Here is a 113,883-nt window from a genome sequence, read left to right on the forward strand (position 1 = left end):
AGATCTTCGGTGGCTGCACCGGCCAGCGTGGTTTTATCGGCCAGCAGCAGCGCTTGACGCTCTTCCACTTCCCACGCTTCTTTCTCTTTGCATGCATCGTGGAAGGCCGCGCAACGGGCATAAAAAAACGGCACTCGAAAGTGCCGTTCTTGTCAGCTAGCAACGCAGATTACGCTTCGTCGCCGTGGTGTTGCTGGGTCTCGATTTTCTAGCAGATCTTCGGTGGCTGCACCGGCCAGCGTGGTTTTATCGGCCAGCAGCAGCGCTTGACGCTCTTCCACTTCCCACGCTTCTTTCTCTTTGCATGCATCGTGGAAGGCCGCGCAACGGGCATAAAAAACGGCACTCGAAAGTGCCGTTCTTGTCAGCTAGCAGCGCAGATTACGCTTCGTCGCCGTGGTGTTGCTGGGTCTCGATGTCCTGCAGCGCTTCGGCAGCTTCGCCAGCCATCGAGGCTTTCTCGGCCAGCAGCAGTGCTTGACGCTCTTCCACTTCCCACGCTTCTTTCTCTTTGCGTGCGCGGTGGAAGGCCAGGCCCGTACCGCCAGGAATCAGACGGCCGACGATGACGTTCTCTTTCAGGCCGCGCAGACCATCGCGCTTGCCCATGATCGCCGCTTCGGTCAGCACGCGGGTGGTTTCCTGGAACGATGCAGCCGAGATGAACGAATCGGTCGACAGCGATGCCTTGGTAATACCCAACAAGACGTTTTCGTAAGTCGCTGGAATCTTGTTCTCAACGGCCATGCGATCGTTCTCGTCCAGCAGTTCCGAACGCTCTACCTGCTCGCCAACGATGTAGTTGGTGTCGCCGGCATTGACGATCTGTACGCGGCGCAGCATCTGACGCACGATCACTTCGATGTGCTTGTCATTGATCTTCACGCCTTGCAGACGGTACACGTCCTGCACTTCGTCAACGATGTAACGTGCCAGCGCTTCGATACCCAGCAGACGCAGGATGTCTTGCGGATCGGCCGGGCCGTCCACGATCATCTCGCCCTTGTTCACGACTTGGCCGTCATGCACCAGCACTTGCTTGTCCTTGGTGATCAAGAACTCATGCTTGTTGCCGTCCATGTCCGTGATTTCCAGACGCTGCTTGCCCTTGGTTTCTTTACCGAACGCAACCGTACCCGTGACTTCCGCCAGCATACCGGCGTCTTTCGGCGAGCGCGCTTCGAACAGTTCCGCAACGCGTGGCAGACCACCGGTAATATCGCGCGTTTTTTGCGATTCGGTAGGAATACGTGCCAGCACTTCACCCACCGATACCTGTTGACCGTCCTTGACCATGATCAGCGCGCCGACCTGGAAGCCGATCGCCACCGAGTGTTCGGTGCCGGCGATCTTGACTTCTTCGTTCGCATCGTTGATCAGCTTGACTTGCGGACGCAGGGTCTTGGTCAGCGAACCGCGGCGTTTCGCATCGATCGCCACCAGGGTGGACAGACCGGTCACTTCGTCGACCTGACGGGCGACGGTGACGCCTTCTTCGACGTTCTCGAAACGCACTTGACCGGCGTATTCGGTAATGATCGGACGGGTCAGCGGATCCCACGTTGCCAGGGCCGTACCGGCCTTGATGACCATGCCGTCCTTGACGATCAGGGTCGCACCGTACGGTACTTTATGACGCTCACGCTCACGGCCGTGGTCGTCGGTAATCAGCACTTCACCGGAACGGGAAATGACGATTTGCGCGCCCTTGCCGTTCGTCACGTAACGCATGGTTGCCGTGAAGCGGATGGTACCGTTCGACTTGGCTTCCACCGACGATGCCACTGCCGCACGCGATGCCGCACCACCAATGTGGAACGTACGCATGGTCAGCTGGGTACCAGGTTCACCAATCGACTGCGCTGCCACCACACCGACGGCTTCGCCGGCGTTGACCAGCATGCCGCGGCCCAGGTCGCGGCCATAGCACTTGGCGCACAGGCCGAAGCGCGTGTCGCAAGTCAGTGGCGTGCGGACCTTGACTTCATCGATGGACAGACGCTCGATCTCTTCGACCATGTCTTCGTCCATCAGGGTGCCGGCTTCGTACAGCGTTTCCTGGGTTTCAGGATTGACGACGTCATGCACCACCACGCGGCCGAGGATACGGTCACGCAACGGTTCGATGACTTCACCACCTTCGACCAGTGCCTTCATGACGGCGCCGTTCATGGTGCCGCAATCGTCCTCGATCACCACCAAGTCTTGCGTCACGTCAACCAGACGACGCGTCAGGTAACCGGAGTTCGCCGTTTTCAGCGCCGTATCGGCCAGACCTTTACGCGCACCGTGGGTCGAAATGAAGTACTGCAAAACGTTCAGACCTTCGCGGAAGTTCGCGGTAATCGGCGTTTCGATAATCGAGCCATCCGGTTTGGCCATCAGACCACGCATACCGGCCAACTGACGAATCTGGGCTGCGGAACCGCGCGCGCCGGAGTCGGCCATCATGTAAATGGCGTTGAACGATTCTTGCGTCGACTTGGTGCCGTCGCGGCGGATCACGTCTTCGACTTTGAGCTGGTCCATCATGGCCTTGCCGACTTCATCCGAGGTTTTGCCCCAGATATCGACGACCTTGTTGTAACGCTCGCCGGCGGTCACGAGACCCGAGGCGTATTGCTGTTCGATCTGCTTGACTTCCGACTCGGCCGTCGCGATCAGGGTAACTTTTTGAGGCGGTACCAGCATGTCGTCGACGCAGATCGAGATACCGGCGCGTGTCGCCAGGCGGAAACCCGATTGCATCAGTTTGTCTGCGAACACCACGGTGGCGCGCAGGCCGCACTTGCGGAACGACGTGTTGATCAGCTTGGAAATTTCTTTCTTTTTCAGCGCGCGGTTCAAGACGGAGAACGGCAGGCCTTTCGGCAGAATTTCCGACAGGATCGCACGGCCGATCGTCGTTTCGTAACGCGTTACCGTTTTCTCGAATTCGCCCGTTTCGGCGTTTTTCGGGTATTCGGTAATACGCACGGTGACGCGGGTCGTCAGTTCGACTTCCTTGTTGTCGTAGGCGCGGATCACTTCCGACACGTCAGGGAACATCATCCCTTCGTTCTTCGCATTGATCGCTTCGCGGGTCGCGTAGTACAGACCCAGCACGATATCCTGGGAAGGAACGATCGATGGTTCGCCGTTCGATGGGAACAGGATGTTGTTCGATGCCAGCATCAAGGTGCGTGCTTCCATCTGCGCTTCGATCGACAGAGGAACGTGGACCGCCATTTGGTCACCGTCAAAGTCGGCGTTGAATGCGGCGCAGACGAGCGGGTGCAGCTGGATGGCCTTGCCTTCAATCAGGACTGGTTCGAAGGCCTGGATACCCAGACGGTGCAAGGTCGGTGCGCGGTTCAACATGATCGGATGTTCCCGGATCACGTCTTCCAAAATGTCCCACACGACCGGTTCCTGGATCTCGACCAGCTTTTTAGCGGCCTTGATCGTGGTCGCCAGACCCATCAGTTCCAGTTTATTGAAAATGAATGGCTTGAACAGTTCCAGTGCCATCAGTTTCGGCAAGCCGCACTGATGCAGTTTCAATTGCGGGCCCACGACGATGACCGAACGACCGGAGTAATCGACGCGTTTGCCCAGCAAGTTTTGACGGAAACGGCCGCCCTTGCCCTTGATCATCTCGGCCAAGGACTTCAGCGGACGCTTGTTGGCGCCGGTCATCGCTTTGCCGCGACGGCCGTTGTCCAGCAGCGAATCGACCGCTTCTTGCAGCATGCGCTTTTCGTTGCGCGTGATGATCTCTGGAGCGCGCAGCTCCATCAGGCGTTTCAGGCGGTTGTTACGGTTGATGACGCGGCGATACAGATCGTTCAGATCCGAAGTCGCGAAACGGCCACCGTCCAGCGGTACCAGCGGACGCAGCTCCGGCGGCAGCACTGGCAGCACTTCCATGATCATCCAGTCAGGCTTGATGCCCGAACGTTGGAACGCTTCCAGCACTTTCAGGCGCTTCGCGTATTTCTTGATCTTGGCTTCGGATTTCGATTCCTTCAGTTCCACGCGCAGGGTTTCGGCATCGCGGTGGATGTCGATCGAGCGCAGCAGTTCACGGATACCTTCGGCGCCCATGAAGGCGGTGAAGTCGTCGCCGTACTCTTCGTACTTGGCGGCGTAGTCGTCTTCCGACATGATCTGGCACTTTTTCAGCGGAGTCATGCCTGGATCGGTCACGACGTATGCTTCAAAGTACAGCACGCGTTCGATGTCCCGCAGGGTCATGTCCAGGACCATGCCCAGACGCGACGGCAGCGACTTCAGGAACCAGATGTGCGCGGTCGGCGAGGCCAGCTCGATGTGGCCCATGCGCTCGCGGCGCACCTTGGCCAAGGTGACTTCGACGCCGCACTTTTCGCAGATCACGCCGCGGTGTTTCAGGCGCTTGTACTTGCCGCACAGGCATTCGTAATCCTTGATCGGGCCAAAGATCTTGGCGCAGAACAGGCCGTCGCGCTCAGGCTTGAAGGTACGGTAGTTGATGGTTTCCGGCTTCTTGACTTCGCCGTAGGACCACGAACGGATTTTCTCAGGCGAAGCGAGACCGATCTTGATTGCATCGAAGGTCTCGTTGGTCTGTACTTGCTTGAATAGATCGAGCAGTGCTTTCATGTATCACTCCAGAGGTGATTAAATTTCTATATTCCTGAGACTACATTGCCCGGCGTGGTTTCCCAGCCGGGCTTTGTGTTTCCCAAACCAAATGACAGGGTGCTGTCGTTTAGTTGCGTTCGAGGTCGATATCGATACCCAGCGAACGGATTTCCTTGACCAGCACGTTAAACGATTCCGGCATGCCGGCGTCGATCACGTGGTCGCCCTTGACGAGGTTCTCGTACACTTTGGTACGGCCATTCACGTCATCGGACTTGACCGTCAACATCTCTTGCAAGACATACGACGCGCCATACGCTTCCAGTGCCCAGACTTCCATCTCACCGAAACGCTGACCACCGAACTGGGCTTTACCGCCCAGTGGCTGTTGCGTCACCAGCGAGTAAGGACCGGTCGAACGCGCATGCATCTTGTCATCGACCAAGTGATGCAGTTTCAGCATGTGCATGACGCCGACAGTGACCTTGCGCTCGAACGCTTCACCGGTGCGACCGTCATACATGGTCACCTGGTTTTTCGAAGCGGTCATGCCCAGGTTCTTGGCGATGTCGTCCGGATACGCCAGGTCCAGCATGCGGCGGATCTCTTCTTCATTGGCGCCGTCGAACACTGGCGTGGCGAATGGAACACCTTTTTTCAGGTTTTCCGCCAGCTTCATGATCTCTTCGTCGTCGAAGTCGTTCAGATCTTCCGCGCGGCCATTGTCGTTGTAGATCGTCGTCAGGTACTTGCGCACTTGCTCGACCTTGGTTTGCGCCTTCAGCATTTCGCCGATGCGGATACCCAGACCCTTGGCAGCCCAGCCCAAGTGAGTCTCGAGGATCTGACCAACGTTCATCCGCGAAGGAACGCCCAGCGGGTTCAGCACAACGTCGGCTGGCGTGCCGTCGGCCATGTATGGCATGTCTTCCACAGGAACAATACGGGAAACCACACCCTTGTTACCGTGGCGACCTGCCATCTTGTCGCCCGACTGCAGGCGGCGTTTCACGGCCAGGTAGACCTTGACCATTTTTTGCACGCCTGGTTGCAGCTCATCGCCTTGCGTCAGTTTCTTGCGCTTCTCTTCGAAGGCCAGATCGAACTGGTGACGCTTCTCGTTGATCGACTCCTTGATCGCTTCCAGCGCTACCGCAGCATCGTCGTCCGCAGGGCGGATATCGAACCAGTGGTATTTGTCCAGATCGGCCAGGTATTCCTTGGTGATCTTGGCGCCTTTGGCCAGCTTTTTCGGGCCGCCGTTGACGACTTTGCCGATCAGCATTTTTTCCAGACGCTGGAAGGCATCGCCTTCCACGATACGCATCTGGTCGTTCAAATCCAGACGGAAGCGTTTCAGTTCGTCATCGATAATTTGCTGGGCACGCTTGTCGCGCACGATGCCTTCACGGGTGAAGACTTGCACGTCGATCACGGTACCGATCATGCCCGAAGGCACGCGCAGCGACGTGTCTTTCACGTCCGAGGCTTTTTCGCCGAAAATCGCGCGCAGCAGCTTCTCTTCCGGGGTCAGCTGGGTTTCGCCTTTCGGCGTCACTTTACCGACCAGGGTGTCGCCCGCTTGGACTTCAGCGCCGATGTAGACGATACCGGACTCATCCAGACGTGCCAGCTGATTTTCAGCCAGGTTCGAGATGTCGCGCGTAATTTCTTCCGCGCCCAGTTTCGTATCACGGGCCACCACCGACAACTCTTCGATGTGAATCGAGGTGTAGCGGTCGTCCTTGACGACGTTTTCCGAGATCAGGATCGAATCTTCGAAGTTCAGACCATTCCATGGCATGAAGGCCACGGTCATGTTCTGGCCCAGCGCCAACTCACCCAGGTCGGTCGATGCGCCGTCGGCGATCACGTCGCGCTTGGCAACACGGTCGCCCACTTGCACGATAGGACGCTGGTTGATGTTGGTGTTCTGGTTCGAACGGGTGTACTTGATCAGGTTGTAGATGTCGACGCCGACTTCACCAGCTTGCGCTTCGTCATCATTGACGCGAATCACGACACGGCCCGCATCGATGTAATCGACGATACCGCCACGCAGCGCTTGCACAGTGGTGCCCGAGTCGACCGCAACGGTGCGTTCGATACCGGTACCGACCAGCGCTTTTTCCGGACGCAAGCAAGGTACAGCCTGGCGTTGCATGTTGGCGCCCATCAATGCACGGTTTGCATCATCGTGTTCGAGGAACGGAATCAGCGAGGCAGCGACGGAAACGATCTGGCCTGGCGCCACGTCCATGTACTGGATGCGCTCCGGGGAGACCAGGATGGTTTCGCCGGCTTCACGGGCCGAGACCAGTTCATCGGACAGCATGCCGGCGTCGTTGATGGTCGCATTCGCCTGAGCGATGATGTAGCGGCCTTCTTCGATGGCGGACAGGTAGTCGATCTGATCGGTAATCTTGGAGCCTTCGACCTTGCGGTACGGGGTTTCCAGGAAGCCGTATTCATTCAGGCGGGCGTACAGAGCCAGCGAGTTGATCAGACCAATGTTCGGACCTTCCGGTGTCTCGATCGGGCAGACGCGGCCGTAGTGGGTCGGATGCACGTCGCGCACTTCAAAGCCGGCGCGTTCGCGTGTCAGACCGCCGGGTCCCAGAGCCGATACGCGGCGCTTGTGGGTAATTTCCGACAGAGGATTGGTTTGGTCCATAAACTGCGACAGCTGGGACGAACCGAAGAACTCGCGAATCGCAGCCGAAATCGGCTTCGAGTTGATCAGGTCGTGCGGCATCAGGTTGTCCGCTTCGGCTTGGCCGAGGCGTTCCTTGACGGCGCGCTCAACACGCACCAGGCCGGCGCGGAATTGATTCTCGGCCAGTTCGCCCACGCAACGTACGCGACGGTTACCCAGGTGATCGATATCGTCGACTTCGCCACGGCCATTGCGCAGTTCCACCAGGATCTTGATCACGGCCAGCACGTCTTCGTTCGACAGCGTCATGGCGCCGGTCAGTTCATCGCGGCCAATGCGGCGGTTGAACTTCATGCGGCCCACGGCCGACAGGTCGTAGCGGTCCGAGTTGTAGAACAGGCCATTGAACAACGCTTCAACGGAATCTTCCGTTGGCGGCTCGCCTGGACGCATCATGCGGTAGATCGCCACTTTCGCAGCCATCTGGTCGGCGGTGTCGTCGATACGCAGGGTTTGCGAGATGTAGGCGCCCTGATCCAGGTCGTTCGTGTACAAGGTCTGGATTTCGGAAATGTTGGCGTCGCGCAGGCGGCCCAACAGATCTTCGGTCAGCTCATCGTTCGCGGAAGCGACGACTTCACCGGTGTCGGCATCGACGATGTTCTTCGCCAATACGCGGCCCAGCAGGTAGTCTTCCGGTACGGAAATGTGCTTGATGCCGGCAGCTTCGATATCACGCACGTGTTTCGCGTTGATACGCTTGTCTTTCAGCACCAGGGTCTTGCCCGACTTGTCGACGATGTCGAAACGCGCCACTTCGCCGCGCAGACGCTCGGAGACGAATTCCATCTCCGCGCCTTCGGAGCGCAGGTTGAAATTGTCGAAGACGAAGAAGTTCGCCAGGATTTGCTCGTGCGACATGCCGATGGCTTTAAGCAGGATCGTTACTGGCATCTTGCGGCGGCGGTCGACGCGGAAGAACAGGATGTCTTTCGGGTCGAACTCGAAGTCCAGCCACGAACCGCGGTAAGGAATGATACGCGCGGAGAACAGCAGTTTACCGGACGAGTGGGTCTTGCCGCGGTCATGCTCGAAGAACACGCCAGGCGAACGGTGCAGCTGGGAAACGATCACCCGCTCCGTGCCGTTGATCACGAACGAACCGGTGGTCGTCATGAGCGGCAATTCGCCCATGTAGACTTCCTGTTCCTTCATCTCTTTGACGACGGGCTTGGTTGGCGATTCCTTGTCCAGGATCACCAGGCGCACTTTCGCGCGCAGCGGCGACGCGAACGTCAGGCCACGTTGTTGACATTCTTTGACGTCAAAGGCAGGATCGCCCAGAACGTACGACAAGAATTCGAGACGCGCAAAACCATTGTGCGACACGATAGGGAAAATCGAGGTGAAAGCCGACTGCAGGCCATCATTCTTGCGGCCGGACGGTGCTATGTCCTCTTGCAAGAAGCTATGATAAGACTCGAGCTGGGTCGCCAGCAGGAACGGAACGTGGTGAACGTTGGCGCGCTTCGCGAATGATTTGCGAATGCGTTTCTTCTCAGTAAATGAGTAGTGCATGGACACTCCGTGAGTGACAGAAAGGATAGAAAATTCAGGTTTTGCAAGTGTTCGTTTGCACCGCTGCGTGTGACACAGACGAAACCTCAAGGCTCTGCTTTCCGGCTTGAATCGAATAAAAACTGCTGCTACAACTACATGACAAATACGATGCAGACGACAAAGGAGCCAAAGTCGGATTTCCCCCCTTGCGAGGGGAAACCTCAGACTTTGACTCGGGCGCTAACTGCCGCCGGTACAGATATTACTTCATCGAAGCGGTTGCGCCGGCTTCAACCAGTTTCTTCACTGCAGCTTCAGCGTCAGCTTTCGACACTGCTTCTTTCACAGTTTTTGGTGCGCCATCGACCAGGTCTTTAGCTTCTTTCAAGCCCAGGCCGGTGATTTCGCGAACTGCTTTAATGACGCCAACTTTGTTTGCGCCGAAGGTGTCCAGCACAACGTTGAACTCGGTTTGCTCTTCAGCAGCTGCTGCTGGGCCTGCTGCAGGACCGGCCGAAGCCATTGCTGCTGCGGACACGCCGAATTTTTCTTCGAATGCTTTAACCAGGTCGTTCAGGTCCATTACGGACATGGCGCTAACTGCTTCCAGGATATCGTCTTTGCTAATTGCCATTTTGAAACTCCTAAATTTATTACGTTAGTTACATCAGATTGGTACTGAGAGAAAAAAGCGCGCGCAATTAAGCGGCTGCTGGGGCTTCTTCTGCTGCTGCTTCTGCAGGAGCTTCGGCGCCTTCGCCTTTTTTCGCTGCCAGGGCAGCCAGACCACGTGCAAAGCCCGAAACCGGAGCCAGCATAACGCCCAACAACTGCGAAATGAGGACTTCACGGCTAGGAATGCTCGCCAACGCGGTGACAGCAGCTGTATCCAGCGGCTTGCCTGCGTAGTTACCTGCTTTGATGACCAGTTTGTCGTTGGTTTTAGCGAAGTCAGCGATGACTTTAGCTGCTGCAACGGCATCGGCCGAGATCGAGTAGATCAACGGGCCGGTCATGGCATCTGCCAGGCTGGCGAATGCGGTACCTTCAACGGAGCGACGAGCCAGAGTGTTTTTCAACACACGCAGGTACACGCCTTGGGCACGCGCTTTAGCACGCAGTTGCGTCAAGTGACCAACCTGGATGCCACGATATTCGGCCACGACGATCGTTTGCGCATTTGCTACTTGTGCGGAAACTTCGGCGACGACGGCCTTTTTGTCATTCAGATTGAGACTCACGGTCAACCTCCTTAAATGATGTTCGGCAATCACAACCGAGTGGTTGAGCGCCTTGCATCGGTTCGAACACGGCGTCCGAAGTCAAGAAGTACTAAACTGAGCGGATGGATTCACGCAGCATGAGGACTACAAAACTTGTTCGGGTACACCATCTGCGTTGGGCACTTGCCGTTACCGGCAAGCCTATTAACCTTCTGCATGTGCAATCGCAGTCGGCCCAACGGTCTTTGATTGTCTGCCTGCCTGATGTGAACACCAGGCAGGCAGCCCAAAGATGCGCCCGCAGCGCCCGAAGGCGCTACAGGACTTGATTCTGTTACTTAAGCTGCCAGGCTAGCCTGGTCAACACGGACGCCAGCGCCCATGGTCGACGACAACGAAACTTTGCGCAGGTACACGCCTTTGCTCGATGCTGGCTTGGCTTTGTTCAGTGCGTCGATCAGTGCGACCAGATTCGACTTCAGATCTGCGTCAGCGAACGATTTACGGCCGATGGTAGCGTGGATGATACCGGATTTGTCGGTACGGTACTGAACTTGACCGGCTTTCGCGTTTTTCACGGCGGTAGCGACGTCAGGAGTAACAGTGCCGACTTTCGGGTTAGGCATCATGCCGCGTGGGCCCAGGATCTGACCCAGGGTACCAACGATACGCATGGTATCTGGCGAAGCGATAACGATGTCGAAAGGCATGTCGCCGGCTTTGATCTGCTCAGCCAGGTCTTCCATACCAACGATGTCGGCGCCAGCTGCTTTGGCAGCTTCCGCTTTTTCGCCCGACGCGAAGACTGCCACGCGTACGGTTTTGCCGGTACCAGCTGGCAGCACGACAGAGCCGCGCACCACTTGGTCGGATTTCTTAGGATCAACACCCAGTTGTACCGATACGTCGATCGATTCATTGAACTTGGCCGTTGCGCACTCTTTGATCAGAGCGACAGCGTTGTCGAAAGCGTACACTTTGGTACGGTCGACTTTGGCTTTCAAAGCCTTGATACGTTTGGATAACTTAGCCATTATACAACACCTTCCACCGTGATACCAATCGAACGAGCGGAACCAGCGATGGTGCGTACAGCAGCATCCATGTCGGCAGCGGTCAGATCAGGGGTTTTCAATTTAGCGATTTCTTCAGCTTGTGCGCGGGTCAGCGTACCGACTTTGTCGGTATGTGGCTTCGGCGAACCTTTGGTGATCGCAGCAGCTTTTTTGATCAGGTAGGTTGCTGGAGGCGTCTTCATCACGAAGGTGAAGGACTTGTCCGCAAACGCGGTGATCACGACTGGGATCGGCATGCCTGGTTCCATACCTTGGGTCTGCGCGTTGAACGCTTTGCAGAATTCCATGATGTTCAGACCGCGTTGACCCAGAGCTGGACCGATTGGTGGGGATGGGTTTGCTTTACCAGCTGGCACTTGCAGCTTGATAAAACCAATGATTTTCTTTGCCATGATGGCTCCTATCTTGGATTGAGTAGTAGCGCCCCGCCGATCCTACCCTGGCGGGGCTCCTCTGACCGGATTTTGCTGTTACTACCGCAACGCTCCTGGTGGCGCTTTCAAACCTACTGCGCGGCGCGATTTGCGGCTTCCGATGCTCACTGTGCATTTGCACAGCTCCGCTTCTCAGCCACAACTCACATCCGCTCGCTACGGCTTTGTGAACCGCCTTAAACTTTTTCGACCTGGCCGAATTCGAGCTCTACCGGGGTAGCGCGGCCGAAGATGGTGACCGAGACGCGCACTTTGGATTTCTCGTAATTGACTTCTTCGACATTGCCGTTGAAATCGGTGAACGGACCATCCTTGATGCGTACCTGCTCGCCCACCTCGTACAAGGTTTTCGGACGGGGCTTTTCTACGCCTTCCTGCATCTGCTTCATGATGCCGTCGATTTCGCGCGCGGAGATCGGCGTCGGCTTGTTCGACTTGCCACCAATGAAGCCGGTAACCTTGCTGGTGTTCTTGACCAAGTGCCAGCTCTCGTCCGTCATTTCCATTTCAACCAGCACATAGCCAGGATAGAAACGACGTTCGGTGACGGACTTCACGCCATTCTTGACTTCGACAACTTCTTCGATCGGCACCAGGATCTGGCCGAACTGGTCTTGCATGCCCGCGCGCTCGATGCGCTCGGTCAGTGCGCGCATGACGCTTTTTTCCATGCCGGAATAAGCATGCACGACATACCAGCGCTTGCTGCTCACTGGCACGCTCAGCGCTGCACCAGTATCCGCTGCCGGAGCGTCGCCCGGAACGGACTCTTCCGCCGCTTCATCATGCACATTTTCGCTCATTATTTTTTCCAACCCAGAATTACGTCATACAACAAAAACTCGAGCAATTTATCCGTGCCCCACAGGAAAATCGCCATGACCAGCACAAAGGCAAACACGATCGCAGTAATCTGCGTGGCTTCTTTGCGGGTAGGCCAAACGACTTTCTTGGTTTCGCGCACAGCTTCTTTGGCGAAATTGAGAAATTCACGGCCGGTCGTCGAGACATACAAGAGCGCAACAGCAATAACCAAACCAGCCACAAGCGCGCTTGCACGCACCAGAGCTGGTTGGCCTGCCAGGTAATAAAACCCGACTACTCCTGCAATCGCAGCTACTATTGCCAGCGCGACTTTTATCTTGTCACTCGACGTGCTAACGGTTTGCACGGATTGATTTGACATTTTTCTACTTTCGGTGCCCTGCACCTTGACGGTGGCAGGGACGGAGGGCATCGAACCCCCAACCTTCGGTTTTGGAGACCGACGCTCTGCCAATTGAGCTACGTCCCTACGTAAAACTTTCGAGGAGTGCTATTCTACCACCCAGGACGCCCCGGGTGGAAGCATAACATTTCCTTATGCGATGATTTTTGCAACCACGCCGGCGCCGACGGTACGGCCGCCTTCACGGATAGCGAAGCGCAGGCCTTCTTCCATCGCGATCGGGTTGATCAGCTTGACGGTGATCGACACGTTATCGCCTGGCATGACCATTTCTTTGTCTGCTGGCAACTCGATCGAACCGGTTACGTCCGTCGTACGGAAGTAGAACTGTGGACGATAGTTGTTGAAGAATGGCGTATGACGGCCGCCTTCGTCTTTCGACAGAACATAGATCTCGCCGGTGAAGTGCGCATGCGGCTTGATCGAGCCTGGCTTGGCCAGAACTTGACCACGTTGCACGTCTTCACGCTTGGTGCCGCGCAGCAGCAGACCAACGTTGTCGCCAGCTTGACCTTGGTCCAGCAGCTTGCGGAACATTTCCACGCCGGTGCAAGTCGTTTTGACGGTATCGGTGATACCGACGATTTCGATCTCTTCGCCGACTTTGACAATGCCGCGCTCGATACGACCGGTCACAACGGTACCGCGACCCGAGATCGAGAACACGTCTTCCACTGGCATCAGGAAAGCACCGTCAACAGCGCGCTCTGGCGTTGGGATGTAAGCATCCAGCGCATCGGCCAGACGCAGCACTGCGTCCACGCCCATTTCGCCTTCTTTGCCTTCCAGCGCCATACGTGCCGAACCTTTGATGATTGGCAGGTCGTCGCCTGGGAATTCGTACTTCGACAACAGCTCGCGCACTTCCATTTCAACCAGCTCCAGCAGCTCTGCGTCGTCGACCAGGTCGCACTTGTTCAGGAACACGATGATGTATGGAACGCCAACTTGGCGGGCCAGCAGGATGTGTTCGCGGGTCTGTGGCATTGGGCCGTCAGCTGCGGAGCACACCAGGATCGCGCCGTCCATCTGGGCTGCACCGGTAATCATGTTTTTGATGTAATCGGCGTGGCCTGGGCAGTCAACGTGCGCGTAGTGACGCGTTTCCGTTTCGTACTCGACGTGGGCGGTGTTAATCGTAATACCGCGCGCTTTTTCTTCTGGTGCTGCATCGATCTGGTCGTATGCTTTAGCTTCGCCGCCGAATTTCTTCGACAGAACCGTTGCGATTGCAGCGGTCAGCGTGGTTTTACCGTGGTCGACGTGGCCGATGGTGCCGACGTTGACGTGCGGCTTGGTCCGTTCGAATTTACCTTTTGCCATTTTGAACTCCTAATGATTTGATTAGATTGCTCAGGCACACGCCCGACGGTCTGGTTTGAATTGCTTCTGTGCTGCCTGCTGCGAATTCTGGTGCCCTTGACGTGGATCGAACACGTGGCCTCTCCCTTACCAAGGGAGTGCTCTACCACTGAGCTACAAGGGCTGTAATTTGTTGCATGCGATGCATCAAGCATCTGAACGGAAACTGGAGCGGGTGAAGGGAATCGAACCCTCGTCGTAAGCTTGGAAGGCTTCTGCTCTACCATTGAGCTACACCCGCGAGGTATCGTTCACTTTATCTTCACTTGCTTTTTGCTACTACCCAGTTTTCCTTGCAAAAACTTGGTGGAGGGGGCTGGATTCGAACCAGCGTACTCATAGAGAACAGATTTACAGTCTGTCGCCTTTAACCACTCGGCCACCCCTCCGCGGGAACCGCAGAGTATGAAGCATCTACTCACAACTGTCAACCTTATTTACTGATGCCTGACTGCTGCATTTGCGTATAAAGAAGAAGTTGGCTGCTTCGGGGCGTGATTATAAGCTCCCGATTTGAGAAAGTGCAAGGATTGGCGCGAAAAAGTCAGCTTTTTTCGTATTTTTTTTATCGCCCCTGCCGGCAAGCCGCATTTTCCCGTCATTTGCCCCGCATTTCCCCGCTTACCTTGCGTCAGGCGGATGCATCCAGGCATTGCCCAAGGGCTTGTATTTACGCAACAACTGCTGATGCAGGCCCGACAGCACGGGCAATTTGGGATTGCGCGGGTCCAGACGGCGCACGCCGGCGATAAAGGTCAGCGCCTGCTACCCCATGCGCTCATCCCAGCCCTCGTGCTCCAGGCATTTCAGCACGGCCACGGCCGCATTGAAGACCACCTGCGGATTGTCGGGCAGGCGCGTGACGGCCTCGCCCATCAGATCGACGGCGCCGCGGAAATCGCCCTCGCCCGCACGGGCTGCCCCGGCCGCCACCATGTCGGCCACTTCCTGGCGGCTTTGCCGCGCCAATGCCTTGGCCAGTTCCTCGCGCCCCGCCTGTTCGAACACGGCCATGGCGCGCGTCATGGCGGCGCTGTCGGGCGCATTGCGCATGACTTCGCGCATCACCTCGGCCGCGCCGTCTTCGCGGCCGTGCGCCAGGCAGTGGCGCGCCAGCTCCGTTTTCAGCGTATTCGAGCTGCCCACGCTGTGCCGGTTGGCAGCCAGGGCCGCATCGAGTGATTGCTGCAGGCGCTCCTCGTTGCCCGTATGCGCATGCAGCATGGCGCTGCACAGGGCGCTGCACAGTTCCGCATTCTTTTGCCCGCCCATCGATTTGTCGAGGTCGCGGATCACGGCGCCCGCCTGCAAGGGATCGCCCTTGCGCACCAGGGTCTGCACCAGGCGCACATGGTCTTCCGGATCGCGGAATTCCGAATATTTGGCCTTGCTGACCACCAGTTTCAGGGATTTTTCCGCCATGTCGATATCGTCGGCCGCCAGGGCCGCCTCGCCCAGGCGGCGCAAGCGGCGCACGGCATGCGGCGACAGGGCCACCGCTTCGCTCAAGGCCGCCTGCGCCAGTTCCGGCTTGCCTTGCGCCATATGCGTGCGCGCCAGCCAGTCATAGGCGTCGAGAAAACGCTTGTTGTTTTCCAGCAGCCCTTCCAGGGTGCCCTGCGCCGCTTCGTACTCGCCCAGCAGGAACTGCGTCTTGGCCTGCCCCAGGCGCGCCCAGCCGATGGACTTGCTTTCGTATAAGGCTGTGTAGATCGGTTCGGCATCGGCCGCCTCGCCCAGCAGCAAATGCAGCTCCGCGTGCAGGCGCAGGAAATCCGTGGCGTAACGGGGGTACAGGCTGGCGCCCTCGGTGCAGGCGGCGATCGCCGCGCGCTCATTGCCCACGTCGATCAGTTCGTACACGGGCACGAAGGCATTGCGCTTGTCGAGCGCGCGGGCTATGCGCTCGAGCATGTTGTCAGCGGTAAATGGCTTGAGGATGTAATCGGTGGGCAACAGCTCGACGGCGCTGACCACCTTGGCGAAGCTGCCTTCGCCCGTGACCATGAAGAACATGGTCGACGCGTGCATCAATTTATGGTGGCGCAAGTCTTCCAGCATCTGCTGGCCATCCTGCCCGCCGCCGAGGTCGTATTCGCACAGGATCAGATCATACGATTTGCTGCCCAGCATGCGGATCGCCTGGCCCGAGCTGGCCGCGTCGTCGATCTTCGCCAGGCCGCACAGGTTGAGCATATTGTGCAGGCTGGCGCGCATGCCCGGATGCGGCTCGATGATCAGTGCGCTAAGGCCCTTGAGTTCTTTCATGTCGTGATGTCCGAAAACTCCGCGGCGCGCCACACCGGTGCGTGGCGCCGGCCAGCATGAGGCTGCCGAGTATATGACGGCGCCGCGCGCAAGGGAATGGGGCCGTGCCGAAAAGCGCCAACGAAGTTGCTGCTCAAGCGGTGGCGCGCTCCGGATGCCACAGTTGCGGCTCGTTGTCGATCAGATCCAGCAGCGCCGCCACCACTTCCGGATCGAACTGGCTGCCGCTGCGCTGTTCGATGTATTCGCGCACCTGCGGATACGGCCACGGCTCCTTGTACGGCCGCTCATGCAGCAAGGCATCGAAGACGTCGACCACGGCAACGATGCGCGCGGCCAAGGGAATGTCGCGTCCCTTCAGGCCGTTCGGATAGCCGGCGCCGTCGAAATGTTCATGGTGGCCGCCGGCGATCTGCGCGCCATACGTGAGGTAGCTGACGCCGTCGACCATGTTGGCGGCCCGCTCGAGGATGGTGCGCCCGACGCTGGCGTGCAGCTGCATCTGCACCCGCTCCTCGTCCGTATGCCGGCCCGGCTTGAGCAGCACGGCGTCCGGCGTGGCCACCTTGCCCACGTCGTGCAGGATGCTGGCCAGGCCGATCATGTCGAGCAGCTGCGGCGTGAGCTCGTCGGCATACACCCCGCGCTGCTGGATGCGCAGGGCGATGGCGTCGGACAGCTGCTGCACGCGCCGCACGTGGCCGCCCGTGTCGCTGTCGCGGAACTCGGCCAGGTCGGCCAGCGCCACAACGGTCGCTTCCTGCGCCTTGCGCAGCTGGCCGAACATGTACAGATTGTCGAAGGCGGCGGCGATGCGCTGGCAAAACACTTCCAGCAAGTCGCGCTGGATCTGCGCCAGCGGCCACGGCGGCGTGACGGAAATGGCCAGCTCGCGGTTGCCTTCCGTGTGGATGAACAGCACATTGGCCGGATGCTCGAACTGGCTGCGTTTTTCCGCGAACGCCTTGTCGATGGTGGGCGTGAGCGCGTGGTCGGCCGGCATGGCTTCCGCCTCGGCCAGCACGGCGTAGGTGCCCGTGGCAGCGACCACCTCGGGCCGCCCGGCGCCGCCCTGCATCAGGCACAGCACGCCGTCGGCACCCACGTCGAGGATGGCGCTGACCTGGTTGAGCACACCGGAAGCGAATTCGCGCAGCGAATGGATCTGGTACAGATTGGTGGCGCCGGCGAGGATCTTGCCCAGGCCGATGCGGCTGCGCTCGAGCATCATCAGGCTCTCGTAGGCACGCAAGGCCGAGATAACGGTGGTAAACAGCTTTTGCGTCGTCAGCTCCGTCTTGGCCTTGTAATCGTTGATGTCGTATTCGATGATGACGCGCTGCTCGGGCGCCTGGCCCGGCTGGCCCGTGCGCAGCACGACGCGCACGATGGAGTTGTTCAGGTCGGCGCGGATGCGCTTGGCGAGGATCAGGCCGGCGTCATCCGTTTCCATCACCACGTCGAGCAGCACCAGCGCGATATCGGGCGTGTCGCGCAGGATCTCGTACCCCTCGCGGCCGCTGTAGGCGGAAAACAGTTCCAGTTCGCGACCCTTGAAGCTGACATTGCGCAGCGCCAGCCGCGTGACCGCATGCACATCGACGTCGTCATCGACGATCAGCACACGCCACAGGCGCTGGTCGGGCGCGGCCAACCCGGCTGGACTGGCCACCGGCTCATCTTCGTCGAGCAGCCAGTTATCATCTGCATCGGCTTTGAGGTCGGTCATGGATACTCCTAAGGGATAAGTTCGATGTGGACGCTGCGTTGACGCATATCAAGCATAATCAGATTAGATGCTGCTTACAACAGGATTCTGCGTACCACCCTCTCCCGCGGCAGGCGCCGGCGCCGGTATCGAGGCGCCGCTGCGCGTAGTGCCGCCGCAATTGTCCTGGCCTGGCCCGACGGCCTGGTAGCGCACTTCATATTTGCCCGCGCTGAGCTGCTCCACGGTCAGCTTGTCATTGGCCAGGATATACAGGTAGCGTACATTCGAGCGCCGCTCCTGGTCATACAGCTTGACGAAGACGGGCGCCGTGTTGCTGCTGTTATCGATGGTCAAACTCAGTTCATCGCCCTTGTTGCCGATCGGGAAGCCATCAACATAGCCGGACCGCGCCGGCCAAGGCTCGCCATTCGGCGCCACCAGCCCCGCCGACTCGGCCTGGCTGGCGCCATCGCAGGCGGGCCGGCTGGCTTTCAGGCTCAGCTGCGCCACGGCCAGCACGCGGATCTCGGGCGCCTTCGCTTGCGCGGGCTCGGCCGCATACGGCTTGCCCACGGCCCAGCTATCGATAGCCACCGCCTCGTTTTTTGCCGGCGGCGTGGCTGCGCTCTCCGCCGTTGCCGTGTCCGGGTGCACCCTGGCGCCATCGCGGGCCAGCCCGCTCCATGCCGACGCCAGCGCGGCAGGCACGGGCGGCGAGGTATCGAGCATCAGCAAGGCGCCCAGCCAGCCCAGCAGCAGGCAGACAAGCAAACTCAGCCACCAGCGCCAGTTGCGCCAGATGGGCAGCGCCCCACTCCGCGGCTTGCCCTTCGGCGGCGGCACATCCTGCGCGCAGGTGTGCTCATGCGATTGGGCATGGCCTTTCGCGCGGCCATCGCGGCTCTTGCCTTCTTCGTGGTGGGTGCTTTCCAGCCATTCGATTTCCCACTCCTCGGCGGCGATCCATTCGTCGTGTTCCTTGCGGCGTTGCGGATCGGACAAGGTGCCATAGGCGCTGTTAAGGATGGCCATGATGCGGGCGGCCTTTTCGTCGCCGGGATTCTTGTCGGGGTGGTATTTCTGGCTGAGGGCTTTATACGCGGCACGTATGACTTCCTGCGGCGCCAGGCGCGCCACTTTCAGGTTGTCATAATGTGTATGTATCTTTCCCATCGTTCTATCTTGAAATCGGTGCGCGGCGACGGGTTCTTGCAGGATGGAACCGTGCTGTGTCGGTCATCATATACGATATGACAAGATAATAACCACCGGCGGACAGGAAATTACAGGGCGGTACGGCCCTGCCTTGATATTGACCGCGCTTACAGACGGTGACTGCGGTCACTGGACAACAGCGCTTCCGGCAACGCCACCTGGTGCCCCACCGCCAGCACCTTGAACAATTCGCCCATCTCGGCCGGCGACACCAGCTTTTGCACGGCGCTGGCCTGCGGCAGGTAGGTCTTGACCTGCTCGGGGTCGGTGCGCAGCAGCAAGTCGCCGATACCGGAGCCCAGCAGGAAGGACGCCTGGTTCATGTATGCGAGCACATCGAGGCCCGCATCCTGCGCCGCCACCGCCATGGCCGTAAAATCCACGTGAGCCGTGATGTCCTGCAAACCGGGCAGATAAAACGGTTCCGCGTGGGCATGGTGGCGGTAATGGCACATCAGGGTGCCCGTGGCGCGCAAGTCCAGGTAATACTCGTGCGCAGGAAAACCGTAATCGAACAGCACGGCCGCGCCGCCCTTGCCATTGGTCAGCATGCGCGCCAGCGAGCGCATGAAGCCGCAGGCCACGCCATGAATTTCTGTGACATAGCCGACCGGCAAGTCATCGGCGTCCGGCACCTGGGCGGCGATCTGCGCGGCCACGTCGGCGCCGGCAGGGCGTTCGACAAACACGAACTGGCCGTCGGCAATGCTGACGTCGAGTTCGCACCAGCCGGCGGGCGTCTTGCTGATCAGGTTGACGGGCATGGCGTCGAGCACTTCATTGCCGAACACGGCGCCTTCGAAACTGTCGGGGAAGCCGTCGAGCCACACCACTTGCGGAAAGGCGGCCAGCGCCAGCTCCTGGCGCGCGCGCAATTCGCCGGACAATTCGACGATCGCATACTGTTCGATAGCGATGCCGGCATTCGCCGCTTCCGTCAGGATATCGAAAGCCAGCTTGCCCGTGCCGGCGCCGAATTCGAGGATGCGCGGGGCCGTTTGCGCCATAATAGCGGCTGCCACATGGGCCAGCGTGGCACCGAACAGGGGCGAAATCTCCGGCGCGGTTGTAAAATCGCCATCTTTGCCCAGCTTGGCGGCGCCGCCGCTGTAATAGCCGAGGTCAGGCGCGTACAGCGCCAGCTCCATGAAGCGGACAAAGGGAATGGCGCCGTCATTGCGCGCGATTTCGGCGGCAATCTGGTGCTGCAAGGCATGGGACGCGGCCAGCGCGTCGCTATCGGGTGCGGGAAGAGACATTCCCGCATTGTAGCGAATCGGCGGCGCATGCCGCCAGTGCGGCGTCCACCGAATATCTCAACCATAGCAAAGACATGACAGAAGCAACGACAACGCCATACGACAGCACTCCCCGCGTCGCCCTCGTCACGGGCGCGGCGCGCCGCATCGGCCGCGCCATCGCGCTGGGCCTGGCGCGCGACGGCTGGGATATCGCCGTCCATTACCGCGACTCGCGCGACGAAGCGCTCAGCCTGGTGGCGGACATCACGGCGCTGGGCCGCCGCGCGCAAGCGTTCCCCTGCGACCTGGCGCAGGAAGACGCCGTGCGCCAGCTGCTGCCGCAGGCACAGGCGGCGCTGGGAACGATAACTTGCGTGGTCAACAACGCATCGTTGTTTGAATACGACAATGCGGGCGATTTTTCCGTCGCCGCGCTGGACGCCCACATGCACGCCAACCTGGCCGCCCCCATCCTGCTGGCGCAAGCGCTGTACCATGCCACCCCGGCCGGCGGGCAAGCCGTGGTCATCAACTTGCTGGACCAAAAACTGTACAATCTCAATCCTGATTTTTTGTCGTACACGCTGTCCAAGGCGGCGCTGCTGTCAGCGACCACCATGCTGGCCCAGGCGCTGGCGCCGAAAGTGCGCGTGGTGGGCATTGCCCCCGGCATCACCATGGTGTCCGGCGAGCAGACGGCAGCGAACTTTGCCAAGGCGCATGAAAACACGCCGCTGGGACGCTCCAGCACGCCCGAAGATGTGGCCGACAGCGTCTGTTACGTGGCCGGCGCGCGCGCGCTGACGGGCACGACCCTGCTGGTCGATGGCGGCCAGCATTTGATCGGTTTGCCGCGCGACGTCATGTTTTTGACCAAATAATCAGCAGCCCTGCCAAACAACCAGCATTCCAGCATTCCCTAAAAGGTAAAACTATGTCGTCCGCCCTGTCCCACCCTCGCCTGCTTGACTGCCGCCGGCTGTTCCTGCGCAATTACGAAGTCCTCATCAACATCGGCGTCTACGACTTCGAAAAAAAGGGCGAGCAGCGCGTCCTCATCAACGTCGACCTGTACATTCCCCTGGCCCTGTCGACGCCCAAGGATGACCAGCTGGAAGAGGTGGTCGATTACGACTTCATGCGCGAAACCATCGCCAGGCGCATGGCGCAAGGCCACGTGCAGCTGCAGGAAAGCCTGGTCGACGACGTGCTCGCCGCCATGCTGGCCCACCCGCGCGTGCGCGCCGCGCGCGTGTCGAGCATGAAACCGGACGTGTATCCCGACTGCGAAGGCGTGGGCGTGGAAGTATTCAAGATCAAGGATGAAGCATGAACAACATGAGCAACACCGCCGTGCTGGAAACGACGACGACGGCCGTGGAATTCCCGGCCAATGTGGAAGCGCAGAAACTGGCGCGCAAGAAGGCGGAAAAGATCGCCCTGGAAAACAACAAGCTGCACAAGCGCCTGTGCCGCCTGGTCGGCCAGGCCATCGGTGACTTCAATATGATCGAAGACGGCGACAAGGTGATGGTATGCCTGTCGGGCGGCAAGGATAGCTATGCGCTGCTCGATATCCTGATGACCTTGCGCGAACGCGCGCCGATCCATTTTGATATCGTCGCCGTCAACCTGGACCAGAAGCAGCCGAACTTCCCGCCGGAAATCCTGCCCGCCTACCTGACGGAACTGGGCGTGGCCTTCCACATCGAAAACCAGGATACCTACAGCATCGTCAAGCGCCTGATCCCGGAAGGCAAGACGACCTGCTCGCTGTGCTCGCGCCTGCGCCGCGGCATCCTGTACCGCGTGGCCGACGAGCTGGGCGCCAACAAGATCGCCCTGGGCCACCACCGCGATGACATCCTGGAAACGTTCTTCCTGAATATGTTCTTCGGCGGCAAACTGAAGGGCATGCCGGCCAAGCTGCAATCGGACGACGGCAAGCACATCGTCATCCGCCCGATGGCGTATGTGAAGGAAGAAGACACGCAGCGCTATGCGGAAGTCAAGGGCTTCCCCATCATTCCATGCGATTTGTGCGGTTCGCAGGAAAACCTGCAGCGCAAGCAGATCAAGGGCTTGATGCGCGACTGGGACAAGAAATTCCCTGGCCGCGTGGAAAGCATCTTCTCGGCCCTGTCGAACGTGGCACCATCGCACCTGATGGATCCGAAACTGTTCGGCTTCAAGGACTTGAAGGCGGACGGCGTGGCCAACCCCATGGGCGACATCGCCTTCGACGAAGAGCCGTGCTCGACGCCGACCACGTTCGGCACGATTTCGCTGCAAGCGCTGTAATCGGCTGTTCTCAGCCCGTGTTGTTTCGCCGCCACCGCCCAGGTGGCGGCGCCCCGCCTCTTTCCCCCTCCCCTCATTTGCTGTACCGTAGGTAACTCTGCCGGTACGCGGTGTGTCACGCGCACGTCCCTGCCCGGCGGTCAGCACGCATTCTTCCGACAACCTCACTGGAATGAACCATGACGCCATCCGCACTCAAGCGCCCCCTGCTGTTCTCCCTGCTTGCCCTCAGCCTCGCCACCGCCTCTGCCGCTCCTGCGCCAGCCCCCGCTCAGACCGACAGGCAGGCCGACCGCTGGGATTTGACGGCGCTGTATCAAAACGACACCGCATTCGACGCCGACGCGAAAAAACTGTCGGCCCAGCTGCAGCAACTGGCCACCTGCAAAGGGCAGCTGAGCGCTTCGCCGGCCCGCCTGAAAAGCTGCCTGGACCTGTACGCCGATGCGCGCAAGCGCGTCAACACGCTGTACACCTATGCGGCGCAGTATTACGACCAGGATACGGGCGACAGCAAGGGCAACCAGTTGAACCAGCGCGCCGCCCTGCTGGGTAACGAGTTCACCCAGGCGGCGACCTTTTTACAGCCGGAAATCCTCGCCCTGGGCAGCAAGCGCATCGATGCCATGCTGGCGAAAGACAAGGGCTTGCAGCTGTACCGCTTTCAATTGAGTAACATGCTGCGCAGCGCGCCGCACACGCTCGACGCGGCCGGCGAACAGCTGGTGGCGCAGTTCGGCCTGGCAACAAGCTCGGCCGCCAGCGTCTACCGCACCCTGGCCAACGCGGAAATCCCGTGGCCGACCGTCACACTGTCGGACGGCAAGCAAGTGCGCCTCGACCAGGCGGCGTACACGAAATACCGGGGCGATGACAACCGCGCCGACCGCAAGCTGGTGTTCGACGCCTTCTTCGGCAAGTGGAAAGAGTACGAACGCACGTTCGGCGAAACCCTGTACGGCCAGCTGAAAACGGATGCCGCGTATGCCAAGGTGCGCCGTTACGCCGATTCGCAAAGCGCCGCGCTCGACGCCGACAACTTGCCGCCGGCCGTCTACCAGACCCTGATCGCGCAAACCAACGCCAACCTGCCCACCCTGCACCGCTACTTCAAGCTGCGCGCGCGCATGCTGGGCATCAAGGACCTGGCGTACTACGACGTGTATGCGCCGCTGCTGAAAAGCGAGCGCACCTTCCCGCTGGCCGAAGGCAAGCAGATGATGCTCGCTTCCGCCGCGCCGCTGGGCCCCGACTACGTCAAGGCGCTCACTGCCGCCGTGGACGCGCGCTGGATGGATGTGTATCCGCGTCCGCGCAAGGTGGCGGGCGCCTACATGAATGGCGACGCGTATGACGTGCATCCGTTCGTGCTGCTCAACTACACGGACAATTACGAAGCCGTCAGTACCCTGACGCACGAATGGGGCCACGCCATGCACTCGGTGCTTGCCAACAAGGCGCAGCCGTCGATCTACGCGCCGTACAGCATCTTTGTCGCGGAAATCGCCTCGACCACGAACGAGGCGCTGCTGCTCGACGCGCGCCTGAAGCAGGCCAAGGATGACGACGAGCGCCTGCTGTACCTGGGCGCGGCGCTGGAAAACCTGCGCGGCACCTTCTTCCGCCAATCCATGTTCGCCGAATTCGAGGCGGCCATCCACGGCAAGGTGGACAAGGGAGCGTCGCTGACGGGCGAAGAAATCACGGCCATCTATGCCGATATCCTCAAGCGCTACCACGGCGAAGTGCAGGGCGTCATGACCATCGACCCCGCCTACGCGCTGGAATGGGCGTATGTGCCGCATTTCTATCACGGTTTCTATGTGTTCCAGTACGCCACCTCGATCGCGGCGGCGCAGGATTTCGCACAGCGCATCCTCGACAAGGAACCGGGCGCGCTGGCCGCCTACCTGAAGATGCTCAGTGCGGGCGGCTCGGCCTACCCCTACGATCTGGTGAAGGCGGCCGGCGTCGACCTGGCCTCGCCGAAACCGTACCAGGCGCTGGCGGCGCGCATGAACGGCATCATGGACCAGATCGAGGCGATTGAGAGCAAACGGGGAAAATAAGCCGCTTGCTAGGAGGCGTAGGTCGGCTTAGCGCAAAGCGCGTAAGCCGACACCGCCAACACTATGTCGGATTACGCGGTTCCCGCTAATCCGACCTACCGTTCTCCGCTTCCGCCGCCGCAAACGCGGCCGCATCGCTCTCGAACATGTCTTCCAGCTCCTCGCGCGCCTGGCGCGTGAGGGACATGACTTTTTGCTGGTCCTGGAAGTGCGGCGCCACTTCCAGCAAAGTCTTGAGGTTATGCCGGCCGAAGATGCCGGCCGCGCGCTGCGCCCGCTCCGCGCTGAAGCCCACCTGCTGCAAGGTTTGCTCGCCCAGCAACAGGGCCGCGGCAAACGTCTCGCGCTCGATCAGGGTCACTCCCCGCTTCATCAATTCATAGTAATGCGTGACGTTGCGCGCGCGCGCCAGGATCGTCAGCTCGGGCAGGCGCAGGCGCACGGCATCGACCAGGGCCAGGCTGTCGTCCACATTGTCGATGGCGATCACCAGCGCCTTGGCCTTCTCGATGCCGGCCGCCACCAGCAGGTCCACGCGCGTGGCGTCGCCATAAAACACCTTGAAGCCGAACTTGCGCAGCAGTTCGATCTGGTCCGGGTCATGATCGAGCACCGTCACGCCGATCTTGTTGGCCGCCAGCAGGCGGCCGATGATCTGGCCGAAGCGGCCGAAGCCGGCGATGACGATGGGGTTGTCCTGCGCCTCGATATGGTCGTCGGGACGGCGCTTCTTCTCGCCCTGCAGGCGCGGCGCGACGAATTTGTCGTGCGCCAGCAGCAGCAAGGGCGTGGCCACCATCGACAGGGTCACCACCACGACCAGCAGCGCGGCCGTCTGCGGCGCAAACACATGCGCGGCCTCGGCGGCGGCAAACACGACGAAAGCGAATTCGCCACCCTGCGACAGCAGCAGCGCAAAAAACAGCTGCTGGCCGCGGGGAATGTCGAAAAACTTCGACAACACATACAGCAAGCCGATCTTGACCACCAGCAGCCCCGCCACCAGGGCCAGGATCAGCAGCGGCTGGGCGCGCAGCACACCGAAATCGACGGACATGCCCACGGCGATGAAGAACAGGCCCAGCAGCAAACCCTTGAACGGTTCCAGGTCGGAAATGAGCTCATGCCGGTATTCGGAATCGGCCAGCAGCACGCCCGCCATGAAGGTGCCCAACGCCATCGACAGGCCCACCGATTCCATCAGCACGCAGATGGCGATCACCAGCAGCAGGGCAAAGGCCGTGAAGATTTCGCGCAAGTCCGTCTTGGCGATGAAGCGCAGGATGGGGTTGACGAGGAAGCGCCCGCCGATCACCAGGGCGGCCAGCACGGCGGCCAGCTTGGCCACGCGCAGCCAGCCCGGTTCGCCGCTATGCGTGACCAGGCCGCCCAAGAGCGGCACCAGCGCGATCATGGGAATGGCGGCGATATCCTGGAACAGCAAGATGGAAAAGCCGGCGGAGCCGGCCGGCGTACTCATCAGTTTACGTTCGCCCAGGGTGGCCAGCACGATGGCCGTCGACGACAGCGACAGCCCCAGCGCACCGACCAGCGCCGTGCGCCAGTCCATGCCGAACGCCATGGCCACGGCGCACAGTCCCGCGCTGACGACGCCCACCTGCGCCCCGCCCCAGCCGAAAATCGGACGGCGCAGCAGCCACAATCGCCTGGGCTCGAGCTCCAGTCCGATCAAAAACAGCAGCAGCACCACGCCGAACTCGGAAAAGCTGAGAATCACCTCGACATTCTTGATCAGGCCCAGGCCCCACGGTCCGATGACGACGCCGGCCACCAGATAACCGAGCACGGCGCCCATGCCCAGGCGCTTGGCCAGCGGCACCATGATGATGGCGGCGACCAGGTAAAACAGTATGTTGATGAGAAAGCTGTGGTGTTCCATGCGGATTCCGGGCGGATGTGTGAATGAAACGACATCATGCCTGAAGTGGCGCGCCCGCGTGAAGTGGCTGCTCCGCCACGCCGGCTATTTGCGCGCGGCCACCCGCGCCCGCAGCGCGTCGAACATTTTCGGGATGCTGTCGCGGCTCATGCTGTCGACGATCCAGCCCAGGCCCATCGGCACGGGGCCCGGATCCGTGTACACCTGGTACCTGACGGCGGCAGCGCCCGCATCGAGCGGATCCGGCGACAGCTGCCAGTAGCCGCTGGTGTCGGCGATGGTGTCCTCCACCTTCAGTCCCTCCATCGGCACCAGCTTCCAAGCCAGGCTGCAGCTGGCGTCGAGCACCTTGGGCGTCATTCTCAGGCGGTATTGCTTGATTTTTCCCATCGGCAGCTTGAGCGTGACGTCGACCAGCGAGGCGCCGCCGCCGGCGGCCGTCACCTTGATCTTGTCCACGTTCGGCATGAACTGCGGATAGCCGGCGAAATCCTGAATGGCCGCGCAGACGGTGGCCACGCTGGCCGGCATGCTGGTCGTGGCGGCAAAGGTCTTGCCGGGCATGCCACCTTTGCTGACATCGCGCACATCGAGCCCAGGCGTGGCCGCCAGGGTGGCCGGCGGATAACAGGCGGAACAGGCAGCCAGTGCGAACAGCAGGGTCTTCATGGTTTTTCCTGTTCGATCTGCGCGCGCAGCGCCGCCACGTCGACGCGCTTGAGGTAGCTTTCGATATTCTTCCACACGGCGTGATAGCCGTAACCGCCGTTCTTCAACTCGTCGATCGCCTTCGCGCGCGGCCAGCCCTGGTACAGCATGCGGTACATGGCGGCCATCAGGCCCGTGCGGTCGGCGCCGTGCAGGCAGTGCAGCAGCACGGGTCCCTGCTGTTCGGCGGCGCGGATGCTGCGCATGGTCTCGATCACATGCTTGTCGCGGATGGCCCAGGTATTGATGGGAATGCGGACGGCGCGGATGCCGCTGCCATCGAGCACCTGCGTGTCCGAATGGAAGGAGCGCAGGCTGATCACCGTCTTCACGCCCAGCGTCTGCAGCTGGGCCACGTCGGCACTGTCGAGCTTTGCGCTGCGGTACAGGACGGGGGTGACCTGGTGCAGGTTCGACACGTGCGGCAGCGGCGTCGCCCACTCGGTATTGCGCTCGGGCGCCACGGGCGCCTGCGCGCCGGCGGAACCGGCCGCCAGGGCCAGGAGTAACAGGAAAAGATGGCGCAAGGGCGATAAGATCATGACTTCCTCTTGTATGAAAACCACAGCAGCGCGCCGGCCAGCAGCAGCGATACCCAGTAATCGGTCGGCGCCCACCACAGCCAGTGCTTGTGCCAGGCGATGTGGGCCGGATTGAAGTGCGCCACGCCATAGGCGGGATTGAGCACGAACCACAGATAATCCTCGATGATCCAGAACAGCATGATGCAGCCGATGGCGCGGCACTCGAGGCGCGGCGACCATTGCGCCAGGAAGAGCATGGGGAAATGGAAGAACAGGGCAATGAAGGGAAAGACCCAGGCATGGTAGCCGGTCATCGGCCGGCCGCCCCAGAAGATATCGAGCAGCCAATGGCTTTCGATGCGCCAGGTGGGCAGGTTCGCGGCCCAGCCGGCCGGCCCCTCAATCTGGATTTCCACCTGCGCAAAAAACAGTCCCAGCAGGGCCACCCAGGCCAGCGTCAGGGCGATCTGCCAGGGTTTTGCCACGGCGCCCGTCACGCCGGCTCCGGCGTCACGCCCGGCGCCAGCACCTGCGCCAGCACGTCGATGGCGGCGCGTGGACGGCCCAGGGCCAGTGCTTTCGCGCGCATCGCTTGCAACTGCTCCGGATGATCGAGCAACAGGCGCACGCGGTATTCGAGGGTGACGGCATCGAATGCCTTCAGGGCCACGCCCTGCTCCAGCAGATAGTCGGCATTGCGCTCTTCCTGCCCGGGAATCGGCGAGTTGACGATCATGGGCAAGCCCAGGGCCAGGCATTCCGAGGTGGTCAGCCCGCCCGGCTTGGTGATCACCAGGTCGGCGCACGCCATCAGGCGCTCGACCTCGCTGGTAAAGCCTTGCGCCAGCAGGCGGCCCGGATAGCGGCCGGCCAGTGCTTGCAGCGCCGCCAGCGCGGCGGCATTTTTCCCCGCCAGCACGATCAGCTGGAAGTCGCCATCCAGCGCCAGCAAGCGCGCGGCGATGGTATCGAGGCTGCCCAGTCCCGCCCCGCCGCCCATCAGCAAAATCGTCGTGCGCCGCGGGTCGAGGCCAAACGCCCGCGCGCAGCGCACGCGGTCGGGCGCCTGCGCGAACGCTGGCATGATGGGGATGCCCGTCACGTGAATGCGCTCGGCGGGGATGCCTTCATGGCGCATGCGGAACGCCACTTCGTCGGTGGCGGCGAAATAGCCCTGCATCTGTTCGTGTACCCACATGCGGTGCAAGTCGAAATCGGTGACCTGTACCCACACCGGGCAGGCCAGTTGCTGCTGGCGCAGCGCGCGCGACAGCAGTTCGGCCGGCAGGAAATGCGTGCAGATGATCGCATCGGGCTGGAAGGCAGCGATCTGCGCCATCAGCGCGCGCGTGTTGAGGCGCTCGACGGCGCGGCGCAATCGCTGCATCGAGCTGTCGCGCGGCGCGTCGTGGGTGGCATGGTACAGATAGCCCCACAGCGCGGGCGCCTTGTTGACCAGCTTGATATAAAAATCCGTGTACAGCTTGCGGAATGTGGGCGTGACGAAATCCATCACGTCGAGATGGCTGGCGACGGTGTGCTGCTCCAGGCCAGCATATGCCTCGATGGCTTGCGCCGCGCGCAGGTGGCCGGCGCCGGCCGAAACGCTCAACAAGAGAATTTTTTTCTGTTTTTTTTCTGTCATGGGGAAACCGGTGAATGGAACAGCTGGCCGCTGGCGCGGAAGATCGAAAGAATAACATTTCCCCAATTGAATCTGATTGATCGTGCGCATCTCGTTACTGCCGTGCGCGCTAGCGTGGGATGGCAAACGGCAAGGCCGACACTTTCCAGCTGCCTTTGAGCTTGCGCTCCATCAAGGCCGGCAAGGCGCTGGCGCCGGGTGCGCCTTTTTCGTGAACGTCACCGGCACCAGCAGATGGATGGTGACCTTGTCGTCGTCGGCAATGTCTTCTTTCTCCGGTTCCGGGTTCCAGCGCTTGTCGATGGCCAGCAGCGCATCAACGCCGTCCGGCCACGCCAGGTCCGCCAGGTCCGGATCGCCGCGCCGCAGCAGGTCGCCCGCCGCCACACTGGCCTGGTCGAGGGTGCGCCGTCCCAGGCGCGCCAGCAGGTCGACGGGAAAGCGCCATGGGCTGCACGCCGTAAAGCCGTTGACGGTCAGCGGCCAGCGCGTCGGCAGGCAGACGGCCAGTTCGGTCATCGGCGATTGCTGGAACAGGCCGGCCGTAAACAGCAGCTTGAATTCGCGCTTGCCATCGATGCAGCTGATCCCCAGCGAAAAGCGCGCGTCGCCGCTGTCCGGGCTGAACACCGCTGGCAATACCCAGCCGGCGGTGGCGAGCATCTGGACGATAGCGGGAAAGCCCCAGCCGGCGGCGATATCGACCGGCGCCTGGTTCCAGCGCGTATGCAGGCGGTTCGGATTGGCGCCCCTCTGCAGCAGCAGGGCAACCACGTCCTGATGGCCGTCCACACAGGCGCTGTCCAGCGGCGACAAGATATTGTCCGGCAAGCCATCGACGGCGGCGCCATGGTCGAGCAGCCAGCGGCAGGTGTCGACGTGGCCATGGCCGGCCGCCTCGCTCAGCGGCGTATGGTTGCGGTAACCGGGCAACGGCAAATCGATGTCCATGCCCAGCGACACGAGCAGGGCGCAGACCTCGCGGCTGCCGCTGGCCGCGGCCAGATGCAGCAACGATTCGCCGTCATCCATGTTGTAGCGGCGCAAGGTCGAGAGCAGCGGCGTGGCCTCGAGCAGGCTGCGCACCTGCTCCACCTGATTCTCGCCCACGGCGTCGCAGACGCGAAAAAACGCTTCCCGGTGCTGGTTGTACAGTGTGCTGTGACCCATTCTTCGTCTCTGCTCGTGGTGGCGACGCCCTCATCGTGCGGATGAATAGCATTTTCTTTCGATTAATCTACGCGATTTGACAACTCCGGTGCGCACTGTGCGGCGACGCGCGTATCGGATGTTACAAATCCATGATACTGACAGGCAGCATATCGATGCGCATGACCGGATACAGGTTCAGCCGCTCATCCCACGAAGCGTGGCGGCGGGCGAAAAACTCCAGACGCGCACGCGGATTTTTGGCAAACTCGGGCTCGTCGGCCAGCTTCTGCCGGAACTGTGCCGCCAGTGCCGGATCGGCCGCCAACTGCGCGCGCGCCACATCCTCGGCCACATAGTCCTCCATGTATTCCTTGCGCTCGAACGCCGTGTTGAAGCTGCCCCAGGCCAGCAGCGAGTCGGGCGCGCGCGGCTCGAGCAGCGCCATCACCAGGCGCGCCTTCGGCTGGTTGACGGGCACGTACAGCACGCAGCTATCGAGCAGGCGCACCTCCTTCTGCCATTCGCCCTGTACCGCCGCCGTCTGGCGACCTTCGAACGACTGCGCACCGAACTTCACCTGCGTGGCGCGGAAGACTTCCACATTCTCCCTGGAGCCGTGGAAGGTCATTTCCTCGTAGGCGATGCCGTGCTGGCGCAATTTGGCGCCCACCATCTTCTCCTGCGCGCATGGCACCAGGTAGCCGGCCTTCGGCGCGGTCACCTGCAGGTCGGGAACGATCTCGTCGCGCAGCGGCACGTTCCAGATTTGCGGCTTCTTTTCGTCATAGCGCGTCATCAGCGCGCCCGACACTTCGGACCGCGTACGCGTATAGGCATAGCCGCGAAACGCGATCATGCGGCTTTTCTCCGTGGTCTTGTAGCTGAGGGGAAACTGGCTGCCGGCCAGCTGCGTCGCGCGCAGGTCCGCTTCCACAGCGGTTTGCCGCCATGCGGCGCCATGCTGCGCCATCTGCGACAGCAGGGAAACGATGGTGTTGCGCGTGATGCGCACGCGGGTCGGGTAGTCCTTCCACGAGTGGGTTTCCACCAGCACGCCGAAACGGTTACGCAACAGGAAATAGCCGTGCGAAAAGCGCGGGTTTGGCGTCGAATCGACAAAACCCGACTGCGGATTGTCTTCTTCGGCAAACGACATGTAGAACGGCTTCGGATCGGAACCCTGCTTTGCCAGGTCGGCCAGCACGCCGTCGCGCAGCACCGTTCCCGCCGCGCGCAATGCCGCATCGCCCGCGTGCACGGGTTCGACCTGGATCGAGATATCGGGTTCGAACTGCGCGCCGTCCGTCACGTGCAAGTCCACGTAAGCCAGCGGATCCCAGGCATTGACCAGCGCCAGCATGTGCTGCATCTCGGGAGAGTCGGCCTTCATGTAGTCGCGGTTCAAATTGAGATTCTGTGCCGTGCTGCGCCAGCCCATTTCCTTCGGCCCCCGCTGGTTCGGGCGGTTCCACGCACCGAAGCGCTCATGGCCGTCGACATTCAACACGGGTACGAACAGTACCACCTGCTTGTCCAGCACGCCGGGAGCCGCCTTGCCCTCCAAGACTTCGCGCAAGGCCAGGAAGCCCGCATCCTTGCCATCGATTTCCCCCGCATGGATGCCTCCCTGCACCAGCAGTACCGGCAGCTTGCGGCGCGCCGCTTCGTCCGGCGTCAGCGCGCCCGTGTTGGAAACGGCCAGCGCCAGCATGCGCCGTCCTTCCGGCGAGCGGCCATACTCGAAGCAGCGCGCCTGCTTCGGATAGCGCGCCTGGAACTGGCGGCACAGGGTTTCCACTTCCGCATAGCGGCCCGTCTGCTGGAAGGCGGAACGCTCGGCCACCGTCGTCAGGGCGGGAGCGGCGTGCGCGCTGGCGGCAGACACGGTGAACATGGCGGCGGACAGCAGGGCATGGCGTAGCATGGGTCAAACTCCATCGAGACAGGACAAGCGGGCCATTATAGAGTGGCGTTCAGATAAAAACGCCGTGGCAAATAAAAAAGCCGGAACAGCGTCAGCTGCTCCGGCCTTGCTCAGGCAAGCGTGAATTATGAACCGAAGTGGTAATTGAATTCGACCCATCCCTGGCGTCCCTGCGGGCTGTAGCTGCCCACCGGATAGTACGGCCAGCCGCCGCTGTCGTCGCGCTTGATCTTGTCGAATACGTTGTTGACGATCAGCGACAAGGTGGCGCGGTCGTTGATGCGGTACACGGTGCTGATGTTGGCCAGCGCCGTCGGCGTCAGATAGGCCTTGCCAGCGGCGTTCGGGATCTTGCTGTAGCGGCTGACCAGCAAGGTGTTCGACCAGTCGCCAGCGCTCCAGTTCACGCTCAGGTTGAGCTTGTCGCGCCAGTCCGAATTGTTCAGCGATTTGAGCTCGTCGATCTCTTCGTCGCCGACGAATTGCTGCGATTTATTGCTCAGCACCTTGGCGTAGTTGGCCTTGAAGGCAAAGCGGCCATAGTCCGTCGTGCGCAGCAAATACTTGACGCTGATGTCGATGCCGCTGCTGCTCTGCTTGGCCGCGTTGATCGGATTGACGGTGATGGTCTTGATCTCGCCGGCACGGTTCAGCGCATTGGCCGCGAAACGCTCGACGCGGTTCAGGGTATCGACGCAGGTCGGCGAGTTGATGTCGGTCTTGCCCAGGCGGCAATCGGCTTCATCGCGCAGTATCTTGTCGGAGCTCAGGTTGGTTACCAGGTCGTCGATCTTGATATTCCAGTAGTCGACCGAGACGTCGAAATTGGATGTCGGCGACCAGACGGCGCCCACGCCGAACGACTTGCCCTTCTCCGACTGCAGATCCTTGCTGCCGTTCTGCACATAGTCGGCGCCCGGCGATTTGTTCGCGTAGTCGCAATCATCGATGGCCTGCCCGGCGACGCCGCAGCGGTAATAGTCGGTGGTGCTCGAGTAGTAACCGGTGCCGCGCGCCTTGTAGATGTAGTTCATGTCCGGCGCGCGGAAGCTGGTGGCGTAGTTGGCGCGGAACAGCAGCTCCGGCGCGGGACGCAGTTCCAGGCCGCCGTTATAGGTGAACTTGCCGTCATGGCGGCCGGCAAAGCTGTAGCGGTCGTAGCGGCCGGCCAGGGTGCCGGTCAGCTTTTCATGCAGCGGCAGGTTCACTTCCGCCCCCAGCGCATAGCGGGTGCGCGTGCCGGCCGTGATGTCGGACTTGGTGGCGACGTTGAAGTAACCTTCGTTCAGGCGCGCGTCGGGCACGTTGCTGAAGCCCTGCTTGCCCACTTCGGCGATGGTGGCGATCTTCGCCACGCCAGCGGGCAGCTGGAACAGGTCGCCGTTGGTAGCCAGGCTCAGGGTATTCGTCCAGGCCTTGTCGTCGCTGTCGGAATTGCCCGTGATGCTGTCGAATTCGGCCGCCGTCACGCGGCGCGACAGGCGGGCCGGATCCGGCGCGTAGACCGGCACGCCGGCGGCATCGGTGCCCAGTTTCGGACCCAGGAAGAAGCTGTCGATATTGGCCAGCGCGCGCGGCGTGTGGCTTTCGCTCTTGTACACCGAGGCATTGTAATTGGCTTCGTATTGCCAGCTGCTGGTGCCCGGCACGCGGCCCTTGGCGCCCAGCGAGATGGCCGTGGCCAGGTCGTCCCACTTGCGGTTGTAGCGCTCCACGCCGCCCATTTCCTCGGGCGAGATGTAACGCGTCCACGCTTCGTAGCGATCGGTATTCTGGTTGCGGAAATAGCTGCTGCCCGTCGACGACGACGTCCACGTCGGGCCGCGCGTGTTGTTCTCGGTCGAGTTCTTGCCGATCAGGAAGTCGGCGAACAAGGTCGTTTCCGGCGACAGCTCATAGTTGGCGCTGCCGAACACGTTCTGGCTGCGGTTCTTGGTTTGCGTGGTCCAGTAAGTGGGGCCCACTTTCGGGCTGGCGCAATAGCTGCCGTTCTTCGCCTGATACTTGACGGTGCTGCCGCCGAACAGGTCGCCGAACTGCGTGCAGGTGTCGCCCAGGTCCACATAGGTGCCGGAAGACCCCGCCTTTACCACGCGACGCGACGCGATATTCGTCGGCGTGCCCGAGCGGGTGGCCATGAAGTCGCGCTGCAGGCTCGACAGCGGATCGCGCTGGCTCAGCTCCACACTGAACAAGGTATGCAGCTTGTCGAAATTGCCGCCGCCCGTCAGCTGCACGCGCTGGTTGCCGGCGCCGCCGCGCGTGGTGCCGCCCGCCTTGACATTGATATCGAAACCTTCCGTCTGCTTTTTCAGGATGACGTTGACCACGCCGGCGATCGCGTCGGAACCATAGATGGCCGAGGCGCCGCCGTTGAGGATCTCGATGCGGTCGACAATGCTCGACGGGATATTCGCCAGGTTGGTGAAGTTCACCGTGCCTTCGTAGGCGACGGGGAAGTCGGCCAGGCGGCGGCCATTGAGCAGGATCAGGGTATGGTTCGGACCGAGGCCGCGCAAGCTGATGGTGTTGGCCGACGGCGTAAACGTGTTGCCGAAGTCCTCGCCTTGCGTAAAGCCGCTGTTCTGTACCTGGTTGGTCAGCGCATCGAAGACGTTCTTGTACCCTTGCTTGGTGATTTCATCGCCCGTCAGGATGGTGACGGACGATGGTCCCTCCAGGCTGGCGCGGGGAATCCGCGAACCGGTGACCACGACGGCTGGCGGGGTGGCCGCCGGCTGCTGATCCGCTGCGGGCGCTTGCGTCTGCGCGTGCGCCTGCCATGCGGAACCGCCAAGGATGGCCAGTACGGCTACGGTGAGCGGTGGTAACTTGAATTGTATAGGCATCTTTGCGCTTCTCAAGGTTAGGGAGAAGGCAAAAGATATCAAGATGCCAGCAATTACAGAACGAATGGATTCGTCTTTCTATATATCATAATTGTTATATAGAAATATTTATGAGAAGAAAGATGCCCCACCCTCATCCAGGAAGGGGGGCAACATGGGGTTTTATCATTTCAATACAGCAATTTCCTTGTAGGCCGGGCGCAGCAGCCGCGCCGCCGTGTCGGCCGGACTCGCCGTCGAACTCAACAGTCTGATCGCACCCGTGGCCGGAGTACAGCTGCCGCTGCTGCGGTAGCGCAACGCCGCCGCCAGCATGGCTTCGGCAGGATCGCCCAGCGCGTGCTGGTAATCGTCCGTCACGTCGCACGTTGGCGCCATGCCATCGGCAAAGTCGCCAAAGCCCTTGGCGTTGACACCCTGGAACTGCACGGCGAAATACGTGGTGCCGCAATTCGGCGTGGGATAGAAACCATAGGGCTTGCCGCACGTCGTGCCGCCGATCAGGTTGACCTGCACGTCGACGCCGCGCAAGCCGTTGATGATCGCTTCGCTGGCCGAACAGGTATTGCCCGTCGTCAGCAAGGTCACCCGCTTGAGGCCCAGCGAAGGCAAAGGCGTGCCCTTGGGCAAGGGATTCGGCCCGGCAAAGCCCTGGCTTTGCGTGTGGAATGGCACGGGCGCTTCCGGCCGCGTCTTGTCATTGGCCAGCACCTGCTCGAAGGTCTTGCCGGTGGTGACTTGCGGACCGGCAATCATGTAGGCGAGCTCGCTGGCGACATCGAGATAGCCGCCGCCGTTGTAGCGCACGTCAAGCACCAGGTCGCTGATGCCGGCCGCCTGGAAGCGGCGCATGGTCTCGACCAGCTGGCGTTCGGCCACGTTGTTGTGGGTGTTGAAGGTCAGGTAGCCCACCTTGCCCGTGGGCGTGTCGATGATGCGCTCGTTTTGCACGGCGCTCGTGCTCACTTCCACCGCCTGCAGGTTCGCCGAGAGGGGCGAGCCATTGCGGCTGAACGCCAGCGTGTGCGTGCCTTGCGCTGCAGGGAACAGGCCGGCGTTAATGATCTTCACACTGGCAGCGTCGGGGGCATTGACGAAATCGGTGCCATCGACGGTTTGCAGCTCATCGCCGCGGCGCAAGCCCGCCAGGTCGGCCGGCGAGCCTGGCTCGACGATCGAGATCACGGCCTTGCGCGGCGGCGTGGTGCGCGTCAGCGCCAGCAACATGCCGTAACCGAGCTCCACGCCGTTGAGCGAGGCTTCCCATTCGGCCGTCGTATACGTGAAATGGAACTGGTCCTTCGGCTTGCCGGACGCCATCGTGGCCGTTGTTTTGAGCACATCGAAATACACCTTGGCCGTGGCAAAGCTTTGCGGCAGGTAGGTGGTCGGCACTTCGCGGTACCACAGATACGTTTCATCGATCCAGCTGCGCACCCACGTCTGCTCATCGAGCAAGCTGCCCGGCTTGTCGATGCTGCTGCCGCTGCGCGGCGCCTCGCAACGGTTCGCCACCGTGGAGGAGGCAACCAGCGCCGTCGGCCCTGTCGGAGTCACGGGCGGGACGACGGGCGCGCTGTCGCTGCTGCCGCCTCCACCCCCGCCGCAGGCACTCAACACACATACGAGGGAAACAGCGAGGAAGCCAAGTCGCAGGGAATGCATGAGAAACTTTCCATAAAGAAATTATCGAAAAATTATAATGCGTTTCGCCAGCAAGCGTTGCTTTCTTTGATACAAAAAAATGGCGCCCGCAGGCGCCATTGCTACAGCGAGGAACTCACTCCATCACGCCACGGTGGCCGCCACGGGTGCTGCCACGACGGGCGGCAGCGGCGTCGGCGCATTGAAGGCGATCAAGAGACTGGCTTCCTTCTCTTTCGCCGCCTTCAAATGACGCTCCTTCACGTGGCCATAGCCGCGGATGTCTTCCGGAATGCTGGCGATCGCCACGGCTTGCGCCAGCTTGGCCGTCGTCAGCTTCGGCAGCAAGCCGCCCACCGTCGCGCGGTATTCCGCGATCAGCGCACGCTCCATCTTGCGCTCGGCCGTATGGCCGAACACGTCGAAGGCCGTGCCGCGCAAGCCCTTGAACTTGGCCAGCACGCCGAAGGCCTTCAGCATCCACGGGCCATATTCCTTCTTGATCAGATGACCCTGGGCATCCGTTTTCGCCATGATCGGCGGCGCCAGGTGGAACTTGAGCTTGATGTCGCCTTCGAACATGGACGCGATCTTCGCCTGGAAGGCGCCGTCCGTGTACAGACGCGCCACTTCGTACTCGTCCTTGTAGGCCATCAGCTTGTAGAAGTAACGGGCCACGGCTTCCGTCAGGCGCAAGTGCGGGCCGTTCAGTGCGCTTTCGGCGGCGCGCACCTGGCCGACGAAGTCCAGGTACTGCTGCGCATACGCGCGGTCCTGGTAAGCCGTCAGCAGGGCCACGCGCTTTTCAATGATGTCGTCGAGCGTGTCGATGCGCTTGAATTCCACCACCTTCGCTGGCGTGGTCATGCGCACCAGGCTGGCCGCATCGTGGGCGCCCGCGCGGCCCCAGTTGAAGGCCGCCTTGTTGAATGCTACCGAGACGTTGTTCAAGTCGATGGCCTTCATGATGGCCGCTTCGCTCAAGGGTACCTTGCCCTTTTGCCAGGCGTAACCGAGCATGAACATATTCGTCGCAATCGAGTCGCCCATCAGCGCCGTGGCGATCTGGCCCGCGTCGATGAAGTCGACGTGGTCGCTGCCGCAGGCCTTTTCGATTTCCATGCGCGCCGAAGCGCCGGGGAATTGCCAGTCCGGGTTCTTCACGAAGGCGGCCGTCGACGAGCTGGTCGAGTTGATCATGGCCCAGCTGCGCCCCTCTCCCATGCGCGACAGGGCGTCGCGGCTGGCCGTGACGATCAAATCGCAGCCGATCACCAGGTCAGCCGCACCGGTGCCGACGCGCGTCGAGTGGATATCCTCCTGGCGGTCCGCCAGGCGCACGTGCGACATCACGGGGCCGCCCTTTTGCGCCAGGCCGCTCATGTCCAGCACGGAACAGCCCTTGCCTTCCACGTGGGCCGCCATGGCCAGGATCTGGCCGACGGTGACGACACCCGTGCCGCCGATGCCGGTGACCAGAATGCCGAACGGCTCGGCCGTCGAAGGAATGCTTGGCGTCGGCAAGGCCGGCACGGCTGGCGCATCCTTGTCGGCGGCAGCCGCCTTCTTCGGCTTTTTCAGGCCGCCGCCTTCCACCGTGACGAAACTGGGGCAGAAACCCGTCGTGCACGAGAAATCCTTGTTGCAGGACGACTGGTTGATCTGGCGCTTGCGCCCCAGTTCCGTTTCCAGCGGTTCCACCGACAGGCAGTTCGATTGCACGGAGCAGTCGCCGCAGCCTTCGCAGACGGCTTCGTTGATGACGGCGCGCTTGGCCGGGTCCGGGTATTCATTGCGTTTCCGGCGGCGGCGTTTTTCCGAGGCGCAGGTCTGGTCGTAGATCATGGCCGACACGCCCGGCATGTCGCGCAGTTCGCGCTGCACGTCCATCAGTTCCGAACGGTGGCGCACGGTGACGCCTTCGGCCCAGGCGTAATCGTCCGGGTATTTTTCCGGTTCGTCCGTGACGACGATGATGGGGCCCACGCCTTCGGCGGCGATCTGGCGCGAAATGATGGCCGGAGACAGGGGCCCGTCGAATTCCTGGCCTCCCGTCATCGCCACCGCATCGTTGAACAGAATCTTGTAGGTGATGTTGACCTTGGCCGAGACGGCCGCGCGGATGGCCAGGATGCCCGAGTGGAAATACGTGCCGTCGCCGAGGTTGGTAAACACGTGCTTTTCATTCGTGAACGGCGCCTGCCCCACCCAGGTGACGCCTTCAGCGCCCATGTGGGTAAAGGTCGACGTTTCGCGGTCCATCCACAGCACCATGTAATGGCAGCCGATGCCGGCCAGCGCGCGCGAGCCTTCCGGCACCTTGGTCGAGGTATTGTGCGGGCAGCCGGAGCAGAAGAACGGCGTGCGGTCCTTTTGCGGATCGGGTTTTACGCTGATGGCCTTGAGGACGTTTTCCTTCGCTTCCAGGTAGGCGATGCGTTCTTTCACGCGCTGCTCGACGGGGTGGCCCGCGTAGTAGCGCGAAATGCGGCTGGCGATCGCACGGGCGATCATCGCCGGGTTCAATTCATACGTGGCCGGCAGCAGCCAGTCGCCGTGACCCGTGCCCTTCTGGTTGCTCCACTCGCCCGTGTCGTCGAACTTGCCGACCACGCGCGGACGCTCGCCATCCTTCAGGTTATACAGCTCTTCCTTCAGCGCGTATTCGAGGATTTGCCGCTTTTCTTCCACCACGAGGATTTCGTCGAGGCCCTTGGCGAATTCATGCACGCCGTCCGCTTCCAGCGGCCAGGTCATGCCGATCTTGTACAGGCGGATGCCGATGTCGGACGCCGTCTGCTCGTCGATGCCCAGGTCGGCCAGCGCCTGGCGCGTGTCCAGATACGATTTGCCGGCCGTGATGATGCCGATGCGCGCCTTCGGGCTGTCCCAGATGATTTTGTTGAGCTTGTTGGCACGCGCATACGCCAGCGCCGCATACCATTTGTAGCTGTTCATGCGAACTTCTTGTTCCAGCACCGTGTCGGGCCAGCGGATGTTCAAGCCACCGGCCGGCATCTCGAAGTCGGTCGGCAAAGTGATCTGCACGCGGTCCGGGTCGAAATCGACGGCGGCGCCCGACTCGATGATGTCGGTCACGCATTTCATCGACACCCACAAGCCCGTGTAGCGGCTCATGGCCCAGGCGTGCAAGCCGTAATCGATGTATTCCTGCACCGACGACGGGTACAGCACGGGGATGCCGCAGGCGTTCAGGATATGGTCGGACTGGTGCGCCGTGGACGAGGATTTGGCCGCGTGGTCGTCGCCGGCCAGCACCAGCACGCCGCCGTGCTTGGCGGAACCGGCGTTATTCGCGTGCTTGAAGACGTCGCCGCAGCGGTCGACGCCGGGACCCTTGCCGTACCACATGCCGAACACGCCGTCGTACTTCGCGTCTTCGAACAGATTCGTCTGCTGCGTGCCCCAGACAGCAGTGGCGGCCAGGTCTTCGTTCAGGCCCGGGTGGAATTTGACGTGGTGTTCATCGAGGTATTTCTTGGCCTTGATCGCCGTCATGTCGACGGACGTCACAGGCGAACCGCGGTAGCCGGTGATGTAGCCGGCCGTATTCAGGCCAGCCTTGAGGTCGCGCTCGCGCTGCAGCATGGGCAGGCGGATCAACGCTTGCGTGCCCGTCATGAAGGCGCGGCCACGCTCCAGGGTGTATTTGTCGTTCAGGGAAATTTCGGACGCGTGCGCGCCCGGCTCAAGACTCGAGCCCTTGATTGGTGCATTCATTACTTGTCTCCATTATTCTCTGTGCTACGCGTGCAGGTCGGTTGAACTCACACGTACCGGCCGCGCTTTATGAGCAATGCCGGTGCGGAAAAATGACTTGTTTGTCGTAGACTACCACAGGAAGGCGCGCAGTTCTTTGCTGCGCTGCACTCCCGCGTTCTTACCTTTTTGCTGCTTCTTTTTCTGGCAATGTCGGCAATGTCGGATGACGCTGCGCTCATCCGACCTACAGATATTGGCCGCTTGCTGGCAATGTCGGATTACGCTGCGCCTCGGCGGCCCCGCTCATCCGACATACTGCCAGGACCAACCCTGTAGGTCGGCTTATCCGGAACGGCGTAAGCCGACAAACAGCAGCCCCCGGCTTAGGCCGCGTTCGTATCTTTCAGCACGCCGCGCTTGATCTGGTCCAGCTCGATCGATTCGAACAGCGCGCGGAAATTGCCTTCGCCGAAGCCCTGGTCGCCCTTGCGCTGGATGATCTCGAAGAAGATCGGGCCGATCACCGTCTGCGTGAAGATTTGCAGCAGCAGTTCGCGTTCGTTTTCCGTGCTGTGGCCATCGATCAGGATGCGCAGGCGGCGCAGTTCTTCCAGCTGCTCGCCGTGGTTCGGCAGGCGGCGGTTGACCAGCTCATAGTACGTTTCAATCGTATCCTGGAAATCGATACCCGTATCGCGCATGCCTTGCACGGAGGCGTAGATATTGTCCGTGCCCAGCGCGATGTGCTGGATGCCTTCGCCATGGTACTGGTCCAGGTATTCGGCGATCTGCGACTTGTCGTCCGACGATTCGTTGATCGGGATGCGGATCTTGCCGCACGGCGAAGTCATGGCCTTCGATTTGAGGCCCGTCAGCTTGCCTTCGATGTCGAAATAGCGCACTTCGCGGAAGTTGAACAGGTTTTCATAGAAGCTTGCCCATTCCTTCATGCGGCCGCGGTGCACATTGTGCGTCAGGTGGTCGATGTAGGTCAGGCCATGGCCGACGGGGTTGGCGACGGCGCCGGGAATGGCGACGAAATCGACGTCATAGATGCTGATGTCGCCGATGCCGCCCGGTGCGGCCGCGTCCGGCTTGTCGGCGCCCTTGCCGCGCCAGCGGTCGACGAAGTACAGCAGCGAATCGCCCACGCCCTTGATGGCGGGGATATTCAGCTCCATCGGACCCGTTTTGTTATCGAAACCCCAGGCGCCCAGCTCCAGCGCGCGGCGGTAGACGAAGGCCGCGTCGTCGACGCGGATGGCGATGGCGCACACGGACGGGCCGTGATGGCGGGCAAAACGCTGCGCGAACGAATCTTGTTCGGCATTGATGATGAAATTGATGTCGCCCTGACGGTACAGGGTGACATCCTTGTGGCGGTGGCGCGCGATGGCCGTGAATCCCATGTTCTCGAACAGCTTGCCCAATGCTTTTGGGTCTGGTGCTGCATACTCGACGAACTCGAAACCATCGGTACCCATCGGGTTATCCCAAGGCTGAAATTGCATGATGTCTCCTCCAAGAAGTAGCGCACAGTATAGGCGTGGGTCACGGGCATTAAATGCCAAAGATCTCCCGAACAATCATGATTTGCGCAATAATATTGCGTGAAACACGAACCACCGGAGGAAGCATGAGCAAAATTACGCTGGATAAAACGGATCGCAAGATCCTCTCCGTCCTGCAGGCCGATGGCCGCCTGTCGAATCAGGACGTGGCCGAGCAGGTCAGCCTGTCGCCGTCGCCATGCTTGCGCCGCGTCAAACGGCTGGAAGAAGCGGGCGTGATCCGCCAGTACGTGGCCCTGCTGGACCCGGAAAAGATCGGCCTGGGCTTGCTCGCTTACGTGAACGTGCGGCTGGAAAAGCACAGCGACGCCACGGCCCACAGCACGGCGCGCGTGCTGGCGCCGAATCTGGTGACGAATACCTCGCCGCGCGCGGACTTCGCCGTGGCCGTGGCGCAATGGCCGGAAGTGGTGGCCTGCTATGCGATGACGGGCGAAATGGATTATCTGTTGCGCGTGCACGTGGAAGACATGGAGCACTTTTCGCGCTTCATGATGGCCACGCTGCTGCGCCACCCGGCCGTGCTGGATGTCAAATCGAGCTTTGCCTTGCAGCGCATCAAGGATACGACGGCCCTGCCCTTATTGTGATGGCGGCCCGGGCTGCTTCTTGCGCCCCGGCAAGCGTTCGAACAGTTTGCTGGCGGCGCGCGCATTCGCCTTGAAGGTGTAATCGAACATGGCGAACTGCTCCTGCACGGCTTCCTGCAGCATGCTCGTCGGGTTCGGCGGCAACAGTTTCAAATAAGCATCAGCTTCGCCGTAGTCGCGCTGGATTTCCATGCCCGCCTTCTTGGCGATATGCATCATCGTTTTGTTGGACGACAAACAATGCATGTACAGGGTATCGACATCGTTGTTGCGGCAGTGAATCGCCGCCCGCTCGAACAGTTTCGAACCGACGCCCATGCCGCGCATCGATTTCGACACGGACACGCCGAATTCCGCCACCTGCTCCTTGTCCGTCACCACGCTTTTCGCCGGCGACTGGTCCTTCGGCGCAAACGCCAGATGGCCCACGCCCACCAGCTTGAACAGGCTGTTGTAGACGCCGTAGATCATGTCGCGCGAGAAATCCATCTTTTGCACGTACTGCGCGACGAGTTCATCGGGCAAGGCGCTGCCGAAGCGCAGCAAACGGTCGCTTTTCTCGAGCGACAGAAAATGCTTCATCATGCGGCGCCGGTCGCGCTCATGCAACTGCTTGACGAGCACGGTCGGGCGCCCGCCGCCGCTACGGCTGAGCCAGCGGCGAAACGGGTTTTGAAACAGCTTGGGTAAGGTCACGTCGACTCCTGGGGGCGGTGCTGCGGCACGTCAGGCCGTTATTGTGCAGTGCAACATCATGGCGCCATTGTAGCCTATTCCCACCATTCAAGCCTGGGCCAGGAAAGCCGCCACGGCCGCCACCCGCGCCACATGGATGACTTCGGGAATGCGTTTCGGCTCCGTACAGCCCTGCGCCAGCGCACCCGCATTCACGCCGCGCGCCGCGTCCAGCCCGCCCTGCAGCCGCGCCGCCTGAGGAAAGCCGCCGGTGACCAGTCCGTCGCAGGCCACGGCCTGCAACAGTTGCACGAAGCGCTGCGGCTTGCGCAAGCCGTCGCAGCGTTCGCACAGACTGACGATGGCCTCGGCGCCCAAGTCCAGCGCGCCGTTGATATTGTCCAGCTCGCGCGCTGCCATGACGGCCAGTTCGCGGCACTCGTTGGGCACGCGCAGGCGCTCGCTCAGCTGCTCGATGGCATCCTTGCTCAAATGCAGCATCAAGGCGGCAAAGCGCACGGGCAAGTCATGACCTTGCGCGGCCGCGTGGTCGACGACCTGCAGCAAGCGCTCGCTGATGGTAATTTCCCCCATGATGCGCGCCAGTGCGCCGCACTCGTGCAGCACCGTCAGCATGCGCGCAGGATGGCTTTCCATCAGTCCCTTGGCCACTTCCTGCCACACGCGCTCGGCCACCAGGGCGTCGACTTCGCCGTTGGCCACCATCTGGCGCATCAGCGCCATGGTGGCCGGTGCGACAGTGAAAGTATGAAAACGGGCCGCAAAGCGGGCCAGACGCAGGATGCGCACGGGGTCTTCGCCGAACGCGTCGGAGACGTGGCGGAAGATCTTGTTCCCGATATCCGCGACGCCGCCGAACGGGTCGGTCAACGTCCCGTCCTCGGCTTGCGCGATGGCGTTGATGGTCAGATCGCGCCGCACCAGATCGTCTTCCAGCGTGACGTCGGGCGCCGTGTGGAAGACGAAACCGCGGTAGCCGGGGGCCGTCTTGCGTTCCGTGCGGGCCAAGGCGTATTCTTCCTGCGTCTTCGGGTGCAAAAACACGGGAAAATCCTTGCCGACGGGCCGGAAGCCCTGGCGCAGCATGTCTTCCGGCGTGGCGCCCACGACGACGTGGTCGTGGTCTTTCACGGGCAAGCCCAGCAGTTGGTCGCGCACCGCGCCACCGACCGTGTAAATCTTCATGGTCACTTTTCTTTAATCGGGGAGTTCCGCGTCGTGCTTGGGCGCTGTTTCCGTTTCCGCCAGCGCTTCCGCGATCCAGCGGGCCACGGCAGGGTGCGCCTGCACGCGCTCGCAGTAGGCGTTCAGGGCCGGCGCCAGCGACACGCCATACGTGCGGAAACGCATGACGACGGGGGCGAAATACGCATCGGCGATGGAAAACTCGCCAAACAGGAACTGGTGATGGCCAAAGCGCGACAAGCACTCTTCCCAGATTTCGCTGATGCGGCCGATGTCGGCCTGCGCGGCGGCCGTGCGGCCCCGTCCCGGCAACTTCGCCTTGATATTCATCGACATGTCCGTGCGCAAGCCGGTAAAGCCCGAATGCATTTCCGCACAGACACAACGCGCCATGGCGCGCGCGGCCACGTCTTGCGGCCACATGTGTTTGTCAGGAAACTGCTCGGCCAGGTATTCGCAGATGGCCAGGCTGTCCCAGATCGTGATCTCGCCCGCCAGCAGCACGGGCACCCGGCCGCAGGCCGAATATTCGGCAATTTTGGTGGCCGTATCGCTCTGGTCGAGCAGCACGCGCACTTCATGGAACGGAATGCCGAAGGCCGTCATGGCCACCCACGGGCGCATCGACCATGACGAGTAATTCTTGTTGCCGATGATGAGAGTCAGGCCCGGCTCGCGCGCGGCGGCCAGGGTTTGCGTCAGGCTGGGATCAAGGATGGTCGTTTGCATGGTCGGCTAGCTTTAGTTGGATGATGGCAAATCGGCAGAAACAGCGCTATTCTTCGGCCCCACGGTGCCCAGGCGCGCTTTCAGCGACTGCGGGCTTTTTTCGAACAGGGCCGCGTAATACGTGGCGTTGGCCATCACGTTTTTCACGTAGCCGCGCGTTTCCGTGTAGGGAATGATCTCGGCAAAGATGGCGCCTTCCAGCGGACGCGTCATGGTGGCGCGCCAGATGCGCAAGCGCCCCGGCCCCGCGTTGTAGGCGGCGCTGGCCAGCACTTGCGAACCGTCCAGGCCACCGAGCACCATGTTCAGGTAGTTCGTGCCCAGCAAGACGTTGGTGCGCACATCGCTCAAGGTTTCCGTGACGAAATCGGTCAGGCCGATCTTCTTGGCGACATAACGGGCCGTCGACGGCATGACCTGCATCAAACCGGACGCGCCCACGTGCGACTGCGCATCCATGATGAAGCGCGATTCCTGGCGGATCAAGCCGTACACCCAGGCCTTATCCAGGCCCAGGGTTTGCGTGGCCGGATGCATGACGTCGTCGTGCGGCGTCGGATAGCGTTGCGTATAGTCCACTTCCAGGCGCGTGCGGTCCGAGGTGTTGACCATGCGGTCGAGCACATTGTTCTGGCGCGCAAATTCCGCGGCGGCCAGATGTTGCCGGTCCGTCATCGAACGCAACTCCCAATTCCACTCGCGCGTGCCCTCGAAGCGCAAGCGCATATTGAAAAACTTCAAGGCACGCTGCAAGCCCGGATTGGCGGCCATGGCGGCGATTTCCGCCGGCGTGACGGGCTGGCCCGGCGGCGGCAAGACCAGGTGGTTGCCCAGCTCTTCATTGGCCAGCAAGCCGTAGAAATTCGATTGATCGCTGATCGTGCGGTACAAGGCATCGGCCTGCGCATTCGGGCGGCCCGGCGTTTCCGCCTGCTGCGCGCGCGCCAGCCAGTAGACCCAAGTCGGGTCCGTGCGCAGCGAGGCCGGCATGGCCTGAATCGCCGCCTTCACCTGGGGCCAGTTGCCTTCACGCAAGGCGATACGCGCCTTCCATTGCATCTGCTCCTGGGTCAACGGTGCGCCATTGGTTTTTTGCCAATATTCAAATGCTTCCGGCGCCAGCGAATACGACGCCTGCAAGGCCAGGCTGGCCCAGCCGATGGCCTGTTCCTGCGCCGTCAGCTGCGCACTCGCCTTTTGCAGCGCCACCACGCCCAGTTTTAATGTGCTTTTCGCCATGCGGCCGACGGCCACGAGGTACATCTCGTGGTCGGCGCGACTGGCGCCCGGGCCCTTGGCCAGCACCAGCGCGGGCAAATCGATCGCTTGCGCCATCTTCGCGTCGGAGGCGCCCAGCAGCAGCGCGATACGGCGAGCCGGACCCGTGGCGTTGGTCTGGCCCGCCAGGCGGATCTGCGCCCACAGGTCGTTCGTGTCGAACTGGCCGTTTTGCGCCAATGCCGCGATCAGGCTGCCGCACGCTTCGCCATAGCCCGGTGGCGAGACGAGCAGCTTGCGCGCCTCGGACGCCACGTTCTGGCCCTTGGCGGCGCGCGACATCAGCGCATAGCACTTGAGCTGGGTATCGTCGTCGAGGGCGAATTGCGGATATTGTTCATCGAACACGACCCAGTCGCGCTTGCGGCCCAGTTCCAGCAGCCAGTCGTTGCGGAAACGGTCGGCGATGGCGCTGCCCTTGTAGCGGTTCAGGTAATCGCGAAATTGCGCCTCGGTCAGCAGTTTGATGCGCGGTTTCAGCCGATAATAGTCAACATACGATGGAATCTGGTAATTCGTCAGGCGCCCCGCATAAAAGTCGGCTTTTTCGGCGTCATCCTTGCGCGCGGCGTCGCGCAGCAGCAGGAAGGCATCGTCCTCGCTGCGCGTGTCGGGGGCGGCTGGGGAGACGGTGGTCGATACCTGGGCCAGGGCGGCCAGGGGAGACAAGGCCGATGCAACACACAGCATCGTGCCGGCAATCCATTTCAGTGGGGAAATCAATGTACGACTCTCAATCTTAACTTGATGGTGATATGAATAGCGACCCTAGAATAACATGTGATCCGGCTACACGGCCACCCATTGCGCCACAGGAAAAAGCCGGCTTGCGCAAAGCCTTGCTGGCGGCCAGGCGCGCCCTGCCCGAGACCACGCGAGTAAGGTGGGATACGGCCATCGCGCAGCGCCTGCTCGACTGGTGCGCCGGGGAAAACGTCAAGGAACTGGGCGTGTACTGGCCCCTGCACGGCGAGCCGGACTTGCACGAGGCATATGCGCAGCTGGCCGCGCGCGGCGTGCAATTAAGCTTGCCCGTGGTGCTGGAAAAACATGCGCCGCTGGCATTTTCCGACTGGACGCCGGGCGAGCCCATGGTCAAGGATGGCATGGGCGTGGCCGTGCCCGCGCAATTGCGCCTGCGCCCGGCGCCGGCCGCCCTGCTGGTGCCCTGCCTGGGTTTTAACCAGGAACGCTTTCGCCTCGGCTATGGCGGCGGCTATTACGACCGCACGCTGGCCCAAACACCCCGTCCGCGTACGCTCGGCATCGCGTATGCCTGCCTGGCGGCAAGTTTTCCCAACGGCGAATACGACATCGCCCTCGATCACATCGTGACCGAGGGCGATCTGTTCTGACAAGTCAGGACGGTTTATTTCACCAGGCGCTGCCACAAGGCCGTCGTGGGCGCCGCCTGGTTCATGCTATAGAAATGCAAGCCTGGCGCGCCGCCTTCCAACAGGCGTTCGCACAGCCCCGTCACCACGTCCAGGCCAAAAGCCTTGATGGACGCGCTGTCGTCGCCGAAGCTGGCCAGTTTCAGACGCACCCAGCGTGGAATTTCCGCGCCGCACATGTCCGAAAAGCGCATCAGCTGCGTGTAGTTCGTGATCGGCATGATGCCGGCCACGATGGGCACGTTGATGCCCATCTTCTGCGTCTGCTCGACAAACTGGAAATACGCGTCGGCATTGTAGAAGTACTGGGTGATGGCGGCATTGGCGCCGGCCTGCACCTTGCGCGCGAACGCGTTCAGGTCGTCTTGCGGCGAACGGGCTTGCGGATGCACCTCCGGATAGGCGGCCACTTCGATATGAAAATGGTCGCCCGTCTCGGCGCGGATGAATTCCACCAGCTCGTTGGCGTAACGGAACTCGCCCGAGGCGCCGTAGCCGCTGGGCAAGTCGCCGCGCAAGGCCACGATACGCTTCACGCCGGCCGCCTTGAAGTCGGCCAGCACGGCGCGGATCGATTCGCGCGAACCGCCCACGCAAGACAGATGGGGTGCGGCCTGTTCGCCGGCCGCCAGGATTTCGCGCACGGTGTCCAGGGTGCCCTGCTGCGTCGTGCCGCCCGCGCCGAACGTCACCGAGAAATACTTCGGATGCAATTCAGACAACTTGACGCGTGTGGCGCGCAGCTTTTCCGCCCCTTCCGGGGTTTTAGGCGGGAAAAACTCAATACTGAAATTATGCTTTTCCATCGTCATTACTCAAAAGTAAGGTCGACAGGGCCCAGGAAATGATGCTGTACAGAATGGCGCCGCCCACGGCAGACCAGAAACTGGCGACATGGAAACCATCGATCACCTGCGCCACCAGCCAGAATAGGAAGCCATTGATGATCAAAATGAACAGGCCCAGCGACAGGAACGTCACGGGCAGGGTCAGCAGGATCAGCAAAGGGCGGATCAGCGCATTGACCAGCCCCAGCACGGCGGCGGCCAGCAGCGCGGTCCAGCCGCTGCTCATCGTCACCGAGTGCATCAGGTAGGGGACGGCAAACAGGGCTGCCGCATTGATAAACCAAATCAGTAGCAAGCGCATTTCTCTAGCCTGTCAAAAAAGAGGAGCAAGCCGGCATAGCCGGCCTTTTCAAAGTACACCGATCAGTCTTGTTGCCTCAGGAACCGTAGCGAGCAGGTTCCCGAGGCAAGCAACCGATTAATAGCGGTAGTGCTCGGGCTTGTATGGACCTTCCGTGCGCACGCCAATGTAGTCGGCTTGCTCTTGCGTCAGTTCCGTCAGCTGCGCATTCAACTTTTTGAGTTGCAAACGGGCGACTTTTTCATCCAGGTGTTTTGGCAGGGTGTACACGCCGACCGGGTAGTTGGCCGTGTTCGCGTACAGCTCGATCTGGGCGATCGTCTGGTTGGCAAACGACGAGCTCATCACGTACGACGGGTGGCCCGTGCCGCAACCGAGGTTGACCAAACGGCCTTCGGCCAGCAGGATGATGCGGCGGCCCGACGGGAAGATGATGTGGTCGACTTGCGGCTTAATGTTTTCCCACTCGTATTGTTTCAACGAAGCGACATCGATTTCATTGTCAAAGTGACCAATGTTGCAGACTATGGCCTGGTCTTTCATGCGCGTCAGGTGATCGTGCGTCAGGATGTGATAGTTGCCGGTGCAGGTGACGAAGATGTCGCCGTGTTCGCACGCGTAATCCATCGTCACCACGCGGTAGCCTTCCATCGCCGCCTGCAGTGCGCAGATCGGGTCGACTTCCGTCACCCACACTTGCGCCGACAAGGCGCGCATGGCTTGCGCCGAACCCTTGCCCACGTCACCGTAACCGGCGATGACGGCCACTTTACCGGCGATCATCACGTCGGTGGCGCGCTTGATGCCATCGACCAAGGACTCGCGGCAGCCATACAGGTTGTCGAATTTCGATTTCGTGACGGAATCGTTGACGTTGATCGCAGGGAAAGCCAGCTTGCCTTCCTTGTGCATCTGGTACAGGCGGTGCACGCCGGTCGTCGTTTCTTCCGTCACGCCCAAGATTTCCGGCAGGCGCTTCGAGTACCAGGTCGGGTCGGCCAGCAAGTGCTTCTTGATCGAGTTGAACAGGCAGATTTCTTCGTCCGAACCAGGGTTGGCCAGCACCGACAGGTCGGTTTCCGCGCGCACGCCCAGGTGCAGCAGCAGGGTCGCATCGCCGCCATCGTCGAGGATCATGTTCGAGTAGACAGCCTTGCCGTCCGCATCCGGCCATTCGAAGATGCGGTGCGTGTATTCCCAGTAGTCGTCCAGCGACTCGCCCTTGACGGCGAACACCGGCGTGCCGGCGGCAGCGATGGCGGCGGCAGCGTGATCTTGCGTGGAGTAAATGTTGCACGATGCCCAACGCACTTGCGCGCCCAGTGCTTCCAGGGTCTGGATCAGCACGGCGGTCTGGATGGTCATGTGGATGGAACCGGTGATGCGCGCGCCTTTCAGAGGCTGCGCTGCCGCGAATTCTTCGCGGATGGCCATCAGGCCAGGCATTTCCGTTTCAGCAATCTTGATTTCTTTGTCGCCCCATGCGGCCAAGGTGATATCGGCGATGGTGTAGTCGTATTGCGATTTGAGTACGGCGTTCATCACGCCCTCCTTTCAGTTGTTGAAAAAGGTACGTGAGCGCGGTTGCAGGATATTCCGAGCCTGGCGAATTTCTTCGTCGCAACGCTCCTCGGACGGTGGATTTTAACATCGTCAATGCCGGCGCGCCAGCTTGTTCGCCATACATTGCCACGTAACAACACATAAAAAAAGCGCCCGCAGCCTGGCGGCCGGGGCGCTTTTCTTGCACATCTGACTAGATTACTTCAGGCCGGCAGCGTCGCGCAGCAGGGCGACCTTGTCCGTGCGCTCCCACGTGAATTCCGGCTCTTCGCGGCCGAAGTGGCCGTAGGCGGCGCTCTTCTGGTAGATCGGGCGCAGCAGGTCGAGCATTTGCACGATGCCTTTTGGACGCAGATCAAAGTGCGCCAGCACCAGCTTGGCGATTTCCGCGTCGGGAATTACGCCCGTGCCTTCCGTGTAGACGGTGATGTTGATCGGCTTGGCCACGCCGATGGCGTAGCTGACCTGCACCTGGCATTGACGCGCCAGGCCGGCCGCGACGATGTTTTTCGCCACATAGCGGGCCGCATACGCTGCCGAACGGTCGACTTTCGATGGGTCCTTGCCCGAGAACGCGCCGCCGCCGTGCGGGGCCGCGCCACCGTAGGTGTCGACGATGATCTTGCGCCCGGTCAAGCCGCAATCGCCTTGCGGACCGCCGATGACGAAACGGCCCGTCGGGTTGACGAGGAATTTGGTCTCCGTCAGCCATTCGCGCGGCAGGATGGGCTTGATGATTTCTTCGATGACGGCTTCTTCGATCTGCTTGTGCGAGATTTCCGGCGCATGCTGGGTCGACAGCACCACCGTGTGCACGCCGACGGGGCGGCCATCGACGTAGCGCAGGGTTACTTGCGATTTCGCATCCGGACGCAGCCATGGCAGACGGCCATCCTTGCGCAGTTGTGACTGGCGCTCGACCAGGCGGTGCGCGTAGTGGATGGCGGCGGGCATCAGCTCGGCCGTTTCATCGCAGGCGTAGCCGAACATCAGGCCCTGATCGCCGGCGCCTTGATCCAGGTCAATGCCAGCACCTTCATCGACGCCTTGCGCGATGTCCGGCGACTGCTTGTCGTAGGCCACCAGCACGGCGCAACCCTTGTAGTCGATACCGTATTCCGTGTTGTCGTAGCCGATGCGTTTGATGGTTTCGCGCGCAACTTGAATATAATCAACATTGGCGTGCGTGGTAATCTCGCCAGCCAGTACCACCAGACCCGTGTTGCACAGGGTTTCGGCGGCCACGCGGGCGGCTGGATCCTGGGCCAGGATGGCGTCAAGGATGGCGTCGGAAATTTGATCGGCAACCTTGTCGGGATGGCCTTCCGAAACGGATTCGGAAGTGAAGAGATAGTCGTTTGACATTGCAAGCTCCTGATTACTATGTGAATGTTCTGTCGCAGTAAAGAGGATTTTGCCTGCGACGCTTTAGCGAGATTTATATTCCGCATCGCAAGTTGTCTATTAACTCAGCGGTTACTGCATACGTGGTATTTTACGCTTCTTAAAAAATTTTGGCACGGCAACACGCCATTCCTGGAAATAGCTTATACATGTTAGTCCCAATTTTCCGCTTCTTGTCCGTCTTTCCCCTGCCCGTCCTGCATGGCCTTGGCGCTGTGCTGGGATGGGTGATTTACGCCATTTCCCCGTCCTACCGCCGCCGCATGCGCGAGAACATGCAAGGTGCGGGGTTTTCGCAACACTTGCACACGGCCGTGGCCGAAGCGGGCAAGAGCGTGCTGGAACTGCCCTTCATCTGGTGCGCCCCCGCCGAGCGCGTGGCGCGCCATGCGACGGTGGAAAACTGGGAACTGGTGGAAAAAGCGCTGCAGCATGGCCGCGGCATTGTCTTCCTGACACCACACCTGGGCTGCTTTGAAATCGTCGCCCAGCAAATCGCCCTGCGCACGCCGCTCACCGTAATGTACCGCCCGCCCAAGCGCGCCGCCCTGAAACCGCTGATCGAAGGGGCGCGCGCGCGCGAAAACCTGATGCTGGCGCCGGCGAACATGTCGGGCGTGCGCATCTTCGCCAAATGCCTGAAAAAGGGACAACCGATCGGCCTGCTGCCCGACCAGGTGCCGCAGGAAGGCGAAGGCGTATGGGCCGATTTCTTCGGCCGCCCCGCCTACACCATGACCCTGCCCGCCAAGCTGGCGCAGATGGGCGGCGCCGAAGTCATCATCACCTACGCGGAACGCCTGCCGGGCGGGCGCGGCTATGTCGTGCATTTCGTGCCCTTCACCGAGTCGCTCGACAGCAGCTCGGCCGAACAGGCGCGCACCATCAATGCTGCCATGGAGCAATTGATCGCGCGCAGCCCGGCGCAATACCTGTGGAGCTACAACCGCTATAAAGTGCCGCGCGGCGCGGCGCCGCCCACGCCCGCCACGACCGATGCCGCAGGGGAGCAGGCATGAGACTGCTGATCGCCTTCATGTGGCTGCTGCACTGGCTGCCCTTGCCCATCCTCGGCCGCTTCGGCATGGCCGTCGGCAGCGTGCTGTTCATCGCCATGCCCACGCGGCGCAGGATCGCCCTGACGAATCTGCGCCTGTGCATGCCGGAACTGACGGAAGCCCAGCGCGTGGCGCTGGCGCGCCAGCATTTCCAGGCCTATTCGCGCAGCGTGTGGGAACGCAGCATTCTGTGGTGGTCATCAGAAGCGCGATTGAACCGCCTGATCAAAAAGGTGCCCGCCTTCCCGGGCCAGCAGATCGCAGCCAAGCCCACCATCTTGCTGTGCCCGCACTTCGTCTGCCTCGACGTGGCCGGCGCCGCCACGGCCATGGAAATTTCCGCGTCGTCGATGTACGTGCAGCAAAAGAATGCCGCCTTCGACCAGGCCTTGCGCAACGGCCGTTCGCGCTTCAAGCCGCCCAAGCTGTTTACGCGCCAGGACGGCATCAAGACGATTTTGCGCGCGCTGCGCGACGGCTTGCCGTATTTCATGCTGCCGGACATGGACTTCGGCGAAAAGGATGCAGAATTTGTGCCCTTCTTCGGCGTGCCAGCCGCCACCCTGACGGCCACGGCGCGCCTGGCGCTGGCCGCCAAGGCGCAGGTGATTCCCGTCATCGCCACTTTTTTACCCAATTACCAGGGCTGGCAAGTGACCTATTACCCGGCCTGGGACGATTATCCGGGCGACGACATCACGGCCGCCACGCGCCGCATGAACGAATTCATCGAAGAGCGCGTGCGCGAAGCGCCGGCCGAGTATTTCTGGACGCATAAACGCTTCAAGACGCGTCCGGAAGGCGAAGCCTCGTTCTATAACCAGCACAAGTGATACGGCAGAACATGAAACTCCACTTTACCAAGATGCACGGCGCGGGCAATGACTTCATCGTCATCGACGCCATCAATCAGGACATCGACTTTACGCCGGCCCAATGGCAACGCCTGGCCGACCGCCGTTTCGGCATCGGCGCCGACCAGATCCTCGTGGTGGAAAAGCCGCGCCTGCCCGGCTGCGATTTCCGCTACCGCATCTATAACAACGATGGCGGCGAAGTGGAACAGTGCGGCAACGGCGCGCGCGCCTTCGTCAAGTTCGTCAGCGAAAAAGGCTTGTCCAGCAAGGCCAGCATCCGCGTGGAAACCATGGCCGGCGTCATCGCGCCGCGCCTGGAACTCGACGGCAGCATCACGGTCGACATGGGCGCGCCCGTGCTCGAGCCACAGCAGGTACCGTTCGATGCGGCCGGCCTCGCCGGTGTAGCGCAAGGCAACGACACCTTATGGCCGCTGGACCTGGCCTTGCCGGGCCACGCAGCTTCCGTGCTGGTATCCGTCGTCTCGATGGGCAATCCGCATGCCGTGCAAGTGGTCGACGATGTCGATGCGCAAGACCTGGAAGTGACGGGCCCGCGCATCGAGCACCACCCACGCTTTCCCCGCCGGGTCAACGCCGGCTACATGCAGATCGTCGACCGCCAGCACGTGAAACTGCGCGTGTTCGAGCGGGGCGCGGGCGAAACCCTCGCGTGCGGCACGGGCGCCTGCGCCGCTGCCGTGGCCGGCATCCGTCGCGGCTTGCTCGATTCCCCCGTGCGCATCAGCGCGCGCGGCGGCGAACTGTCGATCGCCTGGCAAGGCCCCGGCCATCCCGTCCTGATGACGGGCCCGGCCGTGACCGTGTTCGAAGGCACGATCGAGCTGTAGACGGGTGAAGGTCAGAAGTAAAAGTCAGGCCGCCAGGAACTGCTGTTCCTGTACCACATCGAGTTCCGCCAGGTAGCACTTCAAGCGATACAGGCGCTGCCGGTAATTGCCTTCCGGTCCCGCCATGCCGCAATCGACGCGCTCGAACAGGCGCACTACCTGATCGAGCAGCTGGCGCTCCTGCGCCGTGCGGATCAGCACCAGGCGCCGCTTGCCGCGGCCATGCGTGGCGCTGATATCGATCAACAGACAATGGCCCTGGTCGGCCGCATGGATATCGAGCAGCAAGGCCTCGGCACGCGACAGATGAAAGCAGCGCGCCAGTTCCAGGCGCGCCGCCAGCAGGGGGTGGTTCTGGCCCAGCTGGCGCACATGCCCGTCGGCGTGCATGGCGGCGCACTGGCCCCAGTCGCCGGGCTCGCCTCGAGGCGCGATTTTCGCCAGCGCCGCCTCCGCTTCACGGCTGCCCTGCGCCTGCGCCTGCAGCAGCCAATACGCGGCGCGCACATCGTTGTTGACGCCGTCGCGGCGGTTACGCCAGGCATGCATGCCGCACTCGAGCTGCGCCGGGCCATGCCCCAGGTCGGCCGCGCGCTCCAGGCAGAAATGCGCTTCGACGACATTGCGCTGGGAAAATTCCGGTTTCGTATAGATGCGCGACAGCACGAACCAGGCTTCGGCCAGTCCCTGCTCGCCCGCCTGCGTCAGCCAGCGCACGGCACGCTTGAAATTGGCCGCGCCGTTGCGCGTGGCCAGGCGCTGGCCGTGCGCATCCATGCGCGCATAGCCGAGTCCCAGCTCCAGCTGCGCAGTGCGGTCGCCGCCATGCGCGGCCAGCTCGCAGCACTGCCAGCCCTCGGCATCGCCGCCAGGCGCCAATGCCTGGGCGCAACGCGACAGCAACAACACCTGCTGCGCGCCGAGGGCGATCGTGCGCGCCCCGGCGGCGGCCTGGCGCTGCAGCAGCTCGCGCGCCAGCGGCAAGCCTTGCGACAGAAAACCCGCATGGTTGCCCTGGCGCCAAGCCTGCTCCAGCCAGGCGTGCAGCGGCGCGTCGCCATCGAAGGCCAGCTCGCCAGCCACGCTGGTGGCCGGCCCCAGTGTTGCCGATGATTTTTCTTGTAGCGACAACAACCATTGCGCATCGGGCAAGCCGGCGCGTACGGCAGCGTCCAGCGCCACGCGCGCCTTGGCGCGCAAGGCTTCACAGTGACTGGCGGCGTTGCCCAGTACCAGTTGCGCCAGTACCAGACCCGCCTGCACCAGGCCCGCATCGAACGCTTGCGCGTAATACGGGATCAGCGCCTTGGCTGCCGGTTGCGCCACTTCGAAAGGCACGTGGGTGCCAATCAGCCGGCACGCTTCCTCGCTATCCTCCTGGGCCGCCCGCGCCAGCCAGTGCAAGGCCGTCGGCAAGCTTTGCGGCACACCCTGTCCAAACAGATACACCCGTCCCAACGCCAGTTGGCAAGCCACGTCGCCAGCACGTGCCCCCTTGATCAATCCTAATGTTTCGCGATTTGCCATCGATTCTCGATATTGAGTCAATGATTCTAATAATAGTGAGTCGTCTCCAGGCCCATCAGTGCAGGCCGTCCCTTAGTGTAACGTCCTTGTGTCGTAAATCCGCCAAAGCGACCGCAAGAACTTGATTCAACGCAACAATCCTTCGGCCTGGACATGCCAAGATTGCAAGGCGCCGCTACGGTGGCGATGGGAGAACCTTGTCCATCGGCGCAGGACTGGCAGAAATCGCGCGTTACAAAAATACAACAGGGGCATGCAGTTATGCCGCTTTTCACCAATCTTTTCACGCATATTTGACCAATCCCACGCGTCTTGCGCGCCGACGAATTAAGGTTCATTCATCGAAACGCGACAGTCAGCGCATTTCAATCTGCTCGGATCTCGGACGGAACTCACTTTTAAATAGGGAAGAAGACATGAAAAAATCACTCGTTGCCCTCGCACTCTTCGGCGCCTTTGCCGCAACCGCACAAGCGCAGTCGTCCGTCCAAATCTACGGCACGATCGATGCAGGCCTGGGCAAAGCGACTGGTTCGACCACCGCTGTCACGAAGCGCGACAACAACAAACTGGGCTTCAAAGGTACGGAAGATCTGGGCAATGGCTTGAAAGCTATTTTCCAACTGGAAATTCGCTATGAATCCGACACCGGCACCGTAGAAAACACGTCGGGCGCCAATTCGCGTCCGCTGTTCCAGGGTCAAAGCCGCGTCGGCCTGCAAGGCGACTTCGGTACCGTACGCCTGGGCCGTGGCCTGACCGCATACCAGGAAGTGAGCACCTCGTTCGAACCATGGTCGGGCATGCCTACGCCAGCCGGTTTTCAGACCGACCTGACCGTCGCCGGCTACACCAGCGATCCGCTGAGCGCACCAGGCAACTCGCGTAACCGCTTCTCGAACGCCGTGTTCTACAACACGCCAGTGTTCAATGGCTTCCAGCTCAACGCCACCGTTGCTGCCAAGGAAGCTAATAACAACAGCGCAGTACCAGCGCGCGCGCCGGGCAACTCGGTAACATTTGCTTCGGGCAACCGTGCCGTGGCAGCCAACGTGGCGCCGACGTCGACCCCGTACTCGATCTCCGCAACGTACACCTCGACTGGATTTGCCGCCATGGCTGCCTACGAGCGCAATGGCTTGCAAGCCAAGCTGTGGTCGGTTGCTGCCTCGGTCAATCCTATTCCTGAGCTGAAAGTCATGCTGTCGATCCAGCACCAGAAAGATGATGACTTCAAAATCATCAATACCGGCACCAAATCGTGGGTACTGGGCGCCAACTACGACGTAGGCCCGGGCAAGATCCGCGCCGGCTATGGCCAGAAAACGCCCGATGGCGTCGTCAAAACCAAGCAAGCATCGCTGGGCTATGACTACAATCTGTCGAAGCGCACCTACGTATATGCAGATATCTCGAACAAAAAAGCCGCTGTTGCTGACAGTATCAACTACAACGTTGCGAAAAGCGTCAACTACGTCGGCATCGGCGTACACCACAACTTCTAATGGCATCGCGCGTCTCCCGCGACGGGTGACGTGACTCGCCAGACGGAGCAAGGCGGCATGGGCAACCATGCCGCTTTTTTCATGGGCGCGCGCTTTTGCTCCATATTGCGGCGCACTCTCGGTTAGAATCAAGTGTTCATCCTTCTATCTTCTGACACTATCAATGACCGCCACACTCGATTCCAGCACCGTCGCCCAGTACCTGAGCGAGCATCCGACGTTCTTCGAAGAGCATACCGCGCTGCTCGGCGAGGTCAAGCTGAGCAGCCCGCTGACGGGACGCACTATCTCGCTGCAGGAGCGGCAGATGGAAGTGATGCGCGACAAGTACAAGGCGCTCGAACTGCGCATGTCCAAGCTGAGCCGCCTGGCCGAGGAAAATGGCGATATCGCCAGCAAGTTCCACGGCTGGAACCAGGCCATGCTGCAAGTGCGCAACGATGCGGACATGCCGCGCGTGCTGGTCGATGCCTTGCAAAGCAATTTCGACGTGCCCTACGTCAGCCTGCGCCTGTGGCAAGTGCTGCCGGAACACGCCGACGGCTGGTTCACGGAAGATGTGACGGCCGATGTGCGCATGTTCGCCAACAGCCTGCAAACGCCGTACTGCGGCAGCAACCGCGATTTCGAAGCCGTGCACTGGTTACAGGCTGACAAGATCGAATCGACCGTCATGATCGCCCTGCGCGCCCCGAATACCACAGGTACCTTCGGTTTGCTGGTGCTGGGCTCGCCAGACAGCGAACGGTTTACCTCGAGCATGGGCACGGATTTCCTCGTGCATATCGGCGCCACGGCCGGCGCCGCGCTGGCCGCGCTGCGCGCCGGCTCGCCTGCCTGAATCAGCCATGCATGCGGCGCGCGGCAAGGCAGAGTGGCTCGACGCCTACCTGGCGCAGCTGGCCACGCAGCGCAAGCTGTCGCCGCATACCCTGGACGCCTACGGGCGCGACTTGCGCGCCCTGCTGGAACTGAGCGGCAATACGCCGTGGACGGCGCTGGCGCACAACGAAGTGCGCCGCTACACGGCCAAGCTGCATGCAGGCGGCCTGGACCCGCGCTCGATCGCCCGCAAGCTGTCGTCGTGGCGCGGTTTTTTCAACTGGCTCAGCGGTGAAACGGCGCTCGACGCCAATCCCGTCGACGGCATCCGCGCCCCCAAGCGGGCCAAGACCTTGCCCAAAGCCCTGTCGGTGGACGACGCCGTGCGCCTCGTGGCGCCCGCGCAACACCAGCAAGGCGCTGCCGAGCCGGAGCAACTGTGCAACCGCGCCATGTTCGAGCTGCTGTATTCAAGCGGCTTGCGCGTATCCGAACTGACCAGCCTGGACACCCATTATTGCAAGGCCGAGAACGGCCGGGAGGCGTCGCTGGGCTGGCTCGACATGGCCAGCTTCGAAGTCATCGTCACAGGCAAGGGCAACAAGATGCGCAAGGTGCCTGTCGGCAAGGCAGCCCTCGTGGCCCTGACGGCCTGGCTGGCCGTGCGCCCGCCAGCGGCCGATGGCAGCGCTGCCTTGTTTTTAAGCACGCGCGGCACGCGCATCTCGCCGCGTGTGCTGCAGCTGCGCCTGAAGGCGCACGCGCTGGCGACCGACATTCCCGCGAATGTGCACCCGCACGTGCTGCGCCACTCGTTTGCCTCGCACGTGCTGCAATCGTCGGGCGACTTGCGCGCCGTGCAGGAAATGCTGGGCCATTCCAGCATCACCTCGACCCAGGTCTACACGGCCCTCGATTTCCAGCACCTGGCGCACGTATACGACCAGGCGCACCCGCGCGCCAAGGTCAAGTAGGCCGCGCTCGTTGGCCAGCCTGATCCATATCAAGCGGATCGGCGCGCATTTGCAAGCTTTTACAAAATTCCGGCATAATCGTCCGCATTCTTCCGCTTGCGCGGCGGCACCACCGATTACAGCATAGGCATCCTTCATGGCACTGATTCCAACCACCATCCTCACCGGCTTCCTGGGCGCAGGCAAAACCACCTTGCTCAACCGCATACTGCAGGAAGACCATGGCATGCGCATCGCCGTGATCGAAAACGAGTTTGGCCAGGAAAACATCGACAATGACATCCTGGTGCAGGACAGCAACGAGCACATCATCGAGATGAACAACGGCTGCATCTGCTGCACCGTGCGCGGCGACCTGATCGTGGGCTTGACGGAACTGGCGCGCAAGCGCGACGCCGGACTGCTGGCGTTCGACCGCGTCGTCATCGAAACGACGGGCCTGGCCAATCCCGGCCCTGTGGCGCAGACCTTCTTTGTCGACGAAGAAGTGGGCAGCCACTACATGCTCGACGCCATCATCACGGTGGTCGATGCGCGTCATGCGATGAAGCAACTCGATGAATACGAGGAAGCCCAGCGGCAAGTGGGCTTTGCCGACAAGCTGCTGCTGTCGAAAACCGACCTCGTCAGTGAAGACGACGTGGCCGCCCTGACGCGCCGCCTGAAGCGCATCAATCCCCGCGCGCCCATCGCCAAGGTCGATTTCGGCCGCGCACCGCTGGCCGAGGTACTCGACATCCGCGGTTTCAACCTGAATGAAAAGCTGGAACTGGACCCGGATTTCCTGGAGACAGAGACGGCGCACGTGCATGATCACGACCATGCGCACGGCCATGAGCACGCGCATGAGCACAGCGACGCCTGCGCCACCGATTGCGGTCATGCCGACCACCACCATGCGCAGCACAGCGACGACATCGCCGCCTTTGTTTTCAAGAGCACGCAACCGTTCGACAGCGCCAAGCTCGACGAGTTCCTCGGCGGCCTGGTGCAAGTGTATGGACCGCGCATGCTGCGCTACAAGGGCGTGCTGCTGATGCAGGGCGCCGAACGCAAGGTGGTCTTCCAGGGCGTGCACCAGCTGATGGGCAGCGACCTGGGCGCCAAATGGGGCGAACACGAAGTACGTGGCAGCAAAATGGTCTTTATTGGCAAAAATCTACCAAAAGACATTTTTATTCGCGGACTCGAACAATGTTTGGTATAAACTAGCCGGGTTTTGCAAAGTATCCTTTGCAAAGCAGAAACAAAAGGGAAAGTTAAGCACGCTTTCCCGCTGCCCGACACCGATCTTGCTGGCATAAACCAACAAGTAGCCGTCCCTGATCGGCTAGTCAACAAATCGGGATGGCAATATAAGGCAAAGCGTGCCAAAATCAGCGACGAAAACGGCCCATGTCGTTAGCCTGTCATGAAATGCTGGCAAACTGCCGCTGGCCGCATGCCAGGCATGCAAGCGATCCACCCAACACGCCCGTTGTCGCGCACAGAGCGCGACAGGCATAGAGCGGTAAAAAGTTATCAACATGGCACCATGGCCGGCCGGTAGTCCTGGCTTTCGCCGGCAAGCCAAGGTCGCACGCAGTACAGCGGGACAGCAATGCCAAGCGGAACCTGTACAGTTGCTCGGTATCGCCGCATCAACTGATCAATTTGAAAACTCTGTCGTATCGAAGGTAAGCGAAGTTATGACCAAAACTAATAAATCGACCCCGGCCGCCAACCAAGACATCCCTCTCATCAGCGAAGACCAAATTCGCGCCATGAGCGAAGATGACTACATGAATCCGGCACAACTGGCATTCTTCAAGGCGCGCCTGCAGCAGCTCGAAAAAGACCTGCTGAAAAACGCCGGCGAAACCACGGAACACTTGCGTGAAACCGTGCTCGTACCGGACCCTGCCGACCGCGCCACCATCGAGGAAGAGCATGCGCTGGAACTGCGCACGCGCGACCGCGAGCGCAAATTGCTGAAAAAAGTGCAGCAATCGATCGCCAGCATCGACGCCGGCGACTATGGCTGGTGCGAGGAAACGGGCGAGCCGATCGGCATCCCGCGCCTGATCGCCCGTCCCACCGCCACCCTGTCGCTGGAAGCCCAGCAACGCCGTGAACTGAAGCAAAAACTCTACGGCGACTGATCGCCCCGCCCCTTGCGCGGCCGCTCCGGCGGCCCCGCGATGGCGCATAAAAAAGCACACAACCTTCGGTTGCGTGCTTTTTTTTCGTCCCGCGCCGACTACACTGAAGCAGGCACGGCAGTGGCAAGTGGCGCTTGCAATTGCCTTTTCCATCCCCACTTTTGGCCCATGGGCGCGCAATCGCATGGCCTTGCACGCATCGGCACGAATCTTTTGAGGTCACTATGGAACAATTTCACGGCACCACCATCCTCTGCGTCCGGCGCGGCAAGCAAGTCGCCCTGGGTGGCGACGGCCAGGTAACGCTCGGCAACATCGTCATGAAGGGCACGGCCCGCAAAGTGCGTAAGTTGTATCAGGGCAAGGTCCTGGTCGGCTTTGCCGGCGGCACCGCCGACGCTTTTACCCTGCTCGACCGATTTGAAGGCAAGCTGGAAAAACACCAGGGCAATCTGCTGCGCGCCTCCGTCGAACTGGCCAAGGACTGGCGCACCGACCGCGTGCTGCGCCGCCTGGAAGCGATGCTGCTGGTGGCCGACAGTGAGTCGACCCTGGTCATCACGGGCAATGGCGACGTGCTGGAACCGGAAGACGGCATCGGCGCCATCGGCTCGGGCGGCACCTACGCCCAATCCGCCGCCAAGGCGCTGCAGGAAAACACGGATTTGTCGCCGGCCGAGGTGGTCAAGAAATCGCTGACCATCGCCGCGGAACTCTGTATTTATACCAATATGTCCCACATTATCGAGACCTTGGACTAAGAGTCCCCGAGAAAACGCCCATGGCTGCGTTGCATGGCCTGGGCGTACAAAAAGGTACTGCCTGCGGCCAAGCGCCTTGCCCTGAACGTTTTTCGGGCACTCTACGCAAAAGAAAGACAGAAAGCTAACTATGATCATGAACATGACCCCGTCGGAAATCGTCACCGAACTCGACAAGCACGTGGTGGGCCAGGCCAAGGCCAAGCGCGCCGTCGCCATCGCCCTGCGCAACCGCTGGCGCCGCCAGCAGGTGGCCGAGCCCCTGCGCCATGAAATCACGCCCAAGAACATCCTCATGATCGGCCCCACGGGCGTCGGCAAGACGGAAATCGCGCGCCGCCTGGCCAAGCTGGCCGAAGCGCCCTTCATCAAGATCGAAGCGACCAAATTTACGGAAGTCGGTTATGTGGGCCGCGACGTCGACACCATCATCCGCGACCTGATCGACATCGGCATCAAGCAGACGCGCGCGCTGGAAATGAAGAAAGTGCGCGCCCGCGCCGAAGATGCGGCCGAAGACCGCGTGATCGACATTCTCGTGCCGCCGGCGCGCGACTTCGGCTTCACGCCGAATACAGCGGCGGCCGTGGACACGGGCAGCGGCGACAGCACGCGCCAGACCTTCCGCAAGCGCCTGCGCCAGGGCGAGCTCGATGACAAGGAAATCGAGATCGAGCTGGCCGAGGCGGGTCCGCAGATGGAAATCATGGCGCCGCCGGGCATGGAAGAAATGACGGAGCAGATCAAGTCCATGTTCTCGGGCGTGGGCGGGCAGCGCAAGAAGGCGCGCAAGGTCAAGATCAAGGAAGCCTTGAAACTGCTGGTCGAGGAAGAAGCGGCCAAGCTGCTCAACGAAGACGAGCTGAAACAGAAGGCCATCCAGAACGTCGAGCAGAACGGCATCGTGTTTTTGGACGAAATCGACAAGATCGCCTCGCGTTCGGAATCGGGCGGCGCCGACGTCTCGCGCGCCGGCGTGCAGCGCGACCTGCTGCCGCTGGTCGAGGGCACGACCGTCAACACCAAGTACGGCATGATCCGCACGGACCACATCCTGTTCATCGCCTCGGGCGCCTTCCATTTGTCGAAACCGTCGGACCTGATCCCGGAACTGCAGGGGCGCTTCCCCATCCGCGTGGAGCTGGAATCGCTGTCGATTGCGGACTTCGAGCGCATTTTGACGAGCACCGACGCCTGCCTGACGATGCAGTACGAAGCCTTGCTGGCGACGGAAAACCTGAAATTGCAATTCGCGCCGGAAGGCATCACGCGCCTGGCGGAAATCGCCTATTCGGTCAACGAGCGCACGGAAAACATCGGCGCGCGCCGGCTGCACACGGTGATGGAAAAGCTGCTGGAAGAAGTGTCGTTTACGGCCAGCGAAGGCAGCAGCAGTACGGAAAACCTGCTGGTGATCGATGCCGCCTACGTCAACGAACGCCTGGAAGCGCTGTCGGTCAACGAAGACCTGTCGCGCTACGTGCTGTAATCAAGGAGGGACCGATGGCAAACAAGGCATTGGCGACGCGGCAGAAAATGCAGTTCCGCGTCGAACCCTCGCAAAAACCGCGCAACCCCGTCGCCACGGCCGCCCTGCAGCGCACCGCCGGGGCGCACGTAAAGACCGTGTCCGGCCAGCGCCAGCAGGAAAAACGCCTGCTGGCGAAATTGCTGTTGAAAGTCGAAACGGACAAATAGGCCGCCCGCGGACACCCTTTTCATAGGGCGTCCGCCATCAGGCCACTCTCTGCCGCAGCATCATCCCCTTAGAAACGATAGGACGCGCCCAGCGAAAACATGTCGACCTTGGTCGTTTGCTTGCTGCTGTATTTGACCGGCACGCGGTCCCAGTCGAGGTGCAGCGACCAGTTCTGGTTCAGCGCATACGCCGCGCCGATGCCGTAAGTCAGGCCGATCTTGTCCTTCTTGTCCGAACCGCCGCCCAGATAATCGACCTTGCCCTGCGTGTATGCCGCACCGGCGCGCCCGCTCAGGGTAAAAGCGTCGAACTGGTAGCCGAGCACGCCCTGAATGCCGAGGCCCGTGAACTTGCCGCGGCCAGCGCGCTTGCCGGCGTCCGTATCGAAGCCGGACTTGACCTCGCCGCCCATGTACCCCACCAGCTCAACCGAAGGCAGGGCCACGCCGCCCTGAAACGGCAGCGCGTCGAAACTGTAACCCAGGTAGGCCTTGCCATTGCGCTTGCTGCTTTTGTCGCAATCGCTTTGTCCGGCGATGCAATCGAGGCCTGTGCTGGCGCGAAAGCCGTAGCTGGCGCCCGCATAGAAGGGACCCGGCGCCGGTTCGGCGGCGGCGGCGTGCAAGGGAGCGATGGCGGCCAGCGCCAGCAGCGCTGCGGGGAAACGGAAAGATGGGAACATGGATAACCTCTACAAGTGGATGGATTGCCTGGTTGTAGCGCGCTGCGCGAGCCACAAGCGGGAGTGTCATCGCTTTTGCCGAAAAGTACTATCACCTTGTGCAAAGTTCCATTAAGGGCTACATTCGGTACCGCCACCCGCTACCAAACTTACCAAAAAGGATATTCCGTGAGTTCACCTGAACTGGTTTTGCGCGTGCTGCGCACCCAACTGCGCGCCGCCGGCATCACGTACAAGGTATTGGCCGAACGCATCGGCATGAGCGAGTCGAGCGTCAAGCGCATGTTTGGCCAGCACGACATGTCGCTGTCGCGCCTGGCCCTGATCTGCAAGGCATCGGGCATCGCCATGGAAGACGTGCTGCGCGGCGCGGCCGACATCACGCCGCATGCCGACACGCTCACCCTGGTGCAGGAAAAGTCGCTGGTGGCGCATCCGCGTCTGCTGCTGGTGGCGATCTGCTGCCTCGGCCACTGGAGCCTGGAGCAGGTGGTGGAAACGTATGCGCTGACGCAGGCCGAATGCATCGGCTGTCTGGCCGAACTGGACCGGTTGGGCTTGATCGAACTCAAGCCGCTGAACCGCTACAGCCTGCGCGTCTCGAACGCCTTCCACTGGCTGGCCGACGGCCCGGTGCAGCAGTACTTCCGCGAATATGTGGTGGCCGATTATTTCAGCGGGCATTTTGACGGCGCCGGTGAAACCCTGATGTGCATCCCGGCGCGCCTGTCGCTGTCGAGCGCACAGGAGCTGGTACAGAAGATCCGCCAGCTGGCCGAGGAACTGGCGCGCCTGCATCAGAACGACCGCCGCCTGCCGCCGCAGGAACGCGACGGCTTTACCCTGCTGCTGGGCTTTCGCTCATGGGAATTTGCCGCCTTCACGGCCCTGCGCCGCAGCTCGGCGTCCGCCGCCCCGGCGGCGCCTTACCAGACCGGTCCCAGGAACAGGTAAAGCGTGCTCTCGCCGCCCTTCGATGCGCCCGAGGCCACATACACGGGACCGAAGCGCGTATCGACCGAGATGAAGGCGCTGCTGGCCTGCGTGAACTTGGTGGCTTTCCAGCGCTCGCTCTGATCGAAGCCGCCGCCCATTTCCAGCGAAAAGCCGGCCCGCACCGCGCCACCCAGGGTGCTGGGCAGGGAACCGATGCGGCGCGCCATCACGAAGCGCGCCAGGGCCACGCTGCGCCCCGTCACCGACTCGAACTGCGTGCCGGACAGGCGCAGGAAGCCGCCCAGGCTGAGCGGCGCCTCGCCCCGTTGCGCGCGCGCCCATTCGCCATACACATGGCCGGCCCAATTGCCGCTGCCAAACGCCTTCAGGCCCGTGATGGCGGAGCGCCCCAGGCCCGACTCGCCCGTACCGGTGGTCGCGGAGCGCGTCCAGGTGGCGTCGAACAGCACGCCGCGCGTAGGGAAACCGGGCGAATCGAGCGTATCGACGCGGAACTGGACGAACTGGTTGGTGCCCAGCGCCCGCTCCTTGGGGTAGCTCGGGTCGGCGGGGATGCTGATGTCCGCCTTGACTTCGCTGCGCGTGACGCCGAACTGCAGATCGCCCCAGAAACCGAACTGGCGCCCCAGCACCAGGCTGGCGCCCTGGCCGCTGTAGGCGACGCGCGCATTGCGCCGTCCCTTGTCGAACAGGTCGACCGCCTGGGAAGTGTACTGGATCGACGGCGCGATATACCACGGGTTGCCGGCGCCGAGCGGCTGCCAGTACTGCACCCCGAAATTGCGCGCCGTGCCGATCTGCACCATGCTGCGCAATTCGCCGCCCCAGCTGTTCAAGTTCGAGCGCACATGCAGCAGCTTCAGGGCAAAGGTATTGCTGTCCCTGAAATCGCTGGCCATTTCCAGACCCACGCGCAAGCGGCTGCTGGCCCACGGCGCTTCGACCGCCTTGATGGTGACGGCGCGCTGCTCGCCTGCGTCGACCACTTCCGTCTCCACGCGCGCCACGTCGCCGCGGCCATACAACCTGGCCGCCGCCTTGAGCACATCTTCCTGGCTGACGGCCTGCCCTTCCACCAGGCCCGATTGCGCCTGCAGGATGCGCGGATTGATATCGCCTTCGCTTTCCACGGCCAGGCGCGTGAGCGGCAAGGCCACGTCCAGCAGGGCCGGCGCCGCCAGGCGCAGCTGCTCGCGCGCCGCATACTGTTCCGGCGACAGCGCCAGCGGCGCCAGGCGGGCGGCCAGTGCCTGCGCCGCCTGTTCGCCGGCGCGCATGGCGCGCGCATAGTTTTCAAAGTCGAGGAAACTGACGCCCGTCAGGTCGGGCGCCACCAGGATGTCCTGCGGCTGCAGCTCCTTGAGCGAGCGCTGCACGTTCTGCTCCGTGAGGATCTGCAGCATCTGCTGCGCCACGCCGATGGCGCTGCCCAGCTCTTTTTCCGGCGCCAGCGGCGTGCCCACGTTGACGGCGATGATGATGTCGGCGCCCATGGCGCGCGCCATGTCGACGGGCAGGTTGCGCACCAGGCCGCCGTCGACCACCAGGCGGTTGTTCACGCGCACGGGAGCAAACACGCCCGGCACGGCCAGCGAGGCGCGCATCGACAGGAACAGGGGCGTATCGACCAGCTCCACCAGCTCGCCATTGACCAGGTCCGACGCCACCGAGCGGAAAGGCAGCGGCAGCTGGCTGGCGGGACGGTCGCGCATGCCGGCCGGCAGCAGCCGGTTCAAGGCCATTTCCAGGGCCGCATTGCTGGCCGCCGCCGGCGGCGTGGAAATGCCGTTACGACTGGTGCCGAACTCGATGCGCGACGGCAGCAATAAATCTTCCTCCCGGCGGCGGAACGCCAGTTCGTCGCGCGGCGGCCGGTCGGCCACCACGCGCGCCCAGTTGGTCTCGCGCGCCATCTTTTCCAGGTCCGCCACGGAAGCGCCGGCCGCATACGCGCCGCCCACCACGCCGCCCATGCTGGTGCCCACCACCATGTCGATCGGCACGTGCAGCTCCTGCAGCACTTTCAATACGCCGATATGCGCGAGACCGCGCGCGCCGCCGCCCGACAGCACGAGGGCGATGCGCGGACGCGCCGGCGCCGGCGCAGAAACGGCCAGTGCGGGAGCGGAGGAAGCGGCGGCAGCGGGGACGTCGGCGGCGGCGCCGGCTTGCGGCAAGACGCACAGCGCCGCCACGCAGCCCGCCAGGACGGCACGGATCGAGAACATGAAGACTCCTGTCGCGACGGCGGCATGGCGCCATCGGCAAAATACGATAAGAACAGCGTTAATTAGCGTTAATTCGACGGCGGTGGCGTACTGGTCGTCACCTGCGGCGGCGCCGGCATCACGGTCGCCGGACGCTGCTGTTCCATCGGCAGCGGCGGCGGCACCAGGTTCGTTGCCGGCGCGGGGGCTGGTGCCGGCGCGGGGGTGGCGGACACTGGCCCCGGCAGGGCCAGCGCCTTGTCGTCGGCCACCAGGTCGATGCGTTTGCTTACGCCGCCATCGCGCAGCAGCACGTGGCGCGCATGCACTTCCAGCACCGTCACGCCGGGCACCACCTCGGCGCCTTCCGGCAAGGCCACGGACGGCTTGCCATCGGTCGAGATGATGGCCACGCTGCCGCGGCCATTGCCGGCGGCGACCACGCCCTTGAGCTGGTAATTGCTGGCCGTGGCCACGCTGACCTGGCCGCCGAACAGCGAGGCGCCCGCCTCCACGCTGGCATCCTGCACCACCGGTACGGCCGGTGGATTGATGGGGCGCTGCGGCGCCTTGAACAGCTGCATGGCCCAGTAGGCCAGCGACACGGACAGCGCCACGACGGCGAGCAAACTTGTAAATTGAGGCAAACGCTTCATGGCTTCCTTGGTTTTCTTATCTGACGAGCTGATTGATTTCGATAATCGGCATCAGCACGGCCAGCACGATCAGCAGCACCACCACGCCCATGGCCAGGATCAGGGCCGGCTCCAGCAGGCCCGCAATGGTGAGCGTGCGGCGCTCCAGGTCCTGCTCCTGCGCGCTGGCCGCGCGTTCCAGCATGGCCGGCAGCTCGCCCGTGATTTCGCCCGCGCGTATCATGTGGATCAGCATGGGCGGAAAATGCTTTTGCGCCGACAGCGCGCGCGCCAGGCTCACGCCTTCGCGCACGGCGCCGCTGGCGTCAGCCACCAGTTCCTGCATCGCCACGTTGGTCAAGGTATCGCGGCTGGTGTCGAGCGCGCGCAGGATAGGCACGCCGGAACCCGTGGTAATGGCCAGGGTGCTGGCAAAGCGCGCCGTATTCAGGCTGCGTTCGAACTTGCCGTACAAAGGCGCCGTCAGCAGCCAGGTATGCCAGCGCCGTTTCAATGCCGGCTGCTGCAGCGCGCGGCGCCAGGCGAACCAGGCGCCGGCAAGGGCGATCGCCACGACGATGCCGTAATTGCGCACGAAGTCCGACAGCGCCAGCATGATCACGGTGAGCATGGGCAGCTTTTGCTTGGTATTGGCGAATACGGAAACGATCTGCGGCACCACGTAGGTGAGCAGGAAAATGACGATGGAAAACGCCACCACCGTGACGATGGCCGGATACGTGAACGCCAGCTTGACCTTCTGCACCAGTGCATTGCGCCGTTCGATATAGTCGGCCAGGCGCGAGAGCACGCGCGACAAATGGCCGATCTGCTCGCCCGACGCCACCAGCGCCCGATATATCTCGGCGAAATCGCGCGGATGGCGGGCCAGCACGTCGGAAAACGCGGCGCCGCCGATGACTTCGGAGCGGATCGAGGCGATCAGGTCGCGCAGATACGGCCGCTCGGCCTGTTCCAGCAGCGCGGAAAACGCCTGCTCCAGCGGCAGGCCGGCTTCCAGCAAACTGGCCAGCTGGCGCGTAAACAAGGCCAGCTCGGTGCTGGACAGGCGCTCGCCGAAGCCGCGCCGCCTGGTGACGCCGGCAGCATCGACCTGCGCGGCGATCGGTTCGACGGCCAGCGGCACCAGGCCTTGCACGCGCAGCTCGGCGCGCGCGGAACGGGGACTGTCGGCATTGAGCACGCCCTTGCGGGTGGCGCCCTGGGCGTCGACGGCTTCATAGCGGAATGCGGGCATGGTGGCGGGCCTAGTCTTTGGTCACGCGCAGCAATTCGGCCTGCGTGGTGGTGCCGTCGCGCAGCCAGCGTTCGCCGTCGTCGCGCATGCTCGTCATGCCGTCCTGCAGGGCGACGGCGCGCACTTCCGCTTCCGAAGCGCGGTTGTGGATCTGCGCGCGGATCTGCTCCGTCGTGCGCAGCAATTCATACACGCCCACGCGGCCCTGGTAGCCGGTCTGGCCGCAATGTTCGCAGCCGACCGCCTGCCAGTACTGGCCATCGAAGGTCTTGCACGCGCCGCACAGTTTGCGCACCAGCCGCTGCGCCAGCACGCCCAAGAGAGACGACGACAGCAGGAACGGTTCGATGCCCATGTCGAGCAAGCGCGTGACGGCCGCCGACGCGTCGTTCGTGTGCAGGGTCGCCAGCACCAAGTGGCCCGTCAGCGACGCCTGCACGGCGATCTGCGCCGTTTCCAGGTCGCGGATCTCGCCGATCATGATCACATCGGGATCTTGCCGCAAAATCGCCCGCAGCGCCTTGGCAAAGGTCATGTCGATGCGCGGATTGACTTGCGTCTGGCCCACGCCGGCCAGGTCGTACTCGATCGGGTCTTCCACCGTCAGGATATTCGTCGTCGTGGCGTTGAGCATCGACAGCGCCGCATACAAGGTCGTCGTCTTGCCCGAGCCGGTGGGACCGGTGACGAGCACGATGCCGTGCGGCTGCGTGATCAGGCCATCGAACTGCGCCAGCATGGGCGCGCTCATGCCCAGGTGCTGCAGGTCGAGGCGGCCCGCTTCCTTGTCCAGCAAGCGCAATACGGCCCGTTCGCCATGCCCCGTGGGCAGGGTCGAGACGCGCACGTCGACGGGCTTGCCGCCCACGCGCAGGGTGATGCGGCCGTCCTGCGGCAGGCGTTTTTCCGCGATGTCGAGCTGCGCCATGATCTTGATGCGCGAGATCAGCGAGCCGTGGATGGCTTTGCGCGGACGCACCACGTCGCGCAGGCTGCCGTCGATGCGGAAGCGCACGACGGACGTTTGCTCGAACGGCTCGATATGGATATCGGACGCGCCTTCGCGCAGCGCCTGCGTCAGCAGCGCGTTGATCATGCGGATGACGGGCGCGTCGTCTGACGATTCGAGCAAGTCCTCGATGGCCGGCACGTCCTGCAGCAGCTTGGTGAGATCGAGGTCGGCGTCGAATTCATCGGCCATCTGCGACGCATCGCCGCCGCCGCCCGCGTAGGCGCCGGCAATGGCCGCATCGAGCTCGCCGCGCGGCAGCACCGTCAATTGAATCTGGCCGAAACGGCGCGACACTTCGGCAATGGCCGCCGGCGCCGTCGATGCGGCCACCAGCACCTCGACGGGAGCGCCGTCCTGCGCGCCGGGCCGCGCCAGCAAGCCGAAATCGCGCGCGTAGGCGTAGGGAAGCAGATTGCTCATGACTGCCCCATCACTTCTGCGGCTGTTGCTGATACTGCTGCAGCAGCGGCTGCGGCGGCGTGGCCGCGTTGGCCGGCGCGCCTGGCGGCGTCGGTGCCGGCGGCACGGGGCGCGTCACCATGTTGCCGCCCACGGGCTGGCCATCCTGCAGGGCCGGCAGCACAGGCGTACCGAGGTCCTTCAGCATCAGGTTGCCCGTGGCCGGCACGGCGGCCGTCTCGGCCGAGCGCATGTAATCGTAGCGGTCGGCCGCCAGGCTGCCGCTCTGCTCCTTGTTGCGCACGATGACGGGGCGCAGGAAGATCATCAGATTGGTTTTCTTGCGCTCGCGCGTCTGGTACTTGAACAGGTTGCCCAGCACGGGAATGTCGCCCAGACCGCGCACCTTCTCGGCATTGTCGCCCGTGCTGTCCTCGATCAGGCCGCCGAGCACGATGATCTGGCCATCGTCGGCCAGCACATTGTTTTCGATCACGCGGTTGTTGATGGTGATGCCGCTGACGGCCGTCGACGTGGATTTGTCCACGCTCGACGTCTCGTGATAGATGCCCAGCTTGATCGTGCCGCCTTCGGAAATCTGCGGACGCACCTTCAGGGTCAGGCCCACTTCCTTGCGGTCGATGGTCTGGAACGGATTCGTGTTGGTGCCGGCCGTGCTCGTGTACTGGCCCGTCAGGATAGGCACGTTCTGGCCCACCTTGATGGTCGCCAGCTCGTTGTCCAGGGTGATCAGGTTCGGCGTCGACAGGATGTTGGCGTTGCCGTCCGATTCCAGCGCATGCGCCACGGCGCCCAGACCCAAAGCGCCGTTGATCTGCTTGAAGATGCCCAGGGTCAGGCCGCCCGTGGGCAGGGTCTTGCCACCACCCGTGGCGATGGCGGCAATATTGTTGTTGGTGCCGCTGGCGAACGACTGCAGCGCGCCCACGCGGTAGTTGCTGGTGCTGTCGCCGGAAAGCCCCAGCCATTGCACGCCGAATTCGGACGCCTTGGCCGACGTCACTTCGACGATCAGCGCCTCGATGTAGACCTGGGCGCGACGCACGTCGAGCTGGTCGATCACGGCGCGCAGGTTGCGGTAGACGGCTTCGTTGCAGGTCAGGATCAGGGTGTTGGTAGAAGCATCGGCCTGGATGAAACCGGCCGCCCCGCCCGACGACAGCTGCTGCGGCCCGTTGCTCAGCGATGCGCCGCCCGTGGTACCGCTTTGCGTATTGCCGCCCAGGCCAGTGCTGTTCATGCCGCTGTTGTTCTGGCTGATCTGGTTATTCGTATTCTGGTTGCCGACGCCCTGCTGCGCCGTGGCGGCCGTGCCGTCCGACGTCACCACCGAGCGCAGGGTCTGCGCCAGCTTGGTGGCGTCCGCATTTTTCAGGTACACCACGTGCACATTGCCCAGCTGCGTGGTGGGCTGGTCCAGCTTCGAGATCAGCGACTTGGCCAGATTGGCGCGCGCCGCCGACGGCGCGCGCAGCACCAGCGAATTGGTGCGCGGGTCGGCCAGCACGGAGACCTTGCCCGCGTCTGCCCCTGCGGCGGCGCCCGCATTTCCGCCTTCCATCAGTTTATTCACCATCGAGGCCAGGTCGGATGCGATGGCATAGCGCACGGGGATCACGTCCAGGTCCGTCGAGGCGGGCACGTCGAGCGCGGCGATGATTTTCGCCAGGCGCTTGAGGTTATCGGCGTAATCGGTGATCACCAGCGAGTTGTTGCCCGGGTTGGCATTGATCGTGTTGTTCGGCGAAATCAGGGGGCGCAGCACGGCCAGCAAGTTGGCCGACGATTCGTAGTTCAGGTAAAACACCTGGGTAGCGATCTGGTCGCCCTTCACCTGGCTGCTGCCATTGCCCACCTGGGTCGGTACCGATTGCAGCTTGGCGTCCGCTTCGGGCACCACCTTCGCATAGCCGTCGCCGGAGACCACCGCGTAGCCTTGCAGGCGCAGTGCGGAAGCCAGCAGCCCGAAGGCTTGCGACTTGCTGATCGATTTTTCCGACACCAAGGTGATCGTGCCCTTGACGCGCGGGTCGATGACGAAATTGATGTTGGTGTAATGGCCCACCGCCTTGATCACCGATTCGATGTCGGCGCCGACGAAATTGAGCGCCGCCTCATCGCCGGGCGCGGCCCAGACGGGCGCCGGCATGCCGGCCACGGAACAGCACAGCAAGGCGGCGGCCGACAGGCGGCGCAGCGAGAAGGAGGAGGTAATTGGGCTCACGGATGTTTTTTTCATTGTCTGAACTCTAAGGCGATGATGTTTTTTTCGCTATTACTACGGCGCTGTCCCAGCAAATTCAACAAACTCGCCAAGGTCTCTTCATATCCTGCTGCGGCCTGGGCCTGGCCGGAAAACTGCATGCGCCCCTGTTGCAGGCTGCCGCTGCCGTCAAGCAGCAGCGGTCCCTTGATGGAGCGCAAGGTCAACCTCGCCTGCTGCCCCTGCCAATCGAAATCGAGCTCGTAGCTGCCCAGCGGACGCAAGGACGACAGGCGCGAGGCCATGTCCGTCATCTGCAGGGTGGTGCGGCCGATGGCGGAAAACTGCCGCTGCTCCAGGGCCAGCTGCAAGGTGCTCCACGACAGGCGCATGCTGCCCGTCGGCGCCACGGTATTTAACGGCGCACCGAGACCGCCGAGGCCGTCGGCCGGCAGCAGCAGGGCCGCCGGGCTGACCTGCCAGTGCGACCACGAGCCGCGCAGGTTCACCGGCTGCGACAGCGCCTGCGGATTCTGCAGTTCCACGTCCGCCGATCCCCACAGCACCGAGGGAGAAATGCGCCAGCTGAAACGCCCCGGCAGCAGGGGCGTCACGGCGCCGTTCGCGCTGGCCGCCCCGCCGACAAAGGCCGAACCGCGCCACAGGGTACCTTGCGCGTCGCCCAAGGTCAAACGTCCGCCCGTCTGCTTTTCCACGATGCCAGCGACCCAGCCGGCCGGGAAAAACACCAGCAGGGTGACGCAGACGCTGACGATGATGGCCAGCAGCCAGCCAAGCAGGCGCATCATCGTGCCGCGCCCGGGCTCTGGTGCAGGGTCAGGCTGGCGTCGACTAGGCCCGCCACCGCTTTGTCCTGCACCGTCTGCGCCGTGATCTTCGCTTCCTGCACGGCGATGCGACCTTCGCGGCGCAAGCCGTCCAGCCACAGCATGACGCTGGCGAACGGCACGCCGTTCAACTGCACGCGCGCGTACTCTCCCGTCAGCGACAGCGATTGCGGCGCCAGGCCGCGCGCCTTGAGCGAGGCGTCGAGGCTATCGCGGCTCATGGGTGCCACCTGTACGGGCGCCTGGCGCGCCAGCTCGCCCGCTTCACGCGCCAGCGCCTGCAGCTGGGCCGCATTCTGGCGCAGCTCGGGCAAGCTCTTTTGCAAGGCGATGCGGCCCGTCCAGGCCGGTTCAAAAAACACGGCGTAGACGAGGGCCAGCCCCGCCACCACGCCGCCGATGCTCAAGAGCTTGCGCTCCTGCTGCGTGCGCTCGGCCCAGAAGGCTTGCACGGCCTGCTGCCGCCCCATCCACGCGGCACGCGCCTTGTTCACTGCTGCACTCATGCTTTTGCTCCCGTGGCCGGCGTGATCTTCCACACGCCAGGCGCCGTTTCATTCAAGGCCAGCTTGCGCGCGGCCAGGCCGTCGCGCACCTGCGCCTGGGCGCTGGCGTCGACCATGTCCGGCTTCAGCTTGACGATCAGGCTGCGCTCGCGGTATTCCAGCGAGGCCACCACGCCGCGCCCGGCCAAGCCGCCCAGCGCCTCGCCCAGGGCCGCGCTCATGCTGGTGAAGTCATCCATGCTTGCCTGCCCGCTTTGCAGGCGGGCGGCGGCGATATTACGCCGCATCTGCTCCGCTTCCAGCCCATACACGGGCGCTTCGTTCGGATACGCGGCCTTAAAGGTTTGCTGCATCGAGGTGCGCACGGTGGCGGCCTCGCGCTTCAAACGCATCCATTCGATATTCATGCCGGCCAGGTTGACGACCACGGCCAGCAGCACCAAGCGCAGCGGCCAGCGCCAGCGCCGCCACTCGGTGGCCGATCCCGTCGCCGTGCCCAAGGCAGGCGCCAGGTCCAGCCCCGCGCCCCTGGCGCCGGCGATCCAGTGCGCCCAGTGGTCGGATTCCACCGTCACGCCGTCCATGCCGGCGGCCAGCTGTTGATACTGCGCCAACTCGGCCTGCGCCACATAGACCGTCAGGGGCACGTCGCCGGCAAACGCGCGCGTCGTCAGCAGCGCCTGCTGCGGCTGGGCCGGCAAGACCAGGCCCAGGCCCTCTTGCGGCGCCTGGCGCAAGGCCAGTTCCAGGCCGTCGCCGGCCGCGTGCAAGGATGCCGTCACGCTGCCCGGCTGCAAGGGCAGGCACAGCTGCGAAGGCAGCAGCGCCACCTTGCGCGCGCCCTGCGCCAGCAAGGCTTTCACGAGTACCTCGGCCCAGGCGCGCTGCGCGACGGCCACCGTGCGCATGCCGGACGCGTCGGGCGCGCCGGCGGCCAGCAGGCAATCCTGGGCGTCGCCGAGGATGTGTTCTTCCACCAGTCCCGGCAAGGCCGCGCGCAAACGGGCGCCGGCCAGCGGCGGGGTTTTCAGGCGCAGCAGGGTCACGTCGGCCGCCGCCAGCAGCAGCACCACCTGCTTCGCGCCGGCGATCAGCTGGCCCAGGCTGCCCAGCGGCGCGCTGCCCTGCTGCAGCAAGGCGCCGCCGTCGCCGGCCAGCACGAAGGAGCAGGCAGGCGCGCTGTCGGTGGACGCCTTGGCCGGGTGACGGATGTACAGTATTGTCAAAGTGACTCGCTTTCAGCTGTTAATTTTCCCGCAGCCAGACCAGGCTGGTGGTGCGTTGCGGATCCGTTTTTCGATTGACGAGCGCCACGGCATCGAGGGCGGCACGGTCCAGCCGCACGCGGATGACGGTAAGGAAGTAGCGGCTCTTCACGTCAAGCTCGACACCCTCAATCAGTGCAGCATTAATATTATTCTGGAAATTTAACTTATCGACAAACTTTTTACGCGGATTGCTCAAGGTCAGGGCACTGGCCTCGGACAAGGACATCATCGTCACGGCCGCCAGCACCTCGGCCGGCGCCGTATTCACGTTCACGGGCGTGAGCTCCGGCAGGACGATGACGAAGTCGCGCAGCTTCTCGATGGCCTGCGGCGTATAGCCGGGCACGGCCAGCAAATCCTCGACCTGCGTGAACGCCACCGGTTCGCTGCCGCCGCCCGTGGCGGGCTTGGCGGCGGGCGTCTTGCCGTCGGCGCCGCTGTCGGCCGTGCGTGGTTTCGGCCGCGCGCGCAGCACGGCATCTGCCGTCGCCTGCGCCAGGGAACTATCGAGCTGCAAGTTAGCCAGCAAGCGCTGGTACGCCTGCACGTTGGGCTGGCTGACGATGCCCGTCGCGGTGGCCAGGTTGGTGATATTGAAACGCGCCTGCGCATCGAGCGCGCGTCCCGAGACGGTGGCATCGAATTTTTCCGTGTCGACCTTTTCGCGGTCCACGTAATCGTCGAGCCGCGCTTCCTCGATGGGTGTGGCCCAGACGCCATCGAGCGCCGTCAGCATGGGATTGTCCTGGCGCAACCAGAAGCGGGCAAAGTCGACCATGCCGCGCATGGCCCACTGCGTCTGCAGGCGCAGGCGCTGGTTTTCCATCGAGCGCACCTGCACCTGCTGCTGCCAGAACAGGCTGGCGACGACGGTAATGGCCAGCGCCGTCAGCAGCAAGGCCGTGATGACGGCCACGCCGCGCTGGCGCACGGGGCGAGTAAACGGCTTCATCCCGGTCCCAATAAAAAGACTTTGGACAGGCCCGCGTCCTGGCCCGGCATCTGCAAGGTCACTTCCAGGCCCGGCACTTGCGTGGAAATGGTGGCGCCCGCCGTCAGCACGTTCCAGGCGCCATTGTTCCAGCCCCGCATGACCATGCTGTCGACGCCGCGCATCAGGGTCACGTCGGCGCTGGAGGTATCGGTATCGTCGCGCGCCGCCTGCCACAGGGTGTCGAGCACGGCCAGGTCGCGCGTGCCGTTCGACTCGCGCCGCGTCAGCACGCCGCCGCGCAGGCGGTAAGTGACCACTTGCAACTGCTGCGGCTCCTGTTCCGACGCGGCCAGGCGCACCAGGGTCAGGCGGTCGGTCTCGGCTGTCAGGTTGGTGCGGCCATTCAGCAGATTGTTGTTCTGGCCGGCGCCGGCCAGGTGGTCGCAATCGCTCTGCATCTGGGCAAACGCCAGCTGCATGCCGCGCGCCTGCTCAAGCTGGCTGGTCAGCACTTCGCGCGAACGCATGATGCTGTCCAGGCCGCGCCAGCCCAGCACGGCGACCATGGCCAGGATGCCGATCGCCACGAGCAGCTCGATCAGCGTGAAACCGTCAGCAGGAACAGGGCGGCGCGCCATCAGTCGTTAAAGGAAAGCAAGACCAGGCGCACGATGCGCCGGGCCGGGTATTGCACGTCATATACGTTCACGCGCACCTGGCGGATGCGGGGATTCGGCGTGGCCACCACTTCTTCCTCGCAGATGAGTTTTAAGTCGCCCTGCGGGCAGTCGACCGTGCGCTTGCCCGTCTGCGGGAACGTCTTCGCCAGGCGCAAGCGCACCAGGTGGTTTTCCGCCGACCAGGTGGCCATCATGGCGCTGCGCAAGCCGTCGCTGTTCTGCGTCAGGCTGCCCACGGCGCGCAAGGAGGCGCCCAGGGCCGTGCCGACGATGACGAGGGCGACCAGTACTTCCAGCAAGGTGAAGCCGCGCCGGCGGCGAAACGAGCGCCGCATCATTGCTCGACCGTGAAGTGGCCGATGCCGTCGGCGCGGATGGCCACGCTGCGCTCGCCGCTGGCCAGGGTCAGCACGAAAGGCTTGTCGACCGGTTCACGGCCGAAGATGATGCGCAGCGGCTGGGCCACGCTATTCGACGGCTGCACGCTGAGCAGCATGGGGGTATTCGCAAACGCGCGCTCGCGCAGCAAATCGTCCTGCGTCACGGGTTGCCACAGCTTTTCATTGAGGACCAGGAAACGGTATTGATTTTCGTCCGCCTCGAACGCCACCTGCCGGCTGCGCACGATGGCTTCATCGCGCGCCAGCTGCAGCAGCAGGGCGATGCGCTCGGCTTCCTTTTGCAGCGCCTGCTGGCCGTTCGGCATCGCATTCAGCGACACCAGGCCCAGGGTGACGCCGATGATGACCATCACCACCAGCAGCTCGATCAGCGTGAAGCCGCTGGCGCGTGGCCGGGGCAGTGCGCGACCGGTGGTCATGGCAGGCATGCAATGGAAAACTTACAGTTCCCAGGAACCGATATCGGCATCGTCCCCGCTACCGCCAGGCTGGCCGTCGGCGCCCAGCGAGATCAGGTCAACTTCGCCCTTCACGCCCGGCGACAGGTACTGGTATGGATTGCCCCATGGATCTTTCGGCATCTTTTCCAGATAGCCGCCCGCTTTCCAGCCATTCGCGGCCGGTCCCGTGGTCGGTTTTTCGATCAGCGCCTGCAAGCCCTGCTCGGTGGTCGGGTAGCGCTGGTTATCCAGACGATACAGTTTCAAGGCTTGCATCACGGTGGCGATGTCGACTTTCGCCGCCGCCACTTTCGACTCGCCCGTGCGGGCGATCAGCTTGGGCACCACCAGCGAGGCGAGGATGCCCATGATCACCACCACGACCATGATTTCGATCAAAGTGAAGCCGCGCGCGCGGCGCTGGCGTATCGGATGGTTTGCTGCGTTTTGCATATGAAAGAGAGAAGAAGGTGAGTAATGAGAGCAGAGTATAAAGCGGAAATATGACAAAGCCTGTCATATGGGGAAAAATTTGTGCGGCGGCCGTCAGGCGGGCAAGACCACTTCGCCGCAAACGGCGCAGCCGGGGTCGCGCGCGACGCGCATGCTGCTCCATTCCATGTGCAAGCCGTCGAGCAGCAGCAGGCGTCCGGCCAGCGATTCGCCCACGCCCATGATCAGTTTCAAGGCCTCGGCCGCCTGCATGGCGCCCACCACGCCCACCAGCGGCGCGAACACGCCCATGGTCGAGCACGCCTCGTCCGTGAACTGCTGTTCCTGCGGAAACAGGCAGGAATAACAGGGTTGCGTGCCCGCGCGCGGGTCGAACACGCTCACTTGCCCGTCGAAACGGATCACGGCGCCCGACACCAGCGGCACCTTGTGCTCCACGCAGGCGCGGTTGACGGCGTGGCGCGTGGCGAAGTTGTCGGTACAGTCGAGCACCACCGTGCTGGAGCAGACCAGTTCGGCCAGGCGCGCGCCGTCGAGGCGCTCCTGCAAGGCGATGATGGCTATCTCGGGGTTGATGCCGGTCAAGGTTTCGCGCGCCGACAGCACTTTCGGCTGGCCCACGCGCTGTGTCGTGTGGGCGATCTGGCGCTGCAGATTGGTCAGGTCGACCGTATCGTCATCGACCAGGGTCAGCTTGCCGACGCCGCTGGCGGCCAGGTACATGGCCGCGGGCGAACCGAGCCCGCCCGCGCCGATCACCAGCACATGCGCATCGAGCAAGGCTTGCTGGCCTTCGATGCCGATCTCGTCTAACAGGATGTGGCGCGAATAGCGCAGCAATTGGGCGTCGTTCATGGCGGCGACTACGGTTTGCGCACGGGAATCTTCTTGTCATCGGCCTTGATGTCGGAAGCGATTTCCGGCTTGGCGCCGATCTTCTCCACCTTCGGGTCGACCTTGGCCAGCTGCACCGGCAAGCCCTGGAAGTGGTTCAAGGCTTGCAGCAGCTGGAAATCGTCCTTGGCGCCGTATTCGAGCGGCTTGCGCTTTTTCGCCGTGGCGATCAGGCGCTGCTCTTCTTCCAATTGATCCTGCATGCCTTCCATGGTCGGCTTGGCCGCTTCCGGCTTGCCATCGTTGCTGCTCAGATGCTTGTCCAGGTCCGCCTCGCGCACGCGCAGGCTGTTCCAGCCATCGCCTTCGGCCGTTTCATCGACCAGCAAGTCGGGCACGATGCCGCGCGCCTGGATGGCCCGGCCTTTCGGCGTGTAGTAGCGGGCCGTCGTCAGCTTGACGGCCGTGTCGGCCGTGATCTGGCGCAAGGTTTGCACGGAACCCTTGCCGAAGGTCTGCGTGCCGATGACGGTAGCGCGCTGGTAATCCTGCAAGGCGCCGGCGACGATTTCCGAGGCGGACGCGGAACCGGCGTTGACCAGCACCACCAGCGGCACGGTTTTCAGGGCGGCCGGCAGCTTGGCCAGCGGGTCGGCCTTGGCGCCCGGCGGCGCATAGAATTCGCGGCGGCCATAAAACACCTGTTTCGATTCCGGCAACTGGCCCTTGGTGGACACGATCACGGAATTCCCCGGAAGAAATGCCGTCGCCACGCCGATCGCCCCCGGCACGACGCCACCGGGATCGTTGCGCAAGTCCAGCACCAGGCCCTTGAGCTTGGGGTCTTGCGCATACAGCGCGTTGATCTTTTTGACCATGTCATCGACGGTCGGTTCCTGGAACTGGGCGATGCGCAGCCAGGCATAGCCGGGTGCGACCATCTTGGCCTTCACGCTCTGCACGCGGATTTCCTCGCGCACGATGGGGAAGACCAGCGGCTTGCTTTCGCCCTTGCGCGACATGGTCAGCACCAGCTTGCTGCCTGGCTGGCCGCGCATCTTCTTGATGACCTCTTCCAGCTGCATGCCCTTCAGCGGCAGATTGTCGAGGCGGGTGATGAAATCGCCCGCCAGGATGCCGGCCTTGGCGGCGGGGCTGTCTTCGATGGGCGAGACGACTTTCACGTAACCGTCTTCCATGCTCACTTCGATGCCGATGCCGACAAACTTGCCCTGCACGCTTTCGCGCATTTCCTTGAAGGCATTTTTATCGAGGTAGACGGAATGCGGGTCCAGCGAGGACACCATGCCGGAAATGGCTTCCGTCAAGAGTTTCTTGTCTTCCACCTTCTCGACGTAATCGGTCTTGATCAGGCCGAAGACGTCGGACAGCTGGCGCAGCTCGTCGAGCGGCAACGGGGCATTCGTGATTTTCTGCGCCACGGCCGGGAACTGCAGCGACATGCCGATGCCGGCCAGTACGCCCAGACCGATCAGGCCGATACTTTTGACTTTGATACCCATGTATTCTTCGCAATCTACAAATTCGCTGCCGCAGCAATGGTGGGAACTTAAAACTTCACCCAGGTGGCGGGGTCGAAGGCGCGGCCCTGATGACGCAGTTCAAAGTATAGCCCTGATTCCTCGTTGCCGCCGCTGTTGCCCGCGCTGGCAATGGCGTCGCCGCCCTTGACGGCGTCGCCCACGCGTTTCAGCAGGGATTGGTTATTGCCATAAATACTCATGTACTGGCCGCCATGGTCGACGATGATCAAATTGCCGAAACCGCGCAGCCAGTCGGAAAACACGACGCGGCCGCCGGCGATGGCGTGGATTTCGCTGCCTTCGCCGGTGCGGATGAACACGCCCTTCCAGCTGGGGCCGTCACCGCGCTTGCTGCCGAAGCGAGCGGCGATCTTGCCCGCCACGGGCGCGCGCAGCTGCCCTTTCATGCTGGCAAAGGCGCCCGCCGGCGCGGCCGGGCCCAGGCTTGGGCGTTCCGGCTCCGGTTCCGGCTTCGGCTCGGGTTTCGGTGCCACCTTGGCCACTTGCGGCGGCTCGTCGTCGTCGATCGGTTCGAGCTTCACGGGCGGCGCTGGCGGCGTCTGCGGCTTGATCTTGCCCGATTTATTTTGTTGCTCTTTCGCAATGCGTTCGCGTTCGGCCTGCGCCTGGGCGGCCTTGGCGCGCGCGGCCAGCAGGCGTTCGCGCTTTTCCGCCGCGATCTTGGCGTCGGCGGCCGCTTTCGCGGCGGCGCGCTGCTCGGCCAGCAATTGCTGGCGTTTCTTTTCGGCCGCGGCGGCGGCGGCCTGCTCTTCGATCAGTTTCGCCAGCTTGTCGACCAGGTTGCCCATGCGCTGTTCGTCGCGCTCGACATTGCCCACTTCCTTGCGCTGCGCCACCAGGCGCTGCGACAAGCTCGTCAGCAAGGCGGCGCGGCGCGCCTTCTCCTGCACCAGCAAAGCCTTCTGGTCGCGCTCTTCCTGCGCGATTTCTTCCAGCTCGTCCTTGGCGTTCTGCACGTCCGCCTGGTTTTTCTCCACGGCCAGCAAGTTGGCGCGCAAGGCTTCCAGCAGGCGCGCCTGCGCCTGCGACACATACGCCATCAATTGCAAGTCGCGGTTGATGCGGTTCGGGTTATCGCCCGACAAGAGCAGCTTGATGCGGTCTTCGTTGCCGGCGACATATTGTTCACGCAGCAACTTTGACAGCTGCGTCTTTTGTTTCTCGACGGTGGCCGTCAGCTGCTGGTGCTCCTGCCCCAGCGCCGTCAGCTTCACGCCCGTCTCGCTTTGTTCCTGCGCCAGGTCGCGCAAGGCACGGTTGGCGTTGGAAATGGCCTCTTCCGACTCGGCCAGGGTATCGGCCGCGTCATCCTTGGCGCTTTCCGTGCGGCTGATGTCGCGCTTGAGCGCCGTCAGCTTTTGTTGCAATCCAGCACGTTGTGCTTCCGCGGCCGCTTTCTGCTTGCTGCGTTCGGTGGGCTTGGCACCCTGTGCGGCACCGCTCGACAAGAGCAGCGCTGCGCACAGCATGGCGCCGGCGCGCCACGCCGGCAGGGGTCGTTCAGCAGAGGGGGCGATCGCTGTGCCGCGGAAGAAAGACAACAAGTTACTTGGCCTTCCCTTGGTTCGCCACGGCAGCTTGCGCTGCCGCAATCGCTGCCGGGTCGCCCAGGTAGTAATGACGGATCGGTTTCAGGTCGGCATCCAGTTCATACACGAGCGGCTGGCCGTTCGGGATGTTCAGGCCGACGATGTCGCTGTCGCTGATGCCATCGAGCATCTTGATCAGCGCGCGCAGGCTGTTGCCGTGGGCCGAAATGATGATTTTCTTGCCGGCGCGGATGGCCGGGGCGATTTCCTCATCCCAGGCCGGCATCACGCGCGCCACGGTGTCTTTCAGGCATTCGGTCAGCGGAATCGACGCTTTCGGCAAGCCGGCATAGCGCGGATCGTTGTACGAGGCGCGGTCGTCGTTCGCTTCCAGCGGCGGCGGCGGCGTGTCGTAGCTGCGGCGCCACACCAGTACTTGCTCGTCGCCATACTTGGCGGCTGTCTCGCCCTTGTCCAGGCCTTGCAGGGCGCCGTAGTGACGCTCGTTCAAGCGCCAGTCGTTCTTGATCGGCAAATACATCATGTCCATCTCGTCGAGCGCCAGCCACAGGGTGCGGATGGCGCGCTTCAGGACGGAAGTGTAGGCCACGTCGAACGTAAAACCTTCCTGCTTGAGGATCTGGCCGGCGGCCTTGGCTTCGTTGACGCCCTTTTCCGTCAGATCGACGTCGGTCCAGCCGGTGAAGCGGTTATCGAGGTTCCAGGTGGACTCGCCGTGACGCATGAAAACGATTTTGTACATAGTTCTATCTTCTCAAGGGGTTCAAATCAAAAAAGCAAAACGTAAAAAGACCTCGTCCAGCTTCTATTTTATAATGCGCGGATTGACTTAAACCATTGGACCCTACGTGAAATTCATTATCGACCACATTTTTCTGTTTGCCATCGTCATTATTTCCGGCGGCGCCCTCCTCTGGCCACTGCTGTCGATGCGCGGCAAGCGCGCGACCGTGCTGGAAGTCACGCAACTGATCAACCGTGGCAAGACCATCATCGTCGACGTGCGCAGCGCGGAAGAATTCGCTACGGGCCACTTGCCTGACGCAAAAAATATTCCGCTGCCGGAACTGGCAAAACGCCTGGGCGAGCTGGAAAAATTCAAAACGCGCCCCATTGTAGTGGTTTGCCAGAAAGGTTCGCGTTCGGCAACCGCCGTCGGCCTGCTGGGCAAAGCCGGTTTCGCTGAGGCAACAAGCCTGGAAGGCGGCCTCGACGAATGGAAAAAGCAGGGTTTGCCATTGAAAACCCTGTCGCTGGCGAAGTAAGCCGGCATTTAACTAGAAGGAATCATCATGACCGTCCCCGTAATTGTGTATAGCACCGCCGTGTGCCCGTATTGCGTGCGCGCCGAGCGCCTGTTGGAAGCCAAGGGCGTCGCCGTGCAAAAGATCCGCGTCGACCTCGACCCGGAAGAGCGCATCAAGATGATGGAACGCACGGGCCGCCGCACGGTGCCGCAAATCTATGTGGGCGACACCCACGTGGGCGGATTCGACGATTTGTATGCGCTCGATCAAGCTGGCAAGCTCGACCCCTTGTTAAATGGCACGGCAGCCTGATATAAAGCGGGTTCGAGAAATTGCTTGGTTTTTTGTCGTATTGTTTTGATACAATTGCCCTCGCACCTGATCTGGCCGCGCCTATCCGGCGCGGTTTGAATACCGCAAGCACCATATTTGAACGGTGTGCCGTTCTTGTCCTTTACAACGAAAGCGTTCCATGTCTGACGAAAACCTGCAACCAGTCTTCCAAATCCAACGCGTCTACCTGAAAGACATGTCGCTGGAACAACCAAATTCCCCAGCTATTTTCCTGGAACAAGAAGCGCCAGCGATCGAAGTAGCTCTGGACGTGGGCGCTGCACCTCTGGCCGACGGCATCTTCGAAGCCACCGTGACCATCACCGTCACCGCCAAAGTCGGCGATAAAGTCGCTTTCCTGGTCGAAGGCAAGCAAGCCGGTATCTTCGAAGCACGCAATATTCCTGCCGATCAACTCGATCCGCTGCTGGGAATCGGCTGCCCGAACATCATCTACCCTTACCTGCGCGCCAACATCGCCGACGTGATCACCCGTGCCGGCTTCCCGCCAGTGCACCTGGCCGAGATCAACTTCGAAGTGTTCTACCAACAACGTCTGCAAGCCATCGCCGACGCTGCCGCCGCTGCTCCAGCAGGCGACGCGACGACGCACTAAGCTGCAGGCAAGACCCCGCCGGCCCTCTGGGGCTGGCCTGACACGGCGGCCTGGCCGCCGTGTTTCGTTAAGGTTCAAAATATCATGTTGAAAAGTGCGCTCTTGAGCAAGTTCCGCTGGATGGCCGGCGCCGTACTGTTGCTGGCGACCGCCGCCAGCCACGCCGTCGATTTCAAAACGGTGGGCGCGACCCCCGTGATCCTGTACGACGCGCCGTCCAGCAAGGGCGGCAAGCTGTACGTGGCGCCGCGCGGCATGCCGCTGGAAGTCGTGCTCAGCTACGGCGACTGGGTCAAGGTGCGCGACGCCAGCGGCGAAATGGCCTGGACGGAAGCCAAGGGCTTGTCCGCCAAGCGCAACGTCGTGGCGCGCGCCGCGAACCTCAAGGTGCGCGCCAGCCCCGACGACACCGCCTCCGCCATCATCCTCGTCGACAAGGGCGTGCTGCTGGAAATGAGCGAGCAACCGAGCTCCGGCTGGGTCAAGGTGCGCCACAAGGATGGCCAGAGCGGCTACGTCAAGACCAGCGAAGTGTGGGGCCTGTAAGCCCCGCCCTGCGCACCGGGCGACCGGCCCGGGCGCCGCACCCGTTTCTTCCGCCCCACTGAGGTTGCATGCAAGTTTCTCCAGATACATCTCCCGCCGCCAAGGCCCTGCCCCGCAAGATCACCATCCTCGGCGCCGGCGCCTGGGGCACGGCCGTGGCCATGGCCCTGGCCGGCCGCCACGACGTGCTGCTGTGGAGCCGCAACGGCGAGGCCATGGCCGCCATGGCCTCCAGCGGTGAAAACAGTTATTTACCGGGCTTCCCTTTGCCGCCGCAGCTGCGCATCAGCGCCGATTTCGACGCCGCCGTCGCGCATGCCGGCGGCGAACATGACCTCCTGATCGCCGCCTGCCCCGTGGCGGGCCTGCGGCCCATGCTGCATCAGCTGAAAGACAAGGCCATCGGCAGCCTGGTGTGGCTATGCAAGGGGTTTGAAGGCGGCACGGGCTTGCTGCCGCACCAGATCGTGCAGGAAGTTCTGGGCGACAATATCCCCGGTGGCGCCCTGTCCGGTCCCTCGTTCGCGCAGGAAGTGGCGCGCGGCTTGCCATGCGCGCTGACCATTGCCTCGCACAGCGCCACCTTGCGCGGCGCCGTCGTCTCGGCCTTGCATGGCGGCACCATCCGCGTGTATGCGAGCGAAGACCTGGTAGGCGTGGAAGTGGGAGGCGCCGTGAAGAACGTGCTGGCCATTGCCACGGGCGTGGCCGACGGCCTGGGCCTGGGTTTGAATGCGCGCGCCGCGCTGATCACGCGTGGGCTGGCGGAAATCACGCGCCTGGGCACGGCCCTGGGTGGTCAGGCGGAAACGTTCATGGGCTTGACGGGCATGGGCGACTTGATTCTCACCTGCACGGGCGACCTGTCGCGCAACCGCCGGGTCGGCCTGGGCCTGGCGCAAGGCAAGGCCCTCGATACCATCGTGGCCGAACTCGGTCACGTGGCCGAAGGCGTGCCGTGCGCCAAGGCCGTGCGCGAACTGGCGCGCCGCATGGGCGTCGACATGCCGATCACGAATGCCGTGGCCGGCGTGCTGTTCGATGGCGATTTGCCGCACGTGATGGTGCAGCAGCTGCTGTCGCGCGACCCGCGCGCCGAGGCGGCGTGAAGCGCCGGGGCAAACCTAGCGTCCCGCCTTGTGCATGAGTATGGTGAGCAGCAATAAACTGTCTTCGCGCGCTTCCAGCGCGTGTGCCTGGCCGCCGAGCAGGTACAGCATCTGCCCCGGCCCCAGCAGGTGCTCGCCGCCATGCGCCGTCACCGCCACCTGCCCTTGCAGGCACAGCAAGGTGATTTCACCGAGCACATGATGCTCGGGCATGGTCTTGCCCTTGGGCATGCACATGCGGATCAATTCCAGTTCGTCCGTCCTGGCCAGCGCGATGGCGGAAAACTGCGACAGGTCGTCGCCGTCCCGGCGCAGCACCTCGATCACCTGTCCTGAACTTGCGTGCTCCAGTGCCATCATGTGCTCCTTCAGCAATTACTCGGTGACTTCCTCCGGCTCTTTCGCGCCGCGCATCCACTCGACCAGCGGCCACGCATCCTTCAAGCCTTCCGCCAGGGTCGGCAGCAGTTTCTCGGGTGCGTTCACGGGCAGCGGCACTTCGGTCCAGACAAAAAAGCTTTTCAGCTTGATGAATTCGATATGTTCGGCGTCCGCCTCGAAGCCCTTGGGCGGGCGCTGCAGCTTGCCCTCGTTCTGGATGGTGCCGAAACGGGCCTTCAAGCGCCTATTTTTCAGTACTTTGGAAAAACCTGGCGCGTCGTTGACCATGTGCTCGCGCAGCGCCTTCAGGCGGCCCGGTGGCGGCATGTATTCGCCGGCGCCGAACAGCAGATTGCCCTGGCCGTCGATCTGCAGATAATACGTGGGCCCGCCCGCCTTGCTGGGACGGCGCATGTCGTTCGGCGCGATGGCGGCCGAAAAACGCGTTTTATACGGGCTCTTGTCGTGCGCGAAACGCACGTCGCGGTTGATGCGGAACAAGGCCTTCTTCGGATTGCAGTATTTCACGGCCGGATCGAACTTGCCGAGTTCAGCAATGAGTGCAGTCACCAGCGCCAGGAATTCCTCGCGCAGAATGTCGTAGCGGGGCTTGTTCATGACAAACCAGGGACGGTTGTTGTTGTCGCTCAGCTCACGTAAAAATTGGGTCAAATCACGCACATGCATGTGTCAAATTCCGATCAGCAACTATTTGGAAAGCTCTTTCGGGATGGGGCGCTTGCCCACCATCACGTCGAGTGCCGCTTCGCGATTCTTGCGCAGCACCGTCATTTTAGCTTTTTCGCCGGGCGGCAGTTGGGCGATCAGGTTGAGCATTTCCGTCGTGTCGCCGACAGGCTTGCCTTGCACCGTCAGCAGGATGTCGCCGGGCACGATGCCCGCCTTGTCGGCCGGGCCGTTGCGCACCACGCCGGCGATGATGGCGCCGCTCGATCGCTGCAGGTTGAAGCTTTGCGCCAGCTCGGGCGTGATGTCCTGCGTTTCCACGCCGATCCAGCCGCGCACCACGTGGCCATCCTTGATGATGGCTTCCATCACGGTCTTGGCCGTCGAAACGGGAATGGCGAAGCCGATGCCGACGGAACCGCCGCTTTGCGAGTAAATCGCCGTATTGATGCCGATCAGATTGCCGCGCGTATCGACCAGGGCGCCGCCCGAGTTGCCGAAGTTAATCGCCGCATCCGTCTGGATGAAGTTTTCAAAGCTGTTGATGTGCAGGTTGTTGCGGCCCAGGGCGGAGATGATGCCCATGGTCACCGTCTGGCCCACGCCGAACGGGTTGCCGATGGCCAGCACCACGTCGCCCACGCGCGCCAGTTCCGACTGGCCCAGCACGATGACGGGCAGCTTGTCGAGGTTGATCTTGATCACTGCCAGGTCCGTTTCCGGGTCCAGCCCCACCACCTTGGCAGGCGCCTTGCGGCCGTCGGTGAGCACCACTTCGATTTCGTCGGCGCCTTCGACCACGTGGTTGTTGGTCAGCACATAGCCTTCATGGCTGACGATGACGCCCGAGCCGAGGCTGTTTTTCAAGTCCTCGTCATCCTCGCCGTCCGGGTCGCGGTCGCCGAAGAAACGTTTAAAGAAGGGATCGCGCGCCAGCGGATGGGCGCCGCGCTTGGGCACTTGCAGGGTGAGGATGTTGACGACGGCGGGCATGGCGCGCGCCGCCGCGTCGCGGTAGGAACCGGGCGCCAGGCTGCTCGACGCCGTTTCCACCACGGGCACCGGCTTGGCGGGAGAACCCAGCTGCTGTACCCGGCTGGCCGGGCGCAGCGCGCCGTACACAAAGTACAGCGCCAACGCGATCGTCACGGTTTGCGCAAACAATAACCAGAATCGTCGCATACAGTTCTCTGCCCAGGTCAGCCGGCCGGTGCCGGAACGACTTATTTTGCCAGATTGTTGCTGTTGCGTGCGTTCTGCTGCAGGGAGTCGCGGATTTCACGCAGCAGCACGATGTCTTCCGGCGTGGCCGGTGCCGGGGCTGGCGCGACCGGTTCGCTGCGGCGGGCCTTGTTCATCAGGCGCACCATCTGGAAGATGATAAAAGCCAGAATGATGAAGTTGAGCAAAATGGTGAGGAAGTTACCGTAGGCCAGCACGGCGCCCGCTTTTTTCGCTTCCACCAAGGTCATGGTCGTCGCCTGGCCATTCAGGGGCAGATAGTAATTGGCGAAATCGAGGCCGCCGAAAATGCGGCCGATGGGCGGCATGATCACATCTTGCACCAAGGAATCGACAATCTTGCCGAAGGCGCCGCCGATAATGACACCGACCGCCAGATCGACGACGTTGCCTTTCATTGCAAATTCTTTAAATTCCTTCATCATTGCCATGAATTTCTCCTTCGGATATGTATAAAAAACATGCCGATCATACTATTGATTCCCAGTGCCACCAACTTGTGGTTGCCGGCAGGACCAATTCGTGCACAGCCGAGCGCATCTAGTTCGAAAGAACTAGCCACCTCCTGCAAAAGTATATAAATTATGGTACAAGCAACGTTTTTGTTTTATTCGTTGTTTGCTTCACTTATAATTTGCGGTTGCCAGAAGTGGCTTTTTCACTTCCGGATAATCAACAAGAAACTGGCACGGGCTGCGCCATAGTCCGAAGTTCCGCAGGGATGTTGCCACTTTACCGTACAAAGATGCGGGTTGCGGCAATCAGTGGGATAGAGCTTCGGCGACGGGTTTTTCGCGGCTGCCACTCATAATAAAGATTCGCATTTTGACTGATTGGGGTTTGCATGAGTAACGAAAAGCAGGTCGATTCAGGCCGTCGCGGCTTGCTCGTCGCCACGTGCGCGGCGGGCAGTGTAGTTGGATTGGCAACCGCGGGAGCCTTGGTAAGCACCTTCCAGCCGTCGGAGCGCGCGAAAGCGGCTGGCGCGCCGGTCGAAGTAGACATCACCACCTTGCAACCCGGCGAAATGCGCACCGTCGAATGGCGCGGCAAGCCGGTCTGGATCCTCAAGCGCACGCCGGAAATGATCGCGTCGCTGAAAAAGACCGACGGCAAAGTCGCCGATGCCAATTCCCAGCGCAATCCCGCCGAATTCACGCCGGAATACTGCATGAACGAGGCGCGTTCGATCAAGCCTGAAATTCTCGTCGCCGTCGGCATCTGCACCCATCTGGGCTGCTCCCCTTCCTCGAAATTTGCCCCCGGCCCGCAACCGTCGCTGCCCGATGACTGGGAAGGCGGCTTCCTGTGCCCTTGCCACGGCTCCACCTTCGACATGGCAGGCCGCGTGTTCAAGAACAAGCCGGCACCGGACAACCTGCAAGTGCCGCGCCATATGTACCTGAGCGACACCAAATTGCTGATAGGTAAAGACGAGAAAGGCGAGGCTTGATCATGGCTGCTTTCAAAGAAACGAAGTTCCCGGCAGACGCTCCCGCCGCCGAAAAAGCGCTGGGCTGGGTCGATGACCGCTTTCCCCTGACCAAGCTGTGGAACGACCAATGGGGCAAGTACTACGCTCCGAAAAACTTCAATTTCTGGTACATCTTCGGCTCGCTGGCCATGCTGGTGCTGGTCTTGCAGATCGTCACCGGCATCTTCCTGACCATGCACTACAAACCGGATGCGGCCCTGGCCTTCAATTCCGTCGAGTACATCATGCGCGAAGTACCGTGGGGCTGGCTGGTGCGCTACATGCACTCGACGGGCGCCTCGGCCTTCTTCATCATCGTCTACCTGCACATGACGCGCGGCCTGCTGTACGGCTCGTACCGCAAGCCACGTGAACTGATCTGGCTGTTCGGTTTCGCCATCTTCCTGTGCCTGATGGCCGAAGCGTTCTTCGGCTACCTGCTGCCATGGGGCCAGATGTCGTACTGGGGCGCGCAAGTGATCGTCAACCTGTTCGGCGCCATCCCGTTCATCGGCCCTGACCTGTCGTTGTGGATCCGCGGCGACTACGTGGTGTCCGACGCCACCCTGAACCGCTTCTTCGCCTTCCACGTGATCGCCATCCCGCTGGTACTGCTGGGCTTGGTTGCAGCGCACTTGATCGCCCTGCATGAAGTCGGCTCGAGCAATCCGGACGGCATCGAAGTGAAGGAAAACCTGGGCGCCGATGGCCACCCCGTCGATTCGATCCCTTCGCATCCTTACTACACCGTGCACGACTTGTTCGGCGTCTCGATCTTCCTCGTCATTTTCAGCGCCGTCGTCTTCTTCGCGCCGGAAATGGGCGGTTACTTCCTGGAATACAACAATTTCCTGCCGGGCGACTCGCTGAAAACCCCGCTGCACATCGCGCCAACCTGGTACTTCACGCCGTTCTACTCGGTGCTGCGTGCCACCACGGCCGACTTCATGTACGTGCTGATGGGCGCCGTGGCCGCCTACGTGGTGTTCATCTGGCTCAAGTCGCGCCTGTCGACGACGGTCAAGTCCATCATCGCCGGCATCGCCATCGTCGCCATCATCGGCATGCTGCCGCAGGTGCTCGATGCGAAATTCTGGGGCGTGGTGTTCTTCGGCGGTTCCGTCGTGATCCTGGCCTTCCTGCCATGGCTCGACCATTCGCCCGTGAAATCGATCCGCTACCGTCCGAACTGGCACAAATATGTGTACGCCATCTTCGGCCTGTCGTTCCTGATCCTCGGCTACCTCGGGACCCAGGCGCCAACGGATGCGAAAACCATCGTGTCGCAAGTGTGCACCCTGATTTACTTCAGCTTCTTCCTGCTGATGCCATGGTGGAGTGCCATGGGCAAGTTCAAGACCGTGCCGTCGCGTGTGACGTTTCACCCGCACTAAGCCGCTATCACGCCACGCTCAAAGGACATACATCATATGAAGATTGCAAAAAAACTGCTCGCCATCCTGGCCTTCGTGCCCGCCATGGCTCTCGCCAGCGAAGGCGGCTTTCCGCTGGACAAGGCACCTGACCGCCAGACCAACATGGCAGCGCTGCAACATGGCGCCAAATTGTTCGTCAATTATTGCCTGAATTGCCACGCCGCCGTGTCGATGCGCTACAACCGCCTGCGCGACCTGGGCTTGACGGAAGACCAGATCAAGCAGAATCTGTTGTTCTCCGGTGATAAAGTCGGCGACCTGATGACGACCAGCCTGGCGCCGCAGGACGCCAAGGCCTTCTTTGGCGTCGTACCGCCGGATTTGTCGGTAATTTCGCGCGCGAAATCATCTTCCGCTGGCACAGGCGGCGACTACCTGTATACTTACCTGCGTACGTTCTATAAAGACGACACTCGTCCGACCGGCTGGAACAATATGGTCGTGCCGAATGTTGCCATGCCGCATGTATTATGGGAATTGCAAGGTGTCCAGACTGCCAAGTTCGTGGAAGAGAACGATCCGCACGAAGCTGGCAAGAAGATCCACAAATTTACCGGCTTCGAGCAGGTCAAGCCAGGTACGTTGAACAAGATCGAGTACGACAATGCGGTAGCCGACCTGGTCGGCTACATGGAGTGGATGGCCGAACCGGCACAGCAGACACGCAAGCGCCTGGGCGTTTGGGTACTGCTGTTCCTGTCGGTCTTTGCTCTGCTGGCATGGCGCCTTAACGCGTCGTTCTGGAAGGAAGTCAAATAAGTGAGGCGCCGGCCATAGGCCGGTTTATGCCTGTTTCTGCGTTGTCCGCATGAGTGGACAAGCGACCTGGGGTGAGCCGTTCGCGGCTTCACCCCCTTTGTTTCTAAGGAACTATAAAAAATGATGGTTCTCTATTCGGGTACAACCTGCCCATTTTCGCAACGCTGCCGCCTGGTCCTGTTTGAAAAAGGCATGGACTTCGAAGTGCGCGACGTCGACCTGTTCAACAAACCGGAAGACATCTCGACCATGAATCCGTATGGCCAGGTGCCCATCCTGGTCGAACGCGAACTGATCCTGTATGAATCGAACATCATCAACGAGTACATCGATGAGCGCTTCCCGCATCCGCAGCTGATGCCGGCCGATCCGCTGATGCGTGCCCGCGCGCGCCTGATGCTGTTCAATTTCGAGAAAGAACTGTTCGTGCACGTGCACGTGCTGGAAAGCGAACGCGCCAAGAGCAACGACAAGGCCCACGACAAGGCACGCGCGGAAATCCGCGACCGCCTGACGACCCTGGCGCCGCTGTTCCTGAAAAACAAGTACATGCTGGGCGACGAATTCTCGATGCTCGACGTGGCTGTCGCGCCGCTGCTGTGGCGCCTGGACCACTACGGCATCGAACTGTCGAAGACGGCTGCACCGCTGATGAAATACGCCGAACGCATCTTCTCGCGTCCTGCCTACATCGAAGCGCTGACGCCATCCGAAAAAGTCATGCGCCGCTAAAAGATATCCCCATAAAGCTGCTGCGCAGCCCGCTCTCGACTCGGCGTTACCCGCCGTACTGAAGTACGGCTGCGTTACTCAAGCCGATATCGGGCTTGCTCGCGACGCTTTCTGGGGCATCTTGGGCCACGTGTTAAAGTTGTTTTTTGCGCTGTCCCAGTCTTTTGAACTACCGGTGCGCCCGCCTCATGCTGACGGGGGCGCTCCCGCCTCACAGTGCCTATCATGTCTGAAATCTCAACCAAACCTTATATGCTGCGCGCCATCTACGAATGGTGCACCGACAGCGGCTACACGCCTTATCTCGCGGTCAAAGTCGATTCGCGCACCACGGTACCGATGGAATACGTGAAAAAGGGCGAAATCGTGCTCAACATCAGCTTCGGCGCCACCAGCGGCCTGAAGATGGACAACGACGCCATCCGCTTCCACGCCCGCTTCGGCGGCGTCTCGCGCGAAATCTACGTGCCGGTCGACAACGTGATGGCCATCTACGCAAACGAAAACGGCCAGGGCATGGCTTTCGAGCCCGTGCTGGGCAACGATGATCCCGACGCGCAACCGACGGACAGCCCCGCCTCGGCCGACGTGCCGCCGCCAGTGCTCGCCCCCGCCGCCAGCGGTCCCACCCTGTCGTCCGTGCCTGCCAGCTCCCCCGAACAACGCGACAACGCCACGCCCGGCGACGACGAGCCGCCAAAAAAAGGCGGCCGCCCGACCCTGACACGCATTAAATAGCGTATAATTCGCAACGCGCAGTTTTTGCCGACTTAGCTCATTTGGTAGAGCAGTTGATTTGTAATCATCAGGTGGCCAGTTCGAAACCGGCAGTCGGCACCAGAATTCAGTAGGAAATCAAAGGGTTACCCGCTTCGGCTGGTAGCCCTTTTTTCTTTTCTCCCTTCTGCGAACTACTCCTGTGATGGATTGCTGCATCGCGCAATGACTATCAGCACGTTTAGGCGCAAGATGAGCACGTACCTGCGCAAAGCAGGCTCCCGATGTCTGGCTTGCCTACCTGGGGAAATATCATGTCCGCACACACTTACAAATTGATCGAGCTGGTCGGCACGTCCACCGAGAGCAGCGATCAGGCGATACGCGATGCCATTGCCAAGGCGGCGCTGACGGTCAAGCACATGGACTGGTATGAAGTGACGGAATCGCGCGGGCATATCGTCGATGGCAAGGTGGCGCATTTCCAGGTCACGCTGAAGGTCGGCTTCCGGCTCGAATAACGTACTGCGGCGCAGTCACCGCCGCCCGACCGTTCCCCGGCTCTCCAGCCACTCCCGGCCGCCGGCCTCCAGCGCGGCCTCGATCACCTTGTCCGGCAAGCTGTAGACGGTCGCCCAGCTGGCCCGGCCATCCTGCGTGTTGGCGGGAAAGCTGTGCGTCTCGATCGGCCAGTGGTATTTGCGTTTCAGCGCCTTGACGATGGCGGCCAGGGAGACGCGGCCTTGCAGCGGTTCGGCGCCGGACTGGTCGCGGTTCGACAGCAGCACGGCCAGGACCTGGCCGCGGCCCGTGCGCGCGCCGGGGAAGGTGGGGATTTTGTTTGCCATGGCCTATTTTACCGGGCAATGATCGGGCGAGAGGTGATGTGCCGCACCTTTGATCTGGCGCAAGCGGCGCAGTGACTTTACGGCCACGATGGACATTCCGCCAGGCGTGCCAGCGCCCCTCTGCCAGCCTGGGCCTATCATCATGGGGCACAGGAGCCTATCATGCACAGCCTGAACATCCACGCCATGCAATGGCAGCCCGTTGCCGATATTTCCGCCGTCGATCCGCTGCTGCCCGAGGATCTTGCCTGCTTTCGCGAACTGCGCGATGTGCTGCAACGCTATGGCGCGCTCGACCGCTTCGGCATTTCCCTGATCCACCGCCATTTCGACATCGCCGACGACGAGGAACTGATGGAATACACGGATGCGCAAGCACGCACCCTGACGGTAAAACCTGTCAAGAAAAGCGACATCGACTGGCAGCACACGACGATTACCAACTGGAAATTGACGGAAGGCGAGGAAGTGGCGCGCATCGGTTGCGGTTGCGCGCGCAATTCGGGCGGCCACCTGGGCTATCACCGCGGTACCTGAGGCTGGCCGGCGCTGCCCGCCAGGCGGCGTCGGCCTTTCTTACACTTTACCCTCTCCAGCTCAGCCCGCTTTACGCAAGTGTTTGATTCAATATGCTTTTCTTGTGTGGCACGCAAGCTGCTTATCACTGTCTACGAGATGAGTCCAGGCAAGCCATTCTGGATTCTTTGTCCCCCGGATTTCCCGAGACTGACTACGATAAGAGGCTGCGATGAACGTCGATCACACACGAAACAAGACCCTGGGCTGGCTGGGCGCACTGGCGGCGGCGAGCCTGCTGGCCAGCGGCCAGGCGCAGGCCGGCGCGTACGGCCTGGCCGTCAACGAATTGAACAATTTCCGTATCACCACCAGCGCCGGCGCGCTGTCGCTGGCTGGCGCCAACCGCAATGCCAGCGACAGCGCCTTTTTCGAAGGGGGCGTGGCCGTCAATCCGCGCGCCGTCAATACGGGTCCGGCCGCCAACGCCGATGTGCTGCAAGTATGTTCGGGCGGCGGCTGCAGCGGCTTGCCGCAAAACCACTACGCGCCCAGCCCCAGCTCCACCCTGGAGTTCGCCCGCGGCGATGCGCACGCCTTCGGCAACATGCTCAACGGCACCGGCTCGACCGTGAGCGCCGTGGCGGAAGCACAGCGCAACACGGTGGGCGCCGCAACGGCCACGGCCGGCGACACGCTGACCGGCTCCGTCAACCTGACCCTGTCGAGCGCCGGCTTCATCACCTTCAGCTTCATGGGACGGCGCGACCTGCGCACCAGCGTGACGACCATGGGCGACAAATCGAATGTGTCGATCATGGACATCTTCAATATCTCGTGCAATGCCGCCAGCCCCGCCGGCTGCCTGTCGCATGCGAACGCCGACGGCGTGATCTTCCAGTTCGCGCCTGATGGCGACGCCAGCAATGGCAGCGACATCAACGGCAACCATACGGTCGGCAGCCTGGACCCGTTCAGCCTGAACATGACGGCCGGCACCAACGACCCCGCCACCGGGCGCGCCTTCACGAACGGCTTCGCGATGTTTTCCCTGACCTCGAATTTCGCCCTGCCCGCCGGCAGCTACACCTTGAATTTTTCCAAGTCCACGCGCACCGATATCGTCGTCATCGATCCCTTGCAAGTGCCGGAGCCAGGCACCCTGTTCCTGCTGGGGACGGGATTGGCCGCCCTCGCCTTTACGCGCCGCCGCCAGGCTAAATAAGCACTGGCACGCTCAAAAAAACGCGGCGCCCGCAAAAGGCGCCGCGTTTTTTATGCCAGCCGATGCGTGTTAACCTAGCCGTGCCAGCGCCTGGCGCGCCAGCTGCAATTGCTGCAGATAATAGCGGTGCAGCATGGCGGGGTCGCTCAAGTCGCGCCCCAGTACCAGGCGCAGCTCGCTGGCGGGACAGTCGGCGGCCTGGGTCTGCACCTGCGTTCCCAACTGGCGGGCCAGCTGGCGCGCCGCCTGTTCCTGCGCGGGCCGGTATTCGACGCGCGTGCGCGCCACCTGGAAGCTGGCTTCATTGGCCAGGCGCACCACCTGCACGGGCGCTCCTGCCAGACTGCGCGCCAGCGCGGCGGCCAGGCCCGGCACGCCGTTGCCGTTGACAATTTCCAGGCGCGGACGCGGCGTGCCAGCCACAGGCGCAGGCGCAGCCGGCACCAATGGGCTAACGGTCAGGCTGCGCACCGCCGCCGGCACGCGTCTCAGGCGGGCCATGCCATCGCTCTGCGTGATCTCCACGCGCGCCATGGCGGGCGCATCGGGCACCGGCGCGGACACGCCCTGCGGCGCCGCCTCGCCGCGCAACAAGGCCAGATCGCGCCGCACATCGTGTTCCTGCAAGCTGGCCGCCTGGCGCCGCATGACGGCGGCGCGCTCGTGCTGTCCCAGCCGTTCCAGTACCTGCGCCAGGTGCTGCCAGGCCAGCGCATTGAGCGGATCGAGCAGACACGCCTGTTCCAGCACGGGCAAGGCTTGCGCGTCGCGGCCGCTTAAATAATAGGCGTGGCCGAGATTGCTGAACAGATAGGCCTGCTGCGGCTGCCGTGTACCCGCCTCCTGCGTCAAGGCCAGCCAATGGGCGATCGCCGCGTCATGCTCGCCCCGCTGCGCGTGCAGCACGGCCAGTCCGTTGCGCGCGTTCACGTGGCGCGGCGCATGGCGCAGGGCTTGCTCATAGGCCGCCTGCGCCGCGGGCAGGTCGCCCCGCTCGACATGCTGGCGCCCCGCCGCATAGGCGGCATCGGCGTCAGGCCACTGCGGCGCCGGTGCATGGGCCAGCTGCGTGGTACAGGCGGCCAGGCCCAGACAGGCGCAGGCGGCGGCCAGGCGGGATATCGTCAAGCGCATGGTGACTCCTTTCAGCGGCTGGCCATGGCCGGCACGAGCACGCGATAGACTTCGATCACGGCCGGCCCCATCAGCACCAGCATCAGGGTGGGAAAGACGCAAAAAATCAGCGGGAACAGCAGCTTTAACGCGATCTTCGCCGCCGCCTCCTCGGCCAGCAGGCTGCGCTTGCCGCGCAGGTTTTCCGAATGCACGCGCAGCGAATCGCCCATGCTGGTGCCGAAGCGTTCCGACTGGATCAGCATGGCGACCAGGGTATCGACGTCTTCCACGCCGCTGCGCAAGGCCAGGTTGCGCAGCGCCTTTTCCTTGGAAAAACCGGCGCGCATTTCCATCAGCACCAGCTGCAATTCCTGCGCCAGTACCACGCTTTTGATGTGGATCTCGCCCGACACCTTCACCAGCGCGCGCTCCAGGCTCAGGCCCGCTTCCACGCACACGGTCAGCAAGTCGAGCGCATCGGGGATGTTTTCGAAAATGTCGCGCTGGCGCCGCTTGGCCGTGCTGGCCAGCACCAGGTTGGGCAGGTAATAGCCGATGGTGGCGCTGACGCACAGCAGCAACAGCAGCACGCTGCGCAGCTGCGCCGCCATGGCGCTGGCAGCATACAGGCCCAGCACGGTGGGAAACAGCAGGGCCAGCACGGTTTTCGCCGCAAAGTACAGGGCCGGCGCGCTCGCCTGGCGCCAGCCCGCGTTCATGAAACGCGTGCGCAGCGGCGAGCGCTCCCAGCCCTCTTCCGGCAGCGACAGCTTGCTGAACGGCTGCGCCACGCGCACCACCCGCTCGACCCAGCCAGTATCGACCACCGCCTCGCTGGCGGCCGACGCCGTGGCGCCGAACAGACGCTGGCGCAAGGTACCGGGAAAGAAGATCAGCCACGCCAGCAGGGCCAGCGCCACCACCACAGCAAAGACGATCAACAAAAACAGCAGTTGTGCACCGCTCATGCCACCTCCGGTTTTATATCCTGATACGGATGACGTTACGCATCCAGACGACGCCCAGCGCCACCATGCCAGCCGCGTACCACAACAGTTTGATGCCGCTGGGATCGGTCCACAGCAGGCGGATGTATTGCGGGTTGACCAGGGCCATGACGCCGATCATTACCACCGGCATCAGGCCCAGCACCCAGGCCGACATGCGCCCCTCGGCCGACAGCACGCGCACCTGTCCCAGCAACTTCAAGCGGGCGCGGATGATGCGGGCGATGCTGACCAGCACCTCGGCCAGGTTGCCGCCCGATTCGCGCTGCACCAGCACGGCGATGACGAGGTAGCGCAAGTCCGTCAGCGGGATGCGCGCGGCCAGGTTTTGCAGCGCCTCGTTCATCGGCACGCCGTAATTGATCTCTTCGTGCGCCGTCTTGAATTCGCCGCTGATCGGCTCATTGAGTTCGTCTCCCACCATCTGCAGCACGTTCGAAAACGAATGCCCGGCGCGCAGCGCACGGGCCAGGAAATCGGCCGCTTCCGGCAGTTGCGCCTCGATCTTTTTCAGCCGCGCCGCGCGCGCGCGCAGCACGAACAAACACGGTGCGCTCACGGCACAGGACAGCAGCAGCAAGGCGCCGGGCAAGGGCATGGACCAGGCCGCCAACAGCAGCAAGGCCGCCAGCAGCAAGGCGCCGCTGCCGCACAGGAATTGCGCCACCGACCAGGACAATCCCGATTGCAGCAGCAAATGATCCAGCCGCGCCGCCTGCGGCATGCGCCGCAGCAGGCGCTCCAGGCCGGGCGAACGCGCATAGCGGCGCTGCTTGAGGATGGAGACGCGCTCGCCGCCCGCCTCGCCGCGCGCCGCCATCAGCCGCAGGCGCCGGTTGATGCGCCGCGCCGCGCTGCCATGCGTGCCCGACCACCACAGCCAGGCCCCTTCCACCATCAGAATGCAGGCGGCGAACAGCAGCACGGCAAAGCCGTAGAAGACCAGGTCCATGATCCCTCCCCCTTACTCATAAATTCGATCCGGGTCGAACACCGTGTCCGGCACCGGCGCGCCGAACATGCGCAAGCGCTCCGTAAAGCGGGGCCGCACGCCCGTGGCGCAAAAGTGGCCCTGCACCTTGCCGTCAGCATCGACGCCCGTCTGCTCGAAGCGGAAGATTTCATGCATGGCGATGATGTCGCCTTCCATCCCCGTCACTTCCTGCAGGCTGACCAGCTTGCGCGCGCCATCCGTCAGGCGCGACACTTGCATCACCACCGTCACGGCCGAACAGATCTGCTGGCGCGTGGCGCGCGGCGTCAGGTTCACGTTGGCCATGCCGACCATGTTTTCCAGCCGCGCCAGCGCGTCGCGCGCCGTGTTCGAGTGGATGGTCGCCAGCGACCCTTCATGGCCCGTGTTCATCGCCTGCAGCATGTCGAGCGCCTCGGCGCCGCGCACCTCGCCCAGGATGATGCGGTCGGGCCGCATGCGCAGCGCATTGCGCACCAGCGCGCGCTGGCTTACTTCCCCCTTGCCTTCGATATTCGGCGGGCGCGTTTCCAGGCGCACCACGTGCGGCTGGCGCAGCGCCAGTTCCGCCGCATCCTCGATGGTGACGATGCGCTCGCTGCCGGGAATGAAACCGGACAGCACGTTGAGCAGGGTCGTCTTGCCGCTGCCAGTGCCGCCCGAGATCAGGATATTGATCTTCGCCTGGCCCAGCGCCTGCAGCACCTGCACCATGGGCGGCGTCAGGCTTTTGTAGTCGAGCAGGTTGGCGATGCTCAAAGGCTGCACGGCAAAGCGCCGGATGGACAGGATCGGGCCATCGACGGCCAGCGGCGGAATGATGGCATTCACGCGCGAGCCGTCCGGCAGGCGCGCGTCGACCATCGGGCTCGATTCATCGACGCGCCGTCCCACGCGCGAGACGATCTTTTCGATGATCTTCATCAGGTGCGCATTGTCGTGGAAGGTCACGTCCGTCAGCTGCAGCCGCCCGCCCCGCTCCACGTACACCTTGTCGCAGGTATTGACGAGGATGTCGGACACGCTGGCATCGGCCAGCAGGGGTTCGAGCGGACCAAAGCCCAGCATCTCGTGCTGGATGTCGAGCACCAGGCTATGCCGCTCGTGCTGATTGAGGACGATGCGCTCTTCCTCGATCACGCGCTGCACCAGCAGCGCCAGCTCATGCTTGAACTGCTCGGCCGTCAGGCGTTTCAGGCGTTCCAGGTCGATACGGTCGAGTATCGTCTGGTGCATGGTTTTTTTCAGTTCCTGGTAGGCGTGCAGCGCCAGCGCGCCTTGTCCATTGCTGGCGGGGCGCACCGTTTCATTTGCCGCCAGGCGTTCGCGTAAAGTCATCTCGGCTCCCATGATGGCCCCCGGCGGGAGCCTTGACATATGTTTCTGTCCTAAACCTCGCTGCGGCTGAACAGGCGGTCGAACAGGCCGCGGCTTTCCGTCACGCGGCGCGCCGTCACCAGCTCCACCAGCTCGGCCAGGCTGCGCGCCACGGCGCTGGTGCGCGACAGCTGCAGCAGCGGGATGCCCTGGTTGACGGAATCGGTGGCGGCGATGTAATCGTTGGGCACCGTGTGCACCACTTCCGCGCCCAGCGCCTGCTCCAGGTCCGCCAGGCGCAGGCGCCCGCCCTTCTCATAGCGGTTGACGATCAGGCGCAGGCGCTCGCCCGGATAGCCGAGCGAACGGAAAATGTCGAGCAGGCGCCGGCCGTCGCGGATGTCGGGCAAGGCCAGCTGCAGCACCGGATAGATGGCGTCGGCGTTGTCGAGCGCGCGCAGCGACAGCGCATCGATCTGGCGTCCCACGTCGAGCACGATGTAGTCGTAGTGCTGGCGCGCCACGGCCAGGATGCGGTCCATGTGCTCGGGCTGCATGTCGACCTTGTGCGCGGGGTCGTCGGCCGCCGCCAGCACGCCGAAGTTCGGCGTCACGTGCACCAGGCACGAGGCGAGGAAGGCGCCGTCCATGCGCGCGATCTGGGCGCAGATGTCGGACAGTGTCATCGCCGGCTTCTGGTCCGAGACATACAGGGTGGCGTCGCCGAACTGGCCATGCAGGTCGATCAGCAGCACCTTGCAGCCGGCCAGGCTGGCCAGCGCGTAGGAAAAATTCGTCGATAGAAAGGTGGCGCCGCTGCCGCCCTTGCACGAGATGAAGGCGAGGACTTTACCGTCGCGCATCTGCGTCACGCCGGCCTGGATATCGACCCGGTCCATCGCCTCGTGAAAGGCCTTGTGCACCAGCGGCAGCTGCAGCACTTCGCGCATGCCGGCGCGCATGGCGCGGATCAGCACATCCTGCTGCTGTCCGCGCGTGAGCAGCATCAGCACGGCCAGCGGATACTGGCGCGCCAGGCGCTCGAGCAGGTCGGCTTCGTCGGCATCGATGCCGCTGGCGTCGACGATCACCAGTTCCGGCGCTTCCGGCAGCATGCGCTCGACGGCGTCGCGCAAGCCGCTGCGCCGTTCCAGCAGCCGCAGTACGGGCATGCGGGCCGCCCCCTGCGCGGCAATTTCATCGTGCAAGCTGGCGTCGCGGCTAATCATCAGGGCTTTCATCGCACTTCCTCGCTTCTTTCAGGTCTACACAGTCGGCTGCGCCGCCAAGTGGCGCTCAAGGACAAAAACCGGGATTGTCCGGATAACCCAGCGACTCGGCCACGGCCATGGTGGCGCCGTTGGGCAGGCGCACGGCGCCTGCGCCGGAAGGAAACATCACTGCCAGCAGCGGCAGGATGGGCCGGTACGGCACGCTCTCGCAGCGTCCCCCATCGCCGGGCACGCACAAGCGCGCGCGCACGAAACGGATGCAGCTGGCGCCATGCGGATCGTCCAGGCAATTGATGCGGTTACGCTGCGGACAACCGGGCATCACCGTCACCGGCAATGCCGCCAGCGCGGCGCCGCCGCTGGACTGCGACAGGTAATCGATGCGCACATACGCGTCGCTGATGCCGCCGCCCAGCGGCAGCACGCCAGGCGCGGCGCGCAGCACGGCTTGCGCGCGCACGGCCTGCAGCGCACTTGCATTGCTGAAATCGGCGACGGCGGCGCCGCGCGCGGCACGCCGGGTAATCTCGTGCACCATATTCCATAGATACACGGCGCGCGCCACTTCCAGCATGGCGAACAGGAAGAGAAAAAACAGCAGCGCCAGCATGGCGAACTCGACGGCGAAGACGCCGCCCTGGCGCTGCCGGCGGGGGCGCAGGTTAATTAACATAGCGTACTGTCGCATTGGCGCGCAGCGGGATCGGCGCCAGTTGCGGCAGCCACTTGCGGGTCAGTTCGGGCAGGAAATCCACCGGCATGTCGACGGACAACTTGATGCGCACCTGCAGCGGCGCCGCCGCATAAGTGCCGCAGCTGTAGGAGTCGTCGGCATACACGCATTCCACGCTGATCAGGTATGGCTGCATGGCCGGCCAGCTTTCCGCCATGGCATCGACCACCATCTGCCGGGCAAACACGGCACCCTGGTTCGCCGTGTCGCCCCTGGCCATCTGCGACAGCGGCATGGTGGCCAGGTAGCGCGCCGCATCGTGCGTACTTTTTTGCAGGGCCGTGTACACCAGCAGCGCGCGGCCGAACAGCAGCACGAAAGGCAGCAGCGCCATGAAAAACAGCAGGATCAGCGCCAGCTCGATGGCGGCGACACCCTCCTGGCGGCGTCGCGCGCGGCAGGGCGGCCTCATTGCAGCAGCTCCGCAGGACCCGCCAGCGCGCCCTCGGCCACAAGGCCGTCAAATTCGGCGCTCAACACGCCATTGCTGGCCGGCGCCGTCATGAAGAAGCGGCCGATGCCCCGCACCTGCGCCAGCACGTCGCTGCCGGCCGGCACCGGGCAGGCCAGCAGGGCAATATGCAGCAGGCGCCGCTGCGCCACGCCCGTATTGCCGGTCGGCGCCGTCTGGTAAGCCAGCGTCTGGTATGGCGGCGTGGCAGGGTAGCCGGGCTTGGCGGCCGGCGCGGCAGGGCTAGCCGGATACAGCCTGGCCCAGTCGCTGGTGGCGAACGGCACGTAGCCGCCGGCCGGCTTCACACTGCTGTACTTGACCGCCTTGCCAAACGACCACAGCGGGCCGTAACTGCCAACGGCAGGCGGCGTCGCGTTCGATTCAGGATCGGCCACGGACAGCAGCGGATTGCCGGTGCTCAGGGCGCTCGGCGCGTCGGGCGTGTTCGTCATCCACCAGTTCGTGGCCGTATTCGGATAGGCGCGGATATTCGTGTCGGGCGGCGCCGTGACGGGATGACAGCCGCTGCCCGCATGCAGGTTGAAGCGCGCGTTGAAGGCCGGCCACAAGGCGGCGGGAAACGGCCGGTGCACATGCACTTGCGCGCTGCCGATGCGCGGGTACAGCACCGTGCCGCTGCACACAAACGGCAGCACGCTGGACTCGCCGACCTGCAGCGACGAGCCCACCACGCCGGGCTGGCCCAGGGGATTGAGCACGAAATGTTCGGCCGCCGGACCGTGCGGATTGAGTTTCAACAGGTTATACGCCACGCCGCGGCGAAAACCATATTCCAGCAGTTCGACGGCCGGCAGCAGCGCCGCATTCGTGCGCGGGCTGGCCGCGCTGGCCGACAGCGCGCACACGGCCAGCGGCGTCAGGTTCAGGCTGGTACGTCCTGCCACGGCGCGCGCCCCCGTGTCCAGAGTGCGCAGCGCCGGCGACAAGGCGCCCAGGAACGCCGTCGCCACCCGCCCCAGCGACGGTGCATTGGCCTGCGTATCGACGCGCACGAACAGCGCCGTGGCGGCGTCGGGCACGGCGCCCGCCGCATGCCATTCGCTGGCGGGCGCGCTGGCGAAGCGGATGCTGGCGTCCGACAGGATCGCGCCCTGCATGCGGCGCCGCCACGCGCTCTTGTCGGCCGCACTGTGCTTGGCTTTGTCCACGGCAGCGAGCAAGCCTTCGGGCGTGCCCACCAGTTCGGCGGCCGCCGCCAGCGCCGCGTTGTCGGCCAGGTTCTGCAATTCCGTCTTGCGGCCGATGACCTGTCCCACGTCGAGCGCCAGACCGATAAAGCCCAGCACCAGGATAAGCAGGATGGAAAAGGCGATCAGCATCGCCCCGCGCTCGCGCCGGCGTCTATTTGCCATTGGCGCCTCCCAGCATGAACTGCACCGGCTGCAGCGTCTGGCCGTTCGGTTCGGCGAACGAGGCGCGGTAGCGCTGCATGACGGCGTGCGCGCTGGGGCCGTCAAGCCCGTCGGCAGGCTGGCGATTGTCCGCGCTGGCCGGATCGCGCACCTGCTGCGCCATGGCCAGACGCACGGCGTCGCCGAAACGCGGGTCCAGCTGCGGCGTGCTGCTACTGCTGTGCGCGCAGGCTGCCAGCTGCAGCGCCAGGGTCAGCGCGGCCAGGCGCCGCAGCCATATCAGGAGCGAATTCGGCATGGCGTGTCTCCCCGTCTCATTTCAACTCGAAGCCGTTGGCCGCGCGCGGCGGCGGCACGGACGGCGGCGCTGGCGGCACGGTGGCTTCCATCTTGCCGCGCAACATCAAGTCCGTGCGCGAAGGCGGCGCCAGCTGCGCCGTCGGCAGCACCACATCGGCCGGCAAGGGTTTCACCAGGTGCGCGGTAATGACGAACAACAATTCCGTGCGGTCATGCTGGAAGTCCGTGCTGCGAAACAGCGCGCCGAGGATGGGCAGTTCGCTCAGCCACGGCACGCCCGCGATGTTGCTCACCTGGTTGTTCTTGATCAAGCCGCCGATGGCATAGCTCTGGCCGTCATACAGCTGCACCGTGGTCGAGGCGCGCCGCGTGGTGATGACGGGCAAAATAGAACGTCCGCTGACGCCGGCGGCGGAAATGCCCACCCCTTCGCGCGACAGTTCCGACACTTCCGGCGCCACCTTCAAATTGATGCGCCCGCCCGACAGCACGGTGGGGGTAAATCGCAGGCCGACGCCATACTCGCGCTCTTCCAGCGTGATCTTGTTGTTGTCCTGGCCGACGGGAATGAAGATCTTGCCGCCGGCCAGAAAACTGCCCTCCTGTCCGTTGATCGCCATCACCGTCGGCTCGGCCAGGATGCGCACCAGGCCATCCTGTTTCTGCGCCTCGATGGTCAGCTGCTGACCGTTCGACTTGCGCACGTCGAGCAAGCCGTTGGCCGTGCCGCTCAAGAAATTCGACAGCAGGGTGGTGGCCCAGCTGCCGGAGGCGAAGCGCAGGGTGGCGCCCACTTCCAGCCGCTCCAGCAGCGACTTCGACACTTCGGCGATCTGCACGGCCAGCATCACCTGCTGCGGCGCGCTGACGTCGAGCATATTGATGACGCGGCTGTTCGCGCTGCCCGCACCGCCGGGTGCAGCGGCCGCGAGCGGCAAGGCGGCGCCATCGGCTGGCTTGGGCAGCGCCAGCGGTGCGGTGGCGCGGCGCACATACGCATGCGCCAGCTCGACGGCGCGCAGCACGGCGCCCGCATCCTGCACCGTGCCCGACAGCACCAGGGTATCGGCCACGGCCGTCACGCGGATGGCTTTTTCTTCCGGCATCAGGGCCGCCAGGGTCGTTTGCAGGCCGGACGGGTCCATGCTGACACTGACGTTCACCACGCTGCACACGCCGCTCCTGCCCTGGACGATCATATTCGTGCTGCCCACGTCGACACCGACCAGATACAAGGTGTCGGGCGCGACCAGCATGGCTTGCAGCATGGCCGGATTGCCGACGCTGCGGGCCAGCACCGCCTCGGGCAGGCGCAACATGCTCGACTTGCCCACCTGCAGCTGCAAGTTGCCGGGCGTCGCCGCTTCGCCGCCGCAGCGGGGGCCAGGATCGGCTGCCGCGCCGGCAAGCGGCAACAGCAGGCAGCACAGTGTCAGCAGGGCGCGGTTCATGAGCGTGTCCATGGTTGATCAAGGCAACAAGGCTAAAAACATTCGCGCGACTGGCGCGTCCCATCGATGACGCCGCTGCACTGGCGCTTGGGCTCCGGCGGCGCCTTGGCCACGCGCACGGGACGCGGCGCCACGGCTGGCACGGGCGCGGCGGCGGGAGCAGGCTCGGCTTCATGCGGTCCGCCCAGCAGGGTCAGCTTGGTGGCACCCGCCGTCACGCCCGGCTGCGGGTCGACCTGGTTGCGCAGCACCAGCGACAGGCTGCCCACGCTGCGCGCCAGATCCAGGTTTTCCGCCTGTTCCGGCGTCACTTCCAGGGTCACGGCATTGACCACGCGCGGCTTGGTCTCGTCGCGTCCCACTTCCTGCGCCACGGCCAGCACGAGGATGCGTTCGAGCACGATCTTGGAAATGTTGCGGCTTTGCGGAAACGCGCGGTCGCCGGCATCCTGCTGGGTACTGACGATGATGTCGACATAATTGCCCGGCAAGGCGAAGCCGGCCACGCCGATCACGTCGTTGACGCGCACGGTGATGGCGCGCCGCCCTTCCGTGATCAGGGCCGACAGGCCGCCCAACGTCCCCACGGGCGCCAGCTTGGCTTCGCTCAGCGGCTCGCCGCGCAGCACGCTCGTTTTCAGCACCCGTCCCGCCAGTTTCGCCGGGTCTTGCAGCGCGCCTTGCGGCAAGCTTTCCGCCGGCCATTCGGCCAGGCGCAGCATCTCTGGCGTCAGGCGCTGGCCCAGGTTGACATCGCTGGAGGCGACGACGATCTTGCCCTTGCCGGCCGGCGTCTGGCGCAGCAGCCAGTGCGAGGCCAGCAGCACGGCCAGCAGACCCAGCACCACGGCCAGGCCCATCATCAGCAGGGCGCGCCGGTTTTTCATGCGATACGCTCGCACAGGCTGGCGGCCGGCATGTCGCAGCTGGCAAACAGGCTGCTCCAGGCCTGCTCCAGGGCGCCCACCGTCAGACGCGCCTCGCTGCCGGCAAAGCCGGCGAAGTCGCCTATGCGCGCCAGCAATTCCTGCGGATAGCTGGCCAGCAAAGGCCGTCCCTGCGCGCCATGCAGCTGCAGCAGATGGTTCAGGGCCAGCTCGTCGATGGTCATGCCGGCCAGGCGGCATTGCTGGCGGAACAGGGCGCGATAGGCGTTCTCGGCCAGCGGCCCCACCTGCACCTTGTAGCCGATGCGGCGCAGCAAGGCAGGATCGAACAGCTCGCCCGGCGGCACATTCGTGGCCAGCACGAGGGCGTTGTCGAAGGGCACGCTGATCTGCACGCCGCCGGGCAAGCCCAGCTGATCGCTGCCCCGCGCCAGCGGCTGCATCAGCCGCGTCAGCAGTTCTTGCGCGCCCAGGCGCTGGCGGCCCAGGTCGTCGATGATCAGCATGCCGTTGTTGGCCCGCACATGGGGCGGCGCCTGGTAGCAGCCGCCGCTGGCGTCAAGGCGCAGCTCCAGCGTGCCGGCGTCGAGCTCGGCGCCCACGTGGATCACGGGACGCTGGCACAGCACCCAGCGGATATCCGTGCTGCGCCGCTCCAGCGCCTGGCGCGCATGGCTGACGTGCTGCGGCGCGGGCGGCAGGTGCTGCGCCGGATCGTACAGCTGGATGATGTCGTGGCCGACGACGATGGCGTAGGGCACGGCGACCAGCCCGTGCAGCAATTGCCCCAGCTGCAGCGCCAGGGTCGACTTGCCGCTGCCGGGAGGACCGTACAGCAGCAGCGAGCGCCCCGAATGCAGTGCCGCGCCGACCACGTCGAGCATGCCCGGCCCCGCATGGGCGCCGCCGAGCACGGCGGCCAGGTCGTCGCTGCCGACGCGCTGTTCCTGCGCCAGCCACGACTGGCGCGCCACCATGGCGCGGTACGCTTCCAGGGTGACGGGGGCGGCGCCGATATACGCGCAGCGTTCAAGAAAAGCGCTGGCGCGCTGCTTGCCGGCGCCCGTCAGCTGGTACTGCACGTCGATGTCGGATTCGCCGCGCCAGGCCACTTCGGCCATCTGCTCCGTCACCATGAAGTCGAGCACTTCGCGCAAGACATTGATCGACAGGCGCAAGCGCGTCGTCAGCGCGGACAGATGCGTCTTGCCGCCCACAAACATCAGCTTGGCGATCAGTTCAACGACCAGCGGCCGTTCCAGTCCCGTTTCACGCAAGCTCTTCGGCTGCGGCGGCAAGGGCGGCATCAGGTTCGCGTCGGCGGGGCGCGGCGCACTGTCGGTGCTCATGGAATAATCGACCTCGGTCATGCTGCGTCTCCATGCCGGTTAAGACTGCATTGAACAGAATTCATTCTAGCGAGCGGGCACTGGCGCCCATTGATTCAGAGCAATGAATGCCAATCAGAAATAATGCTGCCCTTGCACCACCAGGCAGCCCAGGGCAATGGCCAGTCCGTACGGCATGTTGCCCACGCTGGCATGGCTGCCCAGTGCGGTCGGCGCCAGGGGAATGCCGGCCATGCGCGCGATCATCGGCCACAGCAGCTGGCGCAGATTGCCGAGGCAGGCGCGCCACTTGCCCTGGTACGTGATCATCAGCACGGCCATCAGGCCGCCCAGGACAAACGTGGCGAAACAGATCTGCAGCACGGGCCAGGGACCGGCAAAGGTGCCCACCATGGCGATCAGCTTGACGTCGCCGGCGGCCATGCCGCGCAGCACATACAGAGGCAGGAACAGGAAGAAGCCCGTCGCCATGCCGCCCAGCACCAGCTGCGGCACGCGATGTGGCCACAACCACAAATGCAGCGCCAGCGCGGCTAGCATGCCGGCCAGCACCAGCCAATTCGGAATCTTGCGTTGGATCAGATCACTGACGGCGGCCCCCGTCACGAAGCACAGCAACAGCAGGTCGCACAAGACAGTTGCAGGCATGGCACACCTCCTGAAAAACACCCGCTGCCGGCCGGCCAGCAGCGGGCACCCGCTTAGGGCGTCAACACCAGGTTCGACGAGATGTCGGTGAGGACGGCCAGCAAGTTGGTCTTGATCAGCAAGAATCCGGCCGTGATGGCGGTGGCCATCAAGGCCGCAATCAGGCCGTATTCGATTGCCGTAATGCCATCCTCATCCTTGACAAACTGCTGTACTGCCGACAGGAAGGTATGCATGACAAGCTCCCAAAAGTGAATCACAAGTCCCTGGCGCAATCGGGTGTGAAACATTGCCCTTTCCTGCTAATATGTTTCCTGCCGTAAATTTCTGCGCCATTGCATTGACTATAAAGCGTCCACGTTTTGGCAAATTGACGCGCCACAAGTTTCCATATGGAAATTATCAAACCTTGTCGACATGGCGGCTGGCGCAAACAAATGTTGCGATCCGGATTGAAAGCCTTCGTCAGGGCAAGTTTTTTGCAATGTAGTGCATGAATCTCATGTATTTACATGAAATATTGCATACGTTAATTGCCTATTAGGCAAAAAGACATTATCCTGCTTAGCTCTTCTTTGGAAAGGCCTCTCGCCCGGCGGTACAGAGCGTCATGCCACCAAATAAATCTTGGCTTCTTGTAGACGGACGCGAACATGCTCTTGCTTGATGCAATGCTGGTATGACGACACTTGTGTGACTACTTTCCAGAGAACGACAATGGATTCCCTACTGAAACACATGGTGGACATGACCGGGCACCGCGACCACACGATGCTCGACATTTCCGTGATCTCGGCAGTGCAGGAACTCGCTGCCGCGTCGCAGACCCGTGTGCTGGCCCTGACCACCGTGCGTGGCCAGGTGTTCGTGCGGTCGCGGGCCATCATCGTGGCGGGCAGCGTGGCCCGCATGGAAGAGCATACCGACCCTACCCTGCCAGGCGAACCGCTGTCCGACTACCCGGCCCTGGCCGCCTGCATCAAGCGCCATGAAGCGAGCGCCGACACCCTGTGCGCCGACGGCCGCCACCTGCTGTGGCTGCCCATCTGGATCGGCGACCAGGTCACTACCTGCCTGGAAATCACCAACCCCACGCCCTACACGGGCGCCACCATCCAGGTGATCGGCGGCATCGTCAGCGTGTACCGCAATTTCCAGAACCTGCTCGACTACAGCGAACGCGATTCGCTCACCGGCCTGTTGAACCGCAAGACCTTTGACGACCAGCTGGCGAAAATCCTGCACAGCCGCGGCGAACCGGAAGCGGACAAGCCGCGTCCCGTCGATGAAGAACGGCGCCACCATACGGATACGGAACGGCAATGGCTGGCCGTGATCGACGTCGATCATTTTAAATTGGTCAACGATAAGTTTGGACACCTGTATGGCGATGAAGTGCTGATCCTGATCGCCAACCAGCTGCAATCGTCGTTCCGCTCGCAAGACCGCATCTTCCGTTTCGGCGGCGAGGAATTCGTCGTGCTGCTGCGCTCGATCACCCTGGAAAATGCGCAGAAAATCATCGACCGCTTCCGCACCAATGTCGAGGCGCACGACTTCCCGCAAGTGGGCAGAGTGACCGTCAGCGTGGGCTTCGTCAGCATCAACGCCTACGAGGCGCCCGTCATCATCCTCGGCCGCGCCGACCAGGCGCTGTACTACGCGAAAAGCCACGGCCGCAACCTGGCTTGCCATTACGATGAGCTGGTCGCCAAGGGCTTGCTTACCACCATTGCCTCGAACGATACGGCGGAATTTTTCTGATCACCTGACAAAACGTCCATCGCGGCGTTGCCGGCGCTCGCCGTACTCGTCGTACTGTCTTCGCGCCAGCGCCTTGCCCTGAACGTTTTTCAGGCGCTCTTTTTCAAAGAACACACACCGTTCATGCATCCGCCAGCGAGATAAAACGCATGGGATCGACCTGCCACTTGGCCGCCGACTCATGGCCGATGATCTTGTCGGCGCCGCCAAAACCGAAGCCGCGCGACAGGTCGACCGTCTCGGGCTTGATGTAGGTCTTGCTCTTCGTACTGAAAAACACATTCACTTTCGGCGCCAGCAGATTGCTTTCGTGCGCCTCGACGACGACGGCCAGGCGGCCCGATTCCAGCATCACCATGGTGCCTACCGGATAGATGCCCACGCAGCGCATGAAATCCTGCGCGAACACGGGGTTGAAATGGAATTTGCTCCATTCATAAATCTTGCGCAGGGCTTCGGCGGCGGGAATACCCTTGTGATAGCTGCGGTCCGACGTCAGCGCGTCGTACACGTCGACGATGGCAGCCATCTGCGCCAGCTCGCTGATGGCGTCGCCGGCCAGCTGGTCAGGATAGCCGCTGCCGTCGCGCCGCTCGTGGTGATGCAAGGCGATGTCGAGCGGAATGGCGCCCAGGTCGGGCGACTGCAGCAGGATCTCGTAGCCATCGCGCGGATGGCGCTTGATCAGGGAAAATTCCTCGGACGTGAGGGGACCGGGCTTGTTCAGCACGCTGTCGGGCACCAGCGCCTTGCCCGTGTCGTGCAGCAAGCCACCGAGGCCCGCCTGGTGCGTGGTGGCCGCATCGATGCCGCGCGAGCGGCAAAACGCCACCAGCAGCGCGCACACGCTGACGGAATGCAGGAAGGTGTAGTCATCCTTGGTCTTGATGCGCAACAAGCCGACGAGGGCGCCGGGATTGCGCAGGATCGATTCGGTAATATCTTGCACCGTGTGCTGCACGCGGTCGAGCTCGACCGCCTTGCCCAGGCGCACGTCGGCCATCACCGTACGTACCAGGCTCGCGGCCTGGCGCCGCACCTGCGCGGCGCGCGCCAGTTCCATGCCCAACGACACGCGCGTGACCACCTGCGGCGCCGCGGCGATCTGCACCAGTTCGCGCTCGGTCTCGGCGCGCGCCTGCGCCACGGTGGGCGCATCCTGCACGTCGAGGCCCTTGCCGCTGTCGATCACCACGTCATGGATGCCGGCCTGCACGATCTTGCGGATTTCATCGTCGCTGCGCAACAGAAAACGGTTGCGCACGAACGGATGCGTCATCCAGTCACAACTGAGGTCATGAATGTACATGCCCACTTTTAATTGAGACGAATCAACTTTCTTGAGCATGCTGTCATCCCACAAATACGCGGCTGGAGCACCGAAGGCGCTAGAATGAGTATAACAAAATTGTTATTCTGCTGGCCGCGTTCGGCGCTGCGGCGCAACACTCTGTTTTTTCCGCTCAACGCACCGCTATTGGGACCCATGGAACTGCGCCAATTACGCTACTTTGTCGCCATCGTCGACCACGGCTCGCTGTCGCGCGCGGCCCTGATCCTGCACGTGGCGCAGCCGGCCCTGACGCAGCAGCTGCGCCAGCTGGAAGAGGAACTGGGCGTGCAGCTGCTGCACCGCTCGGCCCAGGGCGTACTCAGCACGGATGCGGGCAAGGTGTTTTACGAACATGCGCAGGCGATCCTGAAACAGGTGGCGGACGCCCGCTCGGCCGTTACGCAAAGCGCCACGCGGCCGTCCGGCAATGTCACCCTGGGCTTGCCGCACAGT

General features: G+C 62.7%; 104 protein-coding genes, 5 tRNA genes and 1 riboswitch (1 of these 110 only partly in view). Of the genes, 34 read left to right on the top strand and 75 right to left on the bottom strand.

Going from position 1 to position 113,883, the window contains the following annotated elements; translation table 11 throughout:
- Positions 1–381: 381 nt before the first annotated feature.
- The 17 genes from rpoC to CSQ95_RS00085 form a co-directional block, all read right to left on the bottom strand.
- On the bottom strand, positions 382–4,623 hold the full coding sequence (gene rpoC, locus CSQ95_RS00005; RefSeq protein WP_034753138.1) for a DNA-directed RNA polymerase subunit beta': 4,242 nt from the start codon (positions 4,621–4,623) through the stop codon (positions 382–384).
- Between the two features lie 109 nt (positions 4,624–4,732).
- A complete protein-coding gene (gene rpoB / locus CSQ95_RS00010; protein WP_099408011.1) occupies positions 4,733–8,839 on the bottom strand; it encodes a DNA-directed RNA polymerase subunit beta in 4,107 nt (1,368 codons plus the stop codon).
- 244 nt (positions 8,840–9,083) lie between these two features.
- The gene (gene rplL / locus CSQ95_RS00015) at positions 9,084–9,455 is read right to left on the bottom strand and encodes a 50S ribosomal protein L7/L12 (RefSeq protein WP_070223390.1); all 372 of its coding nucleotides are present in this window, start codon (positions 9,453–9,455) and stop codon (positions 9,084–9,086) included.
- Between the two features lie 67 nt (positions 9,456–9,522).
- A complete protein-coding gene (rplJ, locus tag CSQ95_RS00020) occupies positions 9,523–10,062 on the bottom strand; it encodes a 50S ribosomal protein L10 (protein WP_034753621.1) in 540 nt (179 codons plus the stop codon).
- A 320-nt stretch (positions 10,063–10,382) separates the two neighbouring features.
- The gene (rplA, locus tag CSQ95_RS00025) at positions 10,383–11,078 is read right to left on the bottom strand and encodes a 50S ribosomal protein L1 (RefSeq protein ID WP_034753134.1); all 696 of its coding nucleotides are present in this window, start codon (positions 11,076–11,078) and stop codon (positions 10,383–10,385) included.
- A complete protein-coding gene (rplK, locus tag CSQ95_RS00030; RefSeq protein WP_034783246.1) occupies positions 11,078–11,512 on the bottom strand; it encodes a 50S ribosomal protein L11 in 435 nt (144 codons plus the stop codon). The genes rplA and rplK overlap by 1 nt, the downstream gene beginning before the upstream one ends.
- A 218-nt stretch (positions 11,513–11,730) precedes the next feature.
- A complete protein-coding gene (gene nusG / locus CSQ95_RS00035) occupies positions 11,731–12,357 on the bottom strand; it encodes a transcription termination/antitermination protein NusG (RefSeq protein ID WP_070223388.1) in 627 nt (208 codons plus the stop codon).
- Positions 12,357–12,740 (bottom strand): preprotein translocase subunit SecE, encoded by a 384-nt coding sequence (gene secE / locus CSQ95_RS00040; protein WP_010394308.1) that lies wholly within the window; start codon positions 12,738–12,740, stop codon positions 12,357–12,359. Before secE ends, nusG begins: the two co-directional genes overlap by 1 nt.
- A 32-nt stretch (positions 12,741–12,772) precedes the next feature.
- Positions 12,773–12,848 (bottom strand) — tRNA-Trp (locus tag CSQ95_RS00045).
- A gap of 66 nt (positions 12,849–12,914) precedes the next feature.
- Positions 12,915–14,105: an elongation factor Tu gene (gene tuf, locus CSQ95_RS00050; protein ID WP_077398776.1), complete on the bottom strand. Its 1,191-nt coding sequence runs from the start codon at positions 14,103–14,105 to the stop codon at positions 12,915–12,917.
- A gap of 88 nt (positions 14,106–14,193) precedes the next feature.
- A tRNA-Thr gene (locus CSQ95_RS00055) sits at positions 14,194–14,268 on the bottom strand.
- A 43-nt stretch (positions 14,269–14,311) separates the two neighbouring features.
- A tRNA-Gly gene (locus tag CSQ95_RS00060) sits at positions 14,312–14,385 on the bottom strand.
- Positions 14,386–14,448: 63 nt separating this feature from the next.
- Positions 14,449–14,533: transfer RNA gene (locus tag CSQ95_RS00065), tRNA-Tyr, on the bottom strand.
- A gap of 376 nt (positions 14,534–14,909) precedes the next feature.
- Positions 14,910–16,412, bottom strand: a complete 1,503-nt coding sequence (locus tag CSQ95_RS00070; RefSeq protein ID WP_257217897.1) for a tetratricopeptide repeat-containing response regulator — start codon at positions 16,410–16,412, stop codon at positions 14,910–14,912.
- 133 nt (positions 16,413–16,545) lie between these two features.
- Positions 16,546–18,141, bottom strand: a complete 1,596-nt coding sequence (locus tag CSQ95_RS00075; RefSeq protein WP_070220797.1) for a DUF3369 domain-containing protein — start codon at positions 18,139–18,141, stop codon at positions 16,546–16,548.
- Positions 18,142–18,204: 63 nt separating this feature from the next.
- Positions 18,205–19,296, bottom strand: coding sequence for a J domain-containing protein (locus tag CSQ95_RS00080; protein ID WP_099408012.1), 1,092 nt, complete (start codon positions 19,294–19,296; stop codon positions 18,205–18,207).
- A 149-nt stretch (positions 19,297–19,445) separates the two neighbouring features.
- A complete protein-coding gene (locus tag CSQ95_RS00085; RefSeq protein WP_070289509.1) occupies positions 19,446–20,597 on the bottom strand; it encodes a class I SAM-dependent methyltransferase in 1,152 nt (383 codons plus the stop codon).
- 74 nt (positions 20,598–20,671) lie between these two features.
- On the opposite strand from CSQ95_RS00085, the gene CSQ95_RS00090 reads away from it, so the two are divergent.
- From CSQ95_RS00090 to pepF, 4 genes are all read left to right on the top strand, one after another.
- Positions 20,672–21,460, top strand: a complete 789-nt coding sequence (locus tag CSQ95_RS00090) for an SDR family oxidoreductase (RefSeq protein WP_099408013.1) — start codon at positions 20,672–20,674, stop codon at positions 21,458–21,460.
- Positions 21,461–21,513: 53 nt separating this feature from the next.
- Positions 21,514–21,912, top strand: coding sequence for a dihydroneopterin aldolase (locus CSQ95_RS00095; RefSeq protein ID WP_070220805.1), 399 nt, complete (start codon positions 21,514–21,516; stop codon positions 21,910–21,912).
- 5 nt (positions 21,913–21,917) lie between these two features.
- Positions 21,918–22,880, top strand: coding sequence for a tRNA 2-thiocytidine(32) synthetase TtcA (ttcA, locus tag CSQ95_RS00100; RefSeq protein ID WP_373631099.1), 963 nt, complete (start codon positions 21,918–21,920; stop codon positions 22,878–22,880).
- Positions 22,881–23,059: 179 nt separating this feature from the next.
- On the top strand, positions 23,060–24,949 hold the full coding sequence (pepF, locus tag CSQ95_RS00105) for an oligoendopeptidase F (RefSeq protein ID WP_099408014.1): 1,890 nt from the start codon (positions 23,060–23,062) through the stop codon (positions 24,947–24,949).
- Between the two features lie 85 nt (positions 24,950–25,034).
- On the opposite strand, the gene kefC is transcribed toward pepF, so the two are convergent.
- The 11 genes from kefC to hppD form a co-directional block, all read right to left on the bottom strand.
- Complete coding sequence (kefC, locus tag CSQ95_RS00110; protein WP_099408015.1) at positions 25,035–26,849, bottom strand: glutathione-regulated potassium-efflux system protein KefC; 1,815 nt, start codon at positions 26,847–26,849, stop codon at positions 25,035–25,037.
- An 84-nt stretch (positions 26,850–26,933) separates the two neighbouring features.
- Positions 26,934–27,518, bottom strand: a complete 585-nt coding sequence (locus CSQ95_RS00115; RefSeq protein ID WP_099408016.1) for an SRPBCC family protein — start codon at positions 27,516–27,518, stop codon at positions 26,934–26,936.
- Positions 27,515–28,099 carry a dual specificity protein phosphatase family protein gene (locus tag CSQ95_RS00120; protein WP_099408017.1) on the bottom strand — a complete coding sequence of 195 codons (585 nt, stop codon included), beginning with the start codon at positions 28,097–28,099 and terminating at the stop codon, positions 27,515–27,517. The genes CSQ95_RS00115 and CSQ95_RS00120 overlap by 4 nt, the downstream gene beginning before the upstream one ends.
- Positions 28,096–28,566, bottom strand: coding sequence for a hypothetical protein (locus tag CSQ95_RS00125; protein WP_257217899.1), 471 nt, complete (start codon positions 28,564–28,566; stop codon positions 28,096–28,098). Before CSQ95_RS00125 ends, CSQ95_RS00120 begins: the two co-directional genes overlap by 4 nt.
- An 8-nt stretch (positions 28,567–28,574) precedes the next feature.
- Positions 28,575–29,726: a glycosyltransferase gene (locus CSQ95_RS00130; RefSeq protein WP_099408019.1), complete on the bottom strand. Its 1,152-nt coding sequence runs from the start codon at positions 29,724–29,726 to the stop codon at positions 28,575–28,577.
- Between the two features lie 171 nt (positions 29,727–29,897).
- A complete protein-coding gene (locus CSQ95_RS00135; protein ID WP_099408020.1) occupies positions 29,898–30,896 on the bottom strand; it encodes an ankyrin repeat domain-containing protein in 999 nt (332 codons plus the stop codon).
- Between the two features lie 121 nt (positions 30,897–31,017).
- The gene (locus CSQ95_RS00140) at positions 31,018–32,802 is read right to left on the bottom strand and encodes a M14 family metallopeptidase (protein ID WP_099408021.1); all 1,785 of its coding nucleotides are present in this window, start codon (positions 32,800–32,802) and stop codon (positions 31,018–31,020) included.
- A 125-nt stretch (positions 32,803–32,927) separates the two neighbouring features.
- The gene (locus CSQ95_RS00145) at positions 32,928–35,651 is read right to left on the bottom strand and encodes a TonB-dependent siderophore receptor (protein ID WP_099408022.1); all 2,724 of its coding nucleotides are present in this window, start codon (positions 35,649–35,651) and stop codon (positions 32,928–32,930) included.
- Between the two features lie 165 nt (positions 35,652–35,816).
- Entirely contained in the window at positions 35,817–37,316 is a 1,500-nt protein-coding gene (locus CSQ95_RS00150; RefSeq protein WP_099408023.1) for a S41 family peptidase, read from the bottom strand.
- Positions 37,317–37,439: 123 nt separating this feature from the next.
- Complete coding sequence (locus CSQ95_RS00155) at positions 37,440–41,036, bottom strand: indolepyruvate ferredoxin oxidoreductase family protein (protein WP_099408024.1); 3,597 nt, start codon at positions 41,034–41,036, stop codon at positions 37,440–37,442.
- Positions 41,037–41,401: 365 nt separating this feature from the next.
- A complete protein-coding gene (hppD, locus tag CSQ95_RS00160) occupies positions 41,402–42,529 on the bottom strand; it encodes a 4-hydroxyphenylpyruvate dioxygenase (protein ID WP_070313026.1) in 1,128 nt (375 codons plus the stop codon).
- Between the two features lie 125 nt (positions 42,530–42,654).
- On the opposite strand from hppD, the gene CSQ95_RS00165 reads away from it, so the two are divergent.
- The gene (locus CSQ95_RS00165; protein WP_034783525.1) at positions 42,655–43,179 is read left to right on the top strand and encodes an Lrp/AsnC family transcriptional regulator; all 525 of its coding nucleotides are present in this window, start codon (positions 42,655–42,657) and stop codon (positions 43,177–43,179) included.
- Here CSQ95_RS00165 and CSQ95_RS00170 read toward each other — a convergent pair.
- The 4 genes from CSQ95_RS00170 to CSQ95_RS00185 form a co-directional block, all read right to left on the bottom strand.
- Positions 43,171–43,875 (bottom strand): GNAT family N-acetyltransferase, encoded by a 705-nt coding sequence (locus CSQ95_RS00170; RefSeq protein WP_070220830.1) that lies wholly within the window; start codon positions 43,873–43,875, stop codon positions 43,171–43,173. The genes CSQ95_RS00165 and CSQ95_RS00170 overlap by 9 nt on opposite strands.
- A gap of 87 nt (positions 43,876–43,962) precedes the next feature.
- Positions 43,963–45,060 (bottom strand): multifunctional CCA addition/repair protein, encoded by a 1,098-nt coding sequence (locus CSQ95_RS00175; RefSeq protein ID WP_099408025.1) that lies wholly within the window; start codon positions 45,058–45,060, stop codon positions 43,963–43,965.
- A 12-nt stretch (positions 45,061–45,072) separates the two neighbouring features.
- A complete protein-coding gene (locus CSQ95_RS00180; protein ID WP_086140308.1) occupies positions 45,073–45,789 on the bottom strand; it encodes a glutathione S-transferase family protein in 717 nt (238 codons plus the stop codon).
- A 12-nt stretch (positions 45,790–45,801) separates the two neighbouring features.
- The gene (locus CSQ95_RS00185) at positions 45,802–47,757 is read right to left on the bottom strand and encodes a lytic transglycosylase domain-containing protein (protein WP_257217900.1); all 1,956 of its coding nucleotides are present in this window, start codon (positions 47,755–47,757) and stop codon (positions 45,802–45,804) included.
- 137 nt (positions 47,758–47,894) lie between these two features.
- Between CSQ95_RS00185 and CSQ95_RS00190 the strand changes: the two genes are divergently transcribed.
- Positions 47,895–48,422: a 5-formyltetrahydrofolate cyclo-ligase gene (locus tag CSQ95_RS00190; protein WP_099408027.1), complete on the top strand. Its 528-nt coding sequence runs from the start codon at positions 47,895–47,897 to the stop codon at positions 48,420–48,422.
- 14 nt (positions 48,423–48,436) lie between these two features.
- On the opposite strand, the gene metF is transcribed toward CSQ95_RS00190, so the two are convergent.
- The 4 genes from metF to metK form a co-directional block, all read right to left on the bottom strand.
- A complete protein-coding gene (metF, locus tag CSQ95_RS00195) occupies positions 48,437–49,267 on the bottom strand; it encodes a methylenetetrahydrofolate reductase [NAD(P)H] (RefSeq protein ID WP_034753084.1) in 831 nt (276 codons plus the stop codon).
- A complete protein-coding gene (locus CSQ95_RS00200; protein ID WP_034783534.1) occupies positions 49,254–49,610 on the bottom strand; it encodes a phage holin family protein in 357 nt (118 codons plus the stop codon). The genes metF and CSQ95_RS00200 overlap by 14 nt, the downstream gene beginning before the upstream one ends.
- A gap of 117 nt (positions 49,611–49,727) precedes the next feature.
- On the bottom strand, positions 49,728–51,152 hold the full coding sequence (gene ahcY, locus CSQ95_RS00205; protein ID WP_099408028.1) for an adenosylhomocysteinase: 1,425 nt from the start codon (positions 51,150–51,152) through the stop codon (positions 49,728–49,730).
- 27 nt (positions 51,153–51,179) lie between these two features.
- Positions 51,180–51,248: riboswitch (S-adenosyl-L-homocysteine riboswitch) on the bottom strand.
- Positions 51,249–51,371: 123 nt separating this feature from the next.
- Positions 51,372–52,538: a methionine adenosyltransferase gene (metK, locus tag CSQ95_RS00210; RefSeq protein WP_099408029.1), complete on the bottom strand. Its 1,167-nt coding sequence runs from the start codon at positions 52,536–52,538 to the stop codon at positions 51,372–51,374.
- 188 nt (positions 52,539–52,726) lie between these two features.
- On the opposite strand from metK, the gene CSQ95_RS00215 reads away from it, so the two are divergent.
- From CSQ95_RS00215 to dapF, 3 genes are read left to right on the top strand one after another with little or no spacing between them, the layout of a single operon-like run.
- Entirely contained in the window at positions 52,727–53,596 is an 870-nt protein-coding gene (locus tag CSQ95_RS00215; RefSeq protein ID WP_099408030.1) for a lysophospholipid acyltransferase family protein, read from the top strand.
- Complete coding sequence (locus tag CSQ95_RS00220; protein WP_099408031.1) at positions 53,593–54,468, top strand: lipid A biosynthesis acyltransferase; 876 nt, start codon at positions 53,593–53,595, stop codon at positions 54,466–54,468. Before CSQ95_RS00215 ends, CSQ95_RS00220 begins: the two co-directional genes overlap by 4 nt.
- 11 nt (positions 54,469–54,479) lie before the next feature.
- Positions 54,480–55,343 carry a diaminopimelate epimerase gene (dapF, locus tag CSQ95_RS00225; protein WP_099408032.1) on the top strand — a complete coding sequence of 288 codons (864 nt, stop codon included), beginning with the start codon at positions 54,480–54,482 and terminating at the stop codon, positions 55,341–55,343.
- Positions 55,344–55,367: 24 nt separating this feature from the next.
- Here the strand turns inward: dapF and CSQ95_RS00230 are convergent, their stop codons facing one another.
- Positions 55,368–56,870 carry an SEL1-like repeat protein gene (locus tag CSQ95_RS00230; protein WP_099408033.1) on the bottom strand — a complete coding sequence of 501 codons (1,503 nt, stop codon included), beginning with the start codon at positions 56,868–56,870 and terminating at the stop codon, positions 55,368–55,370.
- Positions 56,871–57,067: 197 nt separating this feature from the next.
- Between CSQ95_RS00230 and CSQ95_RS00235 the strand changes: the two genes are divergently transcribed.
- The 8 genes from CSQ95_RS00235 (at position 57,068) to CSQ95_RS00270 (ending at position 64,771) form a co-directional block, all read left to right on the top strand.
- Positions 57,068–58,375: a porin gene (locus CSQ95_RS00235; RefSeq protein WP_306532442.1), complete on the top strand. Its 1,308-nt coding sequence runs from the start codon at positions 57,068–57,070 to the stop codon at positions 58,373–58,375.
- 163 nt (positions 58,376–58,538) lie between these two features.
- Positions 58,539–59,216, top strand: coding sequence for a DUF484 family protein (locus CSQ95_RS00240; protein WP_070220852.1), 678 nt, complete (start codon positions 58,539–58,541; stop codon positions 59,214–59,216).
- 7 nt (positions 59,217–59,223) lie between these two features.
- Positions 59,224–60,171: a tyrosine recombinase XerC gene (locus CSQ95_RS00245; RefSeq protein WP_099408034.1), complete on the top strand. Its 948-nt coding sequence runs from the start codon at positions 59,224–59,226 to the stop codon at positions 60,169–60,171.
- Between the two features lie 136 nt (positions 60,172–60,307).
- Positions 60,308–61,378, top strand: a complete 1,071-nt coding sequence (locus CSQ95_RS00250) for a GTP-binding protein (RefSeq protein WP_099408035.1) — start codon at positions 60,308–60,310, stop codon at positions 61,376–61,378.
- A 481-nt stretch (positions 61,379–61,859) separates the two neighbouring features.
- Positions 61,860–62,312 carry an RNA polymerase-binding protein DksA gene (gene dksA, locus CSQ95_RS00255; protein ID WP_034753066.1) on the top strand — a complete coding sequence of 151 codons (453 nt, stop codon included), beginning with the start codon at positions 61,860–61,862 and terminating at the stop codon, positions 62,310–62,312.
- Positions 62,313–62,536: 224 nt separating this feature from the next.
- The gene (hslV, locus tag CSQ95_RS00260) at positions 62,537–63,073 is read left to right on the top strand and encodes an ATP-dependent protease subunit HslV (protein WP_010394217.1); all 537 of its coding nucleotides are present in this window, start codon (positions 62,537–62,539) and stop codon (positions 63,071–63,073) included.
- A gap of 136 nt (positions 63,074–63,209) precedes the next feature.
- Entirely contained in the window at positions 63,210–64,562 is a 1,353-nt protein-coding gene (gene hslU, locus CSQ95_RS00265; RefSeq protein WP_070220905.1) for an ATP-dependent protease ATPase subunit HslU, read from the top strand.
- A gap of 14 nt (positions 64,563–64,576) precedes the next feature.
- On the top strand, positions 64,577–64,771 hold the full coding sequence (locus CSQ95_RS00270) for a hypothetical protein (RefSeq protein ID WP_070220858.1): 195 nt from the start codon (positions 64,577–64,579) through the stop codon (positions 64,769–64,771).
- A 68-nt stretch (positions 64,772–64,839) separates the two neighbouring features.
- Here CSQ95_RS00270 and CSQ95_RS00275 read toward each other — a convergent pair whose 3' ends face one another.
- Entirely contained in the window at positions 64,840–65,454 is a 615-nt protein-coding gene (locus CSQ95_RS00275; RefSeq protein WP_070220860.1) for an outer membrane protein, read from the bottom strand.
- Positions 65,455–65,622: 168 nt separating this feature from the next.
- On the opposite strand from CSQ95_RS00275, the gene CSQ95_RS00280 reads away from it, so the two are divergent.
- Positions 65,623–66,408 (top strand): helix-turn-helix transcriptional regulator, encoded by a 786-nt coding sequence (locus tag CSQ95_RS00280; RefSeq protein WP_070220862.1) that lies wholly within the window; start codon positions 65,623–65,625, stop codon positions 66,406–66,408.
- Here the strand turns inward: CSQ95_RS00280 and CSQ95_RS00285 are convergent.
- The 17 genes from CSQ95_RS00285 to gpmA form a co-directional block, all read right to left on the bottom strand.
- Complete coding sequence (locus tag CSQ95_RS00285) at positions 66,381–68,639, bottom strand: patatin-like phospholipase family protein (RefSeq protein ID WP_099408036.1); 2,259 nt, start codon at positions 68,637–68,639, stop codon at positions 66,381–66,383. The two genes, CSQ95_RS00280 and CSQ95_RS00285, sit on opposite strands and share 28 nt — an antisense overlap.
- A gap of 68 nt (positions 68,640–68,707) precedes the next feature.
- On the bottom strand, positions 68,708–69,274 hold the full coding sequence (locus tag CSQ95_RS00290) for a type II secretion system protein N (RefSeq protein ID WP_099408037.1): 567 nt from the start codon (positions 69,272–69,274) through the stop codon (positions 68,708–68,710).
- A gap of 16 nt (positions 69,275–69,290) precedes the next feature.
- Positions 69,291–70,511, bottom strand: coding sequence for a type II secretion system inner membrane protein GspF (gspF, locus tag CSQ95_RS00295; protein ID WP_099408038.1), 1,221 nt, complete (start codon positions 70,509–70,511; stop codon positions 69,291–69,293).
- Positions 70,512–70,521: 10 nt separating this feature from the next.
- Complete coding sequence (gspE, locus tag CSQ95_RS00300) at positions 70,522–71,943, bottom strand: type II secretion system ATPase GspE (protein ID WP_099408039.1); 1,422 nt, start codon at positions 71,941–71,943, stop codon at positions 70,522–70,524.
- A 10-nt stretch (positions 71,944–71,953) separates the two neighbouring features.
- Positions 71,954–74,182 carry a type II secretion system secretin GspD gene (gene gspD / locus CSQ95_RS00305; protein WP_099408040.1) on the bottom strand — a complete coding sequence of 743 codons (2,229 nt, stop codon included), beginning with the start codon at positions 74,180–74,182 and terminating at the stop codon, positions 71,954–71,956.
- Positions 74,179–74,955, bottom strand: coding sequence for a type II secretion system protein N (locus tag CSQ95_RS00310; RefSeq protein WP_099408041.1), 777 nt, complete (start codon positions 74,953–74,955; stop codon positions 74,179–74,181). The genes gspD and CSQ95_RS00310 overlap by 4 nt, the downstream gene beginning before the upstream one ends.
- Entirely contained in the window at positions 74,952–75,500 is a 549-nt protein-coding gene (gene gspM / locus CSQ95_RS00315) for a type II secretion system protein GspM (RefSeq protein ID WP_070289481.1), read from the bottom strand. Before gspM ends, CSQ95_RS00310 begins: the two co-directional genes overlap by 4 nt.
- Positions 75,497–76,726, bottom strand: coding sequence for a type II secretion system protein GspL (gene gspL, locus CSQ95_RS00320; protein WP_257217901.1), 1,230 nt, complete (start codon positions 76,724–76,726; stop codon positions 75,497–75,499). The genes gspM and gspL overlap by 4 nt, the downstream gene beginning before the upstream one ends.
- 19 nt (positions 76,727–76,745) lie before the next feature.
- The gene (gene gspK, locus CSQ95_RS00325; RefSeq protein WP_099408042.1) at positions 76,746–77,720 is read right to left on the bottom strand and encodes a type II secretion system minor pseudopilin GspK; all 975 of its coding nucleotides are present in this window, start codon (positions 77,718–77,720) and stop codon (positions 76,746–76,748) included.
- A complete protein-coding gene (locus CSQ95_RS00330) occupies positions 77,717–78,340 on the bottom strand; it encodes a type II secretion system protein J (protein ID WP_070289478.1) in 624 nt (207 codons plus the stop codon). Before CSQ95_RS00330 ends, gspK begins: the two co-directional genes overlap by 4 nt.
- The gene (gene gspI, locus CSQ95_RS00335; RefSeq protein WP_099408259.1) at positions 78,340–78,717 is read right to left on the bottom strand and encodes a type II secretion system minor pseudopilin GspI; all 378 of its coding nucleotides are present in this window, start codon (positions 78,715–78,717) and stop codon (positions 78,340–78,342) included. Before gspI ends, CSQ95_RS00330 begins: the two co-directional genes overlap by 1 nt.
- Positions 78,717–79,211, bottom strand: coding sequence for a GspH/FimT family pseudopilin (locus CSQ95_RS00340; protein ID WP_046681998.1), 495 nt, complete (start codon positions 79,209–79,211; stop codon positions 78,717–78,719). Before CSQ95_RS00340 ends, gspI begins: the two co-directional genes overlap by 1 nt.
- 12 nt (positions 79,212–79,223) lie before the next feature.
- The gene (gene gspG, locus CSQ95_RS00345) at positions 79,224–79,676 is read right to left on the bottom strand and encodes a type II secretion system major pseudopilin GspG (protein WP_070220887.1); all 453 of its coding nucleotides are present in this window, start codon (positions 79,674–79,676) and stop codon (positions 79,224–79,226) included.
- A gap of 93 nt (positions 79,677–79,769) precedes the next feature.
- Positions 79,770–80,531, bottom strand: a complete 762-nt coding sequence (locus tag CSQ95_RS00350) for a molybdopterin-synthase adenylyltransferase MoeB (protein ID WP_099408043.1) — start codon at positions 80,529–80,531, stop codon at positions 79,770–79,772.
- Positions 80,532–80,539: 8 nt separating this feature from the next.
- Entirely contained in the window at positions 80,540–82,033 is a 1,494-nt protein-coding gene (locus CSQ95_RS00355) for a S41 family peptidase (RefSeq protein WP_099408044.1), read from the bottom strand.
- Positions 82,034–82,080: 47 nt separating this feature from the next.
- Positions 82,081–83,544, bottom strand: a complete 1,464-nt coding sequence (locus CSQ95_RS00360; RefSeq protein ID WP_099408045.1) for a murein hydrolase activator EnvC — start codon at positions 83,542–83,544, stop codon at positions 82,081–82,083.
- Positions 83,545–83,620: 76 nt separating this feature from the next.
- A complete protein-coding gene (gpmA, locus tag CSQ95_RS00365; RefSeq protein ID WP_070220895.1) occupies positions 83,621–84,367 on the bottom strand; it encodes a 2,3-diphosphoglycerate-dependent phosphoglycerate mutase in 747 nt (248 codons plus the stop codon).
- Positions 84,368–84,473: 106 nt separating this feature from the next.
- Here gpmA and CSQ95_RS00370 point away from each other — a divergent pair, with 106 nt between their 5' ends.
- The 5 genes from CSQ95_RS00370 to CSQ95_RS00390 all read left to right on the top strand — a co-directional run bounded on the left by CSQ95_RS00370 (position 84,474) and on the right by CSQ95_RS00390 (position 87,476).
- Positions 84,474–84,890 (top strand): rhodanese-like domain-containing protein, encoded by a 417-nt coding sequence (locus tag CSQ95_RS00370; protein ID WP_046681994.1) that lies wholly within the window; start codon positions 84,474–84,476, stop codon positions 84,888–84,890.
- A 27-nt stretch (positions 84,891–84,917) separates the two neighbouring features.
- Positions 84,918–85,184 (top strand): glutaredoxin 3, encoded by a 267-nt coding sequence (grxC, locus tag CSQ95_RS00375; protein ID WP_070220900.1) that lies wholly within the window; start codon positions 84,918–84,920, stop codon positions 85,182–85,184.
- 160 nt (positions 85,185–85,344) lie between these two features.
- On the top strand, positions 85,345–85,821 hold the full coding sequence (secB, locus tag CSQ95_RS00380) for a protein-export chaperone SecB (RefSeq protein ID WP_086139933.1): 477 nt from the start codon (positions 85,345–85,347) through the stop codon (positions 85,819–85,821).
- Between the two features lie 84 nt (positions 85,822–85,905).
- Positions 85,906–86,367: an SH3 domain-containing protein gene (locus CSQ95_RS00385; RefSeq protein ID WP_070223762.1), complete on the top strand. Its 462-nt coding sequence runs from the start codon at positions 85,906–85,908 to the stop codon at positions 86,365–86,367.
- A gap of 68 nt (positions 86,368–86,435) precedes the next feature.
- A complete protein-coding gene (locus CSQ95_RS00390; protein ID WP_099408046.1) occupies positions 86,436–87,476 on the top strand; it encodes an NAD(P)H-dependent glycerol-3-phosphate dehydrogenase in 1,041 nt (346 codons plus the stop codon).
- 15 nt (positions 87,477–87,491) lie between these two features.
- Here the strand turns inward: CSQ95_RS00390 and CSQ95_RS00395 are convergent, their stop codons facing one another.
- From CSQ95_RS00395 to mscL, 4 genes are read right to left on the bottom strand one after another with little or no spacing between them, the layout of a single operon-like run.
- Positions 87,492–87,836, bottom strand: a complete 345-nt coding sequence (locus tag CSQ95_RS00395; RefSeq protein ID WP_227742087.1) for a cupin domain-containing protein — start codon at positions 87,834–87,836, stop codon at positions 87,492–87,494.
- A 15-nt stretch (positions 87,837–87,851) separates the two neighbouring features.
- Entirely contained in the window at positions 87,852–88,544 is a 693-nt protein-coding gene (locus tag CSQ95_RS00400) for a DUF2461 domain-containing protein (protein ID WP_099408047.1), read from the bottom strand.
- 21 nt (positions 88,545–88,565) lie between these two features.
- Entirely contained in the window at positions 88,566–89,726 is a 1,161-nt protein-coding gene (locus tag CSQ95_RS00405) for a Do family serine endopeptidase (RefSeq protein ID WP_099408048.1), read from the bottom strand.
- A 41-nt stretch (positions 89,727–89,767) separates the two neighbouring features.
- On the bottom strand, positions 89,768–90,217 hold the full coding sequence (mscL, locus tag CSQ95_RS00410; RefSeq protein WP_070223752.1) for a large conductance mechanosensitive channel protein MscL: 450 nt from the start codon (positions 90,215–90,217) through the stop codon (positions 89,768–89,770).
- Between the two features lie 413 nt (positions 90,218–90,630).
- On the opposite strand from mscL, the gene petA reads away from it, so the two are divergent.
- The 7 genes from petA to CSQ95_RS00445 all read left to right on the top strand — a co-directional run bounded on the left by petA (position 90,631) and on the right by CSQ95_RS00445 (position 95,425).
- Positions 90,631–91,239 (top strand): ubiquinol-cytochrome c reductase iron-sulfur subunit, encoded by a 609-nt coding sequence (gene petA / locus CSQ95_RS00415; protein ID WP_034753009.1) that lies wholly within the window; start codon positions 90,631–90,633, stop codon positions 91,237–91,239.
- 2 nt (positions 91,240–91,241) lie between these two features.
- Entirely contained in the window at positions 91,242–92,654 is a 1,413-nt protein-coding gene (locus CSQ95_RS00420) for a cytochrome bc complex cytochrome b subunit (RefSeq protein ID WP_099408260.1), read from the top strand.
- A gap of 36 nt (positions 92,655–92,690) precedes the next feature.
- The gene (locus CSQ95_RS00425; protein WP_099408049.1) at positions 92,691–93,455 is read left to right on the top strand and encodes a cytochrome c1; all 765 of its coding nucleotides are present in this window, start codon (positions 92,691–92,693) and stop codon (positions 93,453–93,455) included.
- Between the two features lie 120 nt (positions 93,456–93,575).
- Entirely contained in the window at positions 93,576–94,187 is a 612-nt protein-coding gene (locus CSQ95_RS00430; protein ID WP_010394154.1) for a glutathione S-transferase N-terminal domain-containing protein, read from the top strand.
- Between the two features lie 225 nt (positions 94,188–94,412).
- A complete protein-coding gene (locus CSQ95_RS00435) occupies positions 94,413–94,925 on the top strand; it encodes a ClpXP protease specificity-enhancing factor (RefSeq protein ID WP_070223748.1) in 513 nt (170 codons plus the stop codon).
- Between the two features lie 26 nt (positions 94,926–94,951).
- A tRNA-Thr gene (locus CSQ95_RS00440) sits at positions 94,952–95,027 on the top strand.
- Between the two features lie 191 nt (positions 95,028–95,218).
- A complete protein-coding gene (locus CSQ95_RS00445) occupies positions 95,219–95,425 on the top strand; it encodes a dodecin (protein ID WP_034753599.1) in 207 nt (68 codons plus the stop codon).
- 15 nt (positions 95,426–95,440) lie between these two features.
- On the opposite strand, the gene CSQ95_RS00450 is transcribed toward CSQ95_RS00445, so the two are convergent.
- Positions 95,441–95,752, bottom strand: a complete 312-nt coding sequence (locus CSQ95_RS00450; RefSeq protein WP_099408050.1) for a hypothetical protein — start codon at positions 95,750–95,752, stop codon at positions 95,441–95,443.
- A gap of 162 nt (positions 95,753–95,914) precedes the next feature.
- Between CSQ95_RS00450 and CSQ95_RS00455 the strand changes: the two genes are divergently transcribed.
- Together CSQ95_RS00455 and CSQ95_RS00460 are read left to right on the top strand one after the other, a co-directional pair.
- Positions 95,915–96,289, top strand: coding sequence for a hypothetical protein (locus CSQ95_RS00455; protein WP_099408051.1), 375 nt, complete (start codon positions 95,915–95,917; stop codon positions 96,287–96,289).
- Positions 96,290–96,500: 211 nt separating this feature from the next.
- Positions 96,501–97,493 carry an EDSAP-1 family PEP-CTERM protein gene (locus tag CSQ95_RS00460; RefSeq protein ID WP_099408052.1) on the top strand — a complete coding sequence of 331 codons (993 nt, stop codon included), beginning with the start codon at positions 96,501–96,503 and terminating at the stop codon, positions 97,491–97,493.
- Positions 97,494–97,562: 69 nt separating this feature from the next.
- Here CSQ95_RS00460 and CSQ95_RS00465 read toward each other — a convergent pair whose 3' ends face one another.
- The 14 genes from CSQ95_RS00465 to CSQ95_RS00530 form a co-directional block, all read right to left on the bottom strand.
- Positions 97,563–98,627, bottom strand: a complete 1,065-nt coding sequence (locus tag CSQ95_RS00465; protein WP_099408053.1) for a LytR C-terminal domain-containing protein — start codon at positions 98,625–98,627, stop codon at positions 97,563–97,565.
- An 11-nt stretch (positions 98,628–98,638) separates the two neighbouring features.
- Positions 98,639–99,577 carry a type II secretion system F family protein gene (locus tag CSQ95_RS00470; protein WP_099408054.1) on the bottom strand — a complete coding sequence of 313 codons (939 nt, stop codon included), beginning with the start codon at positions 99,575–99,577 and terminating at the stop codon, positions 98,639–98,641.
- Positions 99,578–99,590: 13 nt separating this feature from the next.
- Positions 99,591–100,568 carry a type II secretion system F family protein gene (locus CSQ95_RS00475; protein WP_099408055.1) on the bottom strand — a complete coding sequence of 326 codons (978 nt, stop codon included), beginning with the start codon at positions 100,566–100,568 and terminating at the stop codon, positions 99,591–99,593.
- A gap of 12 nt (positions 100,569–100,580) precedes the next feature.
- Positions 100,581–101,927 carry a CpaF family protein gene (locus CSQ95_RS00480; RefSeq protein ID WP_083287262.1) on the bottom strand — a complete coding sequence of 449 codons (1,347 nt, stop codon included), beginning with the start codon at positions 101,925–101,927 and terminating at the stop codon, positions 100,581–100,583.
- Between the two features lie 50 nt (positions 101,928–101,977).
- Positions 101,978–103,147 (bottom strand): AAA family ATPase, encoded by a 1,170-nt coding sequence (locus CSQ95_RS00485; RefSeq protein WP_070219071.1) that lies wholly within the window; start codon positions 103,145–103,147, stop codon positions 101,978–101,980.
- Between the two features lie 55 nt (positions 103,148–103,202).
- Positions 103,203–103,811 carry a TadE/TadG family type IV pilus assembly protein gene (locus tag CSQ95_RS00490; protein WP_099408056.1) on the bottom strand — a complete coding sequence of 203 codons (609 nt, stop codon included), beginning with the start codon at positions 103,809–103,811 and terminating at the stop codon, positions 103,203–103,205.
- Positions 103,801–104,283: a TadE/TadG family type IV pilus assembly protein gene (locus tag CSQ95_RS00495; RefSeq protein ID WP_070313047.1), complete on the bottom strand. Its 483-nt coding sequence runs from the start codon at positions 104,281–104,283 to the stop codon at positions 103,801–103,803. The genes CSQ95_RS00490 and CSQ95_RS00495 overlap by 11 nt, the downstream gene beginning before the upstream one ends.
- Positions 104,280–105,698 carry a pilus assembly protein TadG-related protein gene (locus CSQ95_RS00500; RefSeq protein ID WP_099408057.1) on the bottom strand — a complete coding sequence of 473 codons (1,419 nt, stop codon included), beginning with the start codon at positions 105,696–105,698 and terminating at the stop codon, positions 104,280–104,282. The genes CSQ95_RS00495 and CSQ95_RS00500 overlap by 4 nt, the downstream gene beginning before the upstream one ends.
- Positions 105,688–105,996, bottom strand: a complete 309-nt coding sequence (locus CSQ95_RS00505) for a hypothetical protein (RefSeq protein WP_099408058.1) — start codon at positions 105,994–105,996, stop codon at positions 105,688–105,690. Before CSQ95_RS00505 ends, CSQ95_RS00500 begins: the two co-directional genes overlap by 11 nt.
- A 16-nt stretch (positions 105,997–106,012) precedes the next feature.
- Positions 106,013–107,461, bottom strand: a complete 1,449-nt coding sequence (locus CSQ95_RS00510; RefSeq protein ID WP_257217902.1) for a type II and III secretion system protein family protein — start codon at positions 107,459–107,461, stop codon at positions 106,013–106,015.
- 20 nt (positions 107,462–107,481) lie between these two features.
- Positions 107,482–108,336, bottom strand: coding sequence for a Flp pilus assembly protein CpaB (gene cpaB / locus CSQ95_RS00515; protein WP_070289459.1), 855 nt, complete (start codon positions 108,334–108,336; stop codon positions 107,482–107,484).
- Positions 108,333–109,706 carry an ATP-binding protein gene (locus CSQ95_RS00520; protein WP_099408059.1) on the bottom strand — a complete coding sequence of 458 codons (1,374 nt, stop codon included), beginning with the start codon at positions 109,704–109,706 and terminating at the stop codon, positions 108,333–108,335. Before CSQ95_RS00520 ends, cpaB begins: the two co-directional genes overlap by 4 nt.
- A 93-nt stretch (positions 109,707–109,799) precedes the next feature.
- Positions 109,800–110,333, bottom strand: coding sequence for a prepilin peptidase (locus CSQ95_RS00525; RefSeq protein ID WP_099408060.1), 534 nt, complete (start codon positions 110,331–110,333; stop codon positions 109,800–109,802).
- A 53-nt stretch (positions 110,334–110,386) separates the two neighbouring features.
- A complete protein-coding gene (locus CSQ95_RS00530; RefSeq protein WP_034752975.1) occupies positions 110,387–110,569 on the bottom strand; it encodes a Flp family type IVb pilin in 183 nt (60 codons plus the stop codon).
- A 481-nt stretch (positions 110,570–111,050) separates the two neighbouring features.
- Here CSQ95_RS00530 and CSQ95_RS00535 point away from each other — a divergent pair, with 481 nt between their 5' ends.
- Complete coding sequence (locus CSQ95_RS00535; RefSeq protein ID WP_099408061.1) at positions 111,051–112,097, top strand: GGDEF domain-containing protein; 1,047 nt, start codon at positions 111,051–111,053, stop codon at positions 112,095–112,097.
- Between the two features lie 121 nt (positions 112,098–112,218).
- Here CSQ95_RS00535 and CSQ95_RS00540 read toward each other — a convergent pair whose 3' ends face one another.
- Positions 112,219–113,445 carry an HD-GYP domain-containing protein gene (locus tag CSQ95_RS00540; protein ID WP_099408262.1) on the bottom strand — a complete coding sequence of 409 codons (1,227 nt, stop codon included), beginning with the start codon at positions 113,443–113,445 and terminating at the stop codon, positions 112,219–112,221.
- A 138-nt stretch (positions 113,446–113,583) separates the two neighbouring features.
- Here CSQ95_RS00540 and CSQ95_RS00545 point away from each other — a divergent pair, with 138 nt between their 5' ends.
- Positions 113,584–113,883, top strand: the beginning of a protein-coding gene (locus CSQ95_RS00545; protein ID WP_070219121.1) for a LysR substrate-binding domain-containing protein. Its footprint extends 630 nt past the window's final position; the window shows 300 of its 930 coding nt (coding positions 1–300); its start codon is at positions 113,584–113,586; the stop codon falls past the right edge of the window.

The organism is Janthinobacterium sp. BJB304, assembly GCF_002735765.1.
In the GTDB taxonomy this organism is placed as follows: Bacteria; Pseudomonadota; Gammaproteobacteria; order Burkholderiales; family Burkholderiaceae_D; genus Janthinobacterium.

What these genes read in the sequence shown, in the direction of transcription:
- rpoC (WP_034753138.1), bottom strand. Translation starts at nt 4,623, where the DNA reads ATGAAAGCACTGCTCGATCTATTCAAGCAAGTACAGACCAACGAGACC.
- rpoB (WP_099408011.1), bottom strand. Translation starts at nt 8,839, where the DNA reads ATGCACTACTCATTTACTGAGAAGAAACGCATTCGCAAATCATTCGCG.
- rplL (WP_070223390.1), bottom strand. Translation starts at nt 9,455, where the DNA reads ATGGCAATTAGCAAAGACGATATCCTGGAAGCAGTTAGCGCCATGTCC.
- rplA (WP_034753134.1), bottom strand. Translation starts at nt 11,078, where the DNA reads ATGGCTAAGTTATCCAAACGTATCAAGGCTTTGAAAGCCAAAGTCGAC.
- rplK (WP_034783246.1), bottom strand. Translation starts at nt 11,512, where the DNA reads ATGGCAAAGAAAATCATTGGTTTTATCAAGCTGCAAGTGCCAGCTGGT.
- nusG (WP_070223388.1), bottom strand. Translation starts at nt 12,357, where the DNA reads ATGAGCGAAAATGTGCATGATGAAGCGGCGGAAGAGTCCGTTCCGGGC.
- secE (WP_010394308.1), bottom strand. Translation starts at nt 12,740, where the DNA reads ATGTCAAATCAATCCGTGCAAACCGTTAGCACGTCGAGTGACAAGATA.
- tuf (WP_077398776.1), bottom strand. Translation starts at nt 14,105, where the DNA reads ATGGCAAAAGGTAAATTCGAACGGACCAAGCCGCACGTCAACGTCGGC.
- CSQ95_RS00070 (WP_257217897.1), bottom strand. Translation starts at nt 16,412, where the DNA reads ATGAAAGAACTCAAGGGCCTTAGCGCACTGATCATCGAGCCGCATCCG.
- CSQ95_RS00075 (WP_070220797.1), bottom strand. Translation starts at nt 18,141, where the DNA reads ATGACCGACCTCAAAGCCGATGCAGATGATAACTGGCTGCTCGACGAA.
- CSQ95_RS00080 (WP_099408012.1), bottom strand. Translation starts at nt 19,296, where the DNA reads ATGGGAAAGATACATACACATTATGACAACCTGAAAGTGGCGCGCCTG.
- CSQ95_RS00085 (WP_070289509.1), bottom strand. Translation starts at nt 20,597, where the DNA reads ATGTCTCTTCCCGCACCCGATAGCGACGCGCTGGCCGCGTCCCATGCC.
- CSQ95_RS00090 (WP_099408013.1), top strand. Translation starts at nt 20,672, where the DNA reads ATGACAGAAGCAACGACAACGCCATACGACAGCACTCCCCGCGTCGCC.
- CSQ95_RS00095 (WP_070220805.1), top strand. Translation starts at nt 21,514, where the DNA reads ATGTCGTCCGCCCTGTCCCACCCTCGCCTGCTTGACTGCCGCCGGCTG.
- ttcA (WP_373631099.1), top strand. Translation starts at nt 21,918, where the DNA reads ATGAGCAACACCGCCGTGCTGGAAACGACGACGACGGCCGTGGAATTC.
- pepF (WP_099408014.1), top strand. Translation starts at nt 23,060, where the DNA reads ATGACGCCATCCGCACTCAAGCGCCCCCTGCTGTTCTCCCTGCTTGCC.
- kefC (WP_099408015.1), bottom strand. Translation starts at nt 26,849, where the DNA reads ATGGAACACCACAGCTTTCTCATCAACATACTGTTTTACCTGGTCGCC.
- CSQ95_RS00115 (WP_099408016.1), bottom strand. Translation starts at nt 27,518, where the DNA reads ATGAAGACCCTGCTGTTCGCACTGGCTGCCTGTTCCGCCTGTTATCCG.
- CSQ95_RS00120 (WP_099408017.1), bottom strand. Translation starts at nt 28,099, where the DNA reads ATGATCTTATCGCCCTTGCGCCATCTTTTCCTGTTACTCCTGGCCCTG.
- CSQ95_RS00130 (WP_099408019.1), bottom strand. Translation starts at nt 29,726, where the DNA reads ATGACAGAAAAAAAACAGAAAAAAATTCTCTTGTTGAGCGTTTCGGCC.
- CSQ95_RS00135 (WP_099408020.1), bottom strand. Translation starts at nt 30,896, where the DNA reads ATGGGTCACAGCACACTGTACAACCAGCACCGGGAAGCGTTTTTTCGC.
- CSQ95_RS00140 (WP_099408021.1), bottom strand. Translation starts at nt 32,802, where the DNA reads ATGCTACGCCATGCCCTGCTGTCCGCCGCCATGTTCACCGTGTCTGCC.
- CSQ95_RS00145 (WP_099408022.1), bottom strand. Translation starts at nt 35,651, where the DNA reads ATGCCTATACAATTCAAGTTACCACCGCTCACCGTAGCCGTACTGGCC.
- CSQ95_RS00150 (WP_099408023.1), bottom strand. Translation starts at nt 37,316, where the DNA reads ATGCATTCCCTGCGACTTGGCTTCCTCGCTGTTTCCCTCGTATGTGTG.
- CSQ95_RS00155 (WP_099408024.1), bottom strand. Translation starts at nt 41,036, where the DNA reads ATGAATGCACCAATCAAGGGCTCGAGTCTTGAGCCGGGCGCGCACGCG.
- hppD (WP_070313026.1), bottom strand. Translation starts at nt 42,529, where the DNA reads ATGCAATTTCAGCCTTGGGATAACCCGATGGGTACCGATGGTTTCGAG.
- CSQ95_RS00165 (WP_034783525.1), top strand. Translation starts at nt 42,655, where the DNA reads ATGAGCAAAATTACGCTGGATAAAACGGATCGCAAGATCCTCTCCGTC.
- CSQ95_RS00175 (WP_099408025.1), bottom strand. Translation starts at nt 45,060, where the DNA reads ATGAAGATTTACACGGTCGGTGGCGCGGTGCGCGACCAACTGCTGGGC.
- CSQ95_RS00180 (WP_086140308.1), bottom strand. Translation starts at nt 45,789, where the DNA reads ATGCAAACGACCATCCTTGATCCCAGCCTGACGCAAACCCTGGCCGCC.
- CSQ95_RS00185 (WP_257217900.1), bottom strand. Translation starts at nt 47,757, where the DNA reads ATGCTGTGTGTTGCATCGGCCTTGTCTCCCCTGGCCGCCCTGGCCCAG.
- metF (WP_034753084.1), bottom strand. Translation starts at nt 49,267, where the DNA reads ATGGAAAAGCATAATTTCAGTATTGAGTTTTTCCCGCCTAAAACCCCG.
- CSQ95_RS00200 (WP_034783534.1), bottom strand. Translation starts at nt 49,610, where the DNA reads ATGCGCTTGCTACTGATTTGGTTTATCAATGCGGCAGCCCTGTTTGCC.
- ahcY (WP_099408028.1), bottom strand. Translation starts at nt 51,152, where the DNA reads ATGAACGCCGTACTCAAATCGCAATACGACTACACCATCGCCGATATC.
- metK (WP_099408029.1), bottom strand. Translation starts at nt 52,538, where the DNA reads ATGTCAAACGACTATCTCTTCACTTCCGAATCCGTTTCGGAAGGCCAT.
- CSQ95_RS00215 (WP_099408030.1), top strand. Translation starts at nt 52,727, where the DNA reads ATGTTAGTCCCAATTTTCCGCTTCTTGTCCGTCTTTCCCCTGCCCGTC.
- CSQ95_RS00220 (WP_099408031.1), top strand. Translation starts at nt 53,593, where the DNA reads ATGAGACTGCTGATCGCCTTCATGTGGCTGCTGCACTGGCTGCCCTTG.
- dapF (WP_099408032.1), top strand. Translation starts at nt 54,480, where the DNA reads ATGAAACTCCACTTTACCAAGATGCACGGCGCGGGCAATGACTTCATC.
- CSQ95_RS00230 (WP_099408033.1), bottom strand. Translation starts at nt 56,870, where the DNA reads ATGGCAAATCGCGAAACATTAGGATTGATCAAGGGGGCACGTGCTGGC.
- CSQ95_RS00240 (WP_070220852.1), top strand. Translation starts at nt 58,539, where the DNA reads ATGACCGCCACACTCGATTCCAGCACCGTCGCCCAGTACCTGAGCGAG.
- CSQ95_RS00245 (WP_099408034.1), top strand. Translation starts at nt 59,224, where the DNA reads ATGCATGCGGCGCGCGGCAAGGCAGAGTGGCTCGACGCCTACCTGGCG.
- CSQ95_RS00250 (WP_099408035.1), top strand. Translation starts at nt 60,308, where the DNA reads ATGGCACTGATTCCAACCACCATCCTCACCGGCTTCCTGGGCGCAGGC.
- dksA (WP_034753066.1), top strand. Translation starts at nt 61,860, where the DNA reads ATGACCAAAACTAATAAATCGACCCCGGCCGCCAACCAAGACATCCCT.
- hslV (WP_010394217.1), top strand. Translation starts at nt 62,537, where the DNA reads ATGGAACAATTTCACGGCACCACCATCCTCTGCGTCCGGCGCGGCAAG.
- hslU (WP_070220905.1), top strand. Translation starts at nt 63,210, where the DNA reads ATGAACATGACCCCGTCGGAAATCGTCACCGAACTCGACAAGCACGTG.
- CSQ95_RS00270 (WP_070220858.1), top strand. Translation starts at nt 64,577, where the DNA reads ATGGCAAACAAGGCATTGGCGACGCGGCAGAAAATGCAGTTCCGCGTC.
- CSQ95_RS00275 (WP_070220860.1), bottom strand. Translation starts at nt 65,454, where the DNA reads ATGTTCCCATCTTTCCGTTTCCCCGCAGCGCTGCTGGCGCTGGCCGCC.
- CSQ95_RS00285 (WP_099408036.1), bottom strand. Translation starts at nt 68,639, where the DNA reads ATGTTCTCGATCCGTGCCGTCCTGGCGGGCTGCGTGGCGGCGCTGTGC.
- CSQ95_RS00290 (WP_099408037.1), bottom strand. Translation starts at nt 69,274, where the DNA reads ATGAAGCGTTTGCCTCAATTTACAAGTTTGCTCGCCGTCGTGGCGCTG.
- gspF (WP_099408038.1), bottom strand. Translation starts at nt 70,511, where the DNA reads ATGCCCGCATTCCGCTATGAAGCCGTCGACGCCCAGGGCGCCACCCGC.
- gspE (WP_099408039.1), bottom strand. Translation starts at nt 71,943, where the DNA reads ATGAGCAATCTGCTTCCCTACGCCTACGCGCGCGATTTCGGCTTGCTG.
- gspD (WP_099408040.1), bottom strand. Translation starts at nt 74,182, where the DNA reads ATGAAAAAAACATCCGTGAGCCCAATTACCTCCTCCTTCTCGCTGCGC.
- CSQ95_RS00310 (WP_099408041.1), bottom strand. Translation starts at nt 74,955, where the DNA reads ATGATGCGCCTGCTTGGCTGGCTGCTGGCCATCATCGTCAGCGTCTGC.
- gspM (WP_070289481.1), bottom strand. Translation starts at nt 75,500, where the DNA reads ATGAGTGCAGCAGTGAACAAGGCGCGTGCCGCGTGGATGGGGCGGCAG.
- gspK (WP_099408042.1), bottom strand. Translation starts at nt 77,720, where the DNA reads ATGAAGCCGTTTACTCGCCCCGTGCGCCAGCGCGGCGTGGCCGTCATC.
- CSQ95_RS00330 (WP_070289478.1), bottom strand. Translation starts at nt 78,340, where the DNA reads ATGGCGCGCCGCCCTGTTCCTGCTGACGGTTTCACGCTGATCGAGCTG.
- gspI (WP_099408259.1), bottom strand. Translation starts at nt 78,717, where the DNA reads ATGCGGCGCTCGTTTCGCCGCCGGCGCGGCTTCACCTTGCTGGAAGTA.
- CSQ95_RS00340 (WP_046681998.1), bottom strand. Translation starts at nt 79,211, where the DNA reads ATGCCTGCCATGACCACCGGTCGCGCACTGCCCCGGCCACGCGCCAGC.
- gspG (WP_070220887.1), bottom strand. Translation starts at nt 79,676, where the DNA reads ATGCAAAACGCAGCAAACCATCCGATACGCCAGCGCCGCGCGCGCGGC.
- CSQ95_RS00350 (WP_099408043.1), bottom strand. Translation starts at nt 80,531, where the DNA reads ATGAACGACGCCCAATTGCTGCGCTATTCGCGCCACATCCTGTTAGAC.
- CSQ95_RS00355 (WP_099408044.1), bottom strand. Translation starts at nt 82,033, where the DNA reads ATGGGTATCAAAGTCAAAAGTATCGGCCTGATCGGTCTGGGCGTACTG.
- CSQ95_RS00360 (WP_099408045.1), bottom strand. Translation starts at nt 83,544, where the DNA reads ATGCTGTGCGCAGCGCTGCTCTTGTCGAGCGGTGCCGCACAGGGTGCC.
- gpmA (WP_070220895.1), bottom strand. Translation starts at nt 84,367, where the DNA reads ATGTACAAAATCGTTTTCATGCGTCACGGCGAGTCCACCTGGAACCTC.
- grxC (WP_070220900.1), top strand. Translation starts at nt 84,918, where the DNA reads ATGACCGTCCCCGTAATTGTGTATAGCACCGCCGTGTGCCCGTATTGC.
- secB (WP_086139933.1), top strand. Translation starts at nt 85,345, where the DNA reads ATGTCTGACGAAAACCTGCAACCAGTCTTCCAAATCCAACGCGTCTAC.
- CSQ95_RS00385 (WP_070223762.1), top strand. Translation starts at nt 85,906, where the DNA reads ATGTTGAAAAGTGCGCTCTTGAGCAAGTTCCGCTGGATGGCCGGCGCC.
- CSQ95_RS00390 (WP_099408046.1), top strand. Translation starts at nt 86,436, where the DNA reads ATGCAAGTTTCTCCAGATACATCTCCCGCCGCCAAGGCCCTGCCCCGC.
- CSQ95_RS00395 (WP_227742087.1), bottom strand. Translation starts at nt 87,836, where the DNA reads ATGATGGCACTGGAGCACGCAAGTTCAGGACAGGTGATCGAGGTGCTG.
- CSQ95_RS00400 (WP_099408047.1), bottom strand. Translation starts at nt 88,544, where the DNA reads ATGCATGTGCGTGATTTGACCCAATTTTTACGTGAGCTGAGCGACAAC.
- CSQ95_RS00405 (WP_099408048.1), bottom strand. Translation starts at nt 89,726, where the DNA reads ATGCGACGATTCTGGTTATTGTTTGCGCAAACCGTGACGATCGCGTTG.
- mscL (WP_070223752.1), bottom strand. Translation starts at nt 90,217, where the DNA reads ATGGCAATGATGAAGGAATTTAAAGAATTTGCAATGAAAGGCAACGTC.
- petA (WP_034753009.1), top strand. Translation starts at nt 90,631, where the DNA reads ATGAGTAACGAAAAGCAGGTCGATTCAGGCCGTCGCGGCTTGCTCGTC.
- CSQ95_RS00420 (WP_099408260.1), top strand. Translation starts at nt 91,242, where the DNA reads ATGGCTGCTTTCAAAGAAACGAAGTTCCCGGCAGACGCTCCCGCCGCC.
- CSQ95_RS00425 (WP_099408049.1), top strand. Translation starts at nt 92,691, where the DNA reads ATGAAGATTGCAAAAAAACTGCTCGCCATCCTGGCCTTCGTGCCCGCC.
- CSQ95_RS00430 (WP_010394154.1), top strand. Translation starts at nt 93,576, where the DNA reads ATGATGGTTCTCTATTCGGGTACAACCTGCCCATTTTCGCAACGCTGC.
- CSQ95_RS00435 (WP_070223748.1), top strand. Translation starts at nt 94,413, where the DNA reads ATGTCTGAAATCTCAACCAAACCTTATATGCTGCGCGCCATCTACGAA.
- CSQ95_RS00445 (WP_034753599.1), top strand. Translation starts at nt 95,219, where the DNA reads ATGTCCGCACACACTTACAAATTGATCGAGCTGGTCGGCACGTCCACC.
- CSQ95_RS00450 (WP_099408050.1), bottom strand. Translation starts at nt 95,752, where the DNA reads ATGGCAAACAAAATCCCCACCTTCCCCGGCGCGCGCACGGGCCGCGGC.
- CSQ95_RS00455 (WP_099408051.1), top strand. Translation starts at nt 95,915, where the DNA reads ATGCACAGCCTGAACATCCACGCCATGCAATGGCAGCCCGTTGCCGAT.
- CSQ95_RS00460 (WP_099408052.1), top strand. Translation starts at nt 96,501, where the DNA reads ATGAACGTCGATCACACACGAAACAAGACCCTGGGCTGGCTGGGCGCA.
- CSQ95_RS00465 (WP_099408053.1), bottom strand. Translation starts at nt 98,627, where the DNA reads ATGCGCTTGACGATATCCCGCCTGGCCGCCGCCTGCGCCTGTCTGGGC.
- CSQ95_RS00470 (WP_099408054.1), bottom strand. Translation starts at nt 99,577, where the DNA reads ATGAGCGGTGCACAACTGCTGTTTTTGTTGATCGTCTTTGCTGTGGTG.
- CSQ95_RS00475 (WP_099408055.1), bottom strand. Translation starts at nt 100,568, where the DNA reads ATGGACCTGGTCTTCTACGGCTTTGCCGTGCTGCTGTTCGCCGCCTGC.
- CSQ95_RS00480 (WP_083287262.1), bottom strand. Translation starts at nt 101,927, where the DNA reads ATGACTTTACGCGAACGCCTGGCGGCAAATGAAACGGTGCGCCCCGCC.
- CSQ95_RS00485 (WP_070219071.1), bottom strand. Translation starts at nt 103,147, where the DNA reads ATGAAAGCCCTGATGATTAGCCGCGACGCCAGCTTGCACGATGAAATT.
- CSQ95_RS00490 (WP_099408056.1), bottom strand. Translation starts at nt 103,811, where the DNA reads ATGTTAATTAACCTGCGCCCCCGCCGGCAGCGCCAGGGCGGCGTCTTC.
- CSQ95_RS00495 (WP_070313047.1), bottom strand. Translation starts at nt 104,283, where the DNA reads ATGAGGCCGCCCTGCCGCGCGCGACGCCGCCAGGAGGGTGTCGCCGCC.
- CSQ95_RS00500 (WP_099408057.1), bottom strand. Translation starts at nt 105,698, where the DNA reads ATGGCAAATAGACGCCGGCGCGAGCGCGGGGCGATGCTGATCGCCTTT.
- CSQ95_RS00505 (WP_099408058.1), bottom strand. Translation starts at nt 105,996, where the DNA reads ATGCCGAATTCGCTCCTGATATGGCTGCGGCGCCTGGCCGCGCTGACC.
- CSQ95_RS00510 (WP_257217902.1), bottom strand. Translation starts at nt 107,461, where the DNA reads ATGGACACGCTCATGAACCGCGCCCTGCTGACACTGTGCTGCCTGCTG.
- cpaB (WP_070289459.1), bottom strand. Translation starts at nt 108,336, where the DNA reads ATGAAAAACCGGCGCGCCCTGCTGATGATGGGCCTGGCCGTGGTGCTG.
- CSQ95_RS00520 (WP_099408059.1), bottom strand. Translation starts at nt 109,706, where the DNA reads ATGACCGAGGTCGATTATTCCATGAGCACCGACAGTGCGCCGCGCCCC.
- CSQ95_RS00525 (WP_099408060.1), bottom strand. Translation starts at nt 110,333, where the DNA reads ATGCCTGCAACTGTCTTGTGCGACCTGCTGTTGCTGTGCTTCGTGACG.
- CSQ95_RS00530 (WP_034752975.1), bottom strand. Translation starts at nt 110,569, where the DNA reads ATGCATACCTTCCTGTCGGCAGTACAGCAGTTTGTCAAGGATGAGGAT.
- CSQ95_RS00535 (WP_099408061.1), top strand. Translation starts at nt 111,051, where the DNA reads ATGGATTCCCTACTGAAACACATGGTGGACATGACCGGGCACCGCGAC.
- CSQ95_RS00540 (WP_099408262.1), bottom strand. Translation starts at nt 113,445, where the DNA reads ATGCTCAAGAAAGTTGATTCGTCTCAATTAAAAGTGGGCATGTACATT.